The organism is Streptomyces sp. PTY087I2, from assembly GCF_001687325.1.
Classification (GTDB): Bacteria; Actinomycetota; Actinomycetes; order Streptomycetales; family Streptomycetaceae; genus Streptomyces.
In genome coordinates, this window is the sequence record NZ_LZRD01000016.1 from 113,654 (window position 1) to 195,056 (window position 81,403).

The 81,403-nt window shown below is 72.6% G+C and carries 59 protein-coding genes, 2 pseudogenes and 1 riboswitch (1 of these 62 only partly in view); of the genes and pseudogenes, 35 read left to right on the forward strand and 26 right to left on the reverse strand.

The features are described 5' to 3' along the window. The 9 genes from A3Q37_RS19010 to A3Q37_RS19050 all read left to right on the forward strand — a co-directional run. Nucleotides 1-49, forward strand: the 3' portion of a protein-coding gene (locus A3Q37_RS19010; RefSeq protein ID WP_065486127.1) for a carbohydrate kinase. The gene continues 884 nt to the left of window position 1, outside the view; 49 of the gene's 933 nt are visible here — the last part of the coding sequence; the start codon falls outside the window, past its left edge; it ends in the stop codon at nucleotides 47-49. A 118-nt stretch (nucleotides 50-167) separates the two neighbouring features. Beyond that, nucleotides 168-1,283, forward strand: coding sequence for a beta-ketoacyl-ACP synthase 3 (locus A3Q37_RS19015; protein ID WP_065486132.1), 1,116 nt, complete (start codon nucleotides 168-170; stop codon nucleotides 1,281-1,283). Next, nucleotides 1,267-2,523, forward strand: a complete 1,257-nt coding sequence (locus A3Q37_RS19020; protein WP_065486134.1) for a beta-ketoacyl synthase — start codon at nucleotides 1,267-1,269, stop codon at nucleotides 2,521-2,523. The genes A3Q37_RS19015 and A3Q37_RS19020 overlap by 17 nt, the downstream gene beginning before the upstream one ends. A gap of 73 nt (nucleotides 2,524-2,596) precedes the next feature. Next, the gene (locus A3Q37_RS19025) at nucleotides 2,597-4,609 is read left to right on the forward strand and encodes an acyl-CoA dehydrogenase (protein WP_176711456.1); all 2,013 of its coding nucleotides are present in this window, start codon (nucleotides 2,597-2,599) and stop codon (nucleotides 4,607-4,609) included. A 103-nt stretch (nucleotides 4,610-4,712) separates the two neighbouring features. Next, nucleotides 4,713-4,988 (forward strand): acyl carrier protein, encoded by a 276-nt coding sequence (locus A3Q37_RS19030; RefSeq protein ID WP_065486142.1) that lies wholly within the window; start codon nucleotides 4,713-4,715, stop codon nucleotides 4,986-4,988. Further along, nucleotides 4,985-6,208 carry a beta-ketoacyl synthase gene (locus tag A3Q37_RS19035; RefSeq protein ID WP_065486146.1) on the forward strand — a complete coding sequence of 408 codons (1,224 nt, stop codon included), beginning with the start codon at nucleotides 4,985-4,987 and terminating at the stop codon, nucleotides 6,206-6,208. The genes A3Q37_RS19030 and A3Q37_RS19035 overlap by 4 nt, the downstream gene beginning before the upstream one ends. Nucleotides 6,209-6,319: 111 nt before the next feature. Next, a riboswitch (cobalamin riboswitch) is annotated at nucleotides 6,320-6,507 on the forward strand. Nucleotides 6,508-6,566: 59 nt separating this feature from the next. Further along, nucleotides 6,567-7,613: an ABC transporter substrate-binding protein gene (locus A3Q37_RS19040; RefSeq protein ID WP_065486150.1), complete on the forward strand. Its 1,047-nt coding sequence runs from the start codon at nucleotides 6,567-6,569 to the stop codon at nucleotides 7,611-7,613. 86 nt (nucleotides 7,614-7,699) lie between these two features. Further along, nucleotides 7,700-8,695: an iron ABC transporter permease gene (locus A3Q37_RS19045; RefSeq protein ID WP_255311860.1), complete on the forward strand. Its 996-nt coding sequence runs from the start codon at nucleotides 7,700-7,702 to the stop codon at nucleotides 8,693-8,695. After that, entirely contained in the window at nucleotides 8,692-9,477 is a 786-nt protein-coding gene (locus A3Q37_RS19050; RefSeq protein ID WP_065486154.1) for an ABC transporter ATP-binding protein, read from the forward strand. The genes A3Q37_RS19045 and A3Q37_RS19050 overlap by 4 nt, the downstream gene beginning before the upstream one ends. Before the next feature lie 103 nt (nucleotides 9,478-9,580). Here A3Q37_RS19050 and A3Q37_RS19055 read toward each other — a convergent pair whose 3' ends face one another. Then, nucleotides 9,581-10,636 (reverse strand): PRC and DUF2382 domain-containing protein, encoded by a 1,056-nt coding sequence (locus tag A3Q37_RS19055; protein ID WP_065486156.1) that lies wholly within the window; start codon nucleotides 10,634-10,636, stop codon nucleotides 9,581-9,583. 228 nt (nucleotides 10,637-10,864) lie between these two features. Between A3Q37_RS19055 and A3Q37_RS19060 the strand changes: the two genes are divergently transcribed. Beyond that, nucleotides 10,865-11,608 (forward strand): adenosylcobinamide amidohydrolase, encoded by a 744-nt coding sequence (locus tag A3Q37_RS19060; RefSeq protein WP_065486158.1) that lies wholly within the window; start codon nucleotides 10,865-10,867, stop codon nucleotides 11,606-11,608. An 18-nt stretch (nucleotides 11,609-11,626) separates the two neighbouring features. Here the strand turns inward: A3Q37_RS19060 and A3Q37_RS19065 are convergent, their stop codons facing one another. From A3Q37_RS19065 to A3Q37_RS19095, 7 genes are all read right to left on the reverse strand, one after another. Continuing rightward, complete coding sequence (locus A3Q37_RS19065) at nucleotides 11,627-12,820, reverse strand: homoserine O-acetyltransferase (RefSeq protein ID WP_065486165.1); 1,194 nt, start codon at nucleotides 12,818-12,820, stop codon at nucleotides 11,627-11,629. Further along, the gene (locus tag A3Q37_RS19070) at nucleotides 12,817-14,178 is read right to left on the reverse strand and encodes a bifunctional o-acetylhomoserine/o-acetylserine sulfhydrylase (protein WP_079137862.1); all 1,362 of its coding nucleotides are present in this window, start codon (nucleotides 14,176-14,178) and stop codon (nucleotides 12,817-12,819) included. Before A3Q37_RS19070 ends, A3Q37_RS19065 begins: the two co-directional genes overlap by 4 nt. A 185-nt stretch (nucleotides 14,179-14,363) precedes the next feature. Further along, nucleotides 14,364-14,894, reverse strand: a complete 531-nt coding sequence (locus A3Q37_RS19075) for a thioesterase family protein (RefSeq protein WP_065486169.1) — start codon at nucleotides 14,892-14,894, stop codon at nucleotides 14,364-14,366. Continuing rightward, nucleotides 14,891-15,898: a 3-hydroxyacyl-CoA dehydrogenase NAD-binding domain-containing protein gene (locus A3Q37_RS19080; RefSeq protein ID WP_065486174.1), complete on the reverse strand. Its 1,008-nt coding sequence runs from the start codon at nucleotides 15,896-15,898 to the stop codon at nucleotides 14,891-14,893. The genes A3Q37_RS19075 and A3Q37_RS19080 overlap by 4 nt, the downstream gene beginning before the upstream one ends. A 54-nt stretch (nucleotides 15,899-15,952) precedes the next feature. Next, nucleotides 15,953-16,846 carry a 3-keto-5-aminohexanoate cleavage protein gene (locus A3Q37_RS19085; protein ID WP_176711457.1) on the reverse strand — a complete coding sequence of 298 codons (894 nt, stop codon included), beginning with the start codon at nucleotides 16,844-16,846 and terminating at the stop codon, nucleotides 15,953-15,955. A gap of 77 nt (nucleotides 16,847-16,923) precedes the next feature. Beyond that, nucleotides 16,924-17,808 carry a TetR/AcrR family transcriptional regulator gene (locus A3Q37_RS19090; RefSeq protein WP_065486177.1) on the reverse strand — a complete coding sequence of 295 codons (885 nt, stop codon included), beginning with the start codon at nucleotides 17,806-17,808 and terminating at the stop codon, nucleotides 16,924-16,926. 142 nt (nucleotides 17,809-17,950) lie between these two features. After that, on the reverse strand, nucleotides 17,951-18,832 hold the full coding sequence (locus tag A3Q37_RS19095) for an RNA polymerase sigma factor SigF (RefSeq protein WP_065486179.1): 882 nt from the start codon (nucleotides 18,830-18,832) through the stop codon (nucleotides 17,951-17,953). 599 nt (nucleotides 18,833-19,431) lie between these two features. Here A3Q37_RS19095 and A3Q37_RS19100 point away from each other — a divergent pair. The 4 genes from A3Q37_RS19100 (at nucleotide 19,432) to abc-f (ending at nucleotide 24,944) form a co-directional block, all read left to right on the forward strand. Further along, nucleotides 19,432-20,175: a GNAT family N-acetyltransferase gene (locus A3Q37_RS19100; RefSeq protein WP_065486183.1), complete on the forward strand. Its 744-nt coding sequence runs from the start codon at nucleotides 19,432-19,434 to the stop codon at nucleotides 20,173-20,175. A gap of 188 nt (nucleotides 20,176-20,363) precedes the next feature. Beyond that, nucleotides 20,364-21,545 carry a PP2C family protein-serine/threonine phosphatase gene (locus A3Q37_RS19105; protein ID WP_065486185.1) on the forward strand — a complete coding sequence of 394 codons (1,182 nt, stop codon included), beginning with the start codon at nucleotides 20,364-20,366 and terminating at the stop codon, nucleotides 21,543-21,545. A gap of 232 nt (nucleotides 21,546-21,777) precedes the next feature. Then, nucleotides 21,778-22,818, forward strand: a complete 1,041-nt coding sequence (locus A3Q37_RS19110; protein WP_065486188.1) for an NAD(P)-dependent alcohol dehydrogenase — start codon at nucleotides 21,778-21,780, stop codon at nucleotides 22,816-22,818. A 377-nt stretch (nucleotides 22,819-23,195) separates the two neighbouring features. Then, nucleotides 23,196-24,944, forward strand: a complete 1,749-nt coding sequence (gene abc-f / locus A3Q37_RS19115) for a ribosomal protection-like ABC-F family protein (protein ID WP_065486190.1) — start codon at nucleotides 23,196-23,198, stop codon at nucleotides 24,942-24,944. On the opposite strand, the gene A3Q37_RS19120 is transcribed toward abc-f, so the two are convergent. The 4 genes from A3Q37_RS19120 to dhaK all read right to left on the reverse strand — a co-directional run bounded on the left by A3Q37_RS19120 (nucleotide 24,908) and on the right by dhaK (nucleotide 27,542). After that, nucleotides 24,908-25,417, reverse strand: coding sequence for an NUDIX domain-containing protein (locus A3Q37_RS19120; protein WP_065486192.1), 510 nt, complete (start codon nucleotides 25,415-25,417; stop codon nucleotides 24,908-24,910). The genes abc-f and A3Q37_RS19120 overlap by 37 nt on opposite strands. 63 nt (nucleotides 25,418-25,480) lie before the next feature. Beyond that, on the reverse strand, nucleotides 25,481-25,891 hold the full coding sequence (locus A3Q37_RS19125; protein ID WP_065486194.1) for a PTS-dependent dihydroxyacetone kinase phosphotransferase subunit DhaM: 411 nt from the start codon (nucleotides 25,889-25,891) through the stop codon (nucleotides 25,481-25,483). Then, a complete protein-coding gene (gene dhaL / locus A3Q37_RS19130) occupies nucleotides 25,888-26,505 on the reverse strand; it encodes a dihydroxyacetone kinase subunit DhaL (protein WP_065486195.1) in 618 nt (205 codons plus the stop codon). The genes A3Q37_RS19125 and dhaL overlap by 4 nt, the downstream gene beginning before the upstream one ends. A gap of 44 nt (nucleotides 26,506-26,549) precedes the next feature. After that, nucleotides 26,550-27,542, reverse strand: a complete 993-nt coding sequence (dhaK, locus tag A3Q37_RS19135; protein WP_065486197.1) for a dihydroxyacetone kinase subunit DhaK — start codon at nucleotides 27,540-27,542, stop codon at nucleotides 26,550-26,552. Between the two features lie 468 nt (nucleotides 27,543-28,010). On the opposite strand from dhaK, the gene A3Q37_RS19140 reads away from it, so the two are divergent. From A3Q37_RS19140 to A3Q37_RS19155, 4 genes are all read left to right on the forward strand, one after another. After that, a complete protein-coding gene (locus tag A3Q37_RS19140; RefSeq protein ID WP_141693578.1) occupies nucleotides 28,011-28,550 on the forward strand; it encodes a DUF6461 domain-containing protein in 540 nt (179 codons plus the stop codon). Nucleotides 28,551-28,681: 131 nt separating this feature from the next. Then, a complete protein-coding gene (locus tag A3Q37_RS19145) occupies nucleotides 28,682-29,101 on the forward strand; it encodes a molybdopterin-binding protein (protein ID WP_065486201.1) in 420 nt (139 codons plus the stop codon). A gap of 225 nt (nucleotides 29,102-29,326) precedes the next feature. Next, a complete protein-coding gene (locus A3Q37_RS19150) occupies nucleotides 29,327-29,920 on the forward strand; it encodes a molybdopterin-dependent oxidoreductase (protein ID WP_065486203.1) in 594 nt (197 codons plus the stop codon). Between the two features lie 154 nt (nucleotides 29,921-30,074). Further along, nucleotides 30,075-31,298: a molybdopterin molybdotransferase MoeA gene (locus A3Q37_RS19155; RefSeq protein WP_079137863.1), complete on the forward strand. Its 1,224-nt coding sequence runs from the start codon at nucleotides 30,075-30,077 to the stop codon at nucleotides 31,296-31,298. Between the two features lie 31 nt (nucleotides 31,299-31,329). Here A3Q37_RS19155 and A3Q37_RS19160 read toward each other — a convergent pair whose 3' ends face one another. The 3 genes from A3Q37_RS19160 to A3Q37_RS19170 form a co-directional block, all read right to left on the reverse strand. Beyond that, nucleotides 31,330-32,067, reverse strand: coding sequence for a VOC family protein (locus A3Q37_RS19160; protein ID WP_065486207.1), 738 nt, complete (start codon nucleotides 32,065-32,067; stop codon nucleotides 31,330-31,332). Between the two features lie 56 nt (nucleotides 32,068-32,123). After that, a complete protein-coding gene (locus tag A3Q37_RS19165) occupies nucleotides 32,124-32,705 on the reverse strand; it encodes a DinB family protein (protein ID WP_065486209.1) in 582 nt (193 codons plus the stop codon). Between the two features lie 79 nt (nucleotides 32,706-32,784). Beyond that, entirely contained in the window at nucleotides 32,785-33,270 is a 486-nt protein-coding gene (locus tag A3Q37_RS19170) for an Asp23/Gls24 family envelope stress response protein (protein ID WP_065486211.1), read from the reverse strand. A 288-nt stretch (nucleotides 33,271-33,558) separates the two neighbouring features. Between A3Q37_RS19170 and dnaE the strand changes: the two genes are divergently transcribed. Together dnaE and A3Q37_RS19180 are read left to right on the forward strand one after the other, a co-directional pair. Then, on the forward strand, nucleotides 33,559-37,071 hold the full coding sequence (dnaE, locus tag A3Q37_RS19175; protein WP_065486213.1) for a DNA polymerase III subunit alpha: 3,513 nt from the start codon (nucleotides 33,559-33,561) through the stop codon (nucleotides 37,069-37,071). 5 nt (nucleotides 37,072-37,076) lie between these two features. Then, nucleotides 37,077-38,060: a hypothetical protein gene (locus A3Q37_RS19180; protein WP_065486295.1), complete on the forward strand. Its 984-nt coding sequence runs from the start codon at nucleotides 37,077-37,079 to the stop codon at nucleotides 38,058-38,060. A 31-nt stretch (nucleotides 38,061-38,091) separates the two neighbouring features. Here the strand turns inward: A3Q37_RS19180 and A3Q37_RS19185 are convergent, their stop codons facing one another. Further along, nucleotides 38,092-39,531, reverse strand: a complete 1,440-nt coding sequence (locus A3Q37_RS19185; protein WP_079137864.1) for a hypothetical protein — start codon at nucleotides 39,529-39,531, stop codon at nucleotides 38,092-38,094. A 177-nt stretch (nucleotides 39,532-39,708) separates the two neighbouring features. Here A3Q37_RS19185 and A3Q37_RS19190 point away from each other — a divergent pair, with 177 nt between their 5' ends. After that, the gene (locus A3Q37_RS19190) at nucleotides 39,709-40,980 is read left to right on the forward strand and encodes a molybdopterin-dependent oxidoreductase (RefSeq protein WP_065486217.1); all 1,272 of its coding nucleotides are present in this window, start codon (nucleotides 39,709-39,711) and stop codon (nucleotides 40,978-40,980) included. Between the two features lie 394 nt (nucleotides 40,981-41,374). Here A3Q37_RS19190 and A3Q37_RS19195 read toward each other — a convergent pair whose 3' ends face one another. From A3Q37_RS19195 to A3Q37_RS19205, 3 genes are read right to left on the reverse strand one after another with little or no spacing between them, the layout of a single operon-like run. After that, nucleotides 41,375-42,217 (reverse strand): bifunctional 2-polyprenyl-6-hydroxyphenol methylase/3-demethylubiquinol 3-O-methyltransferase UbiG, encoded by an 843-nt coding sequence (locus A3Q37_RS19195; RefSeq protein ID WP_065486219.1) that lies wholly within the window; start codon nucleotides 42,215-42,217, stop codon nucleotides 41,375-41,377. Continuing rightward, nucleotides 42,214-42,870 (reverse strand): DUF2064 domain-containing protein, encoded by a 657-nt coding sequence (locus A3Q37_RS19200; protein WP_065486220.1) that lies wholly within the window; start codon nucleotides 42,868-42,870, stop codon nucleotides 42,214-42,216. The genes A3Q37_RS19195 and A3Q37_RS19200 overlap by 4 nt, the downstream gene beginning before the upstream one ends. Further along, a complete protein-coding gene (locus A3Q37_RS19205; RefSeq protein ID WP_065486221.1) occupies nucleotides 42,867-43,628 on the reverse strand; it encodes a glycosyltransferase family 2 protein in 762 nt (253 codons plus the stop codon). Before A3Q37_RS19205 ends, A3Q37_RS19200 begins: the two co-directional genes overlap by 4 nt. 124 nt (nucleotides 43,629-43,752) lie before the next feature. Between A3Q37_RS19205 and A3Q37_RS19210 the strand changes: the two genes are divergently transcribed. Continuing rightward, a complete protein-coding gene (locus A3Q37_RS19210) occupies nucleotides 43,753-44,511 on the forward strand; it encodes a response regulator transcription factor (RefSeq protein ID WP_065486222.1) in 759 nt (252 codons plus the stop codon). Continuing rightward, complete coding sequence (locus A3Q37_RS19215) at nucleotides 44,508-45,614, forward strand: sensor histidine kinase KdpD (protein ID WP_065486224.1); 1,107 nt, start codon at nucleotides 44,508-44,510, stop codon at nucleotides 45,612-45,614. Before A3Q37_RS19210 ends, A3Q37_RS19215 begins: the two co-directional genes overlap by 4 nt. On the opposite strand, the gene A3Q37_RS19220 is transcribed toward A3Q37_RS19215, so the two are convergent. Then, entirely contained in the window at nucleotides 45,595-46,713 is a 1,119-nt protein-coding gene (locus tag A3Q37_RS19220) for an NAD(P)-dependent oxidoreductase (protein ID WP_065486226.1), read from the reverse strand. The two genes, A3Q37_RS19215 and A3Q37_RS19220, sit on opposite strands and share 20 nt — an antisense overlap. Nucleotides 46,714-47,118: 405 nt before the next feature. Here A3Q37_RS19220 and A3Q37_RS19225 point away from each other — a divergent pair, with 405 nt between their 5' ends. The 8 genes from A3Q37_RS19225 to A3Q37_RS19260 all read left to right on the forward strand — a co-directional run bounded on the left by A3Q37_RS19225 (nucleotide 47,119) and on the right by A3Q37_RS19260 (nucleotide 67,437). After that, entirely contained in the window at nucleotides 47,119-48,474 is a 1,356-nt protein-coding gene (locus tag A3Q37_RS19225; RefSeq protein WP_065486228.1) for a lysine N(6)-hydroxylase/L-ornithine N(5)-oxygenase family protein, read from the forward strand. 112 nt (nucleotides 48,475-48,586) lie between these two features. Then, entirely contained in the window at nucleotides 48,587-49,645 is a 1,059-nt protein-coding gene (locus A3Q37_RS19230; RefSeq protein WP_065486230.1) for an iron ABC transporter permease, read from the forward strand. A 98-nt stretch (nucleotides 49,646-49,743) separates the two neighbouring features. Then, a complete protein-coding gene (locus A3Q37_RS19235) occupies nucleotides 49,744-50,778 on the forward strand; it encodes an iron chelate uptake ABC transporter family permease subunit (RefSeq protein WP_255311862.1) in 1,035 nt (344 codons plus the stop codon). A 37-nt stretch (nucleotides 50,779-50,815) separates the two neighbouring features. Further along, nucleotides 50,816-51,661, forward strand: coding sequence for an ABC transporter ATP-binding protein (locus A3Q37_RS19240; protein WP_065486232.1), 846 nt, complete (start codon nucleotides 50,816-50,818; stop codon nucleotides 51,659-51,661). Between the two features lie 176 nt (nucleotides 51,662-51,837). Continuing rightward, entirely contained in the window at nucleotides 51,838-52,893 is a 1,056-nt protein-coding gene (locus A3Q37_RS19245; RefSeq protein ID WP_065486235.1) for an iron-siderophore ABC transporter substrate-binding protein, read from the forward strand. A 43-nt stretch (nucleotides 52,894-52,936) separates the two neighbouring features. Then, nucleotides 52,937-54,727: an ABC transporter ATP-binding protein gene (locus A3Q37_RS19250; protein WP_065486236.1), complete on the forward strand. Its 1,791-nt coding sequence runs from the start codon at nucleotides 52,937-52,939 to the stop codon at nucleotides 54,725-54,727. A 57-nt stretch (nucleotides 54,728-54,784) separates the two neighbouring features. Next, entirely contained in the window at nucleotides 54,785-65,731 is a 10,947-nt protein-coding gene (locus A3Q37_RS19255) for a non-ribosomal peptide synthetase (RefSeq protein WP_065486238.1), read from the forward strand. A gap of 5 nt (nucleotides 65,732-65,736) precedes the next feature. Next, a complete protein-coding gene (locus A3Q37_RS19260) occupies nucleotides 65,737-67,437 on the forward strand; it encodes an ABC transporter ATP-binding protein (RefSeq protein WP_065486239.1) in 1,701 nt (566 codons plus the stop codon). A gap of 141 nt (nucleotides 67,438-67,578) precedes the next feature. Here the strand turns inward: A3Q37_RS19260 and A3Q37_RS19265 are convergent, their stop codons facing one another. Together A3Q37_RS19265 and A3Q37_RS19270 are read right to left on the reverse strand one after the other, a co-directional pair. Next, complete coding sequence (locus A3Q37_RS19265; RefSeq protein WP_065486240.1) at nucleotides 67,579-68,670, reverse strand: alpha/beta hydrolase-fold protein; 1,092 nt, start codon at nucleotides 68,668-68,670, stop codon at nucleotides 67,579-67,581. Between the two features lie 144 nt (nucleotides 68,671-68,814). Continuing rightward, on the reverse strand, nucleotides 68,815-69,237 hold the full coding sequence (locus A3Q37_RS19270) for a MarR family winged helix-turn-helix transcriptional regulator (RefSeq protein WP_065486241.1): 423 nt from the start codon (nucleotides 69,235-69,237) through the stop codon (nucleotides 68,815-68,817). 210 nt (nucleotides 69,238-69,447) lie between these two features. Between A3Q37_RS19270 and eno the strand changes: the two genes are divergently transcribed. Then, nucleotides 69,448-70,749: a phosphopyruvate hydratase gene (gene eno, locus A3Q37_RS19275; RefSeq protein ID WP_065486244.1), complete on the forward strand. Its 1,302-nt coding sequence runs from the start codon at nucleotides 69,448-69,450 to the stop codon at nucleotides 70,747-70,749. A 194-nt stretch (nucleotides 70,750-70,943) separates the two neighbouring features. Here the strand turns inward: eno and A3Q37_RS19280 are convergent. Further along, a pseudogene (locus A3Q37_RS19280) lies at nucleotides 70,944-71,549 on the reverse strand (coagulation factor 5/8 type domain-containing protein); the annotation flags it as partial. 2 nt (nucleotides 71,550-71,551) lie between these two features. Continuing rightward, nucleotides 71,552-73,384, reverse strand: a pseudogene (locus tag A3Q37_RS19285) (discoidin domain-containing protein); the annotation flags it as partial. Nucleotides 73,385-73,735: 351 nt separating this feature from the next. Here A3Q37_RS19285 and A3Q37_RS19290 point away from each other — a divergent pair. Continuing rightward, the gene (locus A3Q37_RS19290) at nucleotides 73,736-75,472 is read left to right on the forward strand and encodes a discoidin domain-containing protein (protein ID WP_065486245.1); all 1,737 of its coding nucleotides are present in this window, start codon (nucleotides 73,736-73,738) and stop codon (nucleotides 75,470-75,472) included. A gap of 67 nt (nucleotides 75,473-75,539) precedes the next feature. On the opposite strand, the gene A3Q37_RS19295 is transcribed toward A3Q37_RS19290, so the two are convergent. After that, entirely contained in the window at nucleotides 75,540-76,502 is a 963-nt protein-coding gene (locus tag A3Q37_RS19295; RefSeq protein ID WP_065486247.1) for a DUF3048 domain-containing protein, read from the reverse strand. Between the two features lie 269 nt (nucleotides 76,503-76,771). On the opposite strand from A3Q37_RS19295, the gene A3Q37_RS19300 reads away from it, so the two are divergent. Next, on the forward strand, nucleotides 76,772-77,236 hold the full coding sequence (locus A3Q37_RS19300) for a hypothetical protein (RefSeq protein ID WP_065486248.1): 465 nt from the start codon (nucleotides 76,772-76,774) through the stop codon (nucleotides 77,234-77,236). Beyond that, nucleotides 77,233-79,428 carry an NB-ARC domain-containing protein gene (locus A3Q37_RS19305; protein WP_065486249.1) on the forward strand — a complete coding sequence of 732 codons (2,196 nt, stop codon included), beginning with the start codon at nucleotides 77,233-77,235 and terminating at the stop codon, nucleotides 79,426-79,428. Before A3Q37_RS19300 ends, A3Q37_RS19305 begins: the two co-directional genes overlap by 4 nt. A gap of 19 nt (nucleotides 79,429-79,447) precedes the next feature. On the opposite strand, the gene A3Q37_RS19310 is transcribed toward A3Q37_RS19305, so the two are convergent. Beyond that, nucleotides 79,448-81,169, reverse strand: coding sequence for a hypothetical protein (locus tag A3Q37_RS19310; RefSeq protein WP_065486251.1), 1,722 nt, complete (start codon nucleotides 81,167-81,169; stop codon nucleotides 79,448-79,450). Nucleotides 81,170-81,403 lie beyond the last annotated feature (234 nt).

Below are 81,403 nucleotides of genomic sequence, written 5' to 3' on the forward strand. Positions count from 1 at the left end.
CAATCCGCCCGGGCCCGACGAGCTCCACGCGGCGCTCGACGTCAACTGACGCCACGTCATGACCCGTTCGGCGCAGTCGAACGCACCCTCGTGAGACGTTCCGCCGTTCGTCAACCCGATGCAGTACGACAACGGGATCGGGGCAACGGGTGGCATCGGGGCGACGGGTGGCGAGGAGACAGGCGGCCGAGCGCGGTACGGAGCCGGGGACGCGGGCGGGCGTCTTAGCGGCCGGGGCGCGCACGGCGGTACTGAAGGGCGTGGCGGGCTGGGTGCCGGGGGAGCCGGTCGGCAACGAACGGCTGCCCGCCGACTGGGGCGTGGACGACGCCTGGGTCCGCCGCCGCACCGGCATCGGCAGCCGGCACCGGGCCGGAGAGGACGTCGCCACCGGCGACCTCGCGTTCGAGGCGGCCTCCCGGCTGCTGCGCCGCGCCCCGGCTGCGGGCGGGGTGGACGCGGTGGTCCTCGCCACCGCCACCCCCGACCACCTCTGCCCCGGCACCGCCCCCGCGCTCGCGGCCCGGCTCGGGCTCGGCACCGTACCGGCGCTGGACATCGCCGCCGTGTGCAGCGGCTTCGTCTATGGACTGGCCGTCTGCCACGGTCTGATCACCTCGGGCCTCTACGGGCGGATCCTGCTCGTCGGGGCCGACGTCTACTCGACCTGGCTCGACCCGGCCGACCGCTCGGCGGGCGTCGTCTTCGGCGACGGGGCGGGCGCCGCGCTGGTGGCGGCCGGGCGCAGCGGCGATCCCGGGGAACTGCTCGCGTTCGACCTGGGCAGCGACGGTACGGGCTACGACCTGATCACCGTCCCCGGCGGCGGGGCCCGCGCGCGGGCGAGCGGCAAACCGGCCGGCCCGGGCGACGGGTTCTTCCGGATGCAGGGCGGCACCGTCTACCAGCACGCCGTGGAGCGGATGACCGGCTCCTGCCGGACGCTCCTGGACCGGGTCGGCTGGGACCCGGCCGACGTCGACCGGTTCGTACCGCACCAGGCCAACGCCCGGATCCTGCGCGCCGTCGCCGAGCGGGTCGGCATCGCGCCGCAGCGCTGCGTGACCCATCTGGAGCGGGTCGGCAACACCGGCGCCGCCTCCATCCCGCTGGCCCTGGCCGACGCGGCGGACGGGGGCCTCCTCCGCGCCGGCGACCGGGTACTGCTCACCGCCTTCGGGGGCGGACTGACCTGGGGTTCGGCGGCACTTCGCTGGCCCGGGACCCCGCAGACCATGTGCATGGACTCTATGGAAGGAACACAGCATGTCGCTCCCCGCTGATCAGGGCACCGAGGCCCGAGCCGGCACCGCCGTGGCGGTGACGGGCATCGGCCTGGTGACACCCGCAGGGGCGGACGAGCACAGCTTCTGGGAGGGGCTGTGCTCCGGGCGGTCCACCGCCCGGCGGATCGAGGAACTCGCGGGCCTGCCGGTCGACTTCGCCTGTCCGGTCGACGGCATCGACCTGGACGCGGCGGTGGGCGGCCGGTCGGTGTGGCGGATGGCCCGGTTCGTGAAGCTGGCGCTGGTCGCCGCCCGGCAGGCCGTCGCCGACGCCGGCCTCGACCCGGCCCGGTGGGACGGCGCCCGGGTCGGCGTGGTGCTCGGCGTGGGCGTCGGCGGCGTCTCCGTACTCGTCGACAACGCGGCCAAGCTGACCGCCTCCGGTCCCGAGGCGGTCTCCCCGCTCCTCGTGCCGATGATGATCCCCAACGCGGCGGCGGGCGAGGTCGCCATCGCGCTGAAGGCGGGCGGCCCGAGCCTCGCCCCCGCCACCGCCTGCGCCTCCGGGGCCACGGCCGTCGCCGTCGCCCGCGATCTGCTGCTCGGCGGCAGCTGCGACGTGGTCGTCGCGGGCGGCGCGGAGTCGGTGCTGACCCCGCTGGTGGTCACCGCGTTCGCCCGGATGGGCGCGCTGTCCACCCGCACCGGCGAACCGGCCGCCGCCTCCCGCCCGTTCGCCGCCGACCGGGACGGCTTCGTCATCGGCGAGGGCGCCGCCATGCTCGTCCTGGAGCGCGAGGAAGGGGTACGCGCCCGGGGCGGCCGGACCCGCGCCCTGCTCACCGGGGCCGGCTCCAGCACCGACGCCCACCACCCCACCGCCCCGGCCCCCGACGGACACGGCGCCCAGCGGGCGGTGCGGGCCGCGCTCGACCAGGCGGGCTGGACACCCGGCGATGTCGATCACATCAACGCCCACGGCACCTCCACCCCCCTCAACGACGCCATGGAGACCACCCTCATCTCCCGGCTCTTCCCGCACCGGCCGCCCGTCACCGCGCCCAAGGGCGTCACCGGGCACACCCTGGCGGCGGCGGGCGCGATCGAGGCGGTGGCCACCGTCCTGACGCTGGAACGTTCCGCCGTACCGCCGATCGCCAACCTGGACGCACTCCCCGACGCCTTCCCCCTCGACTGCGTGACAAAGGAACCCCGGCACCGGCGGATCGAGACGGCGCTCAGCCACTCCTTCGGCTTCGGCGGCCACAACGTCGCACTGGCCTTCCAACGCGCCTGATAAACGGGGGCATTTCGGGACGGCGGGGGTGTCCTCGCCGTTCCTTGATCGTTACTGTGTTGTGACCGTAACCATGAATGACGCGGCTTCGCCGTCCACGAACGATCTGCTCACCGCGGTGCTCTTCGGGCCGAACTTCCGCCAGGAGCACGGATTCTGGCGCCGCATGCTGACAACAGAACCGTTTCGCCGCCCCGGTGGCGGCACCCCCGACGAACGGCTCGCCCTCTCCTACCACCGGCTGCGCATCCTCAACAACGCGCTCGACAGCGGCGCCCGTCTGGCCGCCGACCCCCGGGCACTGGCCGCCCTCCACGAATGGCTCGGCCCCGTCGACCCGGCGCTGACCACCGTGGCGGGCATCCACTACAACCTCTTCCTCGGTAGCCTCCTCGACCACGACGCCGACACCCGGCGCGACCTGTCGGACTTCCTCGCCCTGCGGCGCGTCGGCACCTTCCTCTGTACGGAGGTGGCGCACGGCAACGACGCGGCGGCCATCGAGACGACCGCGACGTACGACCGCGAACGCGACGGCTTCGTCCTGCACACCCCGCACGCCGGGGCGCAGAAGTTCATGCCCAACACCAGCCCCGCCGGCGGTCCCAAGTCCGGTGTGGTGGCGGCCCGGCTGCTCGCCGACGGCGCCGACCACGGGGTCTTCCTCTTCCTCGCGCCGCTCACCGACGCCCACCGCGCCCTGCCCGGCGTCCGGGTGCGGCGGCTGCCCGCCCGGATGGGCTCCCCGGTCGACCACTGCCTCACCTCCTTCGACCGCTGCTTCGTCCCACGCGAGGCACTGCTCGCCGGACAGCACGGGCGGATCGGCGACGACGGCCGGTTCCACAGCGAAGTCCCCAACCGCAGAAGGCGGTTCCTCGCCTCCATCGGCCGGGTCACCCCCGGCAAGCTCTCCATGAGCGCCTGCGCGGTCGGCTCCGCCCGGGTCACCCTGGCCATCGCCGTCCGGTACGCCGGCCACCGGATGATCTCCGGATCGCGCGCCGCCCGGCGGATCCCCGTGTACGCGCACCGCACCCACCACGGCCCGCTGGCCGGAGCGATGGCCACCGTGTACGCGATGAGCCTGCTGCACCGCAGGGCCCTGGACGGCTGGGAGTCGGCCTCCGCGGCCGACCGGGACGAGGCCGAACGCCTGGTCGCCGTCGCCAAGGGGTGGATCACCTGGCAGGCCCGTGACGTCATCGTCGAGTGCCGCGAACGGTGCGGAGCCCAGGGGCTGCTGGAGAACAACGGGATGACCGAACTGGTCACCGGCATCGAGGGCGCGATCACCGCCGAGGGCGACAACCTCGCCGTGCACGCCAAGGCCGCCGCCGAAATGCTCTTCAGCGCCACCGACCGGGACCCGGCCGAGGAGGACGGCCCCGGCGACCTGGACGACCCCGCCTTCCTCGGCCGGCTCTGCGCGGCCGTCGAGGACCTCTGGTTCACCCGCGCCCGGACGCGGATGAGCGCCGCCCCGCCCGGCGACCCGCTCGGCCGCTGGAACGCCGCGTCGTCGGCCGCGCTGCGCGGCGTCGAGGCGTACGCCTACCGCCAGGCGGACGAAGCGTACGCCGAGGCCGTCGCCACCCTGCCCGAAGGCGAGGCGCGCGACCGGCTGACCGAGCTGCGCAGGCTCTTCGCGCTCCGGTGGATCGCCCGCAACAGCGGTGACCTGCTCGCCACCGGACGGCTGACCGCCGATCAGGTCACCTCTCTGCCCGACGCGGTGGAGGAGGCGACCGCGGTCGTGGCCGAACACACCCCCGCCCTGGTGGCGACCTTCGCGCTGCCCGAGCGCCTGATGTCGGACTGGCCGATCGCCGGACCCCGCTACGCCGACGTCTACGACGACCCCGAGGGGGCCTGGCACCGGAGCCGCAGGGCGGGAATCCGGGGCCGCGCGGCGGAATTCCGGCGGCCCGTCTGCGGCAGCCGGAGGCGCCCGCTGCGCGAGAAGGTCGCCGCGCTCGGCACCCGCGGGGTCCTGCTGGCGTACTGGGGAACCACGTCGGTGCTCTCCCGATGGTTCGAGAAGCCGCAGGTGAGCGTAGATGAATCGGTTCGCCGGAAGGCGTAACCGGAAGATCGTCTTCCAGTTATTTCGAGCGGTGGGCAACACCGTTTCCCCCGCCGCTCGGACGAGCGCGATGAATCCGACGAACCCGATGAGAGGAATCACCATGAAGACCATCCACCCCAAGATCACCGAGGTGCTGACCGGGACGTTCAAGGTGCCCGCCCACGAGGTCCTGCCGGAGTCCACGATGGACAGCCTGGAGATGGACTCCCTCGCGGTCGCCGAATTCGCCGTCATCATCAAGGAGACCCTGGGCGTCGACGCCGACTCCGAGAAGCTCTACAAGGACGCCACGCTGGCCGACATCTCCGCATACATCGACGAGGCCGTCGCCGGCGCGCCGGCCGAGGCGACGGTGCCGGTGAGCAACACCCGATGAAGCGACCCGCCATCGCCGTGACAGGGCTGGGGATGATCACCCCGGTCGGCCACACCACCGACACCACCTGGGACGGGGTCCGCGCCGGCGTCTCGCCCGCCCGCACCGTCCCCGAACTGCGCGGCTGCGCCGTCGACTTCGCCTGTACGGTCTCCGGTATCGACCTCGACGACGCGGTCGGCGGCCGGACCGCGTTCCGGATGGGCCGGTACGTCAAGTTCGCCCTCCTCGCCGCCCGGGAGGCGGTCGCCGACGCCGGACTCGACCCGGCGCACTGGGACGGGGCCCGGGTCGCCGTCGTCGTCGGCACCAGCAGCGGAGGATCCGCCGGGCTCACCGAACAGGCCGTCGCCCTGGAACGGCGCGGCCCCGAGGCCACCTCGCCCTCGGGCATCCTGCTGACCATCCCGAACATGCCCGCGGCCGAGATCGCCATCGCGATGAAGGCCACCGGACCCAGCCTGGCCCCGTGCACGGCCTGCTCGTCCGGGGTGACCGCGCTGTCGGTGGCCCGGGACATGCTGACGCTGGGCCAGTGCGACATCGCTATCGCCGGGGCCACCGAGTCGATCGTGTTCCCCGTCGCCATGACCGGCTTCGCCCGCTCCGGCGCGGCGGCGATGCGGGACGGCGACCCCGCCCGCCTCTGCCGCCCCTTCGCCGCCGACCGGGCCGGCATCGTCATGGGCGAGGGCGCGGCGATCATGGTCCTGGAACGGGCCGACGACGCCCGCGCCCGAGGAGCCGCCCCCCGGGCGCTGATCGCGGGCGCCGGGGCCACCACCGACGCCCACCACCCCACCAGCCCGCACCCGGCGGGGGAGGTCGCGCGGGCGGCCGTCGACGCCGCGCTGCGGGACGCGGGCTGGCGGGCCGAGGACGTCGACCACGTCAACGCGCACGGCACGTCGACCCCCTTGAACGACGCGACGGAAGCCGCCCTCATCGGCCGGGCCTATCCGCACCGGCCGCCCGTCACCGCCCCCAAGGGCGTACTGGGCCACTGCATGGGGGCGGCCGGAGCCATCGAGGCGGGTCTGACGGTCCTCACGCTCCAGCACGGGGTGATCCCGCCGATCGCGAACCTGGACGCCCCCGAGCCCGGGTTCGCCATCGACTGCGTCACCAAGACCCCGCGCGAGGCCCCCGTACGACGGGCCGTCAGCCACTCCTTCGGCTTCGGCGGCCACAACGCGGTGATCGCCCTCCAGGCTCCCTAGAAAAGGTGTCTTGGCGGAATCCGCGCGGCCGGTACGGCGGGTCGATCCCGCGCCGCACCGGCCCCGCGGACCGTGACCCACCACACCGCTTCTGAGCTGCGGGAAGACGCGTGATAGCTTGCCGGGGCCAGTCGAACCCCAGCGACGGGGTCAGGGAATCCGGTGCGAAACCGGAACTGACGCGCAGCGGTGAGGGGGACGGGCGGGGCCACGGCCACTGGAGCGCACACGCGCCCCGGGAAGGCGTCCCGCCCGGACGAACCCGAGTCCGAAGACCTGCTGGTGCCCGCGCCCGCACCGGGGCCCGGGAACCGTACGACGGGCTCCGCGGCTGGGCCCAGAGACACAGAGGTCCTTCGTGCTGTCCACGGCCACCCCCGCCCCGATACGTACCGCCGCCCTCCTCGCGGCCGGACTCCTCCTGCTGACCGCCTGCGGCGAGGGCGGGAGCACCGGGGCTGCCGACGGGAAGAAGGCCGAGGGCTTCCCGCTCACCCTGAAGAACTGCGGGCGCACCGTCACGGTGAAGGCCCCGCCGCAGCGGGCGGTCTCCGTCGACCAGGGGTCCACCGAGATCCTCCTCTCGCTCGGCCTGGCCGACCGGCTCGCCGGTACCGCCACCTGGAGCGACCCGGTGATGAAGGGCCTGGAGAAGGCCAACGCGGGCGTCGAGCGGATATCGGAGAACCGGCCCTCCTCGGAGAAGGTCCTCGACAAGGAGCCCGACTTCCTCTCCGCCTCCTTCGCCTCGACCCTCGCCAAGGGCGGCGTCGCCCCGCGCGAACAGTTCGAGAAGCTCGGCGTGCCGACGTACATCTCGCCCGCCGACTGCGTCGGCAAGGACAACAGCGGCGGCGGCGACGGAGCGCGCACCGCACCCCTCACCATGGACAGCGTCTACACCGAAGTCCGGGAACTCTCCCAGGTGTTCGGCGTCCCCGAGCGCGGCGACGCCCTGGTGAAGAAGCTCCGGGGCCGGGTGGCGAAGGCCACCGAGGGCATCGACGGATCCAAGGCCTCCCTCCTCTACTGGTTCTCCGACTCCAAGGCCCCCTACCTCGCGGGCTGCTGCGGCGCCCCCGGCGTCATCACGAAGGAGCTCGGAGCGAAGAACGTCTTCGACGACACCCACGACGAATGGCCCCAGATCAGCTGGGAGACCGTCGCCGACCGCAACCCCGACGTCCTGGTCATCGGCGACCTGAGCCGCACGATGCAGACCGCCGAGAGCGCCGAGAAGAAGATCGAGTTCCTGGAGTCCGACCCGGTCACCAAGACCATGGACGCCGTCAAGAACCGCCGCTACGTGCTGCTCAGCGGCCAGGCCATGAACCCCACCATCCGGACCGTCGAGGGACTGGAGCGCGTCGCGGCCGGACTGCGCGACTTCGGACTCGCCGGGTGAGCACGGACAGCCGTACGGTCGAGAAGCGGGCCGACGCGCCGCCTGCCGCCGACCGCCCCGCCCGGGCCGGGGCGCCGCTCGCCGCACTGCTCTGGAGCGGCGGCCTGCTGCTCCTCCTGGCCTCCGTCGCGGTGGCCGTCACCATCGGGCCCGCCCGGATCTCCGTTCCCGACGTCTGGTCCACCGTCGCCGCGCACCTCGGCTTCGGCACGAGCGACCTCAGCCCGATCCGGGACGGCATCATCTGGAACCTCCGCATGCCGCGCACCCTCCTCGCCGCCGTGTGCGGCGCGGGGCTCGCGGTGTGCGGCACGGTGATGCAGTCCCTGCTGCGCAACCCGCTCGCCGACCCCTTCGTCCTCGGCGTCTCCTCCGGGGCCTCCACCGGAGCGGTCGTCGTGGTCGTCCTCGGGGTCGGCGGGGGAGCGGTGTCGCTGTCGGCCGGGGCGTTCGCCGGTGCGCTTCTCTCCTTCGCCCTGGTCCTGCTGCTCAGCCACACCCTCGGCGGCTCCACCGACCGGGTCGTCCTCTCCGGCGTCGCCGCGATGCAGCTCTTCTCCGCCCTCACCTCGTTCGTCGTGATGACCTCCGCCGACGCCGAGCAGACCCGCGGGGTGCTGTTCTGGCTCCTCGGCTCGCTCAGCGGCGTCGGCTGGAGCGAGGTGGCCCTGTGCTCCGCCGTCCTCGCCGTCTGCCTGGTGATCTGCCTGGCCCACGCCCGTACGCTCGATGCCTTCGCCTTCGGGCAGGACGCCGCCGCCGCGCTCGGCGTGAACGTCGCCCGCACCCGGATCGTGCTGCTGTGCACCACCGCCCTGCTGACCGCCGCTCTGGTCAGCGCCGCCGGGGCGATCGGCTTCGTCGGCCTGGTCCTGCCGCACGCCGCCCGGGCCCTCACCGGCTCCGGACACCGGCGGCTCCTCCCGGTCACCGCACTCGCCGGGGCGGTCTTCCTCGTCTGGGTCGACACCCTCGCCCGGACCGTCCTCGACCCGCAGGAGGTACCGGTCGGCGTCGTCACCGCGCTGATCGGCGTCCCCGCGTTCATCGCCGTCCTGTACCGCACCCGGAGCACGTCATGAGCCTCCTCGACAACGGCGGCCTGCGCGCCGACCGCATCGGCCGGGCGGCGGGCGGCCGGCTCATTCTCGACGGCGTCGCCATCGCCCCGCCGCCCGGCTCCACCGTCGGACTGCTCGGCCCCAACGGCTCCGGCAAATCCACTCTGCTGCGGATCCTCGCGGGCCTCCTCGCCCCGGACACCGGCGTCGTCACGCTGGACGGCGACCCCCTCGCGGACCTCGGCCGCCGCACCGTCGCCCGCCGGATCGCCGTCGTCGACCAGCACGCGGTCACCCAGGTCGACCTCAGCGTCCTCGACGTCGTACGCCTCGGCCGCATCCCGCACCGGCGCGCCTGGTCCGCCCCGGACCGCACCGACGAGGACGCCGTCGCCGACGCGCTGCGGCGCACCGGGCTCACGGACCGCGCCGGACAGTCCTGGCACACCCTGTCCGGCGGCGAACGCCAACGCGTCCAGATCGCCCGCGCCTTGGCCCAGCAGCCCCGCGAACTCCTTCTGGACGAGCCGACGAACCACCTCGACATCCAGCACCAGCTGGATCTGCTCGCCCTGGTCGCCGACCTGCCCGTCACCAGCGTCGTCGCCCTGCACGACCTCAACCTGGCCGCGATGTTCTGCGACCGGATCACCGTGATGAAGGCCGGCCGGGTCGTCGCCGGAGGCACCCCGGCCGAGGTCATCACCGAGGAACTGATCCAGGACGTCTACGGGGTCCGGGCCGTCGTCACCCCGGACGGCCCCGACGGCCGCCCCTCGGTACGGTTCCTGCCGCGCCGCTGACCGCGCACGGCACCGGACAGCCCGCCGGGCGGACCCGTTGAACGAGCCCGCCCGGCGGCCGAGGACGTGGGAGCGGCCTTCCGGCCACCTGAGACCGTGCCGGTCAGCGGCGACGCCCCTGGCCGAACTCGCCACCGGCGTCCTTGCCGGTGCCCATGTCCGTACCGTCCGCGTAGTCGATCTTCTCCTTGCGGACCTCGGCGGAGACCTCCTTCTGCTCGGTGACCCGGTTGGTCTCCAGCCGGACCCGCTCCACCGGCACGGCCTCCTTGCGTACGGTGGCGCGTTCCGCGTGCAGCGTGACCTCGACGTCCTGCTCGGCGAAGTCCGTGGTCCCGGTGGTCTTCTCGCCGGGCTGGAGCGGTTCGCGGACCACCCGTACCTCTTCGTGGGAGACCGGCACGGTCCGGGTGACCTCCTCGGTCACCACGTACTTGTGCAGCCGCGCCTTGCCGCTCTCGTACTCCTCCTTGCCGACGTGCAGCTGCTCCTCGGAGCGGATCATCTCGTCCTTGCCGCTCATGTCGGCGGACCGGGACGTGCCCGCGCCGGCGCCCGCCAGCGGGCGTGCCGTGGTGGAGGCGTCCGTGTCGCGGTGCCTGCCCGTGCCGCTGCCTGCTCCTGCCATGCCCGCAGCTCCTGTCGTTCCCGCGCCGGCCATCCCGGCGCTCGTCCCGGCGGTGGTCGCCTTCCCGGTCGCCTTGGCGCCGGGGGGCGTTCCGGTGCCCTGGGCCGCGCCCGCCGCACCGGCGGCACCCGCCGCGCCCATCGCGCCGGTCCCGGCGACGGTCGGCGCGTCCATGCCGGCCGACCGGTTCTCACCGAGATTGCCGGACTTCCTGCTCAGGCCGTAGTGCCGGTACAGCTCCTCCTCCTCGGCCACGGAGAGGTGCGCGTCCGCGTCCACCCGGGGCGCGTCCTTGACGCTCTCCTTCGGATGGGCGACGTGCAGGTCGGAACCCACTCGACGGGCTCCGGCGAGCGGGACGAAGCTCTCCTTCATACCGAACAGGCCGGTCTTGACCGTGACCCAGTCGGGCTTGCCGGTGTCGTCGTCGACGTACACCCGGCCCACACTGCCGACCTTCTCGCCGTCGTTGTCGTACACGGTCAGACCGTCGAGTTCTCCGGAATCCGTGAAACCGTCAGCGGCTCCCATAACCGATTCCTCCTCTCGGGCACGCCCTGTGGCTGGCTCCACCGGAGGTGGCGCGTCCGGCTTCCATCGCGCCTCACCCACATGGACGCTGCAACCGCCCGCCCGCCCGGATCGTGGCTCCCGGAAGCCCGGTGCGGGGCCTTGGCCCCGTGCGGCGGCACCGGGCCACTCCGGAACCCATTAGGCCAATCGGGTGAGTCGCCCGGGCTCGCATAGGATCGGCGGACCGTGGCGGCCGCAGGGCGGACCACCGCCGACCCGCCGAGCCACCAGGGGTGCGCCATCTCTTCCGTACGTCTCGGGCTGCCCGCGCAACGCGGCGAACCGCGCGCGGACCTTCGCGACCGGCGCGAGGACGGACAGCGCCTCCACCACCTCGTGTGGCGGCTGGGGCCGGGCGTACGGGTGTGCAGCAGCGCGGTCCTCGGCGGCGGCATCGGCCCCCGCGCCTGGATCCTCAACGCCCAGGTCCCCGGTGGTTACCCGCGCCTCGACCCGGACCGCCACCTCGCCGAGATCGCGGCAGCGGAAGGGCTCGACGGCCCGGGGGCCGGCCTGATGACCGCCGCCGAGGTCGCCGCGTACACGACCGCCCACGACGGCGGTGTCACGGCGACCGTCACGGCAGGCCTCGGCGTACGGGGCTGGGCGGCGGCCCCGGAGACCTCGGCGGACGCCGCAGCGGTCCCGTTCCGGCCGGGGACGGTCAACATCGTCGTCACCCTGCCCGTGGCGCTCTCCGACGCCGCCCTCGTCAACGCCGTCGCCACCGCCACCGAGGCCAAGGTCCAGGCGCTCCTGGACGCCGGGCTCGACTGCTCGGGCACCCCGACCGACGCCGTGTGCGTCGCCGCCCCCGAACCGGGGCCCGACGGCGGCGAACCCTTCGCCGGACCCCGCTCCCCCTGGGGCGCGCGGATCGCCCGCGCCGTGCACGGCGCCGTCCTGGCCGGGGCCCGCCCGGCGCGGTGACGGGGACCGCCGGCGGCCTCAGGTGACGTAAGGGGAGGAGGTCTGCCGGGGCAGCGGTGCTCGCGCGAGCAACTCCCGTACGAGCGTGCCCACCTGGTCCGTCTCGATGAGGAAGCCGTCGTGCCCGCACGGCGAGGCGATGGTGCGCGCGGCGTCCGCCCCCGGCAGCAGCGCGGCCAGGCGTTCCTGCTGCGCCAGGGGGTACAGCCGGTCCGAGTCGACGCCCGCGACCAGGGCGGGCAGCTCCGCGCGGCCCAGGGCGCGGGCGATCCCGCCCCGGCCCCGGCCGACGTCGTGGCCGTTCATCGCCTCGGTGAGCGTCACATAGCTCCCGGCGTCGAACCGGTGCACCAGCTTGTCCGCGTGGTGGTCGAGATACGACTCCACCCGGTAGCGGCCGCCGTGCGCGGGCTCCTCCCCGGGCTGCGCCCCGCCGCCGAAGCGGGAGTCCAGCTCGGGTGCGCTCCGGTACGTGATGTGGGCGATGCGGCGCGCCTGCCCGAGGCCCCGGTGCGGACCCTCGCCCGAGGACGCCCGGTGGTAGTCGCCGCCCCGCCACCCCGGGTCGGAGCGGATCGCGCCGATCTGTACGGAACCCCAGGCGATCTGGTCGGCGGATGAGGCCGCCGGGGCGGCGAGCACGAGCAGCGAACCGGTGCGTTCGGGCCTGCTCACCGCCCATTCCAGGGCCCGCATGCCGCCCATCGACCCGCCGATGACGGCCGCCCACCGTCCGATGCCCAGCACATCGGCGAGGGCGGCCTCCGCCCTCACCTGGTCCCGCACGCTCAGATACGGGAACCGGGAGCCCCACGGTGTGCCGTCGGGCCCGGGGGAGGACGGGCCGGTGCTGCCCCGGCAGCCGCCGAGGACGTTGGGTGCGACGACGAACCAGCGGTCGGTGTCGAGCGCCCGGCCGGGACCGACGAGCGCGTCCCACCAGCCGGGCGTCGGATGCCCCGGACCGGCGGGACCGGCCACATGGCTGTCGCCCGTCAGCGCGTGCAGCACCAGCACGGCGTTGGACCCGTCCGCCGCCCGCTGCCCCCAGGTCTCGTACGCCAGGCGCACCCCCGGCAGCCCGGTCCCGGACTCCAGGGGCAGCGGGTCCTCGATCGCCGCCCAGCGGCGACGACCGGGCGGATCCCCCTCGCGTCGGCCGCCGGAGACCGGTGCGAGGGGGAGTGCGCGGTGCGGGGGCGCCCCGTTCAGGACGCCGCCTTCGCCGCCCGGAAACCCGCCTCCAGGTCGGCCTTGAGGTCGTCCACGTTCTCCAGCCCCACCGACAGCCGCACGAGACCGGGCGTGGCGCCGGTGGCGGTCAGCTGCTCCTCGGTGAGCTGGCTGTGCGTGGTGGAGGCCGGGTGGATGATCAGGCTGCGTACGTCACCGATGTTGGCGAGATGGCTGAAGAGCTCGACCGCGTCCACGAACCGCCGGCCCGCCTCGGCCCCGCCCTTCAGCTCGAAGGCCAGCACGGCCCCGGCCCCGCGCGGCAGATAGCGCCGCCCGGCCTCGTACCAGCGGTTCGACTCAAGACCCGCGTAGTGCACGGCCGCCACCTCGTCGCGCCGCTCCAGCCAGCGGGCCAGCTCCAGCGCGTTGGAGGTGTGCCGCTCCAGCCGCAGGCTCAGCGTCTCGATGCCCTGGAGCAGCAGGAACGCCGAGTGCGGCGAGAGCGCGGGCCCCAGATCGCGCAGCAACTGCACCCGGAGCTTCACCGCGAACGCGCTCGGCCCGAGGTCCGGCCAGTAGCGCAGCCCGTGATAGCTCGGGTCGGGCTCATGGAACTCGGGGAAACGCTCGGCGTGCGCCCCGAAGTCGAACGTACCGGCGTCCACGACCACGCCGCCGATCGTCGTGCCGTGCCCGCCGAGGAACTTGGTCGCCGAGTGGACCACGATGTCCGCGCCGTGCTCGATCGGCCGCAGCAGATAGGGCGTGGGCACGGTGTTGTCGACGATGAGCGGCACCCCGGCCTCGTGCGCGGTGTCCGCGACGGCCCGGACGTCCAGCACGTCGCCGCGCGGATTGCCGAGCGTCTCGGCGAAGAACGCCTTCGTGCCGGGCCGCACCGCCGCCCGCCACGCCGCCAGGTCCCCCGGGTCCTCGACGAACGTCACCTCGACGCCGAAGCGGGGAAGCGTGTGGCGGAAGAGGTTGTAGGTGCCGCCGTAGAGCGACGAGGAGGACACGATGTGGTCCCCGGCCCCGGCCAGCGTCAGGATCGCCAGCGTCTCCGCCGCCTGCCCCGAGGCCAGCGCGACGGCCGCGACGCCGCCTTCCAGCGCGGCGACGCGCTGCTCCAGGACGTCCTGGGTGGGGTTGTGGATGCGGGTGTAGATGTTGCCCGGCTCGGCCAGCGAGAACAGGTCGGCGGCGTGCTGCGTGTCGCGGAAGACGAAGGACGTCGACTGGTAGATCGGCACCGCGCGGGCGCCGGTCGCCGGATCCGGGGCCGCACCGGAGTGGATCTGCTTGGTCTCGAACGACCAGGCGGCGCCGGGGTCCTGCCGGTCCTGGTCCTCGGGGGTGTGGCCTGCGGTGACGGAGTCGAGGGGCTGGCTCATGTGGTTCCTCGCACGGGGCGGTGACGGGCTGAATACGGACCGTAGGCCGCACTCCGCACCCTCGGAAGCGTGTCGCCCGCCTGGCCACCAACCCGCAACGGCCCGTCATGGCCCGCAATACGGCGGCAACGCGCATGCCATGCCCGCCCGCTCGACGGCTGCGGGAACGGGCATGGCGTCCGCGTTCAGGCGGCCGCCGGGACCTCGGCGATCGAGCGGCCCGCCCACGCGGGCGCGGGCTCGACGAGCGAGGCCAGCCGCTCCCGTACGGAATCCGGGAACGGGGCGGTGCGGCCCGCCCGTTGGTCCACATGGAGCGCCAGCAGCTCGGTCGTCGCCACCGGCGCGGCCTCCGGCTCCGGTACGTCGTCGGGGGCGCCGACCACGTACAGCTCGTGGCAGAAGCGCGCCTTCTTCGCGTCCACGCCCAACAGCCGGGTGCGGACGGCGAGATGGGACCCTTCGGCCACTTCGCGGAGATAGCGCAGATGCGACTCGGCGGTGTAGAGCGAGCAGCCGGTGCGCTCCCGGTATCCGGCATGCAGACCGGTCTCGATCATCATCGCGTCGGTGGCGTACCCGAAGACCAGGACGTAGAACGCCTCGCTCATATGGCCGTTGTAGTCGATCCACTCGGGCCGTACGGTCCGGTGGAACAGCGGGAGCGACGTGTCGTCGTCGGCGGCCGTCTCCTCGTGGGTGTGCTGCTCGCTCATCGGGCCGCCTCCTCGGCGGAACGGGGCAGGCGGCCGGTCGCCCGCAGGATGTCGATGACGCCCCGGTCGCGTTCGGCGACCAGGTCGGCGATGCTCCGGCCGTCCGCGGCCTCGTCGCAGCCGGCCACCACCGCCTCGTACAGGGCCCGGTCCAGCTCGGGTGCTTCGAGCCGGGTCCAGGGCGACTTCAGCGACGGGCCGAAATGGTCGAGCATATGGGCCATCCCGCCCTCGCCGCCCGCGAGCGCGAACGTGAGCATCGGGCCCATCACGGCCCAGCGGAGCCCCGGCCCCTCGGTGATCGACGCGTCGATCTCCGCCACCGTCGCCTCACCGTTGGCGACCATGTGCAGCGCCTCGCGCCACAGGGCCTCCTGGAGCCGGTTGGCGATGAAGCCGGGCACCTCGCGGTCCATGGTGATCACGGACTTGCCCGCGACCTCGTAGAACCGCGAGGCCCACTCCACCGCGGCGGGGGCCGTCCGTTCCCCGCCGACGACCTCGACCAGCGGGATGAGGTAGGGCGGGTTGAAGGGGTGCCCGACGACGAGCCGCCCGGGGTCGGCGGCCTCGGTCTGCATGTCCGTCATCGGATAGCCGGAGGTCGACGAGGCGATCACCGTACCGGCGGGTGCGGCGGCGTCCAGCCGGGCCAGCAGATCCCGCTTGAGGTCCAGCTTCTCGGGGGCGCTCTCCTGGACGAACTGGGCGTCTGCCACGGCCTCTTCGAGGGTCGCGGTGACGGTCAGCCGGTCCTGCGAGGCCCCGTCGGCCAGGCCGAGCCGTTCCAGCGCGGGCCAGGCGGCGGCGATGAGCCGGCGCAGCCGGACGGCCGCGTCGGGGGCCGGGTCCCAGGCGGTGACGTCGTAACCGCGGGCGAGGAAGTGGGCGGCCCAGCCGCCGCCGATCACCCCGGCCCCGACGCACGCCACACGGCGTACGTCCTCGGGGGCGCAGGGGGAGAAGGGATCAGGGGGCGTGGTGGGGGAGGGGAAGACGGGCACGGGTGACACTCCGGAAAGGCGGTGAGGGGAAGAGGAGTTGGGAGATCGGAGAGATCAGGTACGCGGGCGCAGGCCGAGCTTCTCGCGGGCCTCGTCGGGTGTGGCCACCCGGGAGCCCAGGGATTCGGTGATCCGCACGGCGCGCTCCACCAGCTGGCCGTTGGTGGCCTTGACGCCCTTGCCCAGATAGAGGTTGTCCTCCAGGCCGACCCGCACGTGTCCGCCGAGCAGGATCGACTGGGCGACCCAGGGCATCTGCATCCGGCCGAGCGCGAAGCTCGCCCATGGGGAGCCAGGGGGAAGCATGTTGACCATCGACTGGAGGACACCCGGGTCGGCGGGCGCGCCCCACGGGATGCCCATGCAGAGCTGGAAGACCGTGGGATCGTCGAGCAGTCCTTCGGCGAGGAGCTGCTTGGCGAACCACAGCTGCCCGGTGTCGAAGATCTCCAACTCGGGCCTGACGCCCAGTTCCTGGATGCGCTTCGCACCGGTGCGCAGCATGTCGGGGGTGGAGACGTAGAGGTTGCTGCCGTCGCCGAAGTTGAGCGAACCGCAGTCGAGGGTGCAGATGTCCGGCAGCAGCTCCTCCACGTGCGGCAGCCGGTCCAGCCCGCTGACCAGATCGGTGCCCGGGAGCTGACGGAGCGGCGCCTCCGGGTCGATGACCAGGTCCCCGCCCATACCGGCGGTCAGGTTGATGACGACGTCGGTGCCGGTCTCCCGGATCCGCTCGACGACCTCCCGGTAGAGCCGGGGATCGCGGGAGGGGGCGCCGGTCTCCGGTTCACGGACGTGGATGTGGACCACGGCCGCGCCGGCCTCGGCGGCCTCGACGGCGGAGGCGGCGATCTGCTCGGGCGTCACCGGGACATGCGGGCTGCGGCCGACGGTGTCGCCGGCGCCGGTGAGGGCGCAGGTGATGATGACGTCTTGGTTCACGGGCATGCGGAAACATCTCCTCCGTGGGAGCTGACAGGGCTGGGGAGCTGGGGGCTGTTGGGGGGCTTGTCGTTGTACGGGGGTCAGCCGGCCGTGGGCGCTGTCAGGCAGGCGTCCACGTGGGCGGTCAGCGCGTCGTGCATGGCCTGTGCACCGGTGCCGGGGACTCCGTCGACCTGGCCGTCCGGTTCGGTGGCCAGGACCTGGGAGGCCAGTCCGTCGATCAGCGCGGTGAGGGCGAGGGCCGCGCTGTCCGGGTCGACCGGGCGGAACACGCCCTGCTCGACGCCGCGCCGGATCACGTCGGCGACCGTTCCCCGCCACTGGCGGTAGTACTCCATGTGGAGCCGACCGACCGTGGTGGACCGGGCGGCCTCGGCCCACAGGTCGAGCCAGACGCACCATTGCCGCCGCTGCTGTTCGGTGCGGGGCGTCTGGAGTTCGATCAGCAGGCGCAGCTCGTCCCCGGCGTGCCGCGTACCGGCCGTGGCGTCGGCGCGGCGACGGGTGTCCTCGTCCATGCACCAGCGCACCGCGGCTTCGAGCAGTTCGTCACGGCCGGGGAAGTGGTAGTGGATCGCCGCCGTGCTGGTGTGGCAGGCCGCGGCGATGTCCGCGACCCGGACGGCGTGGAATCCGCGCTCGGCGATGAGCCGGACGGTTTCGCGCACGATCTGGAGAGGCCTGCCGCCCTCCGGCGAGGGCACCGGCGGGCGAGGGGCCGACGGAGAACGTACGGGCGACGGCGTCGCCTCCGTACCGGTCGCCGGGCCGAGCAGCCATCCGACGTCGACGCCGCCGATGTCCGCGATCCGGGCCAGCTCGGCGGCGGTGAAACGGCGTGTGCCGTTCAGGGACCGGGACAGCTTCGACGGATCGATGACGATCCGCCGCGCGAACTCGCGCGCGCTCACACCCGCCGCGTCGATCACCTGTCGGACCCGTGCGGCCACCTCGTCCTGCTGCATGGTCAGTCACCGTAACCATGCGTTGAGAAAACCTCAACATGGGCAGGCGCAACCCACAAGATAAAAGGGGTGTTGCGGTTCTGACTGATGCATCAGTCAGAACCGCAACACCCCTCCTGCCCGCGGTCCGCCCCGGCGGCGGTCACTCCTGGGTGAGCATTCCGCTCCGCAGCTTGCCCAGCATCCGGCTCAGCAGCCGGGACACATGCATCTGCGATATCCCGAGCTCCGCGCCGATCTGCGCCTGGGTCATCTCCTGACCGAAGCGCATGTCGATGATCCGGCGCTCCCGCTCGTCGAGTTCGTCCAGCAGGGGAGCGAGGGCGTGAAGATTCTCCACGGTCTCCATGGCGGGGTCCGGATCGCCCAGCACATCGGCGAAGGTCCGCCCGGCGGCCTGGCCGGGCCCGGCCTCCGCGGTGTCGGTCGGCATGTCCAGGGAGCCCGCCGTGTAGCCGTTGGAGGCGACGATCCCCTCCGTGACCTCGGACTCCTCGATCCCCAGGTACTCCGCGAGCTCCTTGGCCGTGGGGTCCCGGTCGAGGTCGCCGGCCAGGGACTCCTTCGCCTTGGCGAGGTCGACCCGCAGCTCCTGGAGGCGTCGCGGCACATGCACGGCCCAGCTCGTGTCGCGGAAGAACCGCTTGATCTCCCCGACGATGTACGGCACCGCGAAAGACGTGAACTCGACCTCCCGGGAGAGGTCGAACCGGTCGATCGCCTTGATCAGCCCGATGGTGCCGACCTGGACGATGTCCTCCATGTCGCCGCTGCCCCGGTTGCGGAAGCGGTTGGCGGCGAAGCGGACGAGGGACAGGTTCATCTCGATGAGGGTGTTGCGCGCGTACTGGTACTCGTGCGTGCCCTCCTCCAGGACCTGGAGCCGGTCGAAGAAGAGACGCGAGAGCCGACGCGCGTCCAGCGGGGCGATCTTCCCGGCATCCTCGATCCACGGAAGCTCTTCGGTGGTGCCCGTCCGCTCCGTACCGGCGGTCTGCGCGGCCTGCGCGGTCTGCACGGTCATGTCGCTTCACGCTCCCTGGTTCCTGGTTCATAGGCCCTCAGGCCTGTTCGCCTTCCCGGCGGCACGGCTCTCATGCGTGGCGGAGGGAGCCGATCCGGTCATGCGGATCGAGTTGGCCGGAATCAAGCCCGGTTCGGCCCTGAGGAACCGTCACGTGCGGCCGCCCGAGAGGCGCGTGTGACGGGCGCGTGTTCCGGACCGCAGGTGAGGGGCGTGGGCGTGGAGGTACGCAGAACCGCCCCACCGGTACGGGGGAGCCCGGTGGGGCGGCCGCCACCAGAGTGCCACAGGCGGGCGGCAGTTGGGGCCGCACCGGCACGTATTGGCCTACGGATGAGTCGATTTCGCCACTCGTCCACGATGCGGGCGCGCCCCCGCGACGCCTTGCCGTGCCTCCGATGGACGCCCCCCGGTGAAGGGATCCCGGCGCCTCCCGTTGATTGCGGTGTCATGAACAGATTTGCCTCGCGGAATACCTGCCGTATCCACTGGCCTTTCCTCTCCGGAGAGTGCGCTGCTCCGGCGGGCGCGCCGCCCCGGACGCCGGGCGCCCGCGACCGAGGAGACCGAGCATCGGACGGAACGAGACCGAGGAGACCATGACCCAGAACGACATCCGGCCCCGGACCGATGCCCCTTCCCGGCTCCACCCGCTGGACAACCCCGCCCGGTCCTCGCTCACCGGCCCGCACGCCCACTTCGCCGAGAGCCTTGGGCGGGTCCTGCGCTATCCCGCCGACGTCACTCCCTGGATCGCGCTCCCCGACACCCCGGAGCCCCGGGACTGGGCCGATCTCGCGGCACTCGCCGGGCCGGGTGCCTCTGTCGCCCTGGCCGCGTTCCAGGCGCTGCCGCCGAGTGACTGGGAGATCACCTTCCGGGCCGACGGCGTCCAGCTGGTCGATGAGTCGGTGGACGCCGCGCCCGACCCGGAGGCGGTCCCGCTCGGCCCGCGGGACGTGCCGGAGATGCTGGACCTGGTGGCGCGCACCCGCCCCGGCCCCTTCCTGCCGCGCACGGTCGAGCTGGGCACCTATCTGGGCATCCGGCGGGGCGGCGCCCTGGTGGCGATGGCGGGGGAGCGGCTGCACCCGCCCGGCTGGACCGAGATCAGCGGCGTCTGCACGGACGAGTCCGTACGGGGGCAGGGGCTGGCGAGCCGGCTGGTCCTGGCCGTCGCACACGGGATCCGAGAGCGCGGCGAGACGCCGTTCCTGCATGCGTCCGCCTCCAACACCGGCGCCATCCGGCTCTACGAGTCCCTGGGGTTCCGGCTCCGCCGGCGTACGGAATTTCTCTTCGCCCTCGTCCCCGCCGAGATCCCGTCGGTCCACGGGACCTGAGGCACCCCCGGCCCGGGGCCGAGGTCCCGGGCCGGAAGTCCCGGACGGGACCTTCGGCACCCCCTCGGGGTCCTTAGGCCTCCTGTGCGGAGGCCCGCCTCCCGGTCCACTGGAAGGGACCGGCCGAAACTGCGGCCGGCGCCGAGACACCACCGGGAGGACAGGCCGTGCCCATGAGGTTGCTGGACATGGCACAGAAGCCACAGACGCCGAAGAAGCAGAGCGGTGTACGGCACCGGGACGGTGGTGCGCCGGGGCCGGACGCGAGCATCGCGGCGGTGTCCGACGGCCGCATCGGCAACTGGGCGCTGGTCGGCGGGCTCGCCCTGCTGACCCTGCTGGTGGCCTTCCTCGACGTCAGCACGGGCAACGACCTGCGGGTCGTGCCCCTGCTCGTGGTGGTTCCGGCACTGGCCTCCGTGTATTGCAGCCTCCGCCAGACCGTCTGGGTCGCGGTGTGGATCACCACGGTCGTCGTCGGCTTCCGGGCCGGCGCGGACGGCACCTTCTGGGACTTCGTCTTCGGCATCGGCTTCGCCGTACTGGCCTGTGCCCTCGGCGTCGCCGCCTGCGCGGCGCGTATCCGGCACGCCACCGAGATGGCGCGGCTGCGGTCCGCCGCCGTCACCCTCCAGCGCCAGATCCTGCGGCCGCTGCCCGTCATGACCGACCACGTCTTCGCGTACGGGCTCTACGAGCCGATCGAGGAGGACCGCTTCGTCGGCGGCGACATCTACGAGGTCGTCGAGTCGCCCCACGGGACCCGGGTGATCATCGGGGACGTCCAGGGCAAGGGGCTCCCGGCCATCGGCGCCGGATTCGCGGCCATCGCCGCGTTCCGTGAGGCGGCCATCCGCGAACCCACGCTCACCGGAGTGGTCCAGGCGCTGGAGGACGCGGTCGTCCGGCACAACGAGTTCTCCGCCCAGACCGGCGAGGTCGAACGCTTCGTGACCGCGCTCGTGCTCGGGTTCGACGAGGGCGGCCGGGTGGAGGCCGTGAACTGCGGCCATCTGCCGCCGCGCCTGCTGCACGACGGCGAAACCTCGGCCGTCACGCTCCACCGGACCTCCGTCCCCCTCGGCCTCGCCGGACTCAGCCCGGAGGCCCGTGAAGCCGAGTCCTTCGACTTCCCGCCCGGCGCGACGCTCCTCGCCGTCACCGACGGGGTGACCGAGGCCCGCGACGCCACGGGCGCCTTCTACCCGCTGGACGAGCGGGTCGCGGCCTGGGCCGGGCACGGTCCGCGCGAGCTGCTCGACGCGCTCCACGGCGACCTGGAGGAGTTCTCCGGCGGCATCCGGCGCGACGATGTCGCCGCACTGGCACTGCACCGCGCGCCCGCGGCGGCGGCCGCAGCGGCCCTCTGACCGGCTCGGCGTCGATCGGCCCTCGTCACCGGGGGCGCCTCCGGTATCGGCCTCACCAAGACCGCGGCGCTCGAATACGCCGCCCGGACGTCCGGCTGGTGGACGGCTGCCACTCCGCCCCGTGACCGAGGCCCCGAGTGGCGCGCGGGCGACACGAGGGCGACAAAGAGAACAGAGAAAGCACGAGGGCGGGCGAGGACGAGCAAGCAGCAAGGAAGAAGCGAGGAGACCCATGAAAGCCGTTCAGTACCGAGCCGTCGGCGCCGCCCCCGAGGTGGTCACGGTCCCGGATCCCGAGCCCGGCCCCGGCCAGGTCCTGCTGAAGGTCACCGCCGCCGGCGTCTGCCACTCCGACATCGCCGTGATGAGCTGGTCCGCCGACCAGATCCCCTTCCCGCTGCCCCTCACCCTGGGCCACGAAGGTGTCGGCACGGTCGCCGCGCTCGGTGACGGCGTCGACGGCTTCGCGGTCGGCGACTCCGTCGCGGTGTACGGGCCCTGGGGCTGCGGCACCTGCGTGAACTGCGCCGAGGGCAAGGAGAACTACTGCCTGCGCGCCGGGGAGCTCGGCATCATGCCGCCCGGCCTCGGCGCCCCGGGCGCGATGGCCGAGTACATGATCGTCGACAACCCCCGCCACCTCGTCCCGATCGGCGACCTCGACCCGGTGAAGACGGTGCCCCTCACCGACGCCGGACTCACCCCGTACCACGCGATCGTGCGCTCCCTGGCGAAGCTCGTGCCCGGTTCCACCGCCGTGGTCATCGGCACCGGCGGCCTCGGCCACGTCGCGATCCAGCTGCTGCGCGCCATGACGGCCGCGCGGGTGATCGCCCTCGACGTCGCCGAGGACAAGCTCGCCCTGGCCAGGACCGTCGGTGCGCACGAGGTGGTCCGCTCCGACGAGAAGGCGGCCGCCCGGGTCAGGGAACTGACCGGCGGACTCGGCGCCCACGTGGTCCTCGACTTCGTCGGAGCGCCGCCCACCGTGCAGACCGCCGGAGCCGCCGCCCGCGTGGACGGCGACGTGACCATCGTGGGCATCGGCGGCGGCGCGCTCCCGGTCGGCTTCGGGACACTGCCGTACGGAGCCAACGTCTGCGCACCGTACTGGGGCTCGCGCAAGGAGCTGGCCGAGGTCCTCGACCTGGCCCACGCCGGAGCGGTGGACGTGCACGTGGAGACGTACTCCCTGGACGAGGCCCCGCTCGCGTACGAGCGCCTCCACGACGGCAGGATCAACGGCAGGGCGGTGATCCTGCCCAACGGCTGACCTCCCCCTGGTTCTCGGACTGCCCCGGCCCCGGGTGGCTGCCACCCGGGGCGGGCCGACGGCCGGGCGGCCGGAAAATCCCGGCACCGGTGACCCGCCCGCCGCTAGACTGGCCGACATGGGTTCGTACCGCTTCTACTACTTCTTCCGCTGATTCCCGGCCCGGACGGCCGCAGCGCGCCGCACCGCGCGTCCCACTGAGACGCCCCGGTGCCATGGTCCTCGTGACTGGCGACTCGTGACGATGTCTCGCTGACATCGACGCCACGACGTCACTCCGCGCCCGCCGCCGTCCCTCCGCCGTCCGGCATCCACGCCCCGCTCCCGCCGCGCTTCCGCGCGCGCCGCTGCGGGCCGTCACCAGGGAAAAGGCACCCATGCACCCCCAGCGCGACCGCGCTCAACTGGCCATGAAGGACGTCTCCAAGGCGTACGGGGACCGCTCCGTACTCGACGAGGTGACCCTCACCGTCCGGCCCGGTGAGAAGACCGCCGTCATCGGCGAGAACGGCTCCGGAAAGTCCACCCTGCTCCGCCTGCTGGCCGGGGCCGAAGCCCCGGACACCGGTGAGATCACCGTCCGGTTCCCCGGCGGTACCGGCTACCTCGCCCAGACGCTCGACCTCGACCCGGCCGACACCGTGCAGGACGCCGTCGACGCGGCCCTCGCCGAGCTGCGCGACCTCGAACACCGTATCCGCGAAGCGGAGGCGAACCTTTCGGAACGGAAGCCCGGCGACCCGGGGCCGACCGACGCGGAACTCGCCGCGTACGGGGACCTCCTCACCGCGTACGAGGACCGCGACGGCTACCGGGCCGACGCCCGTACCGAAGCGGCTCTGCACGGCCTCGGCCTCGCCCACCTCACCCGCGACCGCCCGCTCGGCACGCTGTCCGGCGGTGAGCAGTCCCGGCTCGCCCTCGCCTGCGTGCTGGCCGCAGCCCCCGAACTGCTGCTGCTCGACGAGCCGACCAACCACCTCGACGCCCGCGCCGTCGGCTGGCTGGAGGACCACCTGCGCGCCCACCGGGGGACCGTCGTGGCGATCACCCACGACCGGACGTTCCTGGAGCGGGTCACCTCGGTGATCCTGGAGGTCGACCGGGACCTGCGCACGGTCACCCGGTACGGGGACGGCTGGGACGGCTACCGCACCGCCAAGGCCGCCGCCCGCCGCCGCTGGGTCCAGGAGCACGAGGAGTACCTGGCGGAGCTGGCCCGTACGGAGGAGCTGGTCGAGGCGGCGGGGGCGCGGCTCGCGGCCACCGGGGGCGACCCGAAACAGGGCTTCGGCAAGCACCGCCGTTCGCACGAGGCCAAGCTGTCGGGCCGGGTCAGGGCGGCCCGGACCCGGCTGGACGCCCTGCGCAGGTCACCCGTGCCGCCCCCGCCCCGCCCGCTCGCCTTCACCGGCCGCCCGCCGGTCGCGACGGAGCCCGACGGAACCACCCACGTGGCCCAGGCGGCGCACGCAACCAGCCCCGCGGTCCCCGCGAGGACTCTCGTAGAGCTGGACTCCGTCTCCGTCGGGGACCGACTCCGCCTCCCCGCCCTGCGCGTGACCTCAGGCGCCCGGCTCCTGGTGACCGGTGAGAACGGGGCCGGAAAGACCACCCTGCTGCGGGTCCTCGCGGGCGACCTGACCCCCGACACGGGAACGGTCACCCGCCACGCCCGCATCGGCTACCTCCCGCAGGAACTGCCCGCGCGCCCGACCCGGCGCACCCTGCTCGCCACCTTCGCGGCGGGCCGGCCCGGCTTCCCCGACGAGTACGCCGACGACCTCCTGGCCCTCGGCCTGTTCCGCCCCGAGGACCTCGACGTGCCCGTCGCGTCCCTCTCGGTCGGCCAGCAACGCAGGCTGGCCCTGGCGCGTCTGGTGACCCGGCCGGCGGATCTGCTGGTGCTGGACGAGCCGACGAACCACATCGCGCTGAGCCTGGTCGAGGAGCTGGAGCAGGCCCTCGACCACTACCGGGGCGCGGTCGTCGTCGTCTCGCACGACCGCAGCTTCCGGACCCGCTTCACCGGCGACGTCCTGGAACTGAAGGCAGGCCACCCGGTGAGCACGACGGCTCCCGCCCCGGCCTACGCGTCGGGGGAGGCGGCCGCCCCGCGCACCTGAGCGCGCAGCCGGTCGACGAACACCCGCTGACCGGCGATCAGCCGCTCGGCCGCCTGCTCCGGCGTGCACCAGGCGAACCGGTCCATCTCCGGGAACTCCCGCTGCACGCCGGACCCGCGCGGCCACTCCATCGTGAACGTCCCGGGCACGACGGACGCCAGGTCCAGTTCGGCCTCCAGGGCCCACACGGTCACCGTCTTGCCGCTGCGCTGCCGTGACTCGCCGAGCGCGATCCACTCACCCGGCGGGACGGGCACCCCCAGCTCCTCGACGAACTCGCGGCGGGCGGCCGCCTCCGGACCCTCATCCGGCTCGTACTCGCCCTTCGGCACCGACCACGCGGCCGCCTCCCGCCCCGCCCAGAACGGGCCGCCCATATGCCCGATCAGCACCTCGACATCCCGCTCGCCCGCGTCCTCGCCCTCCGTGACCCGGAAGAGAAGGAGCCCCGCACTGCGCCTGCCTGTCGACATGTCGCCAAGTCTGCGGCGGCGGAGTACGGGGCGCCACGCGGGGGCGTTCGGCCCGGGGGGCTTTTACGTCTTGCGGTAGCCGTACGCCTCCGTGGCCGCCGCCTCCACGGCCGCGAGGTCACCACCGGCCGAGGCCGTCACCACGGCGGCCACCGCGCCCTCCACGAACGGCGCGTCCACGAGCCGGGTGTTCTCGGGCAGCTCGTCGCCCTCGGCGAGCATGGACTTCACGGTGAGGACCGCGCTCCCCAGGTCCACCAGGACCGCGACGCCGGCACCCCGGTCCACCGAGGCGGCGGCCCGCTCGATCAGCTCCGCGCTCGTCCCGAGCCCGCCGTTGGGCAGCCCGCCGGCCGGGGCGACCGGCGCGGTCACCCCTCCGGCGGCGAGCCCCCGGGCCAGCTCGGCGACCGACTCGGCGACCGGGCCGCTGTGGGAGACGAGCACGATGCCCACCTGCTGCTCGTCGCTCACGCGTCCGCTCCGTCCGTCGTCGCGGCTGTCGCCGCCAGGGCCTCGACCAGCAGCGCCGCCGAGGTCGCGCCCGGGTCCTGATGCCCGATGCTGCGCTCGCCGAGATAACTGGCCCGCCCCTTGCGCGCCTGCATCGGCACCGTAGCCACGGCACCGGCACGAGCCGCTTCGGCGGCCCCGTCGAACGAGGTGGCGAGGGCCTCCGCCGCGGGCAGCAGCGCGTCGAGCATCGTCTTGTCCCCGGCCTGGGCCCCGCCCAGCTGCCCCACCGCGGCCACCCCCGCCGCGAACGCCTGGGCGAACTGCGTCCGCGTCACCTCGCCGTCGTCGCCGAGCGCCTTGCCCGTACGGCGCAGCAGCGTCCCGTACAGCGGGCCCGACGCCCCGCCGACGGTGGAGATGAGCTGCCGTCCCGCCAGGGTGAGCACCGCACCGGGGGTCGCCGGGGCGTCCTTCTCCAGCACCTCCGTCACCGCCGCGAAACCGCGCTGGAGGTTGCTGCCGTGATCGGCGTCCCCGATCGCCGAGTCCAGCTCGGTCAGATGGTTCGCCTCACGCTCCACGGACGCCGCGGCAGCGGTCATCCAGCGGCGGAAGAAATCGGTGTCGAGCACATGATCTCCTGTTCCTCTACCGGTCACGGGGTCCCGTCGACGGCTCAGCGGCCCCAGCGGAGCGCGGCCGTCCGCACGGGCGCGTCCCACAGCCGCAGCAGCTCCTCGTCGACCTGGCACAGCGTCACCGAGCAGCCTGCCATGTCGAGCGACGTCACGTAGTTCCCCACGAGCGTACGAGCCACCGGAACGCCCCGCTCGGACAGGACCCGGTGGACCTCGGCGTTGAAGCCGTACAGCTCCAGCAGCGGTGTCGCCCCCATGCCGTTCACCAGCGTCAGCACCGGTCCGGTGGGGCGCAGGTCCTCCAGGATCGCGTTCACGGCGAAGTCGGCGATCTCCCCGGACGTCATCATCGGCCGCCGCTCACGCCCCGGCTCACCGTGGATCCCGATGCCCAACTCCAGCTCGCCGGAGGGCAGATCGAAGGTGGGGCTGCCCTTGGCCGGCGTGGTGACGGCGCCGAGCGCCACCCCGAAGCTGCGCGAGGCCCCGTTCACCTGCCGCGCGACCGCGGCCACCCGGTCCAGCGGAGCGCCCTCGTCCGCCAGCGCCCCGGCGATCTTCTCGACGAACAGCGTCGCTCCCGTACCGCGCCGCCCGGCGGTGAACGTACTGTCGCTCACGGCCACGTCGTCGTCCACCACCACCTGGGCGACCTGGACCCCCTCGTCCTCGGCGAGCTCGGCGGCCATCTCGAAGTTGAGCACGTCACCCGTGTAGTTCTTGACGACGAACAGCACCCCCGCCCCACTGTCGACGGCCGCCGCCGCCCGCACCATCTGATCCGGCACGGGGGAGGTGAACACCTCCCCGGGACAGGCGGCCGACAGCATCCCGGGCCCGACGAACCCGGCGTGCAGCGGCTCATGCCCGGAACCACCCCCGGAGACGAGCCCCACCTTCCCCGCCACGGGCGCGTCCCGCCGGGCGACGACCCGGTTCTCCACATCGACGGTGAGCTCGGGATGCGCGGCCGCGATGCCCCGCAGAGCGTCGGCGACCACGGTCTCGGGAACGTTGATGAGCATTTTCATGCCAGTCTCCTGATGGGGTAGCGGAGGGCTTCGGGACCTGCGTTTTTCCAGGTGAGGGAGGGTACGGCCAGGTGTATCTCGATGGCCCGCAGCGGTCTGCCGCGCCTTGTGGTGGTACCGATGCTGACTGCTTGCTGGGGCTTCCTGACCGTTCGTCATCCTGTCGGCGCGGCGCTTTTCGAACTTGAGGGGCGGCTTCTGGGTGCCGCAACGTGATGATGCCAACGTGGCGTGTCCGATGCCACCGCACAGGCGGCCGGCGAAGATCCCGGGCTCAAAGCGTCGGAGCAGGCGACTTGTCCGTGCTGACACCGCTGACCGAGCCCCGTAGCCTGCTCTGACGCAGATGCGAACCGTGAGGTCTGTGGTGGCGTCGTTGTCGTAGAAACTCAGGGTGCGTCAGGGTGCGGGGGACTGCCGGTGACTGGTCTGGGGTGGATGGTCGGGAAAGACCTCCCGTTCGTGAGCATGACGTTCGTGAAGGGCATCACCGCCTCGCAGCTCCTGGAACGGATGGGTGCCGACCCGGCGAGCGTGGCCGTCCGGGACCAGGAGGACTTCCACGACGAGTTCGGGGACCTCCTGTACGAGGCGGATGCCTACGTCGTGAGTGCCGGTCAGTGGGGTGACTGGGCATGGGTCTGGGAGCATTCCAGCTGGCGGTGTTTCGACGACCCGCAGTTGATCAGGGACATCTCGACGGGATCGGTCGGCGTCTTTCTGGCCTGGGGTGAGGGCCCGGCGGAGTTCATGTACGCGGAAGACGGTCAGTTGCTCAGCGCGTTCAGCCGGTACGCGACGACGGGGCTGAGGGATCTCGTGGGCGGTTCGCCCTCGCGTTTCGACTCCGAGTTGCGGAAGCACGGTGCGGACCCGGACACCGGCGATTACGGCCCCTTGGTTTCACGCGAGCTGTACCTTCGGCTCGCGGAGGAGGTGGGTGTCGGGCTGGCTGAGAACGACTTGTTCACCGAGCCGGTTCTCAGCGCTTACCTCACTTCTCCGTAGGGGCTGCGGCCGTCCGGCTGGCGGATGCGATGCATGTCGCGGAAGTCCTCCCTCTTTCCGGTAGCGTCGGCCGAGACGCAGGTCACAGAAGTGGTACCTGTTGGATTCCCGGCTTTGTGAGGCGTGTTCGCATGACCCTGTCCATTCGTAACCAGTTCCCCGGCATCGTCACCGCCGTCACCCCGGGCGAAGCCATGGCGTCGGTGAAGGTGCGCCTGGCGGGCGGTCAGGACATCACCGCCGTCATCACCGTCGACGCGGTCAAGGACCTGGGTCTGGCCGAGGGATCCGCGGTCAAGGCCCTCGTGAAGTCGACCGAGGTCGCCCTCGCGACCGGCCGGGTCGAGGGAGTCTCGATCCGCAACCAGATCGAGGGCTCCGTCACCGACGTGGCGACCGGCGGTGCCATGGGCTCGGTGAAGGTCTCTGTCGAGGGTGGCGAACTGACCTCGGCGATCACCAAGGACGCTGTCGAGGACCTGGGGCTGAAGGCCGGCGCCTCCGTCGTCGCCCTGATCAAGTCGACCGAGATCTCCCTCGCTTCCGTCTGAATCACTCCCGCCACGCAGAGGGCCGCGCCCCGAGTCCCGGTGCGCGGCCCTCACCGGCTTGCCGGCGTCCGGGGCCGCGGGGCGCGGATGGGTAGGGTGGATGGATCATTCAAGAGGGCAAATTGCTCCTGTGGTTCACATCTGCCAGGTAAGACCCGAAGCTGATCTCGCTGATGCGGTTCTACGCCGGTGTGGTGCCACGCAGTGCGATGGTGAGGTTGTGCGGTGCGAGGTGAAGCCCTTCCCCCGGGGCAGCGCGAAGCCAAGGGATGGCCGGTGTCCCACTACGGTCCCGTGCCGAGATTCCGGGCCGACCGCTGGAACCTCCAGGTCTTCGGTGCCACCGCGACGGGGGAGAAGTACTCCTGGACCTTCGAAGAGGTGACGGCTCTTCCCACGGCCACGATCACCGCGGACCTCCACTGCGCCTCGGGCACGTCGACTCTCGGGCACGAGTTCTTCGGGGTGCCCGCCTCACTCCTCCTGGAGCTCGCGCCGCCCGCCCCCGGCGTCACCCATGTCATGGCCTGGGCCGAGTACGGCTACAGCGCCAACCTGCGCCTCGCCGACTTCACCGCCGACCGGACTCTCCTGGCCACCCACCACAACGGCGAAACCCTCACCGCCGAGCACGGCTTCCCTCTCCGTCTGGTCGTGCCCCACCTCTACGGCTACAAGGGCCCCAAGTGGCTGCGCGGCATCGAGTACATGACCCGGGACCGGCGCGGTTTCTGGGAGGAGCGCGGCTATCACAACATCGCCGACCCCTGGACCGGACAGCGCCACTCGTACCAGGAGGACGAGCAACCCCAGGGATGATTCGTCCCGGCAGGGGCAGCTGCCCGCCGTACCCGCCCTGACTTCGCCCCCCGTGGCGTCTTCACAGGCGATCGCCGCGAACCGTGAGCCGGACGGCGCGTCCAGGTAATCGCGCCTGCGGCGACCGGAAACACCGACGTCCGAGACTCGGGCCATGCCGCCCACGACGCACGCACCCCGCCCGGCGCTCCCGGTGCCCGTACCGCCACACCCCGGTGCCCCGCAGGGGGTGACGTGGACCGAGGCCAGGAGACTGGCGTACGGAACGCCCCGGCCGATGGGCAGCCGTACCGTCCCGCTGAGTGAAGCCGCCGGGCTGACGCTCGCCGAGGACCTGTGCGCACCCCGGCCGCTCCCCGCCTTCGACACAGCGGCCATGGACGGCTTCGCCGTCTCCGGTCCGGGGCCATGGGCGGTCCGGGGCGTCGCGCGGCCCGGAACGGCATGGCGCGGAAGGCTGGACGCGGGCGACGGCGTGGAGATCTCCACCGGCGCCCTGGTGCCGTCAGGAGCAGACGCCGTTCTGCCGAAGGAGCTGGCGTCCCTCGCGGGCGGCCAGGTGTCCGGACCCCGGCAGGCGTCCGGCCGGCACATCCGGCGGGCGGGCGAGGACGCCATGGCCGGGGACCTCCTCGCCCCGGCCGGAACGCGTATCGGACCGGCACTGATCGGGCTTGCCGCCGCCTGCGGCCACGACGCCCTGCCGGTCCGCCCGAGCCCCCGTGTACGCCTGTTGATCAGCGGCGACGAACTGGACCTGACGGGCGCTCCGGGGGCGGGGCGGGTGCGTGACGCGCTGGGCCCGCTGCTCCCCGCGCTGGTCACCGAGGCCGGCGGCACCACGGTGTCCTCGCGGCACGTTCCCGACCTGCCGGCCGGCGCCCTTGCGGCGGCCGTGCACGCCGGGCAGGACGCCGAGGTCGTCGTGGTCACCGGCTCGACCTCCGTCGGAGACACCGACCAGCTCCGGCGGCTGCTCGCCGACTCCGGAGCCCGCATGGTCGTCGACACCGTCGCCTGCCGCCCGGGCCACCCCATGCTGCTCGCCGAACTCCCCTCCGGCTGCCGGGTGGTGGGGCTCCCGGGCAACCCGTACGCGGCCCTGGTCGCCGCCCGCACCCTCCTCGACCCCCTGCTCGCCGGACTGGCCGGACGTTCCCTCGCGCCCCTGCCGTGCCTGCCGGTCCGGGGCCATGCGCGTACGACACCCGGGCTCACCCGTCTGGTACCCGTCTCCTGGGCCGGCGACGAGGCCCGGATCGTCAGCGGGCACGGCGCCGCCTTCCTCCGAGGCGCCGCCGTGGCCGATGCGCTGGCGGCGCTTCCCCCTGGCTGGAGGGACGGGGAGCGGGCGTCCTTGCTGCTCGAGCACAGGTGAGGCGGGTACCTCGTCCCTGCCGGTCGGGCCGTCAGGCAGGCGTGAGGAGGCAGAACTCGTTGCCTTCCGGGTCGGCCAGGATGGTCCAGTGGATCGCGGACTGATCGATACCGGGGTCGGTGGCGCCCAGAGAACGCAGTCGGGCCGCCTCCGCCGCCGGGTCGTCACCGGGGTAGGGGCGGACGTCGAGGTGGACGCGGTTCCACCCGCTCTTGGTGTCGGGCGTACGGAGGAACTCCAGGTAGGGGCCGACTCCCTTGGCGGAGCGCATGGTCGCGTGGTCGTCGGTGACCTCGTGCAGCGTCCAGTCCATCGCCTCGCCCCAGAAGCGGGCCATCTCCCGCGGATCGGCGCAGTCGACCACCACCGCGGCGATCGGCCCGGTGTCCCGGTAGACCGGGCGGGGCTCCAGGACGCAGAACTCGTTGCCCTCCGGGTCGGCCATGACCGTCCAGGGAACGTCGCCCTGCCCCACGTCGACGAGCGTCGCGCCGAGGCCCTTCAGGCGTGCCACCAGTTCCTCCTGATGGGCCGTCGACGTGGTGGCCAGGTCGAGGTGCACGCGGTTCTTGACCGTCTTGGGTTCCGGGCGGGCGATGATGTCGATGCAGACGGCCGTCGGGTCGGGGTAGGTGAAGCCCACGGGTTCGAGGTTGGTCACCCCGGGCCCCTCGCTGTCGATACCCCAGCCGAGCGCCTCCGCCCAGAACCGCCCGAGCGCGGCGTCGTCATGGGCCTTCATGTTGATCTGCACGAGTCGTGTCGCCATGCCGCAGATCCTAGAAGCTTTGCGATCTCAGAAGCTCCGCGGGTCCCGGGAGTTCATCAGGGGCCCGGTGGGACCCACCTGGCGGCCCGCTCGATCTTCGCGCGGTAGGCCGCGCGGGCTTCCTCGTCGATCGGCTGCTCGTGTTCGGCGCGCAGCCCGGTCCGGCCGTCGAGCCCTTCGCGCAGGATGTCGGCGTGCCCGGTGTGGCGGACGGTATCGCCGAGGACATGGACCATGACGGCGAACAGGTTCGTGTCGGTGTACGGCTCCGGCCACCACGGCACATGGCCGGGGGCGTCGAGGGGAAGCTCTTCGATCGTCGCGTCCGCGTGGTCCCACGTACGCCGGTAGAAGTCGACGATCCGGTCGCGGGTCTCGCCCTCGACCGCCCACAGGTCGCTGCCGTCGTAATCCTGCCACCGGGGCAGCGGTTCCGGGGAAGGACGGCCGAAGACCTCGCCGAAGTACCTGGCCTCGACGGTCGCCACATGTTTGACCAGGCCCAGGAGGTTGGTCCCGGTCGCCGTCAAAGGCCGTCGGGCGTCGTATTCGGACACCCCGTCGAGCTTCCAGAGCAGCGCCTCACGGTCCCGCCGCAGTCTCCCGTGCAGGGTGTCCTTCGCGAAGTTGTCGATCATGCGGCATGAGCCTAGCCCGGGACATGGGTTTTCCTGCTTTCGGTCCCTCGGCCCACCGTGCACGGCCCCCCTTACCGCCTTACCGCACGCGCGGGGAGCCTCCGCCCGAGCGGGATCCGCCCTCGTCGTCGGAATCGTCGTCGTCATCGTCACCGGGGATGTGGACGTCGAAGACGACGATGTTGATCTCGACGACCTCCAGTCCCGTCATCGTCTCCACGGCCTCGGTGACGTTGGTCCGGATCAGGTCGGCGAGCTCGTGGATCGTTGTGCCGTACTCCACCTTGATGTCGACGTCGATCGCGGCCTGCTTCTCTCCGACCTCCACCTTGACGGCGCGTCCCACGGCGGAGGAGCCGGCGGAGCCGGGCATACGCCCGGTGACGGCCCCCAGGGCCTTCGACGCTCCTCGGCCTATCGAGTGGACGCCTTCGGTCTCCCGTATCGCGATGCCGGCGATGGCGGCGACGACGTTGTCGGCGATGGTCGTTCTGCCGCGGACGCCGGATCCTTCCGAGCGCCGGTCGGTCGTGGTGTCTTTGCCCAGGGTCTTGGTGTCAGCCATGTCTGCCTCACAGAGAGTCATTGCCACGGGTTGCCACGGGCCTGTTCCCCTCCCGGTCTCCCCACCCGGTCTCCCCTCCCGTGCCCGTGCGGGCCCCTCACTCACTCTGCGCCTGCCCGGCCGCGTACGCCATTCGGGTCGGCCGGCCACCGGGCGGGCGGTCCACCCCCATCCTTGATTCGAACGAATATGCGAACATGGGGTTAGAGTGCTTCTTCCTCATCCCGATGAAGCGGGATGAGATGGCATAGATCCGTAAAGGGGGGTCATGGGCAACAGGAGGTGTGTATGTCGTTTACGCACCTCCATGCGGCGAGCGGCTACTCGCTGCGGTACGGGGCCAGCCATCCGTCCGCGCTGGCCGAGCGGGCCGCCGAGCGGGGCCTCGACGCCCTGGCGCTGACCGACCGGGACTCCCTGGCGGGCGCGGTGCGCTTCGCCAAGGCGTGCGCGGAGGCCGGGATCCGGCCGCTGTTCGGCGTCGATCTCGCGGTGCCCGGCGTCCCGGCGTCCGGGCCGGTGCCGGGCGAACGGCAGCGGACCGCCCCCTCCCGGGGCGGTGCGTTCGTCGCGGAGGCGCCGCAGCGCGCGGTGTTCCTGGCCCGGACCGAACGCGGCTGGGCCGAGCTGTGCCGTCTGGTGACGGCGGCGTCGGACCAGGGCGTCACCTGGCAGGACCTGTCCTGTCCGGACGGCGAGCTGTTCGTCCTGCTCGGGGCGGACTCCGAGGTGGGGCAGGCGCTGGCGGCGGGGCGGCCGGACCGGGCCGCGACCCTCCTGGCACCCTGGCGTACCCGGTTCGGCCGGTCGCTGCGTATCGAGACGTCCTGGCACGGGCGGTCCGGCACCGGCCCGGGATCGCTGCGGCTGGCCGCGCGCATGCTGGGCTTCGCCACCGAACAGCAGGTGACCCCGGTGCTGACCAACGCCGTGCGCTACGCCGACCCGGACCGGGGCGAGGTGGCCGACATCCTGGACTCCGCCCGCCTCCTGGTGCCGATCGATGCCCGTGACGCGTCCCGGCTCGACAGCGGGCAGCGGTGGCTGAAGGACACCGGGGAGATGGAACGGATCGCCGGGCGGATCGCGGAGGCCGCGGGCGGCCGGAGCGGGGACGCGCGGCGGCTGCTCGCGGCCACCGAGGAGACGGCCGGGGCCTGCGTGGTCGATCCGGGCGCCGCGTTCGGACTCGGCCGGCTGAACCTGCCCGAGCCCGAGCTCGTCGGCGCGAGCGCCGATACGGCGGACCGGGCGCTCGCGGACCGGTGCGCGGCGGGCATGCTCGGCCGTGGCTACCACCGGGAGGGGGAGCGCTGGGACCGGCTGGAGGAAGAGCTGCGGATCATCGCCGGACACGGCTTCGCCGGGTACTTCCTGACCGTCGCCGAGGTCGCCGAACAGGCCCGGCGGCTCGGCGTCCGGGTGGCCGCGCGCGGCTCGGGCGTGAGCTCGCTGGTCGCGCATCTGCTGGGGATCAGCCCGGTCGACCCGGTGGCGCACGGCCTGGTGATGGAGCGCTTCCTGTCCGAGCACCGCTCGGCCCTGCCCGATATCGACCTGGACGTCGAGTCCGCCCGCCGCCTGGAGGTCTACCAGGCGGTACGGAAGTGGTTCGGGGCCGACCGGGTGGCGACGCTCGCCGTCTACAAGACGTACCGGGCGCGCGGGGCGATCGAGGTCGTGGCCCGCGCCCGTGGCATGGCTCCGGATGAGGCGGCCCGGCTGGGCAAGGCGTTCCCGCACATCCGGGCCAAGGACGTCCGGGCCGCGCTCGCCGAGCTGCCGGAGCTGCGCGAGGTCGCCGCCGAGGACCACGGGCGGCTCTGGGAGCTGGTGGAGGCGCTCGACGAGCTGCCGTTCGAGGCGGCGATGCACCCGTGCGGGCTGCTCGTCTCCGACGCGGCGCTGGTCCGGCGTACCCCGATGGCGCCGACCACCGTCGAGAACATCGCCATGTCCCAGTTCGACAAGGAGGACATCGAGGACACCGGACACCCGAAGATCGACGTCATCGGTGTACGGATGCAGTCGGCGCTCGCCCACGCGGCCGCCGAGATCGAACGCGTCACCGGCGAACCCGTCGACCTGGACGATCCCGCACAGGTGCCGCCGGACGACCCGGCCACGTACGACCTGATCTCCTCCGGGGACACCCTGGGCACCTTCCAGCTGGAGAGCCCCGGCCAGCGGGAGCTGGTACGGAACCTGCGGCCCCGGTCGTTCGACGACCTGGCGCTCGACATCAGCCTGTTCCGGCCCGGACCGGTCGCGGCCAACATGGTGGATCCGCTGATCAAGGCCAGGGACGGCCGGAGCGGGACCCGTTACGCGCACCGCGACCTGAGGCCGATCCTGGCGGAGACCGAGGGGCAGGTGGTCTACCACGAGCAGGTGATCGAGATCATGAGGAAGATGACCGGCTGCGACCGGGGCACGGCGGACGAGGCCCGCCGCGCCCTGTCCGTCCCCGAGCGGCAGGGCCGGGTCCGCGCCTGGTTCGCCGACCGAGCGCGGGGCCGCGGCTACTCGGTCCAGGTCGTACGGGACGTGTGGAAGACCCTGGAGAACTTCGGCAGCTTCGGCTTCGCCAAGGCCCACGCCGCGGCCTTCGCGCAGCCCGCCTATCAGTCGAGCTGGCTCAAGGCCCACCGGATGGCGGCCCTGCTCGCCGGGCTGCTCACCCATGACCCGGGGATGTACCACAAGCGGGTCCTGGCCGCGGACGCCCGGCGCCACGGGGTGCCGCTGCTGCTGCCCGACGTCAACCGCTCCCAGGTCGCCCACGTAATCGAACTGGTGTCTGGTAAGTGGGGGGTGCGGATCGGTCTCGCGCAGGTCCGCGGCATCACCGAGGCCGAGAGCGGACGCATCGTGGCCGGGCAGCCGTACGTCTCGGTCGAGGACTTCTGGCAGCGCGCCCGGCCCAGCCGCCCGCTGGCCGAACGCCTCGCCCGGGTCGGCGCGTTGAGCGCGTTCGGGGCCCGCCGCGAACTGCTGCTGAAGGTCGCCGAACTCCACCGCTCGGGGCGCGGCGCGGGCGGATCCGCCGCCGGTCAGCTCCCCATGACGGAGGTGGGGAGTGCGGGGAGCACGGAGGACGCGGGGGTCACCTGCTCCGGGGCGGAGGGCGACGGCATCGACAGCGCGGCCGACGCCGTCACGGGCCTGCCGGTCATGGACGCGTCCGAACAGCTCGCCGCCGAACTCGACGTACTCGGCATGGACATCTCCCACCACCTCCTCGACGAGCACCGCTCCCTGCTCGCCGACATCGGCGCCACCCCCGCCGCCGACCTGCCCGGCCTCCGGCACGGCGCAACCGTGCTCGTCGCCGGCGTCAAGGTCGCCACCCAGACCCCGCCGATCCGCTCCGGCAAGCGCGTCATCTTCGTCACCCTGGACGACCCCACCGGCCTGTCCGACCTGGCGTTCTTCGAGGACAGCCACGGGCGTTGCGCCCATACGGTGTTCCACAGCAGCCTGCTGCTCGTACGCGGTACCCTCGCCCGCCGACCGCCGCGCGCCTTCAGCATCACCGGCACCGCCGCCTGGAACCTGGCCGAGCTGATCGACCTGTACCGCGAGGGCGGCCCCGGTGCCGTCGCCGACCGCCTCACCCGCGCCGAGCCCACCCCGCGCCGATCTGCTCCCCACCGCACCCTCACCCAGCCGAACGGGTACGCCCTGCACCCCTGGGCCGACCTCCAGCCGCCCGGCACACCCGCCTCCGCGACCCTGCCCGCCCTCGACGCGCTCGACGGGCGGTCCTTCCACCACGCGAGCCCCGGAAGCGCGGGGTGACCGGGATGATCCTCTACCTCCACTTCGGCGACCCGCAGCCGGACCCCGCATACCGCCGACTCCTCGACATGGTCGGCGAGTTCACCCCCGTCACCCAGGCCCTGCCGCCGGACGCGGCCCTCGCCGACGTGTCCGGGAGCACCCGCTACTTCGACCGCGACGCCGCCGGGCTCGCGGCCCTGATCCGGCTGCGCGCGGCCGCGCTCCACGGCCTCGACATGACGGTCGGCATCGGCCCCAACCCGCTGCTCGCCCGGCTCGCCGCCCACCGCGGAGAGCCCGGCGCCATCCGCTGCGTCCCCGACGACCCCGAGGCCATCACCCGCTTCCTCACCGGACTCCCCGCCTCCGCACTGCCAGGCGTCGGCCCGGCCACCGCCCGCACCCTGACCTCGTACGGCCTGCGCACCGCCGACCGGATCGCCGCCACCCCGCTGCTCACCCTCCAGCGCATCCTGGGCGCGGCCTCCGGGCGCGAGCTGCGCGAACGCGCGGCAGGCATCGACCCCAGCCGCGTCACCGCCGGCGCCCCACCCCGCACGGTCGACGCCGAACACCGCTTCGGCCACGACGAGTCCGACGCCGCCCGCCGGCAGGCCGCCCTGACCCATCTGACCGAACAGCTCGGCGCCCGCCTCCGCGACGAGCGGCAGACCTGCCGGGTACTGACCCTGACCGTCCTGTACGCCGACCGTACGGGGCACGCGTCGATCACCCGCAGCCGCACCCTGCCCGAGGCCACCGCCCACAGCCCTCAACTCCGCATGGCTGCCCATGCGTTGCACTGGTCCCTGGGACTCCAGCGGGCCCGGGTCCGCTCCCTCGCCCTGCGCGCGGGCGAACTCGGCGCCGCCGCCTCCGCCTCCCGGCAGCTGACCTTCGGCCCCGACGACGACAAGACCCGCCGCATCGAGGCCGCGGCCGACCGCGCCCGGGCCCGCTTCGGGGCGGGCGCGGTCCGGCCCGCCAGCACCGCGGGGATGCGATGAGCCCCGGCATCCGGCCGGAACCGTGCCGGCCTCACCACCCCGTCCACAACAGGTGGTTGACGAGCAGGGCCGGAACCGCCGAAGCGACCAGCCACCACCGCACGCCCCGGCGGGGCAGCAGTGCCGTCGCGGGCAGCAGCCACAGCAGGAACGGCTGCCAGATGCGTTCCGTCTCCGCCTTGCTCATGCCGGAGAGGTCCGCGGCGAGCAGCGCCACCAGCGCCGCCAGGACGAGCAACGCCAGCCGCCCTTCCGGGGAGACCGCCATGGGGCCGCCCCGCAGGGCCCGTACCGCGCCGGGCGCGGCCACCGCGCTCCGGCGCAGCCCGGCGACGGCGGCCAGCCCGGCCGCGACGGTCGCGCAGGCCAGGTTGGCCCAGACCCAGTAGCCGTACGGGCGGACGCCGCCCGCGCCCTGGTAGTAGCGCTCGACCAGCAGGTGGTAGGCGGTCCACCAGTTGAACCCGGCGAGGGTGAAGACCACCGGTACCACCAGCGTGCCGAGCAGGAACACCGGCACGGGGCGGGCGGTCCGGGCGAGCACCAGGACCGTGAGCAGGACGGCCGCCATCAGCCCCAGCCCGTAACTCAGGTAGCAGGTCCACCCGAACAGCAGACCCCCGCCGGCCGCCGCCAGGGCGGGGAAGCGGACCCGGCGGGTGGCGGCCAGGGCGAGCAGGGCCACCGACCAGGCGGCGACGGCCGTGAAGTATCCGTCGGCGGAGACGCCTGCCCAGACGGCGGCCGGGGCGAGGACGAGGAAGGGCGCGGCACCTCGGGCCAGGCGCTCGTCGGCCAGCACCCGCACGGTGATCAGGGCGGCCAGTACCGCCGAACTGCCCACCACGACGCACCAGACCGCTGCCCAGGCGCCGCCGCCGAGCCCGATGCGGTCCAGCCAGACGAAGGTCAGCGTCGCGCCCGGCGGGTGCCCGGCGACATGGGCGGGCCAGTTGCCGGGCTCGCCGATGACGATGTGGTTCGTGAAGTCGCGCAGGGTGGCGGGGATGTCCTCGAAGCGGTCGATGACCCGCAGATACTCGTGCTTCGTGGTGAGCCGCCGCTCGACACCCCGGTACCAGCCGTCGATCAGCGCCAAGGAGAAGACCCAGGCCGTGGACCCGGCCCAGGCCGCGGCGAGGAGCCCGCGCCAGGGCAGTCGCGCGGCGAGTGACGGGCCGTACGCGACGACCAGGACGGCCATGGTCAGCGCGGCGGGGGTGCCGGGGCCCAGGTGGGGATCCCAGGAGGCCAGGAAGGGCGGCCACTGGGCGAACAGGGTTCCGTCCCGGTCCTGGACGACCCGGCCGATGAGCACGGCAGCGGCGACCAGCAGCACGCCCGTGGCGGCGGCGATCAGGTCCGCCCGCCTCGCGCGCCGGGCGCGTCCGTCGATGCGGTCCGGCGGTGCGGGCGGTCCGTGTCCCGTGCCGTCGGCGGTGTCCGTGGGGGTGACGTCCTCGGTCTTCACGCTGGCACGCTATGCACTTCGGGCGGCGATCGGGCGGTCCGGCGGGGCCGCGTCACCGAACCGTCAGATCCGCCACCCTCCAACGGTGATGTCCGTCGCGTCGCCCGGCGTGACGTCAGAATTCCGTCAGGAGTCGCGTCCGCCCGTGGCGGGTGTTCCGCGCCTAGCGTCGGCCCCATGCCCGAACGCCGCCGCATCCGCTCCCTTCCCGACACGCTCAGCGTCCTCCGCACGCCCGCCAATCCGGGATTCTGGCGCAGCCCCGTCCGAGGGGCGCGTTTCACCGCTGTCCTCGGCCTCGTCCTGCTCGTCGGCCTGACCCTGCTGTTCGTCACCGGTCTGCTCTCGTACGCCGCCTACAACCCGGATCTGAACCGGGTGAACGACAAGACCCCGGGCAAGGGATGGCTGGGCTTCTACCTGTTCTCCTGGCCGACCGGCCCGCACTGGCTCTACCGCCTGACCCAGGGGCTGCACGTCACCGTCGGTATCGTGCTCGTGCCCGTCCTGCTCGCGAAGCTCTGGTCGGTGATCCCCCGGCTCTTCGCACTGCCGCCCGCCCGTTCCGTGGGCCACGCCCTGGAGCGGATCTCGCTGCTGCTGCTCGTGGGCGGGGCGCTGTTCGAGTTCCTCACCGGACTGCTCAACATCCAGCTGGACTACCTCTTCCCCGGGTCCTTCTACACCCTGCACTTCTACGGGGCCTGGGTCTTCCTCGCCGGGTTCGTCACCCATACCGCCCTCAAGGCGCCGCAGGCCGTACGGGTGTTGCGCAACGGCATCCCGCGCGGTGAAGCGGACACCCTCGCCGCCCCCGACCCGCTGCCCGCCACCCTGTCCCGGCGCGGCGCGCTGGCCATGGTGGGGGCCGGTTCCCTGCTCCTGCTGATCACCTCCGTCGGTCGCAGCTTCGACGGGCCGTTGCGCCGCATCGCGCTCCTCACCCCGCGCGGCGGCACCGACCCGGGTCCGGGGCCGAACGCCTTCCAGATCAACAGGACCGCCGCCGCCGTACGGATCACACCCGCCGACACCGGGGACCGCTGGCGGCTGACGGTACGAGGGCCGGCCGGGGAGTTCCGCTTCTCCCGGGCCGAACTGCTGGCCATGGACCAGCACACCGCGGCGCTCCCGATCGCCTGCGTGGAGGGCTGGTCGACCTCCGACCAGCAGTGGCGCGGGGTGCGGCTCGCCGATCTGGCGGCGCTCGCCGGGTACCCGGACCGGCCGCCGGGCGTGTTCGTCGAGTCGCTCCAGCGCAGCGGCTCCTTCCGCAAGGCCGCGCTGCGCGACAACCAGGTCCGTGACGGCCGCTCGCTGCTCGCGCTGGAGGTGAACGGAGCCCCGCTGTCGCCCGACCACGGCTACCCCGCCCGGATCATCGTCCCCGCCGCGCCCGGGGTGCTGAACACCAAGTGGGTCGAGACCCTGACGTTCGGAGAGCTGTGATGTCCACCCGCGCCGTGCCACCGCCCTCCGCCGCACCCCGCCGCTCGCGGTTCTCACCCCGCCGTCTGTACGGCAAGGGCCCGCTCCACCTGATCCTGCTCGCCGCCACGTTCAGCCTGGCCGGCTACGCGGGCGTACGGCTGCTGGACGGGGACACCGCCGGCGTACTGCTCTGGTTCGCCGGGTCGGCCGTCCTGCACGACCTGGTGCTGCTGCCGGTGTACGCCGGGGCCGACCGGGCGCTGCGCGCCGCGCTCGGCCCCCGGGCGGCGCTGGTCAACTTCGTCCGGGTCCCGGCGTTCCTCTCCGGGCTGCTTCTGCTGATCTGGTTCCCGCTGATCACCCGGCGGACCGAACGGCGGTACATGGCCGCCGCCGGTACCACCCCGGACGTCTACTTCGGCAACTGGCTGCTGATCACCGGCGTGCTGTTCGCGCTCTCCGCGCTCTGGCTGCTGGTCCGGGCGCTCCGCTCCCGTACGGGACGGCGCAGCGACACGAACGTCCGCCCCTCCGCGCCCCACTGATCGGCCGTACGCCAGCCGCCCGCGCCGGCGTGCCGCAGCAGGGCCGCTGTTCCGATCCGCGCCCAGGGAAACGGCTCGGGGGCGGCCTCGCGGGCGCTGGAGGCGGTGCTCGTCTCCGGTCCGCCCCGGCCGTCGTCGAGCCGGACCCGGACCCGTTCGTCCACGTCGACGGGGGCGGTCTCGGCGATCAGCAGCCCGCCGGCGCCGAGGAGATCGGCCGCCCGGTCCAGCAGCGCGGCCGGGTCGCCGCCGATGCCGATGTTGCCGTCGAGGAGCAGAAGCGTGCCCCAACGGCCCTCCCCGGGCAGCGGATCGAAGACGCTGCGGAGCAGGGCCGCACCGCCGAGACCGCGCGTACGGGCCACCGCCGTCTCGCTGACGTCGATGCCCAGTGCCCGGTGCCCGAGCGAGGCCAGCTCGGCGACCAGCCGCCCCGGCCCGCAGCCGATGTCCAGCACCGGCCCCTCGCACCGGTGCAGCGCGGACAGATCGGCGGAGCCGGCGTCGGAGCACCAGCGCTCCACGTCCAGGGGCAGCAGCCAGCCGTCGCTGCGGCGCAGGAACAGCGGGCCACGGCCGGTGCGCAGGGCGTTGGCGTACGGGTCGGCGGCCCAAGGGGCGGTGCGGGGTGCGGCCGGACCCGTACCGGTTTCGGTGGATGCGGCGGGCGCCGACGCCGCGAGCCCGGACGAGGGCACGGTCGTACTCATCGCACCCCCGCCCCGGTCAGCCGGTCCAGCGCCGCGGCGAACCGGCCACCCGGCGCGGCCGACGCGACCCGATGGGCGTCGGCCGCGGTGTCCACATCGACCAGTACCGGCAGATCGCGCACGACGAGCCCCGCCTCCACCAGCCTCCTCCGCTGCACCGCGCCGGTCTCCGGGACCGACATCGGCACCCCGCGCAGCAGCGCCGGATCGGGCTCCGCCAGGCCCAGGGCCCAGAACCCGCCGTCCTCGGCCGGACCGAACCAGGCCCCGCAGCCGTCCCAGGCGTCCGGCGCGAGAGCGGGGGCGAGCAGACCGGCCGTCAGCTGCGGGGTGTCCATGCCGACCAGGAGGGCCGGCCCGGTACACCCGCCGAAGGCCGCCGCGAGGCGCTCGTCCAGACCGCCCGCGCTCTGCGGCACCACCTCGAACCCCGGGGGCGCCCAGGGACCGGGCCGCCCGTCGAGGACCAGCACCCGGCGCCGGGCGGGAAGGGCGAGCAGGGTCTCCAGGGTGTCCGCGAGAGCCGCGGCGGCCAGCTCGGCGGCCTCGGTGGGGGAGAAGGGCGGGCAGAGCCGGGTCTTGACCCGTCCGGCCACCGGCTCCTTCGCGATGACCAGCAATTCCGTCGGCCCGGCGGGCCCGTACGCGCTCATCGCCCGGCCCCCGCCCCCGCGTGGGCGGCCCGGACGGGCGTGCGGTCCGCCGGTGGCTCGCGCAGAACGCCCCGCATGTCGCGCACCGCGTGCCAGGTCCCGCGCCAGGTGCCCGTCACCTTCGACTTCCCGGTCCGCGGCCGGTAGGGGACGTCGCTCTCGGTGACCCGCAGCCCGGCGTCCGAGGCCCGGACCACCATCTGGAGCGGGTAGCCGCTGCGCCGGTCGGTCAGGTACAGGGCCAGCAGATCGGTGCGGCGGGCCGCCCGCAGCGGGCCGAGGTCGTGCAGGCGCAGGCCGGTACGGCGACGCAGCATCCGGGCCAGCGCCAGATTGCCGGCCCGCGCGTGCGGCGGCCAGGCGCCCCGGCCCTCGGGACGGCGGCGGCCGAGCAGCAGATCGCACTCGCCGTCCGCGATCCGCCGCACGAAGCCGGCCAGCAGCGCGGGGTCCAGCGAGCCGTCGCAGTCGCAGAAGCAGACGAACTCGGCCTCGGCGGCGAGCAGCCCGGCGTGAGCGGCCGCACCGAACCCCCGCCGTTCCTCCGTGACGACCTTCGCGCCGAGGGACCGGGCGAGCTCGGCCGAACCGTCGGTCGAGCCGTTGTCGACCACGATCGCCCGCCAGCCGTCGGGGATGCGATCGAGTACCCAGGGCAGCGCGGCGGCCTCGTCGAGGCAGGGCAGAACGATGTCGGCCTTCGGGAGACCGGTGTGCGGGGCGGGCGGACACGGAGGGGTGGCAGAAGAATCAGTCACCCGCCTCACCCTACGGAGGCAACCCGGGCATTTGGGGCATCAGGTTCTTACGAAACATGGACATCGGCCGGATGGGGGTGACCGGGCCCCGGCGCGCCGGGAGCGGGGTGCCACAGTGGAAGCCATGGAGAACACCCCGTCCGCCCGCGGCCGGATCCTCGTCGTGGACGACGACCCGACCGTCGCCGAAGTCGTCGTCGGCTATCTGCACCGTGCCGGTTACGCCGTCGAGCAGGCCGCCGACGGGCCCGCCGCACTGGAACGGTTCGCGGCAGGCCGGCCCGACCTCGTCGTCCTTGACCTGATGCTCCCCGCCATGGACGGGTTCGAGGTCTGCCGCCGGATGCGGGAGCACGGGCCGGTCCCCGTCATCATGCTCACCGCCCGCGGTGACGAGGAGGACCGCATCCTCGGCCTGGAGACCGGCGCCGACGACTACGTCACCAAACCGTTCAGTCCGCGCGAGCTGGTCCTGCGGGTCGACTCCGTGCTGCGCCGCGCCCGTGCGGCCGTACCGGCGGACGAGGCCGGTGCGCTGTCGGGCGGCGGGCTGCGCCTCGACCCCGCGGCCCGGCGGGCCTACCGCGACGGGCACGTACTCGCCCTGACACTGAGGGAGTTCGACCTGCTCGCCTTCCTCCTCCGGCACCCCGGAAAGGCGTTCGGGAGGGAGGAGCTGATGCGGGAGGTCTGGGGGTGGGACTTCGGCGACCTCTCGACGGTCACCGTCCACATCCGCAGGCTGCGCGGCAAGGTCGAGCAGGACCCGGCCCGCCCCCGGCTGATCCGCACGGTGTGGGGCGTCGGGTACCGCCTGGACCTGGACGCGGAGGGCGTGGACGCCGGCGCGGGCGGGGGCCGGGAGAGTGGCGGGGCGCTGTGACCGACCTCCTGCTCATCGCGCTCTTCGCCTTCCTGGGAGCGGCCGCCGCCGGGCTCCTCGGCGCAGTCGCCCTGCGCCTCCTGCGCCATCGTTCGCTGGTGGTCTCGCTGAGCGTCGTCGCCGGGGTGGCCGTGGCGGCGATGCTCGCCGGAACGCTGACGGTCGCCTGGGCGATGTTCCTCTCGCCCCACGACCTGTACGTCGTCACGACCGTCGTCGCGATGGCGGCCCTCATCTCCCTGGCCACCGCCGTCCTGCTGGGCCGTTGGGTGGCCGCCCGGAGCCGTGAGCTGACGCTGGCGACCCGGTCGTTCGGTGACGGCGGCACCTTCGCCATGCCCGCCGGGCAGCCCGCTGCCGAGCTGGCCGTGCTCGCCCGTGAGCTGGCCGCCACCAGCGCGAAACTGGACAGCTCGCGGGAGCGGGAACGCGCGCTGGAGACCTCGCGGCGCGAACTCGTCGCATGGATCTCGCACGATCTGCGCACCCCGCTCGCCGGACTCCGCGCGATGGCCGAGGCGCTGGAGGACGGCATGGCCGCCGACTCCGGGCGCTATCTGCGGCAGATAAGGATCGAGGTCGAGCGGATGAACTCCATGGTCGGCGACCTCTTCGAACTCTCCCGCATCCAGGCAGGATCGCTCACCCTGGCGCCGGCCCGGATCTCCCTCCGCGACCTGGTCGGCGACGCGCTGGCCGGGGCCGACCCGCTCGCCCGCGAGCACGGGGTACGACTGGTCGGCGACCGGATCGACGAGATGCCGGTGGAGGTCGACGGCAAGGAGATGAGCCGGGTCCTGGGCAACCTCCTGATCAACGCGATCCGCCGCACCCCGCCCGACGGCACCGTGGCGGTCGCCGCACACCGCTCGGACGGCGGTGTGGTGCTGTCGGTCACCGACGGCTGCGGCGGCATCCCCGAGGAGGATCTGCCCCGGGTCTTCGACACCGGCTGGCGCGGCAGCCACGCCCGCACCCCGCCGGCCGGGGCGGGCCTCGGGCTCGCCATCGTGCGCGGCATCGTCGAGGCCCATGCCGGACGGGCCGAGGTCCGCAACGTCCAGGGCGGCTGCTGCTTCTCGGTCACGCTCCCGACAGCGTGACGGCGCTCTCCCCGCGGTGGCCCCGGCTCTCCCGGCCGCGGCCCCGGGCGTCGCGCAGCGGGGCCGCCGCGAAGTCCTTCATCCCCTCGGCGAAGGACACCCGGGGCCGCCAGCCCAGCTTCTCGCGCAGCGCCCGAGAGTCCGCCGTGACATGACGTACGTCGCCGAGGCGGTACTCCCCGGTCACCACCGGGTCCGGCCCGCCGTGCGCGCCGGCCAGCGCGGCCGCCATCTCGCCGATGGTGTGCGGCTCACCGCTGCCGGTGTTGTACGCGGCGAAGGACCCGGGCCGCTCCTCCCGCACCGCCTCCAGCGCCACCGCGTTGGCCGCCGCCACATCCTGGACATGGACGAAGTCGCGCCGCTGGCCCCCGTCCTCGTAGACCCGGGGGGCTTCGCCCCGCGCCAGGGCCGAGCGGAAGAACGAGGCGACACCGGCGTACGGGGTGTCGCGCGGCATCCCCGGCCCGTACACGTTGTGGTAGCGCAGGGACACCGCCCGGCCGCCCGTGGCTCGCGCCCATGCGGCGGCCAGGTGCTCCTGGGCCAGCTTGGTCGACGCGTACACATTGCGCGGGTCCACCGGCGCGTCCTCGGCCACCAGACCGGGTGCCAGTTCCGTCCCGCAGTGCGGGCAGCGGGGCTCGAAGTCACCCGCTCGCAGATCGGCCTCCGCACGCGGCCCGGGGCGGACCGTGCCGTGCCGTGAGCAGTCGTACCGCCCCTCGCCGTATACCACCATCGACCCGGCCAGCACCAGGTCCCGGACCCCGGCCGCGGCCATCTCCGCCAGCAGCACCGCCGTACCGAGGTCGTTGCACCCCACGTACAGCGGGGCGTCCGCGAAGTCCTTGCCGAGGCCGACCATGGCCGCCTGGTGGCACACGGCGTCCACCCCGGCCAGCGCGTCCGCCACCGTCTCCCGGTCCCGGACGTCCCCGACGACCGGCAGGGCGCCCGGCAGCCCGGGCGGCGTGCCACCGGGGTGGGCCGAGGGGAGCAGGGCGTCCAGCACCACGCTCTCGTGCCCGGCCGCGGCGAGGGCGGCGACGACATGTGACCCGATGAATCCGGCTCCGCCGGTGACCAGTACGCGCATGACGGCCACGCTAGGGCCGGGCGGGCCCGCGGACCGGGCGCGGCGCGCACACGTCACGAGTCCGTAAGGACGTTCGGGGTCCGGCGGCGGAGGCCGCTGTTCCGCCCGGTGTCCGGATCGGTGGTGCGAAATTCGGCCGTACTCCGACGGTGGTCGGCCCCGGGCGTTCGCCGTGCCACGGTGCGAGGAGCCGTGGAGGGGCTCGAATGCTGCGGTAACACCGCTTGTTTTGAGCCAAAATTGACGGTCAGTCATCGCAATGTCGCCCCATGTGCCCTATCGACAAGGTGAGTTGATGAGCTTAGGCTCACCTAAGTTTGGGTGCGTGACCCCCGTCGGCGTGCCCACTTCCCGAACCCTTCCCCTCACGCCTGACAGGCGGCTTTCCCGGATGATGGGAGTGACATGTCACAGGTTCTTCCTGGCGACACACCACTGGTCCACGACCTCATCGGCATCGGCTTCGGCCCGTCCAATGTGGCCATGGCGATCGCGCTCAGCGAGCACAACAGCAAAGTCGGCAGGCAGGATTCGGTCACCGCCCACTTCTTCGAGCAGCAGTCGAGCTTCGGCTGGCACCGCGGCATGCTCATCGACGACGCCACCATGCAGGTCTCCTTCCTCAAGGATCTGGTGACGCTCCGGAACCCGGCCAGCGAATTCAGCTTCCTCTGCTACCTACAGAGCCAGGGTCGGCTGATCGACTTCATCAACCACAAGAACCTCTTCCCGCTGCGGGTGGAGTTCCACGACTACTTCGAGTGGGCCGCGGCCAAGGTCGACGACCTGGTCTCCTACGGGCACGAAGTCGTCGCGGTCACCCCGTTCGCGCACGACGGGACCGTGGAGTACCTGGACGTGACCGTCCGGTCCGCCGAAGGGCTCTCGGTCCACCGGGCCCGCAACCTCGTCATCGGAACCGGCCTGCGTCCCCTCATGCCGGACGGGGTGGAACGCGGCGACCGCGTCTGGCACAACTCCGATCTGCTGCGCAAGGTCGAGGGACTGGACGCCGCCTCACCCTCCCGGTTCGTCGTCGTCGGCGCCGGACAGAGCGCCGCCGAGAACGTCGCCTATCTGCACCGCAGGTTCCCCGACGCCGAGGTCTGCGCGGTCTTCTCCCGCTACGGCTACAGCCCCGCCGACGACAGCAGCTTCGCCAACCGGATCTTCGACCCCGACGCGGTCGACGACTTCTTCGCCGCCCCCGAGGACGTCAAGAACCGGCTGATGGCCTACCACGGCAACACCAACTACTCCGTGGTGGACATCGATCTGATCGACGACCTCTACCGGCAGATGTACCGGGAGAAGGTCCTCGGCACCGAACGGCTGCGCTTCCTCAACGTCTCCCGGGTCACCGGGGTGGTCGAGAAGCCCGACAGTGTCCGCGCCACCGTGAGATCCCTGGTGACCGACGAGGAGTCCGAACTCGACGCCGATGTCGTGGTGTTCGCCACCGGCTACAGCCCCGCCGACCCGCTCGGCCTCCTCGGCGAGGTCGGTGAGCACTGCCTGCGCGACGACGCCGGCCGCGTACGCGTACAGCGCGACTACCGGATCTCGACCGATCCCGCCCTGCGCTGCGGCATCTACCTCCAGGGCGGTACGGAGCACACGCACGGCATCACCACCTCGCTGCTCTCCAACACCGCGATACGGGTCGGGGAGATCCTGGACTCGCTGCTCGGCCGGCGCGTGAAATCCACCTCCGACGAGTCCCGTCCGGCGGTCGAGGCCGTTGAGGGAGCCGGCGGCTAGGAACGGCCCCAGCAACCGCTGAAACGCCGCGAGTTCAGCGCTCGGCCCGCCCGGTGACCCACCGGGCGGGCCGAGCGCGGCCGATTCGATCAAAGGGATATCGTTCGTCGTCATGTTGACCACCGCAGTGGAGCGCCCCGTGCCGGAGGGGGCGACGGACACCCGCCGGCGCCGGGTCGTGGGGCTGGTCGTCCTCATGGTGACCCTGCTGGTCGCGGCGACGGTGTCCCTGGCCGTCGGGGCGCGCGCGTTGAGCCCCGCCGAGGTCTGGCACGGGCTGTTCGCGGAGCCCGAGCCCGACCAGAAGCTCACCGAGATCCGGCTCATCGTGCAGACCGTGCGCGTGCCCCGGACGGTTCTCGCGATCGTGGCGGGGCTGGCCCTGGGGGTCGGCGGGGCGCTGATCCAGGGGTACACCCGTAACCCCATCGCCGACACCGGACTGCTGGGGGTGAACGCCGGGGCCTCCTTCGCCGTGGTGTCGGTCATCGCCGTGTTCGGGTTCACCGACCCGTTCCAGTACGTCTGGTTCGCCTTCGCCGGCGCGGGGCTCGCCGGCGTCGTCGTCTTCGGCCTGGCCAGCATCGGCAGGGGCGCGGGCAATCCGCTGACCCTCGCCCTGGCCGGGCAGGGCGTCACCGTGTTCCTCGCGGCGATGACCGCGGCGGTGGCGCTCTCCGACAAGGAGTCGCTGAACGCGCTGCGGTTCTGGAACGCGGGCTCCGTCGCCGGGGTCCGCTTCGACGTCATCTGGCCGGTGACCGGGTTCATCGCCGTCGGACTGGTCCTGGCGCTGATCACCCTGCCCGCCCTCAACCTGCTCAACCTGGGCGACGACGTGGCGCGGGCGCTGGGCGTGAACATCGCGGCGAGCCGGACCCTCGGCATCGTCGCCGTCACCCTGCTGGCCGGGGCCGCCACCGCCGCCTGCGGCCCCATTGCCTTCCTCGGGCTCATGGTGGCCCACGTGGCCCGCTATCTGACCGGCCCCGACTATCGCTGGCTGGTGCCGTACGCCGGTCTCCTCGGGGCCGGTGTCCTGCTGGTCTGCGACATCGTGGGCCGGGTGGTCGTACGGCCCGGCGAGCTGGAAGCGGGTGTCGTGGTCGCCCTCCTCGGGGCGCCCTTCTTCGCGATCCTGGTGTGGCGAGGGAAGTTCAAGAGCGCATGAGAAAAGTTCGGGAGCGGATGAACGGGGCCGAAGTGGCCGGTGGGATCAGCGGGGTCGGCGGGATCAGTGGGATCGATGCGGCTGAGGTGAAGGCCGCGATGCCGCCAGGGATACGGCTCGGCCGGGTGTCGTTCGTCTGGCGGCCCTGGCTCGTGCTGGTCACCCTGGTGTGCGCGGCGGCGGCCTTCCTGATCTTCTGCCTCTCCATCAGCGTCGGCGACTTCCCCATCGGCCTCTCCCGGGTGATCGCCACCATCCTCGGCCGGGGCGAACAGGTCGACGAGTTCGTGGTCATGGACCTCCGCATGCCCCGGGCCCTGGCCGGCCTCGTCGTGGGCATCGCCCTGGGCGTCTCCGGGGCGATCACCCAGTCCGTGGCGCGCAACCCGCTCGCCAGCCCGGACATCCTCGGGATCACCGCGGGAGCCGGCGCCGTCGCGGTGTTCCTGGCGACGGCGACGGGCGGCACCGCCGCGGCGATCACCGGCTCGGTCGGGCTGCCCGCCGCCGCCCTCCTCGGCGGTCTCGGCACGGGGCTGCTCGTCTACTTCCTCGCCTGGCGGCGCGGTATCGACGGCTTCCGGCTGATTCTCATCGGTATCTCGGTGACCGCCGTGATGCAGGCGATCACGACCTGGCTGCTGGTCTCGGCCGACATCCGGGACGTGGCCCGCGCCCAGGTCTGGCTGGTCGGCTCGCTGGACAACCGGTCCTGGGACGAGGTGAAGGTGGCGTTCTGGGCCACGCTCGTCCTGCTGGCCGTCGTGGCCACCGTGGCCTTCCCGTTCAAACCGATGCACCTGGGCGACGACGTCGCCGCCGGGCTGGGCGTCCGGTTCGGCCGGGTGCGGGCCGTCCTGCTGCTCTGCGCGGTCCTGCTGGCCGCCGTGGGGGTGAGCGCGGCGGGGCCGGTCCCGTTCGTCGCGCTGGTGGCCCCGCAGGTGGCGATGCGTCTGGCGCGCTGGCCCACACCGCCGTTGATCGCTTCCGGACTGGTGGGCGCGCTGCTGCTGATCGGCTCCGATCTGATCGCCCGCGCGGCGCTGCCGATCGGTCTGCCGGTGGGCGTGGTCACCGCCGTGATCGGCGGCCCGTTCCTCGTCTACCTGTTGGTACGGGCGAACCTCCGGTAGATGGTAGAAGTAAGGCTGACCTCAACAAGGGGGGCTCGTGGCCGCTCAGTTCACCGCCCGGACCGATGCCGGCGTCGTCAAGGACGTCCCACGGCTGGCCGCCAGGGGCGTCACCGTCGGGTACGGCGACCGGATGGTCATCGACCAGCTCGACGTGGCCGTTCCGTCCGGGGTGATCACCACGATCATCGGCCCCAACGGCTGTGGAAAGTCCACCCTGTTGCGCACCCTGACCCGGCTGCTCAAACCGGCCGGCGGCACCGTCGTGCTGGACGGCGAGGACATCGGCACGCTCCGGACCAAGGACGTGGCGAAGAAACTCGGCCTGCTGCCGCAGGCGCCGGTCGCCCCGGAAGGGCTCACCGTCGCCGACCTGGTCGCCCGGGGGCGCCATCCGCACCAGAGCTGGCTGCGGCAGTGGTCGTCGGACGACGCCGACGTGGTGCGGCGCGCCCTGGCCATGACCGGGGTGGCGGACCTCGCCGACCGGACCGTGGACTCCCTGTCCGGCGGCCAGCGCCAGCGCGTATGGATATCGATGACCCTCGCCCAGGGCACCGATCTGCTGCTGCTGGACGAACCGACCACCTATCTGGACCTGGCCCACGCCATCGACGTACTCGATCTGGTCGACGATCTGCACGAGTCGGGCTGCACCGTCGTCATGGTGCTGCACGATCTCAACCTGGCCACGCGCTACAGCGACAACCTCGTCGTCATGCGCGGGGGAGCCGTCCTGGCCCAGGGGCACCCCCGGGACGTGATCACCGCGGAGCTGCTGCACGAGGCGTTCGGGCTGCGGGCCAAGGTGATCGACGACCCGGTGGGCGACCGGCCGCTGATCGTTCCGATCGGGCGGGCGCACGTGCGGACCGAGCCATAGACCGATACCCGAACAACAGTGCCAGTGCAGGGATCTGACGATTCGGCAGGTCCAACTCGTCCTGACCAGTGGAAAGTTATCTGGTTAGGCTAGGCTGACCTCACTTGCTCGGGGTACAGTCTGGCTGCCCTCATACCGGGGCGCAGTGGACAGCGCGAAAGCAAGGGATTTTGACGATGCTTCTCCATCGAACGACGCCCCGGAAGCCGTGGCAGAGACTGGCCGCGGCGGTGTCCGCTGCCACCCTCGGCGTCGGCCTCCTCGCGGGATGCGGCAACGACTCGGCGGACGAGAAGAAGAACGACGACACCCCGGCCGCGGCCGAAGGCGCGTTCCCGGTCACCGTGGACCACGCCTTCGGGTCCACCGAGGTCAAGAAGGCCCCCCAGCGGGTCGTCACCGTCGGCTACACCGACGACCAGGCCGTCCTGGCGTTCGGCATCAAGCCGGTCGGCATGGTCGACCAGTACCCGAACCCGACCGGCCAGAGCCCCGACATCAACACCCAGTGGCCCTGGGTCAAGGACAAGTGGGGCGACGCCCGCCCCGAGGTCGTCATGAAGAACGGGGACGCGGGCCCCAACTTCGAGAAGATCGCCTCGCTGCGCCCCGACCTGATCATCGCGGTCTACTCCGAGGTCGACAAGGCGGCCTACGAGAAGCTCTCCAAGATCGCCCCGACCGTCGGCCGCACCAAGGGCGAGAAGGAACTCTTCAGCGCCCCCTGGCAGGACAACGCGGCGCACATCGCCAAGGCGCTCGGCAAGGAGAAGGAGGGCGCCGAACTGATCAAGGGCATCCAGACCAAGCTGGACGCCGCCAAGAAGGCCAACCCCGGCTTCGCCGGTCAGAAGGCCGTCGCCCTGTCCTGGTACAAGGACTCCATCTCGGCCTTCACCTCCACCGACGTACGCGGCCGGCTCGTCACGGGCACCGGATTCGACTACCAGACCGAGATCGACAAGATCGCCGACGGCGGCTTCTCCACCGAGCTCTCGCCCGAGCGCATCGACCTGATCGACGTCGACCGCATCTTCGTCGTCAACGACAAGGCCGACACGGAAGCGCTCAAGAAGTTCGAGCTGTTCGCCAACCTGCCGGCCGTCAAGAACGACAAGGTCTCCTACCTCCTGGACAGCGAAGGCCCCGCGGTCGGCGCCGCGATGTCCCAGGGCACCCTGCTCTCCCTGCCGTACGCGATCGACGAGCTCGTCGAGTCGGCCAAGCAGTGATGACGACCCGACGGCCCGTCCCCCGGCGAGAATCGGTCTCTGTGTGACTGTCACCGACACCCCCGTCGCCCCCACGACCCTGCGCACCGCGACCGGGGGAGAAGTCTCCCGCTGGGTGGCCCGCCACTGTCGGCAGGCCCCCTGGCTGACGGCCTCCACCGTCCTCACCACGGTGGCCGGGGCCGCGCTCCAGGTGCTCCCCGTGCTGCTGCTCGGCCGGGTCGTCGACGGGGTCGTCGGCGGCGAGTCACGCTCGATACTCCTCACCGTCGGCATCCTGATGGTGGCCGCCGCCCTGCTCGGCGCGGCGGCCACCGCGGCCTCCACCTTCCTGATCGGGAAGCTCGGGGCCGAACTGCTTGCCCGGCTCCGCGAGGAAGCCGTACGCGCCGTGCTCGGCATGCCCAGCGCACGCGTCGAGGAGGTCGGCCGCGGGGACGTGCTCTCCCGCGTCGGCGACGACGTCGCCGTCATCTCCAAGGGCATCCGCACGGCCATCCCCACCGTGTTCTCGGCCGGTGTCCTGGTCGCCATCGCGACGATCGGCATGTTCGGCCTCGACTGGCGGCTCGGTCTCGCCGGAGCCTGCGCCCTGCCCGCGTACGCGCTGGCCCTGCGCTGGTACCTGCCCCGCTCCGCACCCCTCTACCGCAAGCAGCGGGCGGCCCAGGCCGACCGCGCCCAGGCCCTGATCAGCGGACTCAACGGAATCGACACGGTCCGGGCCTACCGCCTGGAGGACGCCGTACGCGAGAAGGTCACGGACGAGTCCTGGCGGGTGCGGAACCTCGGCATCGAGGTGTTCCGCTTCTTCGGCCGGTTCGTCGGCCGCGAGAACCGGGCCGAGTTCATCGGACTCGTGCTGATCCTGGTCGTCGGGTACGCCCTGCTGGAGGCGGATGCCGCCACCCTCGGCGAGGTGTCGGCGGCCCCGCTGATGTTCCACCGCTTGTTCACCCCGCTGGGCGCCATCATGTTCACCTTCGACGAGGCCCAGAAGTCCGGCGCGAGCCTCACCCGCCTCGTCGGCGTCTTCTCGGAGCCCTCCGAGGAGCGCCTGGTCGGCGACGCCTCGGTCACCGCCGCCGCCGTCGCGCCCCACGCGGTCACGGTCCAGGACCTCACGTTCACCTACCCGGGCTCCGAGGACCCGGTGCTGCGGGACGTCTCCCTGTCCATCCCGGCCGGCGGCTCGCTCGCCCTCGTCGGGGCGACCGGCGCGGGCAAGTCGACCCTGGCCGCACTCATCGCCGGCATTGGCAGACCACAGGCCGGATCGGTGCGCGTCGGGACGCACGACCTCGCGGACATGGACGAGGCCGGGGCCCGCGCCCTGGTGAGCATCCTGACCCAGGAGACCCATGTGTTCTCCGGCCCGCTCGCCGACGACCTGCGGCTCGCCGCACCCCTCGCGAGCGACGACGACCTGATGGACGCCCTGCGCACGGTCGGCGCCGGGGAGTGGGCCGGCTCCCTCCCCGACGGCCTGAACACCCCGGTCGGCGAGGGCGGCGAACGCCTGGACGTCACCAAGGTCGCCCAACTGGCCCTGGCCAGGCTGGTGCTCGGCCGGTCGCCGGTCGTCGTGCTCGACGAGTCCACCGCCGAGGCGGGCAGCGAGGGCGCCGCCGAGCTGGAACGCGCCGTGCTGGCCGCCTGCTCGGGACGGACCACCCTGTTCGTCGCCCACCGGCTGACCCAGGCGATGGCGGCCGACCGGATCGCCGTGCTCTCCGCCGGACGCGTGGTGGAGGAGGGCACACACAGCGAACTGGTCGAGCTGGGAGGCCAGTACGCCCGGCTGTGGCGAGCCTGGCGCGAGGGAAGTCAGTAGAAAGCCCCGGCCTCCGGCCGGTCAACTCGCACGCCTCGAAAGGATGCTGAGACTTCGATGTCGGAACCGGGCGCTTCTCGCATACTGCTTTCCCCCACTCGGCTGGCCGCCGTGCGTCGGCGGATCGGCGACTACAGCGATCGGACCGTCGTCGAGGCGTGCGCCGTCGGACTCGCGTACTGGGCGACCGGCACGGGCCCCGACGGCATGGACCTCACCCCCGCCACCCCCTTCCCCGACCTCCTCGGATGGGTCGACAACGGTACGGGCGGCGCCCAGGGCTGGGAGACCGACACACAGACCCTCGGCATCACCGTGCCGCCCGGCGTCGACCGTGCCGCGGCCCAGCGGACCCTGGACGACCTGGCCGACTTCCCGGATCGGCCCCTCGGCACCATCGGCCCGGCCGACCCCCGGGCCCGGGCCGAGGAGCTGGCCCGGCGGAACGACACCCGGGCCGACCGGGCCCGCCCGACCGTCATGGAGCAGTTCGCCGAGCAGGCGCGCCTGCGGCCGGACGCCGTCGCGATCGTCGACGAGCGCCGCTCACTGACGTACCGCGAAACTGCCCGGCTCTCCGCCCAGTTGGCCCACCATCTGATCGAGCGCGGCCTCGCACCCGAGCAGGTCGTCGGCATCTCCCTCGGCCGTTCCGCCGAGATGGTCATCGGCCTCCTCGCCGTCCTCCAGGCCAAGGGCGCGTTCGTCCCCCTCGATCCCCAGTGGCCCGCCGCCCGCCGGTCCGTCGTCGCCGAGGACGCCCGGATCGTCCTCCAGCTCAACACCACGGGCAAGGCCGACGCCGGAGAACCGGACGCCGTCGCCGTCGACCTCGGCGACTGGAAGTACGGCGCCCACCCCACGGACGCGCCCGACGCGACCGTCCCCGGCGACTCGCTCGCCTACGTCATCTTCACGTCCGGTTCGACCGGACGGCCCAAGGGCGCCATGATCCGGCACGAGGCGATCAGCGAGCGGCTGCTCTGGCAGTCCCGCGAGATCCTCGGGTTCGGCCACGACGACGCCTCGCTCTTCAAGGCCCCGCTTTCCTTCGACATCTCCGTCAACGAGATCTTCCTGCCGCTCACCACCGGCGGCCGGCTCGTCGTCCTGCGGCCCGGCGGCGAACGCGACCCGCACCACCTCCTCGGCGTCATCGCCGAACAGCGCGTCACCTTCACCTACTTGGTGTCGTCCATGCTGGACGTCCTCCTGGAGATCGTGGGCGACTCCGGCCGCCTCGACAGCCTGCGGCACGTCTGGTGCGGCGGCGAGGTCCTCACCCCGGAGCTGTACGAACGCTTCCGCACCCGCCTCGACATCCCGCTGTACCACGGCTACGGCCCCGCCGAGACGACCATCGGTGTCTCCCACGTCATCTACCGGGGGGCCGCGACACGCCTGTCGACGTCGATCGGCAAGGCCAACCCCAACACCCAGCTCTACGTCCTCGACGACGAGCTGCGCCCCGTCCCGGTCGGCGTCGGCGGCGAACTGTACGTCGGCGGGCTGCTGTTGGGACGCGGTTACGTCGGTGCGCCCGGCCTCACCGCCTCCCGCTTCGTCGCCAACCCCTTCGCCGCCGACGGCTCCCGGCTCTACCGCACCGGCGACCTGGCGCGGTACGCCCCGGACGGATCGCTGGACTTCCTCGGCCGCGCCGACAACCAGGTCAAGATCCGGGGCATGCGGCTGGAGCTGGAGGACGTCGAGGCGGGCCTCGCCGAGCACCCCGGCGTACGGCACACCTGCGTCGTCGCGAAGAAGAACACGGCGGGCGGAACCTACCTGGTCGGCTACGTCATCCCGGCAGGCGGCAACGAAAATCTGAGCGCCGACGACGTCAAGGCGTGGGCCGCGCGCACCATGGTCGAGTACATGGTGCCCACCCATGTCGTCGTCCTGCCGGAGTTCCCGCTCACCGCGAACGGCAAGGTCGACCGGAAGGCACTGCCCGAGCCCGCCACGGACACCGGCGCCCTCCAAGCGCCCGCCACCGAGAACGAACGGCTGGTGTGCGAGGCCGTCGCTGCGGTGCTGCGCCTGGACGCCGTCGGTGTCGACCAGGACTTCTTCCAGCTCGGCGGCGACAGCATCCTGGCCATCTCCCTGCTCAGCGCCCTCCGCGAGGCCGGCCTCCATGTCAGCGCCCGCCAGATCTTCACCCACACCGTCGTGGGAGCGCTGGCGGCGGTGGCGAGCCGGGAGTCCGTCGCCGCCGTGGACCACGGCGACGTCGCCACCGGCACCGTCGTCGGATCCCCCATCGTGCAGTGGCTCGGCGAGACCACCGACGCCATCGACGGCTTCGTGCAGTCCGTCGTCCTCACCACCCCGGCCGAGCTGACCCCCGACGCCCTCGACGACCTCCTCACCGCCGTGCTCACCCGGCACGACATGCTCCGCGCCCGGCTGGTACGCGGCGAGCGCTGGGGCTTCGACATCCCCGAGGCCGGTACGACCGCCCGCTGCTGGGAGCGGAGCGACGCGCCGCTGGAGGACTGCGTCGCCCTCGCGACCGCCGCGCTCGACCCGGACCACGGCATCATGCTCCGCGGCGTCTGGCGCCACGCGGCACGCCAACTCGTCCTGGTCGCCCACCATGTGGTCATCGACGGCGTGTCCTGGCGCATCCTGATGGACGACCTCGCCACCGCCTGGCGACAGCACTCAGCGGGCGAGACTGTCGAACTGCCCCCGGTCGGAACCTCGTTCAGGCGCTGGACCCAGCTCCTGAGCCGTACACCGTTCGACGCGGACCGTACGCACTACGCCACCACGCTCCCCGCCGCCGACGTGCCGATCGGCAGGCGGGCCCTCACCGCGGCCGACACCGTGGCCCGCGAACGGACCCGGACCGTCTCCGTCGGCCCGACGGCCACGGCCGCACTGCTCGGCGAGATCCCCGCCAAGTTCCACGCGGGCGTCAACGACGTCCTGCTGACCGCCCTCGCCGTCGCCCTCGCCCGCCGGCGACGGGACCGGGGACAGGACCAGACCTTCGCCCACATCGAACTGGAAGGGCACGGCCGCGAGGGCCGCTTCGTCGCCCCCGCGGTCGGCTTCGAGCCCGAACTGTCACGTACCGTCGGCTGGTTCACCACCCTCTTCCCGGTCACCGTGGACCCCGGCACGGCGGACGACCTCACCACACCGGAGTACCTCGCCGCCGCCCTCAAGGCGGTCAAGGAAGACCTCGCCCGCGTACCGGCGGGCGGCCTCTCCTACGGGGCCCTGCGCTATCTGACCGGCGACGGACCGACCGGCGACCCCGCACCCCAGGTGCTCTTCAACTACCTGGGCCGCTTCGACGCGGGCGGTGCGGGCGACTGGCAGCTCGCGGGAACGACCGGGCAGTTGGGCGAGAAGCGCGACCCCCGGATGCGGCTGCCGCGCGCCCTGGAGTTCAACGCGATCGCCGAACCGGACGCGAGCGGCGCGTACGAACTAGTCACCACGATCTCCTGGCCGGAAGGCGTGTTCACCGAGGACGACATCACCACCCTCAGCGACTATTTCCGCTCGGCCCTCACCGCACTCGCCGGGCTTCAGGACGGCGGCCACACGCCCAGCGACTTCCCGCTCGTGCCGCTGACCCAGGCCGACGTCGACGCCCTCGACGGCCCGGCGCTGCACGACATCCTGCCGCTGACCCCGCTCCAGGAAGGCCTCTACTTCCACTCCGTCTTCGACGACGACGCCACGGGCAGCTATGTCGAGCAGCAGGTGATGACGCTGGACGGCGACGTGGACGCCGACCGGCTGGCGGCGGCGGCCACCCGGCTGCTCACCCTCCACCCCAACCTGGCCGCCCGCTTCACCGCCCTCGCGGACGGACGGGTCGTCTCCGTCGTCGAGCACGGCAGGCGCGCCCCCTTCACCACTCTGGACGGCCCCGCCCGCACCGACGAGGAGATCCGCGAACTCGCCGAGCGGGACCGCCGGGCCGGGTTCGACCTCGCCACCGGCCCGCTGATGCGCTACACGCTCATCCGCTCGGACGCGGGCCACTGGGTCCTCGTCCAGACCGTGCACCACATCATCGCGGACGGCTGGTCGGTGCCGCCGATGCTCCGCACCCTGCTGGCCGAGTACCACGCACCGGGATCGGTCTACGCACGCGACGGCTACCGGGAGTATGTGGAGTGGCTCGCCGCACGTGACCAGGACGAGAGCGACCGGGTGTGGCGCGAGGAGCTGGCCGGACTGCCCGGCCCCTCCCTGGTCGCCGAGGGCCACACCCCCTCCGAGCGGTTCGCCGACGTCATGGCGGAGCCCGCCGATGACATCGAAGTGGCCGCCCGCTCCGCCGGAGTCTCCCTGAGCGTGGCCGTGCACAGCGCGTGGGCGGCGACCCTGGGCGGGCTGCTGCACAGCAGGGACGTCGTCTTCGGCTCCACCGTCTCCGGCCGCGACGCCGACGTCCCCGGCATCCGTGACATGGTGGGCCTCTTCATCAACACCATCCCGGTGCGCGCCCGTTGGTCCGCCGCCACCGACACGGCGTACGACCTGCTGGACGCCGTGAAGCGGCACCAGGGCGCGGTCCTTCCGCACCAGCACGTCTCCCTGGCCCGGATCGGCCGGCAGAGCGGCACGGGCACCCTCTTCGACACCCTGGTCGTCTTCGACGTCGCCACCGACGTGGCCGCCCTGCGCGGACCCGACGACACCCTCGTCATCACCGGCATCGTCAACGAGGGGGCACCGCACTACCCGTTGACGCTGGTCGTCGAGCGCGCGCGGAACGGCCGGGTGCGGTTCAACCTGATCTACGACGGTGAACTCCTGCGCCCCGCAAGCGCCGAGGCGATCCTCGACACCTTCACTCGGACCCTCACCGAACTGCTCGACCGCCCGGACGCACCGGTCGACACACTGCTCCCCGCACCGGGCAGGGCCCCGGCGCAGGAGGCCCCGTCGACCCTGGGCGAGCTGTTCGACGCCGCCGCCCACCGCGACCCGGCGGCCACCGCCGTCACCCAGTGCGCGCTGGACGGCACCGCCCGCTCCCTCGCCTACGGTGAACTGGCTTCGGAGAAGGACGCGTTGGCCTCCGCCCTGCGCGCGGCCGGGGTCCGCCCCGGGCAGCGGGTCGCCGTCGCCGTCCCGCGCTCCCTGGAACAGGTCGTCGCCCTCATCGCCGTCGTCACCGCCGGAGGCGCGTACGTACCGCTGGACCTGGCCTACCCGGACGAGCGGCTGGAGTACATCCTCACCGACGCCGCCCCGCAGGTCGTCCTCGTGGACCGGGAACAGCGGGACCGTTTCACCCGGCTGCTGGAACGGGCCGGATTGGCGGCCCGCGTGCTCGTCCAGGGCGAGGACCTTCCGCGGGCCGCCGACACCGACGCGCCCGACGTCCGGCCGGGCGACCCGGCGTACGTCATCTACACCTCGGGCTCGACCGGCCGGCCCAAGGGCGTCGTCGTCCCGCACTCCGCGGTGACGACGCTCCTCGCCAACACCCGGGCGGACATGGACTTCGGACCCGACGACGTCTGGGTCCAATTCCACTCCTTCTCCTTCGACTTCGCCGTCTGGGAGCTGTGGGGCGCACTCGTCCACGGAGGCGAACTGCTCGTCCCCGACTACGCCCTGACCCGCTCGCCGGTCGACTTCCACCGGCTGGTCCGCGAACGCGGCGTGACCGTGCTCAACCAGACCCCGTCCGCCTTCTACCAGTTCATCGAGGCCGACCTGCACGGCGATGAGCCGGTCACGGCGCTGCGGCGCATCGTCTTCGGCGGCGAGGCGCTCGACCTCGGGCGGCTGCGCGGCTGGGGCGAACGGCACGGCACCCGTACGCCCGAGCTGGTCAACATGTACGGCATCACCGAGACCACCGTCCATGTCACCCACCGGGTCCTGACGGACGAGGACTTCACCCGGGGCGACGACGCCAGTCCTATCGGCGGTCCGATCCCGGGCCTGACCGTCCATCTGCTCGACGATCGGCTGCGGCCGGTGCCGCCGGGCCGGGTGGGCGCGATCTACGTCGCGGGCGACCAGGTGTCCCTCGGCTATCTGGGCCGCCCCGGACTCACCGCCGGGCGCTTCGTGGCGAACCCGTTCGCCGCCGACGGCTCCCGGATGTACCACACGGGCGACCTCGCCCGCCGGACGCTCGACGGTGAGCTGGAGTTCGCGGGCCGCGCCGACGACCAGGTGCAGCTGAAGGGCTTCCGGATCGAGCTGGGCGAAGTGGAGGGGGCGGTCCGGGAGTTGGCGGGTGTCGTCGATGTGGCCGTCACCGTGGCGGACAGCGGCGATCACCTCGTGGCCCATGTCGTCGGGGAGCCGCCCGCCGACTTCGCCGTCCTGCTCGCCGCCAAACTCCCCTCGCACATGGTGCCGGGCCGGGTCCTGCCGATCGACGCACTGCCGCTGACCGTCAACGGGAAGCTGGACCGCAAGGCGCTCACCGAGCGGGCCGCCCGGCAGGACGACACCCCGCACGAGACCTCGCAGCGCCCGGACGACTCCGCGCTCACCGCCCTGACCGGCATCTTCGCCGAGACCCTGCCCGGCGCCACCGTCGACGCCGACACCGACTTCTTCGGCGCCGGGGGCGACAGCATCGTAGCCATCGCCGTCATCAACCGCGCCCGGGCACTCGGCCTGCCGATCGCACCCCGGGACGTGTTCCTGTTCAAGACCCCGCGCGCCCTCGCCGGCCACCTCGCGACCCGCGCCCCGGCCCCCGCGCCGACGGCACCCTCCCGCCGCGAGGACGGCCCGCTGCCCCTCACCCCGATCATCCTGCGCCAACGCGAACTGGGCGGCTCGCTCGACCGGTTCGCCCAGGCCAGGGCCCTCACCGTGCCCGCCGGAACCGGCCTCGCGGACATCCGGCGCGCCGCCGACGCCGTCGTGGCCGCCCACCCGGCCCTGCGGCTGCGCCTGCACATCGAGCACGGCGTCTGGTCCCTGCGCACCGAACCCGCCCGTGACGCCAGCGTCGTCACCGAGCACACCACCGACGCGACCGCCGCCGCGAACGAGGCGGCCGGGCGGCTCGACCCCACCACCGGGGACGTCATCGCGTTCTCCTGGCTCGCGGCGAGCCGCACCCTGGTCGTCACCGTCCACCACATCGCCGTGGACGCGGTGTCCTGGCTCGTCCTCCTCGACGACCTGACCACCACCCTGAGCGGCGGGGCCGCCCTCCCGCCGCCCACCACCTCCTACGCCGCGTACGCCGAGGCGCTGGCCCTGCGGTCCGCCGAGACGGCCGACGGCCTCGGCCGCTGGCTCACCACCCTGGACGCCCCGGCGCTCGTGCCCGCGATCGGAGGCACCCGGGAGACCACCGTCATCCTGCCGCCCGCCGCGAGCGACCGCGTGACCCGCAACGCGCCCGGCGCGCTCGGCCTCGGACTCACCGAGCTGCTCTGCGGAGCCCTGCGCACCGCGCTGACCAGGATCCAGACCGCGCCCACGGACCTCGCCGTCGACCTGGAGCGGCACGGCCGCGTCCCGGCCCGGGACGACCACGACTACTCCCGTACCGTCGGCTGGTTCACCTCCATCGCCCCCGTACGCCTGACCGCGCACACCGACCCCGTCGCCGCGGCCCGCGAGCTCGCCGAACGCCAGCCGGACGAGGACGGCCACATCGCGTACGGCCGGCTCCGCTACCTCAACCCGCAGACGGCCCCGCTGCTGACCGCCCGGCCGCAGATCCTGTTCAACTACCTCGGCCGGGGCGGCGAATCGGAGGCCCTGCGGATCACTGGCTCCGATCAGGGCGACAGCCCGTACGCCGTCGAGGTCAACGCCTGGACCGACGAGACCACCGGCTCCCTCCACGCGGCCTTCACCCTCGCCGACGCCGTCCCCGACGCGATCACCGACCACTGGCTGACCGCCCTGGAACAGATCGCGGACACCTCCGCGACCGCCGAGCGCACCGCACCGGTCACCCCGCTCCAGCGCGGCCTGTACTTCCAGGCCCAGCTGACGGGCACAGGGGTGGCGGGCACGGAGGCGGCGGGCGCGGCCGGGCACTATGTCGCGCAGAGCTGGTTCGCCTTCGACCGGCGCCTGGACCCCGACGCGCTGGCCGAGGCGATGGCGTACGTCATCGTCCGCCACCCCGTCGTCGGCGCGGGCTTCACCACCGACGCCGACGGAAACCCGGTCCAGGTCCTGGCGGCGGGCCGCCGGGTCCCCGTCCGCACCGTCGACCTGGCGACCGACGCCGAGGCCGAGGCGCTGCGCACCCGGGACCGCGAGCAGGGCTTCGACCCGGGGGAGCCGCCGCTCGTCCGGATGACCGTGGTCCGGCGGCCCGACGGCCGCGACGGGTTGCTGCTCAGCTACCACCTGCTGCTCTGGGACGGCTGGTCCCGCGAGATCCTGCTGCGCGACCTGTTCGACGCGTACGAGGCCGTCGTCGCCGGCGAACCGTGGGACGCGACGCCCGCCGTGCCGGGCTTCGAGGAGTACGCCCGGGAGCTCGCCGCCAAGGACCCGGCGGTGGCGGAGCGCTTCTGGGCGGAGCATCTGGCGGGTCTGCCGGGGCCGACGCTCCTCGCCGGACCGGCCCCGGCCCTGTCCGAGAAGCTGCCGCAGCCGCTCGTCCACACCCTCTCCGCCGAACTGTCGGAGCTGCTGCGCGAGGCGGCCCGGACCCGGGGCGTCACCCTGAACTCGGTGCTGACCGGGGCGTTCGGCCTCCTCCTCGGAGCCCGTACGGGCCGGAGCGACGCCGTGTTCGGCGTCACCGTCTCGGGACGCGAGGGCGAAGGCCACGGCGACATCGTCGGCGTCCTGCTCAACACCGTCCCCCTCTGGACGCGGGCCAGGCCCGGCGACTCGGTCGACGCGTACCTGTCCTCCGTACAGGCGGCGCGCGTCGCGGCGATGGACCACGAACACCTGGGTCTCGGCGAGATCCAGCGGGCCGCCGGACACGACACCCTGTTCGACAACCTGTTCGTGCTCCAGAACTTCCTGGACCTGGACGCGTTCGCCGAGATGAACGCCCGCCACGGCATCACCGAGGTCCAGGCAGACGACTCCACCCACTACCCCTACACCTGGGTCGTCACGCCCGGCGACCGGCTCACGGTCAAGCTGGAGCACCGCCACGGCGACGCCGACAGCGCCCGCCGTCTCCTCGACGACTACCTACGCGTCCTGGAGGACCTGGCCAGGGCCACCGGCCCGATGGGCGCGCTGCCCGGGCTCGGCCCGGACCCCGCACCCGCCGCGCGCACCGAGGTCGGCACGGACACCGTCGTCGACCGTTTCGACCTCGCGGCCGACCGCGACCCGGACCGGACCGCCCTCGTCGCCGACGGCGCGACCCTGACCTTCGCCGAACTCCAGGCCCGCAGCCGGGCCGTGGCGGGTGTGCTCGCCGCGCGGGGCATCGGGCCCGAGACCACGGTGGGCCTGGCGATCCCGCGCTCCCTCGACTGGATCGCCGCCCTGTTCGCGGTGTTGCGGGTCGGGGCCGCGTACGTGCCGCTGGAGCTGGACCATCCCGACGAGCGGATCGCCGCCATCGTCGAGGACGCCCGGCCCGAGGTGATCCTCACCGTGAGCGCGGTGTCACCCCGGCTGACCGGCGAACTCATCGAGCTGGACCGCCCGTTGCCGGAGACCGAGCCGTACACGACGTTCGCACCGGACGACCCGGACCGGCTGCGCCACCCCGCGTACACCATCTACACCTCCGGCTCGACCGGGAAGCCCAAGGGAGTGGTGACCGAATACGCGGGTCTCACCAACATGCTGATCAACCATCAGCGCCGCATCTTCGAGCCGGTCCTCGCCGAACACGGTCACCGGACCTTCCGTATCGCGCACACCGTGTCGTTCGCGTTCGACATGTCGTGGGAGGAGCTTCTGTGGCTCGCCGACGGTCATGAAGTCCACATCTGCGACGAGGAGTTGCGCCGTGACGCGCCCCGGCTCGTCGAGTACTGCCTCCGGCACGGCATCGACGTCATCAACGTGACACCCACCTACGCCCAGCAGTTGGTCGCCGAAGGACTGCTGGAGGACCCCGAACGACGTCCCGCACTGGTGCTGTTGGGCGGGGAGGCCGTCACCCCGACGCTGTGGCAGCGCCTCGCCGAGACCGAGGGCACCGTCGGCTACAACCTGTACGGGCCCACCGAGTACACCATCAACACCCTCGGCGTCGGCACCTTCGAGTGCCAGGACCCGGTCGTCGGCGTCGCCATCGACAACACCGAGGTGTACGTCCTCGACCCCTGGCTGCGACCGCTGCCCGACGGCGTCCCCGGCGAGCTGTACGTGTCCGGCGTCGGCATCGCCCGCGGCTACCTGGGCCGCAGCGCCCAGACCGCGCACCGCTTCGTCGCCTGCCCCTTCGGCGCGCCCGGGGAGCGCATGTACCGCACCGGGGACCTGGTGATCCGCCGGCCCGACGGGAACATCGCCTACCTCGGCCGCACCGACCAGCAGGTCAAGATCCGCGGCCACCGCGTCGAACTCGGCGAGGTCGAGGCCGTGTTCGCCGCGCACCCGGCGGTGCGGTTCGTCGCCGCCGTCGCCCAGCCGGACCCGGGGGTGGACGGCGCGTACCGGCTGGCCGCCTATCTCGTCCTCAGGGGTCCCGCCGACCTCGCGCAGGTCGCGCACGAGGTGGGCGCCGGGCTGCCGGACTTCCTGCGTCCCACGCATTACGCCCAGGTCGACGCCATCCCGCTCACCGTGAACGGCAAGGCCGACACCAAGGCGCTGCCGGAGGCCAGGCCGCTCGGCGCCCTCACCACGGCGGGGGAGCGCGGCCCGGAGACAGAGACGGAGAGCGTCGTCTGCGAGTTCTACGCCGAGGCGCTCGACCTCGACGACGACGAGGTCAGCGCGGTCAGCGACTTCGTGTCGCTCGGCGGGCACTCCATGCTGGCGGTGCGGCTGATCGGACTGCTCCGCCGCGAGTACGGTCCTGTCATCACCATCCGCGATCTGTTCACCCTGCGAACCCCCGAAGCGATTGCCCGCCACCTCGATGAGAACTCCTGATCCTGATGAAGACTCCTGACACCGAGCGGACCCGCCCCGGGGCCGCCATCCTGCGGACGGCGCTGCGCCGCAACATCGGCGCCATGATCGCGGGCACCGTCCTGATGGGCCTGTACCAGGCGGCGGAGACCGCGTTCCCCATCGCGCTCGGCCTCATCGTCGAGCACACGATGCAGGACCGCAGCCTCGGCTCCCTCGGCGTCTCGATCGGCTCGCTGGCCGTGATCATCACGACGGTGTCCCTGTCGTGGCGGTTCGGCATGCGCGTGCTCCAGAAGGCCAACACGACCGAGGCGCACCGCTGGCGGGTGCAGGTGGCGGCCTGCGGGCTCCAGCCGGTGGCCAGGGACGTGGACCTCAAGTCCGGCGAGATCCTGACGATCGCCACCGAGGACGCCGACCAGACCGCCGACATCATCGAGGTGGTGCCGCTGCTGATCAGCTCCCTGGTCGCCATCGTGGTCGCGGCGGTCGCGCTGAGCCTCGCCGACCTCAGGCTCGGTCTGCTGGTGATGGTGGGCACCGTCGCGATCCTGTCCGTCCTCGCCGTGATGTCCAAGCGGATCGGGGCCAGTACGCAGGAGCAGCAGGCCCGGGTGGCGCGGGCGGGCGCCAAGGTCGCCGACCTGATCATCGGGCTGCGCCCGCTGCACGGCTTCGGCGGCAACCACGCCGCCTTCGGGGCCTACCGCGAGGTCAGCACGGACGCGAAGCGCCAGGCGATCACCGTCGCCCGGGTCAACGGCACCTACGCGGGCACCGCGCTCGCCCTCAATGCGGCCCTCGCCACGGCCGTCTCGCTGACCGCGGGCTGGCTGGCGTTCGAGGGCCGGATCACCATCGGCGAACTCGTCATGGCCGTGGGGCTCGCGCAGTTCATCATGGAACCGCTCAAGATGTTCTCCGAGATGCCCAAGTACGTGATGATGGCCCGCGCCTCGGCCGAGCGCATGGCCCTCGTCCTGAACGCGCCCCCGGTGACGACACCGGGCCCCGAACGCCCGGAGCCCGGCGGGGCCCTGGAGGTCGACGGTGTCCACCACGGCACGCTCCAGGGGGTCAAGTTCACGGTAGCGGCAGGCGAGTTCGTGGCGATCGCCGCCTACCAGCCGCGCGCGGCGGCCGACCTCGCCGCCGTCCTCGCGGTGAACGTCGCCCCGCAGGCGTACGGGGGAGTGGTCCGGGTCGGCGGCCGGGAGATCGGCGACCTGTCGATCGAGGCGGTCCGCGAACACCTGCTGGTGAACCCGTACGACGGGGAGATCTTCGCCGGCACGCTCCGCACGAACATCGACCCGTCGGGGAGCGGCCGGGAGGTCGCGGAGGCCGTCGAGGCGTCCATGCTCACCGACGTCGTCGCCCTGCACCGCGAAGGGCTCGACCACGTGGTACGCGACCGGGGGGCGAACCTCTCGGGCGGCCAGCGCCAACGGCTCTCCCTGGCCCGGGCGTTGGCAGCCGACACCGACGTGCTCGTCCTGCACGACCCCACGACGGCCGTGGACGCGGTCACCGAACAGCTCATCGCACGCAACGTCGCGAAGCTGCGCCGTGGCCGCACTACGCTCGTGCTGACCAGCAGCCCGGCGCTCCTGGACGCGGCGGACCGGGTGCTGGTCCTGGACGGGGGCGTCATCACCGCGGAGGACACCCACCGCAACCTGCTCGCCGGGGACGAGGCGTACTGCCTGGCGGTGGCGCGGTGAGGCACCGGCAGGGGCGGGGCCGCCGGTGGGGGCTGGGCTACTGGCAGGGGTGGGCCAGCGGTAGGGGCTGAGCCTCTGCCGGTGGGGGCTCAGCCACGGGCAGGGGCCGGAGCCCTGCTGTCGCCCGCCCCCGCCCGGGACTCAGCCCAGGGCCCAGGCGACGTCCCTGAGCAGGGCCTGCCGCCACCCCGCTCGGTCGTGGCCCGAGGCGGACCGCGACACCCGCACGGTCGCACCGGCCCGCTCGGTCAGCGACTCCGTCAGCTCGCAGTGGGGCAGCATCCGCGTCTCGTGCTCCCCGACGTCGAACGCGCACCGCAGCCGCGAGAGGTCCGCCCCCCGGCGCAGCCGCTCGGCGAGGGCACCGCCGACCGCCCCGCCCAGCGGATCCGCCAGGTCCACGGCCCCCGGCGCCCACCAGAAGGACCCCGACTGGCAGGCGACCCGCGAGACCAGCTCGGGAAACTCCAGCGCCGCGTACAGCGCGCTCAGCCCGCCCAGGCTCTGCCCGGCCACCACCAGCCGGTCCAGGTCGGCCGGCACACCGCAGTCGCCCACCAGCGGCAGCAGTTCGTCCCGGACCGCCTCCCACAGCTCCGGGCGGCAGGCGAACTCGGCCTCCCGGTCCTTGGCCGGCAGGAACACCAGGGTGACCGGAGGCAGGTCGCCCGCGTCGAAGGCTGCGTCGAAGGCGGTGGCGGCCGGGTGCAGATACAGCCAGTCGTCCCCGTCGAGCAGCAGTACCACCGGACCGCCGCCGCCCACCGGGTGGACCCGTACGCTACGCCGCCCGCCGAGCCGGTCGCTGCTCCAGCGGATCCGGGTGCGAGGGAGGGGCGGCACATCGTCCGGGCCGAGGGCGGGCCAGTGCGGCTGGGGCGGGGCGTCGGGCGTCGCGGCCACGGAACGGTCGGCCCCCGCACCGGCCGGATTGAACGGATCGGCATGGGCCTCGCCCGCCACGAGGACGCGGTAGGTCACCCGCAGCCGCGCAGGCATGGAGACCTCCGCGTACCAGCAGTCGGTGTCCTCCCAGCGCCGCAACGGCACGGGCGGCGACCAGCTCTCGAAGTCGAGTACGGCATCGGAGCCGCGCCACAGGAAGAGGGTCCGCCAGCCGCTGTCGGCGGGAATCGACGCGGGCGTACGCGCCGTCGCCCAGAACGCGTCGGTGCCGGGGCGGCCCGGCAGACCGAAGGCGGCGAAGGGGCTCTCGGCGTCCACCGGACGCATGAACGTCTCCTTGTGAGAGGGGAGGAGCGGAGGCAGACCGAGACGGGCTCCGCCTGTGTAAGGCGAGCCTAACCCAACGGCTCTGGGCGGCTGTTGGGGATGCGAGGTACAGAGACGGCCAGCGCCGCCTTCGGGCTTCCGGGCTCAGTACGCGGCGAGGCGCTCCATCAGGGCCACGCTGTGCGCGAGCTGCCGCTGCTCATCGGCGCTGAGTTCGAGGTCGATGGCCCGGGCCAGCCAGTCGGCCCGCCGGTCGCGCTCCGCCTTCAGCGCCGCCCGGCCCACCTCGGAGAGATCGACGAGCGACTTGCGGCCGTCCGTCGGGTGCGCCCGGCGGACCACGAGGCCCTGCTCCATCAGGAGGCCGACCGCGCGGGCCATCGACTGGGGGCGTACGCGCTGGTCCGCGGCGAGGTCGCTGGTGGTCATGGCCCCGTCCCGGTCGAGGACGCCCAGCACGGCGACCTGGCCGTGCGGAATCCGGTCCTCCTGCTTCACCCGCCGCGCGAGTTTGCCCATGGCGGTGCGCAGATCGGCGGCGACGGTGGCGGGTTCCAGGGTGGGCATAGGGCACTTTAACCCGCGGTTGTGGGCACGTCCGCCCAGGTGGTCGGCGTACGAGGTGCGCAGGGAGACCCACCGGACAACTGCACAGCGCAACTACACAGCACAACTGAGCAGCCAATCTGAACAGCATTGCTGTAGAGTTTGAGTGTCGCGGCTCGCGCCGGCGCTGTCGCACCAGTGCCGCGACAAGCACCTACGGAAGGACCTCGCATGTCCCGCACGACAGCTGAGCCCACCGCCATCCGGTCCGTCACCGCCCGCCGCATCATCGACAGCCGGGGCAACCCCACCGTCGAGGCCGACGTCCGCCTCGCCGACGGGTCCCTCGGGCGCGCCGCGGTCCCGTCCGGCGCCTCCACCGGTGCGCGGGAGGCCGTGGAGCTGCGCGACGGTGACGCCGGGCAGTGGCACGGCAAGGGGGTCGACCGGGCCGTCGCCCACGTCAACGGGGAGATCGCGGCCGCGGTCGTGGGCCGCGACGCGGACGACCAGGCGGGCCTGGACGCGGCGCTTGTCGCGCTCGACGGCACGCCCGGCAAGTCCCGGCTCGGGGCGAACGCGATCCTCGGGGTCTCGCTCGCCGCCGCGAAGGCCGCGGCGGCGGCCCACCGTCAGCCGCTCTACCGCTATCTCGGCGGCGCCGACGCCCGGCTGCTCCCGCTGCCGATGATGAACATCATCAACGGCGGGGCGCACGCCGACAATCCGCTGGACTTCCAGGAATTCATGATCGCGCCGGTGGGTGCGAAGACCTTCGCGGAAGCCGTCCGCATGGGCTCCGAGATCTTCCACACCCTGCGCCGCGACCTGCTCGCCGCCGGTCACGCCACCGGCGTCGGCGACGAAGGCGGGTTCGCCCCCGCGCTGCGCACGGCCGAAGAGGCCCTGGACTTCGTCCTGAGCGCCGTCGAACGCACCGGATACCGTCCCGGCGAGGACATCGGCCTCATCATGGACCCGGCATCGTCGGAGTTCTTCCATGACGGCGTGTACGTGTACGCGGGCGAGGGGGTCCGCCGTACGCCCTCCGAGCAGGCGGACTACCTGGCCAAGCTGATCGACGCCTACCCGATCGTCTCCATCGAGGACCCGATGGCCGAGGACGACCTGGACGGCTGGCGCGAGCTGACCGCGCGCGTCGGCCACCGCTGCCAGCTCACCGGCGACGACGTCTTCTGCACCGACGAGGCCCAGGTCCGTGAGGGCATCCGTACCGGCGTCGGCAACTCGGTCCTGGTCAAGGTCAACCAGATCGGCACCCTGACCGAAGCCCTCGCCACGGTCGCCACCGCCCGGCGTGCGGGCTGGAGCGCCGTGATGTCCCACCGCTCCGGCGAGACGGAGGACACCACGATCGCGGACCTGGCGGTGGCGACGGGCTGCGGCCAGATCAAGACCGGCTCGCTCTCCCGCTCCGACCGCACGGCCAAGTACAACCAGCTGATCCGGATCGAGGAGGAGCTGGGCGAGTCGGCGCAGTACGCGGGCGGAGCGCTGCTGTCCCATTCCTGACGGGGCCTCAGGCCGGGCGGGCCGCACCCCACCAGGTGCCGCCCGGCCCCGGCAACGCGGAACGGGCGGCCCCCGGCGGACGGTTGCGTCCACCGGAGGCCGCCCTCCGTTCGCGGCGGGCCGGTCCGGGCCGCCGGACACCGGACCTGCTTACCGCTCCCGGGTCACCGGGTCCGGGTCGAAGGGGCCCGGAGCTAGGGGAAGTTGGTGACGGTCGAAGGGATCGTCGACGTTCCCGACGTCGGCGAGCCGATGTTGTTGATGACGTGCTGGTACTGGCCGTTGCCGCCGAGCGAGACGACCAGCAGGCTGTGGAACTTCACACCGGGCTTCACCGGTGCCTTGAAGCCGTGTTCCTGGACGATGGTCGGGTCGACGTTGTAGTAGCAGTAGCTGCCCATGCCCCAGCCCTCGTGCTGCTCGACCGAGTCGTCGACCCGGTAGGCGGCGTAGCCCTTCGTGTCGCCGTTCTGGATGGCGGCCTGGTTGGGGGCGTCGTAGGCCTTCTCGTTCTGGAAGAAGATCGTGCGGCCGCGCTCGCCGTACCACTCGACGTCGTACTTGTTGAAGTGCTCCACGAACAGCCCGGTCGCCAGGACGTCGTCGCCGTTCACGCGGACCCCGTAGTCGGCCCGGTTGGTCTCCCAGCCCCAGCCCTCACCGTGGTCCGCCCGCCACACCCAGGTGTGGTCGATGATCGTGTCGTCGCTGTTGACGACGATGCTCGTGGTCGCCTTGCCGGGGCCCGCGCCGCCGATCCGTACGAACACGTCCTGGAGCGACGTCGGGTTCGCCGCGTGGNGTCGTACTTGTTGAAGTGCTCCACGAACAGCCCGGTCGCCAGGACGTCGTCGCCGTTCACGCGGACCCCGTAGTCGGCCCGGTTGGTCTCCCAGCCCCAGCCCTCACCGTGGTCCGCCCGCCACACCCAGGTGTGGTCGATGATCGTGTCGTCGCTGTTGACGACGATGCTCGTGGTCGCCTTGCCGGGGCCCGCGCCGCCGATCCGTACGAACACGTCCTGGAGCGACGTCGGGTTCGCCGCGTGGTCGGCGGACGCGCCCTGCGGTCCGACCTCCAGCAGCGTCTCCGAGTTGACGGGGCCGGCGTCGATGAGGAAGCCCGCGAGCTTCACCCCGTCGACATCGGCGACCTTCATCGCCGTCACCCCGTTGTCCGGGATGATCGTGGCTAGGCCGAGACCCAGCACGACGGTGTTGGCCCGGTTCACGTTGATGGTCTGGTCGATGTGGTAAACCCCGGGCGTGAAGAGCAGGTTGAGGCCCTGCGCCAGCGCGGCGTTGATCGTCGCGGCCGTGGCACCCTGCTTGACGACGTAGAAGCGGTCCAGCGGGATGGACTCGCCCGCCTGGGTCCCGCCGTCCCACGAGACGCCGCGCGCGTTGACGCGCTTCGCGGGGACGAAGACCTTGTACTCGTTGCCGTCGAGGTACAGGAACGGCTTCTCGCGCGAGATCGGGGTGGTGTCGAGCGTGGTGTACGGCGGGGTCGGGTAGCTCGCCGCGGGTGCGCCCTGGACGCCGGAGAACGTCATGTTCCACACGGCGTTGGTCCAGCCGCCGACGGAGCTGTCGCGGGTGTACCACTGCTGCTGGGAGTACGGGCCGACCTCGCCGTCGATCTTGGAGTCGGCGATGTAGCCGCCGCTGGCCCAGCCGTAGCCGTCGGGGGCGAGGTTCAGCCCGCCCTTGACGTGCATCCGGCGGAAGGGTGCGGCCTGGGAGACCGCCCAGCGGTTGGTCCCGTTGACCGGGTTGAGGGTCAGGTTCTCCGCCGAACGCCAGAAGTTCTGCGTCGCGTTGCCGTCGAACCAGCCCGCGTCGACCGTCACATCACCGTTGAAGGTGGTGTCGTTCGGGTTGAGGCCGAGCCCCGCGATCTGCGTGTAGAAGCCGATCTGCGCGTTGATGTTGTCGTACGTGCCCGGCTTGAAGAGGAGTGCGTGCCGGCCGTTGCCGAACTGGGCTTCCTCCTGTTGCTGGAAGATCTCGTCGACCTTGCCCTGGATGTTCGGCGTGGACGGGTCGAAGACATGGACGTTCGGGCCGAGGTCGCCGCCGCCCGGGATCTCCGGCCCGCCGCCCCCGTTACGCGTACCGAAGACCTTGAACTCCCAGAGGGAGTAGCCGTATCCGGTGGCCCGCTCGGTTCCGGTCAGACGCACGTAACGGGCGTCGCCGGAGATGTTCAGGGTCTCGTTGCCGCCCGCCGATGTGGTGGTGCTGTAGGCGGTCGTCCAGTCGTTGCCGTCGGTCGAGAGCTCGATGCGGTAGCTCTTGGCGTGCGCGGCCTCCCAGGCGAGTTCGACCCGGCTCAGAGCGGCCGGGGAACCGAGGTCGATCCGGATCCACTGGGGGTCGGCGAACTCGCTGGACCAGCGGGTTCCGCCGTCCCCGTCGACGGCGTTGCCCGCCGCGGTGCCGCCGTTCTCCTGGCTGGAGGCGGTCACCGTGCTGCCCTGGGACAGCAGGACCGGCGCGGCCTGCGCCGGAGCCGCCTGCACCGCCGCGAGCAGGGTCGCGACCAGGGCGGTGATGACAGCGAGGGCGAGCGTGCGCCGTCGACGGGATGCGGCCATGGGAGGCCGCGAGGGTCTGACGAGGGCAACGGACATGTCTGATCTCCTGAAAGGTCAGGTGGGCGAGGGTGGTTCGGCTGCGGGCGCATGCTCCCCACAGAAGGAGAGAGCGCTCTCTCGGTAGCCGAATGATTCTCCCGCGTTTCCGTCGCGTCAAGAGTTGTGTACAGGATTGACGTCTCGGCTCCTCCGGTGAGGCGGATGTTTCATCTCCTGAAAGCCCGCGAGGAGTTGACCTGGCATCAGCGCGACAAGTCGGACGTCATCCCTGTGGCATCTGGAATCAACTCGGCCGAAACCCTTGACGGTTCACTCCGCTCCGGCCACGCTCCCCTCTGCGGGGGAGCGCTCTCTCGGCCTCATCCCCTCACAGAGCAAGGAGTTCGCATGGAAGCCCGTGGAACACCACGGTTGCGCGGTGCCCTGGCGGTCATGGCCGCCGTGGCCCTCCTGTTCACCCTCTCGGTGGCCGTGACCCCGGAACGGGCCGCCGCCGCGGCCGTACTCGTCTCCCAGGGGCAGCCGGCCACCGCCTCCAGCACGGAAGCCCCCTTCACGGCCCCGTCCGCCGTCGACGGCGACACCTCCACCCGCTGGTCCAGCGCCTTCACCGACGACGAGTGGATCCGTATCGACCTCGGCGCGACCACCTCGATCGGGCAGGTCGTCCTCGACTGGGAGGCCGCGTACGCCAAGGGCTACCGCCTGGAGGTCTCCGACAACGGGAGCGACTGGACGACGATCCACTCCACCACCACCGGCTCCGGGGGCGTCGAGACCCTGACGGTCTCCGGGACCGGCCGCTACATCCGGATGCACGGCACCGAGCGCGCCACCCCCTGGGGCTACTCCCTCCATGAGTTCCAGGTCTACTCCACCACCGGCGGCACCGCCCCCGGCGACGACGACGTCCTGCTGTCCTACGGCAAGACCGGTTCCGCCTCGACCTCCCAGCACGACGGCACCTGCTGGGAGTGCTCCCCGGACAAGGCGTTCGACCGCGACCCCGCCAGCCGCTGGGCCACCAGCCCCGAGGGCGGCTGGACCGACCCGGGCTGGATCGCCGTCGATCTCGGCGCCCGCGCGGAGATCAACCGGGTGGTCCTCCAGTGGGACCCGGCGTACGCCAGGGCCTACCGCATCGAGGTCTCCGACAACGGGACCGACTGGACGACCATCCACTCCACGACCACCGGCACCGGCTTCAAGGAGACGCTGGACGTCAGCGGCACCGGCCGGCACGTACGCCTGTACGCCACCCAGCGCAGCGGCGAATACGGCTACTCGCTCTGGGAGTTCCAGGTCTGGGGCACCGGCGGAGACCCCATCCCCGCACCGCCGCTGCCGGCCGACCCCACCTACGACCAGCTGGTGTTCAGCGACGAGTTCAACGGCCCGGCCGGCGCCGCACCGGACCCCGCCAAGTGGGTCCCGGAGACGGGCACCGGCCCCAACAACGAGCTGGAGTACTACACGGACAACAAGAACGCCGCGCAGGACGGCAACGGCAGCCTCGTCCTGGAGGCCCGCCGCGAGGAGACCCCCGGTTCGGCCTGCCCGCCCGACCCGCTGAGCGGCAGCACCACGTGCCAGTACACCTCGGCGCGGCTCAACACCTACGGGAAGTTCCAGTTCACCTACGGCCGGGTCGAGGCCCGCATCAAGGTCTCCGGCACGCAGGGGCTCTGGCCCGCGTTCTGGATGCTGGGCGCGGACTACTTCGACAAGGGGCGCCCGTGGCCCTACACCGGTGAGATCGACATCATGGAGCACGTCGGCAAGGAGCCGAACACCACGTACTCCACCCTGCACGCACCCGCGTACAACGGTGCGGCCGGCTACGGAGCCCCGTACTCCCTGCCGGGCGGCGCGGACTTCGCCGACGACTTCCACACCTTCGCCGTGGACTGGAACAGCGAGGGCATGACGTTCCGGGTCGACGGCAACGTCACGCACACCGTCGACAAGGAGGAGCTGGAGAGCACCCGCGGACCCTGGGTGTTCGACCACGACTTCTTCCTCATCCTCAACAACGCGGTCGGCGGTGACTGGCCCGGCTCGCCCGACGCCACCACCCGCTTCCCGCAGAAGATGAGCATCGACTACATCAAGGTCTGGCAGTAGGAAACCCGCAGGTCCCGGTGTCCGGACGGTACGGCCCTCCGACCGTCCGGACACCCTTCCGCGCGCTTCAGCCGCGGGGCGCGTACAGGATCCACAGCGGCCCTTCGGCGAGGTCGACGCGGCGCCCGTCGGGGGTGCTGAACACCGTGTCCGCGTCGGCGGAGCTCCGGGACCACCGCGCCTCGTACGCCCGGCCGTCCCGCAGGACGACCGCGTCCCCCGACCCCACGGTCTCGGTGAACGGGGTGTTGTTCCCCGACCGGTCACGGAAGTCCGACTCCCGTACGTCCACGTCCTGGACGACGACCGTACCGGCCCCGATCCGCTCGCCCTCGGCCGTACGGGCAGGGGCGCCGTCCAGCGAGACGAGCCACCGCTCGCCCTCGGCGGACCAGGTGAACGTCACCGACGCGGACGGATAGCGGACCGTACGGCTGTCCTCCGGCTCCCCGCCGGACGGCGCCGCGCCGACCCGGAGCCCGAGCTCCGCCACCGCGTCCACACCGGAGGCCTTGAACGGGATCCGCTCAGGCCGCAGATACAGGTTGTGCGGCGCGGGCCGGTCCTGGCCCCGGAAGTACGCCCGGGGCGCCTTCGAGGGCGGTACGGCATCGACCGGCGCGCGGTCGATGAGCGGCAGCAGCCTGCTCTGGGCCCCCGAGAAGGCCAGTGTCGGCCGGTCGAACTGCCGCAGCAGCTCCAGATCGGTCTCCCGCGCACTGCGCACCGGGCCGATGACCGGCGGCAGGTCGGAGGAGTACACGGCGAGAATCCGGCTGAGGCCCGCCTCCACCTGCTCGACGTAGACGACGTCGGCCTTCTCCAGCCCGGTGTGGGGGCGCGCGGGCGCCACATTGTCGATCTTCACGGCGAGTACGTGGGTGGCTCCGCCGGTACGGGGGGACGGGCTGGTGGAAGAGGTCGACGAACCGCCCCCGCCCGTGCACGCGGCGGTCACGGCCAGCACGAGCACGGCGAACAGCGCCGCGACCCGGTTCTTCACCCGGGACATCACTCTGGCTGCGGACATGACGACCGCCCTTCCGGGGCGCCGACCGGTGACGTCTGCGGAACATCACCGTGTTGCGGCCCCTCGTCCATCATCCACCATCACGTGTCCGGTGCGCCTGCGGTCGCGCGGGGGAGGCCGCGCCGGGCCCGGAGGCTCCCGGCATGGCTGGAACTGCTCTGCGCCGCGCCCCCGATTCGCCTTCCGAAGGCGCTGTTCGCTCTCTACGGTTGCACCAGTGACGGGTTCGTGTACCCGCACGAGGCGACAGGCGAGGCAGAGGGGGTTCGGTGGAAGCCGAGTTGACGACACTGACGGCACTGGCGGCATCGGGTGCGACGACGTTCGTGGGGCTGATGGCGACGGAGGCGTGGACGCAGGTGCGCGGGCGGCTGGTCCGCTTCCTGGGCCGGGGCGAGAACGACGAGGTGATCGACGCCGAGCTGGAGGAGTCCCGCGCCGAACTGACGGCTGCCCGTGCGGACTCCGACGAGGAGACGGCGGCGGACATCGAGGCGGAGTGGCGGGCGCGTCTCCGCCGGATCCTGCGCGCCAACCCGGAGGCGGCCGACCAGCTGCGGGACCTGCTGGAGGAGCTGGCGCCTCTGCAACCGGTCGGTCACACGGTGTCCGTCACCAACACCATCAGCGGAGGCACCCAGCACGGGCCGGTCCTCCAGGGCGAGAAGTTCTCCAACCTGACGTTCAACGGCGGTGGTGCGGACGTCCCGGGTCAGCGGCCGGGCACGGCGTGACGGCGGAGGACGCGGGCGGCCCCGATCACACGGCCGCACGGAACGATCTGTCGGGCACGGTCAACGGCCCGGTCGTCCAGGCCGGCACGATCCACGGCGGCATCACCTTCCGGGTCGAAGCGCCGCCGGTCGGAGCGAATGTCACACCCGACGAGATCCCGCCACTGACCGTACGGCTGATCAACCGCGCCGAAGGCCTTGCGAGGCTCGACGGCCGGCTGGTCCCCGAGGCGAACGACGAGGACGAGGGCGACGAGGGCAACCGCGCGAACGTCGGCTTCGCCGCGCTGCACGGGCCGCCCGGCGTCGGCAAGACCGCGCTGGTGTCCCGTTGGTCGGAACGGCGCCGGAAGCTGTTCCCGGGCGGGCAGATCTATGTCGACTTCGCGACTCTGCGGGGAGGGTCGGCGGGCGCGGACGTCTCCGAGGCGGCCCGGTGCTGTCTGCGCTCCCTGGGCATCGACGACGCCTACATCCCGGACGCGTTCCCGGAGCGGATCCAGCGCCTGCGGAGCCGGTCGGCGGGCAGACGCCTGCTGATCTTCCTGGACAACGTCTCCCAACCCGGCCAGGCCGCCGCGCTGATGCCGAAGGGGAAGGGCAGCTTCCTGGTGGTGGCCGGCGGCAGCGGAGTCGGAGAGCTCGTCGCCGACGGCGCGGAGCTGATGGCGGTGGAACCGCTCGACCGGGACAGCGCCCTGGAAGTCCTCGCCGACCGGTGCGGTGCGCAGAGGGTCGCCGCCGACCCGGCCTCGGCGGAACACCTGGTGGAGCTCTGCGACGGGCTGCCGGTGGCGCTGCACGTGGTCGCCGCCCGGCTCGCGGCCAGGCCCCGGCTCACCCTGGCGGCGCTCGCGGCGGAACTGGCCGACGAACCGCGCCGACTGGCAGGAATGTCCCTGGGAAAGGAGCGGTCCGTGGCCGCCGCGTTCGATCTCGCCTACCGTGAACTCGACCCGGAGCCCGCCCGGCTCTACCGCCTGATGGGCTGGCACCCGGGGGCCACCTTCGACGCCGGAGTCGCCGCGGTGGCGGCGGACCTGGACCCGGGGCGCACGGCGGACGCGCTGGAAGCGCTGGCCCGCGCCAGCCTGCTGGAGGAGACGTCGGACGGGCGTTTTCGCTTCCACGATCTCGTACGGCTGCACGCCGCCGAACGCGCGACGGAGGAGAACGGGCCGGCCGAACGGACCGCTCTCCTACGGCGGGTGACGCTGCACTATCTGGCCCTGACCGCACTCGCCGACCGGGCCGTCCGGCTTGACCGGCTGCGCATCGCCGACCTCACACGACTGCTCGCCGATGTTCCCGACCCCTTCGGAGCCGAGGGCGGACCGAAGCCGCTGGACTGGCTGGAGGCCGAACACCGCAACATCCTCGGCGTCCTTCGGGCCGCCGCGCGCGAGGGGACGCTGCACACCGAGGTCTGGCAGCTCGCCGAGGCCTTCACCGTCCTGTTCTTCCACCACCGGCACCTCGGCGACTGGCGGGAGTCGCTCGAACTCGGCGCGGCGGCCGCCGCGGAGGCGATGGTCCCGGCTGCCGAAGCGCGCCTGCGCAGCCTGCTGTCGCGCCCGCTGATGGACCTGGGCGAGTACGAGGCGGCGCGCCGCGAACTGGACACCGCCGAGGCCTGCGCCGAGGTCTCGGGCCATCTGGTCGTCCGCGCCTCCGTGCAGGAGTTCTCCGGGCGTTACTGGGACCGCACCGAACCCGCGCGGGCCATGGAGGCCTACCGCAAGGCCATCGACCTCAACACGGCCGCGAACGAAGGCCGTGGCGCCGCCATAGCGTCCTACTTCCTCGGCTGCGCCCAGGACGCGGCCAAGGCCCACCGCGAGGCCCTGCACACCCTGCGCGGAGCCCACGACGAGCTCGCGGCGTGCAAGGACCGGCGGATGGCGGCCCGGGCCCAGGTGGCCATCGGTATCGCCCACGGCCACCTCAAGGAGACCGACGCGGCGGTACGCGCACTGAGCGAAGCGGCCGAGATCCTGGAAGCGGAGGAGGCGACCCACTACGAGGCGCAGGCGCGTGTCGCACTCGCCGACATCCAGGAAGGCTCGCAGGGCGACCCCCGCCAGGTACGCGCCCATCTGGAGCGTGCTCTGGAGATCTACGAGGCCGGTGGCAGCCCCCTCGCGGAGGAGCTGCGGGAGAGGCTGACGGGGGGAGAGCCGGCGGGGGAGTGATCCGGGGATCCGCGCGCGCTCAGCCGGACGAGCCGCCCGGCCGGGGCGCGCGCAGCCGCAGCGCCACATCCTCGGCCCGATCGCCGAACCGTACGGTCACCACGGTGTCGTCAAACGGAGCGGCGCCGCGCAGCAGCGCGTAGACGGCCGAGGCGGGCAGCGCGGGGTCCCGCGTCGGCCCCGTCACGGCGGCCTCCACGATCCGGCCGTCCCGCAGCCCCACCAGAGCCCCGCCGCCCGCCAGCGAGGCAGCGGCGAGCCGGCAGCCCGGAAGACGGTCCAGGGCCGTGCCGATCCACCGGACACCAGCGGCGGCGGAACGGACGGGAGCGCCGCACAGCAGCACCGAGGCGCTCTCCAGCAGCCGCCGGTCCGGCTCCCGCTCGTCGCAGGCGAGATGACGAAAACGCCCGGCCGCCGCGTCCTCGCCCGGGTCGGCCGCCTCTTCCCAGACCGCCGCGGGCTGTCTGCGTACGGTGACGTCATCCGGCCCGTCCGTCGGCAGCCCGGTCGTCGTGACCATCCAGGCCGTGGCCTTCGTGCCCGTCTCCACGGGCTCGGTCAGGAACCACTCCGGCGGAGCGGTCGACACCGGCTCGGGAAGTCCGAGGAGGCCGTAGAGCGCGGTACGCAGTCGGGACAGTGCCCGGCCCGGCTGATGGAAGGCGCCCCCGGTGACGGTGGCGAAGAGCTCCGGGCGCTGCCCGGCCAGGGCGGAGACGACCTGGTCGTGCACATCGGCGTGGGCGTCGAGACGGGGCGCGGTCCGCCCGAGCGCGGCCGCCGCGGTGCCTTCGACGGCCTCGCTGCCGAAGGCACCCAGCAGAACGGGCTTGCCGAGCGCCGCACCGTACAAGGTCACCGAGCCGTGGTCGCCCACGACGACGTCCGCCGCGACCAGCGCCGACCGCCACGCGTGGATGTGCGGAATCAGCATCAGCCCCGCGTCCAGGGCGGGCCCGAGGATATTGCGGATCTGCCAGGAACCGTGCCCCGCCCAGACGTTGGGGTGCACGATCGCCGCCACCCGGAACTCGTCGTACGGGAGCGCGGCCAGCACCCGGGCCGCCAGACCGGGGTCCTGCCCGATCAGCGAGGTGCGGCCCCACGTGGAGCTGAGCACCACGAGCCGGTGCCGGTCGGGAACCCCGAGCGCCCGCCGGTACGCGCCCGCCCGGCCGGCGCTCACGAGCAGTTCGTCGAAGCACGGGTCGCCCACGAGCAGCGTGCGCCCGGCCGCCTTCGGGTGCGAGGAGAGCAGCTGCTCCTCCTGGCTCGGATGCGAGATGGCAAGCCAGGCCCGCCCGGACTCCAGCAGGCTGTCCGGCACGACCCCCGACAGCCGGTCGCCCGGGGCGCGGGCGTCGGGCACCTGCTTCTGGAAGCCGATGCCGTGCGGGAGGACGAGGACCGGGCAATGTCCCTCGGGGACGTCGATGTTCTCGCTGGCGGTGAGGATCAGATCGGGCTCGGCATGGCTCACCTGTTCCCAGGGGATGACCCGGCAGCCCGCGTCGTGCAGCAGGTCCAGCACCCCGTCGTTGAAGGCGGAGGTGGGGTCGTGGGCGAAGACGACGGTGACGCGTCCGTCCCCGCGCAGGAGGGCGGGCAGGCATTCGAGGACCCGTACGGTCGAGGTCACCGTACGGGCCGCTACGACCAGGGTCTTCTCACCGTGGAAGGTGCTCCATCGCCCGGCGTCGCTGCCGACGGGGACGCGGAGGGGCTGGCTAGCGTGCATGGCCACCCCGAAAGGCTACGGGCACACCGCCCCAGCGCGGCTCGCGGCTCGCGGCTCGCGGCTCGCGGCTCGCGGCTCGCGGCTCGCGGCTCGCGGCTCGCGGCTCGCGGCTCGCGGCTCGCGGCTCGCGGCTCGCGGCTCGCGGCTCGCGGCTCGCGGCTATTGTCGACTTATCGCATCTCAAGCGGCGTTGCAACCATTTCAGGGGTCGAACTGAAGTCCAAGGCGGTCATA

Excerpts from the sequence above, each read along its gene's own strand:
- A3Q37_RS19020 (WP_065486134.1), top strand. The coding sequence starts at position 1,267 with ATGTCGCTCCCCGCTGATCAGGGCACCGAGGCCCGAGCCGGCACCGCC.
- A3Q37_RS19025 (WP_176711456.1), top strand. The coding sequence starts at position 2,597 with ATGAATGACGCGGCTTCGCCGTCCACGAACGATCTGCTCACCGCGGTG.
- A3Q37_RS19030 (WP_065486142.1), top strand. The coding sequence starts at position 4,713 with ATGAAGACCATCCACCCCAAGATCACCGAGGTGCTGACCGGGACGTTC.
- A3Q37_RS19035 (WP_065486146.1), top strand. The coding sequence starts at position 4,985 with ATGAAGCGACCCGCCATCGCCGTGACAGGGCTGGGGATGATCACCCCG.
- A3Q37_RS19050 (WP_065486154.1), top strand. The coding sequence starts at position 8,692 with ATGAGCCTCCTCGACAACGGCGGCCTGCGCGCCGACCGCATCGGCCGG.
- A3Q37_RS19055 (WP_065486156.1), bottom strand. The coding sequence starts at position 10,636 with ATGGGAGCCGCTGACGGTTTCACGGATTCCGGAGAACTCGACGGTCTG.
- A3Q37_RS19070 (WP_079137862.1), bottom strand. The coding sequence starts at position 14,178 with ATGAGCCAGCCCCTCGACTCCGTCACCGCAGGCCACACCCCCGAGGAC.
- A3Q37_RS19075 (WP_065486169.1), bottom strand. The coding sequence starts at position 14,894 with ATGAGCGAGCAGCACACCCACGAGGAGACGGCCGCCGACGACGACACG.
- A3Q37_RS19085 (WP_176711457.1), bottom strand. The coding sequence starts at position 16,846 with ATGCCCGTGAACCAAGACGTCATCATCACCTGCGCCCTCACCGGCGCC.
- A3Q37_RS19090 (WP_065486177.1), bottom strand. The coding sequence starts at position 17,808 with ATGCAGCAGGACGAGGTGGCCGCACGGGTCCGACAGGTGATCGACGCG.
- A3Q37_RS19095 (WP_065486179.1), bottom strand. The coding sequence starts at position 18,832 with ATGACCGTGCAGACCGCGCAGGCCGCGCAGACCGCCGGTACGGAGCGG.
- A3Q37_RS19100 (WP_065486183.1), top strand. The coding sequence starts at position 19,432 with ATGACCCAGAACGACATCCGGCCCCGGACCGATGCCCCTTCCCGGCTC.
- A3Q37_RS19105 (WP_065486185.1), top strand. The coding sequence starts at position 20,364 with ATGGCACAGAAGCCACAGACGCCGAAGAAGCAGAGCGGTGTACGGCAC.
- A3Q37_RS19110 (WP_065486188.1), top strand. The coding sequence starts at position 21,778 with ATGAAAGCCGTTCAGTACCGAGCCGTCGGCGCCGCCCCCGAGGTGGTC.
- abc-f (WP_065486190.1), top strand. The coding sequence starts at position 23,196 with ATGCACCCCCAGCGCGACCGCGCTCAACTGGCCATGAAGGACGTCTCC.
- A3Q37_RS19120 (WP_065486192.1), bottom strand. The coding sequence starts at position 25,417 with ATGTCGACAGGCAGGCGCAGTGCGGGGCTCCTTCTCTTCCGGGTCACG.
- dhaK (WP_065486197.1), bottom strand. The coding sequence starts at position 27,542 with ATGAAAATGCTCATCAACGTTCCCGAGACCGTGGTCGCCGACGCTCTG.
- A3Q37_RS19140 (WP_141693578.1), top strand. The coding sequence starts at position 28,011 with ATGACGTTCGTGAAGGGCATCACCGCCTCGCAGCTCCTGGAACGGATG.
- A3Q37_RS19145 (WP_065486201.1), top strand. The coding sequence starts at position 28,682 with ATGACCCTGTCCATTCGTAACCAGTTCCCCGGCATCGTCACCGCCGTC.
- A3Q37_RS19155 (WP_079137863.1), top strand. The coding sequence starts at position 30,075 with ATGCCGCCCACGACGCACGCACCCCGCCCGGCGCTCCCGGTGCCCGTA.
- A3Q37_RS19160 (WP_065486207.1), bottom strand. The coding sequence starts at position 32,067 with ATGGCGACACGACTCGTGCAGATCAACATGAAGGCCCATGACGACGCC.
- A3Q37_RS19165 (WP_065486209.1), bottom strand. The coding sequence starts at position 32,705 with ATGATCGACAACTTCGCGAAGGACACCCTGCACGGGAGACTGCGGCGG.
- A3Q37_RS19170 (WP_065486211.1), bottom strand. The coding sequence starts at position 33,270 with ATGGCTGACACCAAGACCCTGGGCAAAGACACCACGACCGACCGGCGC.
- dnaE (WP_065486213.1), top strand. The coding sequence starts at position 33,559 with ATGTCGTTTACGCACCTCCATGCGGCGAGCGGCTACTCGCTGCGGTAC.
- A3Q37_RS19180 (WP_065486295.1), top strand. The coding sequence starts at position 37,077 with ATGATCCTCTACCTCCACTTCGGCGACCCGCAGCCGGACCCCGCATAC.
- A3Q37_RS19190 (WP_065486217.1), top strand. The coding sequence starts at position 39,709 with ATGCCCGAACGCCGCCGCATCCGCTCCCTTCCCGACACGCTCAGCGTC.
- A3Q37_RS19195 (WP_065486219.1), bottom strand. The coding sequence starts at position 42,217 with ATGAGTACGACCGTGCCCTCGTCCGGGCTCGCGGCGTCGGCGCCCGCC.
- A3Q37_RS19200 (WP_065486220.1), bottom strand. The coding sequence starts at position 42,870 with ATGAGCGCGTACGGGCCCGCCGGGCCGACGGAATTGCTGGTCATCGCG.
- A3Q37_RS19210 (WP_065486222.1), top strand. The coding sequence starts at position 43,753 with ATGGAGAACACCCCGTCCGCCCGCGGCCGGATCCTCGTCGTGGACGAC.
- A3Q37_RS19220 (WP_065486226.1), bottom strand. The coding sequence starts at position 46,713 with ATGCGCGTACTGGTCACCGGCGGAGCCGGATTCATCGGGTCACATGTC.
- A3Q37_RS19225 (WP_065486228.1), top strand. The coding sequence starts at position 47,119 with ATGTCACAGGTTCTTCCTGGCGACACACCACTGGTCCACGACCTCATC.
- A3Q37_RS19230 (WP_065486230.1), top strand. The coding sequence starts at position 48,587 with ATGTTGACCACCGCAGTGGAGCGCCCCGTGCCGGAGGGGGCGACGGAC.
- A3Q37_RS19235 (WP_255311862.1), top strand. The coding sequence starts at position 49,744 with ATGCCGCCAGGGATACGGCTCGGCCGGGTGTCGTTCGTCTGGCGGCCC.
- A3Q37_RS19245 (WP_065486235.1), top strand. The coding sequence starts at position 51,838 with ATGCTTCTCCATCGAACGACGCCCCGGAAGCCGTGGCAGAGACTGGCC.
- A3Q37_RS19255 (WP_065486238.1), top strand. The coding sequence starts at position 54,785 with ATGTCGGAACCGGGCGCTTCTCGCATACTGCTTTCCCCCACTCGGCTG.
- A3Q37_RS19260 (WP_065486239.1), top strand. The coding sequence starts at position 65,737 with ATGAAGACTCCTGACACCGAGCGGACCCGCCCCGGGGCCGCCATCCTG.
- A3Q37_RS19265 (WP_065486240.1), bottom strand. The coding sequence starts at position 68,670 with ATGCGTCCGGTGGACGCCGAGAGCCCCTTCGCCGCCTTCGGTCTGCCG.
- A3Q37_RS19270 (WP_065486241.1), bottom strand. The coding sequence starts at position 69,237 with ATGCCCACCCTGGAACCCGCCACCGTCGCCGCCGATCTGCGCACCGCC.
- eno (WP_065486244.1), top strand. The coding sequence starts at position 69,448 with ATGTCCCGCACGACAGCTGAGCCCACCGCCATCCGGTCCGTCACCGCC.
- A3Q37_RS19290 (WP_065486245.1), top strand. The coding sequence starts at position 73,736 with ATGGAAGCCCGTGGAACACCACGGTTGCGCGGTGCCCTGGCGGTCATG.
- A3Q37_RS19295 (WP_065486247.1), bottom strand. The coding sequence starts at position 76,502 with ATGTCCGCAGCCAGAGTGATGTCCCGGGTGAAGAACCGGGTCGCGGCG.
- A3Q37_RS19310 (WP_065486251.1), bottom strand. The coding sequence starts at position 81,169 with ATGCACGCTAGCCAGCCCCTCCGCGTCCCCGTCGGCAGCGACGCCGGG.